At 56.5% G+C, this 115,343-nt stretch carries 99 protein-coding genes, 5 tRNA genes and 1 other RNA gene (2 of these 105 cut by a window edge); 44 read left to right on the top strand and 61 right to left on the bottom strand.

Going from position 1 to position 115,343, the window contains the following annotated elements:
- The 4 genes from JMN36_RS08715 to JMN36_RS08700 all read right to left on the bottom strand — a co-directional run.
- A protein-coding gene (locus tag JMN36_RS08715; RefSeq protein ID WP_221924239.1) for an FtsW/RodA/SpoVE family cell cycle protein crosses the window boundary here: on the bottom strand, positions 1-503 show its start. Its footprint begins 952 nt before the window's first position; only the first 503 of its 1,455 coding nucleotides appear in the window; its start codon is at positions 501-503; its stop codon lies off the left edge, out of view.
- Positions 504-2,162: a PP2C family protein-serine/threonine phosphatase gene (locus JMN36_RS08710; RefSeq protein ID WP_221924238.1), complete on the bottom strand. Its 1,659-nt coding sequence runs from the start codon at positions 2,160-2,162 to the stop codon at positions 504-506.
- Between the two features lie 14 nt (positions 2,163-2,176).
- Positions 2,177-2,677: an FHA domain-containing protein FhaB/FipA gene (locus JMN36_RS08705; RefSeq protein WP_204087841.1), complete on the bottom strand. Its 501-nt coding sequence runs from the start codon at positions 2,675-2,677 to the stop codon at positions 2,177-2,179.
- Between the two features lie 249 nt (positions 2,678-2,926).
- Positions 2,927-3,901 (bottom strand): DUF3662 and FHA domain-containing protein, encoded by a 975-nt coding sequence (locus tag JMN36_RS08700; protein ID WP_221924237.1) that lies wholly within the window; start codon positions 3,899-3,901, stop codon positions 2,927-2,929.
- A gap of 420 nt (positions 3,902-4,321) precedes the next feature.
- Here JMN36_RS08700 and JMN36_RS08695 point away from each other — a divergent pair.
- The 3 genes from JMN36_RS08695 (at position 4,322) to JMN36_RS08685 (ending at position 5,465) form a co-directional block, all read left to right on the top strand.
- Positions 4,322-4,405 (top strand) — tRNA-Leu (locus JMN36_RS08695).
- Between the two features lie 202 nt (positions 4,406-4,607).
- Positions 4,608-5,027 (top strand): MFS transporter, encoded by a 420-nt coding sequence (locus tag JMN36_RS08690; RefSeq protein WP_221924236.1) that lies wholly within the window; start codon positions 4,608-4,610, stop codon positions 5,025-5,027.
- A gap of 198 nt (positions 5,028-5,225) precedes the next feature.
- The gene (locus JMN36_RS08685; RefSeq protein WP_221924235.1) at positions 5,226-5,465 is read left to right on the top strand and encodes a hypothetical protein; all 240 of its coding nucleotides are present in this window, start codon (positions 5,226-5,228) and stop codon (positions 5,463-5,465) included.
- Positions 5,466-5,529: 64 nt separating this feature from the next.
- Here JMN36_RS08685 and JMN36_RS08680 read toward each other — a convergent pair whose 3' ends face one another.
- Complete coding sequence (locus JMN36_RS08680) at positions 5,530-5,712, bottom strand: hypothetical protein (RefSeq protein ID WP_221924234.1); 183 nt, start codon at positions 5,710-5,712, stop codon at positions 5,530-5,532.
- 162 nt (positions 5,713-5,874) lie between these two features.
- On the opposite strand from JMN36_RS08680, the gene JMN36_RS08675 reads away from it, so the two are divergent.
- Positions 5,875-7,365, top strand: coding sequence for an NAD-dependent succinate-semialdehyde dehydrogenase (locus tag JMN36_RS08675; RefSeq protein ID WP_236881776.1), 1,491 nt, complete (start codon positions 5,875-5,877; stop codon positions 7,363-7,365).
- 13 nt (positions 7,366-7,378) lie between these two features.
- Here the strand turns inward: JMN36_RS08675 and eutC are convergent, their stop codons facing one another.
- From eutC to JMN36_RS10780, 4 genes are all read right to left on the bottom strand, one after another.
- Entirely contained in the window at positions 7,379-8,149 is a 771-nt protein-coding gene (eutC, locus tag JMN36_RS08670) for an ethanolamine ammonia-lyase subunit EutC (RefSeq protein ID WP_221924233.1), read from the bottom strand.
- Complete coding sequence (locus tag JMN36_RS08665) at positions 8,146-9,543, bottom strand: ethanolamine ammonia-lyase subunit EutB (protein WP_204087844.1); 1,398 nt, start codon at positions 9,541-9,543, stop codon at positions 8,146-8,148. The genes eutC and JMN36_RS08665 overlap by 4 nt, the downstream gene beginning before the upstream one ends.
- A complete protein-coding gene (gene eat / locus JMN36_RS08660; RefSeq protein ID WP_204087845.1) occupies positions 9,543-11,027 on the bottom strand; it encodes an ethanolamine permease in 1,485 nt (494 codons plus the stop codon). Before eat ends, JMN36_RS08665 begins: the two co-directional genes overlap by 1 nt.
- A gap of 401 nt (positions 11,028-11,428) precedes the next feature.
- The gene (locus JMN36_RS10780) at positions 11,429-11,743 is read right to left on the bottom strand and encodes a threonine dehydratase (RefSeq protein WP_081429366.1); all 315 of its coding nucleotides are present in this window, start codon (positions 11,741-11,743) and stop codon (positions 11,429-11,431) included.
- A 194-nt stretch (positions 11,744-11,937) separates the two neighbouring features.
- Here JMN36_RS10780 and JMN36_RS08650 point away from each other — a divergent pair, with 194 nt between their 5' ends.
- Positions 11,938-13,053: a TIGR00730 family Rossman fold protein gene (locus tag JMN36_RS08650; protein ID WP_221924231.1), complete on the top strand. Its 1,116-nt coding sequence runs from the start codon at positions 11,938-11,940 to the stop codon at positions 13,051-13,053.
- 72 nt (positions 13,054-13,125) lie between these two features.
- Here JMN36_RS08650 and JMN36_RS08645 read toward each other — a convergent pair whose 3' ends face one another.
- From JMN36_RS08645 to JMN36_RS08600, 10 genes are all read right to left on the bottom strand, one after another.
- Complete coding sequence (locus JMN36_RS08645) at positions 13,126-14,538, bottom strand: NAD-dependent succinate-semialdehyde dehydrogenase (protein WP_204087849.1); 1,413 nt, start codon at positions 14,536-14,538, stop codon at positions 13,126-13,128.
- Positions 14,539-14,582: 44 nt separating this feature from the next.
- On the bottom strand, positions 14,583-14,960 hold the full coding sequence (locus tag JMN36_RS08640; RefSeq protein ID WP_204087850.1) for a DoxX family protein: 378 nt from the start codon (positions 14,958-14,960) through the stop codon (positions 14,583-14,585).
- A gap of 91 nt (positions 14,961-15,051) precedes the next feature.
- The gene (locus tag JMN36_RS08635; protein WP_221924230.1) at positions 15,052-15,708 is read right to left on the bottom strand and encodes a recombination mediator RecR; all 657 of its coding nucleotides are present in this window, start codon (positions 15,706-15,708) and stop codon (positions 15,052-15,054) included.
- Positions 15,709-15,823: 115 nt separating this feature from the next.
- Complete coding sequence (locus tag JMN36_RS08630; RefSeq protein ID WP_012730825.1) at positions 15,824-16,126, bottom strand: YbaB/EbfC family nucleoid-associated protein; 303 nt, start codon at positions 16,124-16,126, stop codon at positions 15,824-15,826.
- A 162-nt stretch (positions 16,127-16,288) separates the two neighbouring features.
- On the bottom strand, positions 16,289-19,288 hold the full coding sequence (locus tag JMN36_RS08625) for a DNA polymerase III subunit gamma and tau (protein ID WP_221924229.1): 3,000 nt from the start codon (positions 19,286-19,288) through the stop codon (positions 16,289-16,291).
- 129 nt (positions 19,289-19,417) lie between these two features.
- Positions 19,418-20,119 (bottom strand): hypothetical protein, encoded by a 702-nt coding sequence (locus JMN36_RS08620; protein ID WP_204087853.1) that lies wholly within the window; start codon positions 20,117-20,119, stop codon positions 19,418-19,420.
- 43 nt (positions 20,120-20,162) lie between these two features.
- Positions 20,163-21,446: an aspartate aminotransferase type Ic gene (locus JMN36_RS08615; RefSeq protein WP_221924228.1), complete on the bottom strand. Its 1,284-nt coding sequence runs from the start codon at positions 21,444-21,446 to the stop codon at positions 20,163-20,165.
- A 71-nt stretch (positions 21,447-21,517) separates the two neighbouring features.
- A complete protein-coding gene (locus JMN36_RS08610; RefSeq protein ID WP_221924227.1) occupies positions 21,518-22,039 on the bottom strand; it encodes a hypothetical protein in 522 nt (173 codons plus the stop codon).
- A gap of 462 nt (positions 22,040-22,501) precedes the next feature.
- Positions 22,502-22,651, bottom strand: coding sequence for a hypothetical protein (locus JMN36_RS08605; RefSeq protein ID WP_221924226.1), 150 nt, complete (start codon positions 22,649-22,651; stop codon positions 22,502-22,504).
- 236 nt (positions 22,652-22,887) lie between these two features.
- Positions 22,888-22,976: transfer RNA gene (locus JMN36_RS08600), tRNA-Ser, on the bottom strand.
- Between the two features lie 191 nt (positions 22,977-23,167).
- Between JMN36_RS08600 and ffs the strand changes: the two genes are divergently transcribed.
- The 3 genes from ffs to JMN36_RS08585 all read left to right on the top strand — a co-directional run bounded on the left by ffs (position 23,168) and on the right by JMN36_RS08585 (position 26,205).
- Positions 23,168-23,262: signal recognition particle sRNA small type (gene ffs, locus JMN36_RS08595), an RNA gene on the top strand.
- Positions 23,263-23,714: 452 nt separating this feature from the next.
- Positions 23,715-24,419, top strand: coding sequence for a hypothetical protein (locus JMN36_RS08590; RefSeq protein ID WP_221924225.1), 705 nt, complete (start codon positions 23,715-23,717; stop codon positions 24,417-24,419).
- Between the two features lie 178 nt (positions 24,420-24,597).
- The gene (locus JMN36_RS08585; protein ID WP_236881774.1) at positions 24,598-26,205 is read left to right on the top strand and encodes a hypothetical protein; all 1,608 of its coding nucleotides are present in this window, start codon (positions 24,598-24,600) and stop codon (positions 26,203-26,205) included.
- 11 nt (positions 26,206-26,216) lie between these two features.
- Here the strand turns inward: JMN36_RS08585 and dhaM are convergent, their stop codons facing one another.
- The 3 genes from dhaM to dhaK all read right to left on the bottom strand — a co-directional run bounded on the left by dhaM (position 26,217) and on the right by dhaK (position 29,002).
- Complete coding sequence (gene dhaM / locus JMN36_RS08580; protein ID WP_412728560.1) at positions 26,217-27,257, bottom strand: dihydroxyacetone kinase phosphoryl donor subunit DhaM; 1,041 nt, start codon at positions 27,255-27,257, stop codon at positions 26,217-26,219.
- An 11-nt stretch (positions 27,258-27,268) separates the two neighbouring features.
- Positions 27,269-27,901 carry a dihydroxyacetone kinase subunit DhaL gene (dhaL, locus tag JMN36_RS08575; protein ID WP_204087857.1) on the bottom strand — a complete coding sequence of 211 codons (633 nt, stop codon included), beginning with the start codon at positions 27,899-27,901 and terminating at the stop codon, positions 27,269-27,271.
- A 90-nt stretch (positions 27,902-27,991) separates the two neighbouring features.
- Positions 27,992-29,002, bottom strand: coding sequence for a dihydroxyacetone kinase subunit DhaK (dhaK, locus tag JMN36_RS08570; protein WP_204087858.1), 1,011 nt, complete (start codon positions 29,000-29,002; stop codon positions 27,992-27,994).
- A 255-nt stretch (positions 29,003-29,257) separates the two neighbouring features.
- Here dhaK and trhO point away from each other — a divergent pair, with 255 nt between their 5' ends.
- Positions 29,258-30,148: an oxygen-dependent tRNA uridine(34) hydroxylase TrhO gene (trhO, locus tag JMN36_RS08565; protein ID WP_221924223.1), complete on the top strand. Its 891-nt coding sequence runs from the start codon at positions 29,258-29,260 to the stop codon at positions 30,146-30,148.
- Between the two features lie 245 nt (positions 30,149-30,393).
- On the top strand, positions 30,394-31,062 hold the full coding sequence (locus JMN36_RS08560) for a S1 family peptidase (protein ID WP_221924222.1): 669 nt from the start codon (positions 30,394-30,396) through the stop codon (positions 31,060-31,062).
- A gap of 210 nt (positions 31,063-31,272) precedes the next feature.
- Here JMN36_RS08560 and JMN36_RS08555 read toward each other — a convergent pair whose 3' ends face one another.
- Entirely contained in the window at positions 31,273-31,524 is a 252-nt protein-coding gene (locus tag JMN36_RS08555) for a hypothetical protein (RefSeq protein WP_204087861.1), read from the bottom strand.
- Between the two features lie 1,449 nt (positions 31,525-32,973).
- On the opposite strand from JMN36_RS08555, the gene JMN36_RS08550 reads away from it, so the two are divergent.
- From JMN36_RS08550 to JMN36_RS10920, 3 genes are all read left to right on the top strand, one after another.
- Positions 32,974-33,156, top strand: a complete 183-nt coding sequence (locus tag JMN36_RS08550) for a hypothetical protein (protein WP_221924221.1) — start codon at positions 32,974-32,976, stop codon at positions 33,154-33,156.
- Between the two features lie 251 nt (positions 33,157-33,407).
- Positions 33,408-34,076 carry a S1 family peptidase gene (locus tag JMN36_RS08545; RefSeq protein WP_204087862.1) on the top strand — a complete coding sequence of 223 codons (669 nt, stop codon included), beginning with the start codon at positions 33,408-33,410 and terminating at the stop codon, positions 34,074-34,076.
- A gap of 86 nt (positions 34,077-34,162) precedes the next feature.
- Positions 34,163-34,291 (top strand): hypothetical protein, encoded by a 129-nt coding sequence (locus JMN36_RS10920; protein ID WP_269091312.1) that lies wholly within the window; start codon positions 34,163-34,165, stop codon positions 34,289-34,291.
- Here the strand turns inward: JMN36_RS10920 and JMN36_RS08540 are convergent.
- The gene (locus JMN36_RS08540) at positions 34,288-35,316 is read right to left on the bottom strand and encodes a hypothetical protein (RefSeq protein WP_221924220.1); all 1,029 of its coding nucleotides are present in this window, start codon (positions 35,314-35,316) and stop codon (positions 34,288-34,290) included. The genes JMN36_RS10920 and JMN36_RS08540 overlap by 4 nt on opposite strands.
- Positions 35,317-35,756: 440 nt before the next feature.
- On the opposite strand from JMN36_RS08540, the gene JMN36_RS08535 reads away from it, so the two are divergent.
- Both JMN36_RS08535 and JMN36_RS11100 read left to right on the top strand, forming a co-directional pair.
- Positions 35,757-37,046: a YeeE/YedE family protein gene (locus JMN36_RS08535; protein ID WP_221924219.1), complete on the top strand. Its 1,290-nt coding sequence runs from the start codon at positions 35,757-35,759 to the stop codon at positions 37,044-37,046.
- On the top strand, positions 37,001-37,429 hold the full coding sequence (locus tag JMN36_RS11100) for a sulfurtransferase TusA family protein (RefSeq protein ID WP_412728561.1): 429 nt from the start codon (positions 37,001-37,003) through the stop codon (positions 37,427-37,429). The genes JMN36_RS08535 and JMN36_RS11100 overlap by 46 nt, the downstream gene beginning before the upstream one ends.
- 19 nt (positions 37,430-37,448) lie before the next feature.
- Here the strand turns inward: JMN36_RS11100 and JMN36_RS08525 are convergent, their stop codons facing one another.
- Positions 37,449-38,423: a hypothetical protein gene (locus tag JMN36_RS08525; protein ID WP_204087865.1), complete on the bottom strand. Its 975-nt coding sequence runs from the start codon at positions 38,421-38,423 to the stop codon at positions 37,449-37,451.
- Positions 38,424-38,677: 254 nt separating this feature from the next.
- Between JMN36_RS08525 and JMN36_RS08520 the strand changes: the two genes are divergently transcribed.
- A complete protein-coding gene (locus JMN36_RS08520; RefSeq protein ID WP_204087866.1) occupies positions 38,678-38,827 on the top strand; it encodes a hypothetical protein in 150 nt (49 codons plus the stop codon).
- A gap of 66 nt (positions 38,828-38,893) precedes the next feature.
- Here JMN36_RS08520 and JMN36_RS08515 read toward each other — a convergent pair whose 3' ends face one another.
- On the bottom strand, positions 38,894-39,058 hold the full coding sequence (locus tag JMN36_RS08515) for a hypothetical protein (RefSeq protein WP_204087867.1): 165 nt from the start codon (positions 39,056-39,058) through the stop codon (positions 38,894-38,896).
- Between the two features lie 448 nt (positions 39,059-39,506).
- On the opposite strand from JMN36_RS08515, the gene JMN36_RS08510 reads away from it, so the two are divergent.
- Together JMN36_RS08510 and JMN36_RS08505 are read left to right on the top strand one after the other, a co-directional pair.
- Complete coding sequence (locus JMN36_RS08510; protein WP_204087868.1) at positions 39,507-40,175, top strand: LppP/LprE family lipoprotein; 669 nt, start codon at positions 39,507-39,509, stop codon at positions 40,173-40,175.
- 212 nt (positions 40,176-40,387) lie between these two features.
- Positions 40,388-42,139, top strand: a complete 1,752-nt coding sequence (locus JMN36_RS08505) for a hypothetical protein (protein WP_236881771.1) — start codon at positions 40,388-40,390, stop codon at positions 42,137-42,139.
- A gap of 30 nt (positions 42,140-42,169) precedes the next feature.
- On the opposite strand, the gene JMN36_RS08500 is transcribed toward JMN36_RS08505, so the two are convergent.
- Complete coding sequence (locus JMN36_RS08500; RefSeq protein WP_236883044.1) at positions 42,170-44,209, bottom strand: fructose-specific PTS transporter subunit EIIC; 2,040 nt, start codon at positions 44,207-44,209, stop codon at positions 42,170-42,172.
- Between the two features lie 356 nt (positions 44,210-44,565).
- On the opposite strand from JMN36_RS08500, the gene JMN36_RS10775 reads away from it, so the two are divergent.
- Together JMN36_RS10775 and JMN36_RS08495 are read left to right on the top strand one after the other, a co-directional pair.
- Positions 44,566-44,988, top strand: coding sequence for a BCCT family transporter (locus JMN36_RS10775; RefSeq protein ID WP_236883029.1), 423 nt, complete (start codon positions 44,566-44,568; stop codon positions 44,986-44,988).
- Complete coding sequence (locus JMN36_RS08495; RefSeq protein ID WP_236883030.1) at positions 44,907-46,466, top strand: BCCT family transporter; 1,560 nt, start codon at positions 44,907-44,909, stop codon at positions 46,464-46,466. The genes JMN36_RS10775 and JMN36_RS08495 overlap by 82 nt, the downstream gene beginning before the upstream one ends.
- Before the next feature lie 74 nt (positions 46,467-46,540).
- Here JMN36_RS08495 and JMN36_RS08490 read toward each other — a convergent pair whose 3' ends face one another.
- The 11 genes from JMN36_RS08490 to JMN36_RS08440 form a co-directional block, all read right to left on the bottom strand.
- The gene (locus JMN36_RS08490; protein ID WP_204087871.1) at positions 46,541-47,920 is read right to left on the bottom strand and encodes a GntP family permease; all 1,380 of its coding nucleotides are present in this window, start codon (positions 47,918-47,920) and stop codon (positions 46,541-46,543) included.
- Complete coding sequence (locus JMN36_RS08485; RefSeq protein WP_204087872.1) at positions 47,920-48,456, bottom strand: gluconokinase; 537 nt, start codon at positions 48,454-48,456, stop codon at positions 47,920-47,922. The genes JMN36_RS08490 and JMN36_RS08485 overlap by 1 nt, the downstream gene beginning before the upstream one ends.
- Positions 48,457-48,758: 302 nt before the next feature.
- Positions 48,759-49,910 carry a glutamate--tRNA ligase family protein gene (locus JMN36_RS08480; RefSeq protein WP_221924269.1) on the bottom strand — a complete coding sequence of 384 codons (1,152 nt, stop codon included), beginning with the start codon at positions 49,908-49,910 and terminating at the stop codon, positions 48,759-48,761.
- Positions 49,911-49,942: 32 nt separating this feature from the next.
- Positions 49,943-51,226, bottom strand: coding sequence for a tRNA guanosine(34) transglycosylase Tgt (gene tgt / locus JMN36_RS08475; protein ID WP_221924217.1), 1,284 nt, complete (start codon positions 51,224-51,226; stop codon positions 49,943-49,945).
- Between the two features lie 84 nt (positions 51,227-51,310).
- On the bottom strand, positions 51,311-52,597 hold the full coding sequence (locus JMN36_RS08470; RefSeq protein WP_204088607.1) for a class I SAM-dependent methyltransferase: 1,287 nt from the start codon (positions 52,595-52,597) through the stop codon (positions 51,311-51,313).
- A gap of 154 nt (positions 52,598-52,751) precedes the next feature.
- The gene (locus JMN36_RS08465) at positions 52,752-54,050 is read right to left on the bottom strand and encodes an SAM-dependent methyltransferase (protein ID WP_204087874.1); all 1,299 of its coding nucleotides are present in this window, start codon (positions 54,048-54,050) and stop codon (positions 52,752-52,754) included.
- Positions 54,051-54,223: 173 nt separating this feature from the next.
- Complete coding sequence (locus JMN36_RS08460; protein ID WP_221924216.1) at positions 54,224-55,903, bottom strand: FAD-binding oxidoreductase; 1,680 nt, start codon at positions 55,901-55,903, stop codon at positions 54,224-54,226.
- Positions 55,900-56,838, bottom strand: coding sequence for a type 1 glutamine amidotransferase (locus JMN36_RS08455; RefSeq protein ID WP_204087875.1), 939 nt, complete (start codon positions 56,836-56,838; stop codon positions 55,900-55,902). The genes JMN36_RS08460 and JMN36_RS08455 overlap by 4 nt, the downstream gene beginning before the upstream one ends.
- Positions 56,828-58,372 carry a MurT ligase domain-containing protein gene (locus tag JMN36_RS08450; RefSeq protein ID WP_236881769.1) on the bottom strand — a complete coding sequence of 515 codons (1,545 nt, stop codon included), beginning with the start codon at positions 58,370-58,372 and terminating at the stop codon, positions 56,828-56,830. The genes JMN36_RS08455 and JMN36_RS08450 overlap by 11 nt, the downstream gene beginning before the upstream one ends.
- A gap of 130 nt (positions 58,373-58,502) precedes the next feature.
- The gene (locus JMN36_RS08445) at positions 58,503-60,416 is read right to left on the bottom strand and encodes a hypothetical protein (protein WP_221924215.1); all 1,914 of its coding nucleotides are present in this window, start codon (positions 60,414-60,416) and stop codon (positions 58,503-58,505) included.
- Positions 60,417-60,426: 10 nt separating this feature from the next.
- The gene (locus JMN36_RS08440) at positions 60,427-61,209 is read right to left on the bottom strand and encodes an SDR family oxidoreductase (protein ID WP_221924214.1); all 783 of its coding nucleotides are present in this window, start codon (positions 61,207-61,209) and stop codon (positions 60,427-60,429) included.
- Between the two features lie 47 nt (positions 61,210-61,256).
- On the opposite strand from JMN36_RS08440, the gene JMN36_RS08435 reads away from it, so the two are divergent.
- A complete protein-coding gene (locus JMN36_RS08435) occupies positions 61,257-62,864 on the top strand; it encodes a succinic semialdehyde dehydrogenase (protein ID WP_204087878.1) in 1,608 nt (535 codons plus the stop codon).
- A 60-nt stretch (positions 62,865-62,924) separates the two neighbouring features.
- On the opposite strand, the gene leuA is transcribed toward JMN36_RS08435, so the two are convergent.
- Complete coding sequence (gene leuA / locus JMN36_RS08430; RefSeq protein WP_204087879.1) at positions 62,925-64,766, bottom strand: 2-isopropylmalate synthase; 1,842 nt, start codon at positions 64,764-64,766, stop codon at positions 62,925-62,927.
- Positions 64,767-64,973: 207 nt separating this feature from the next.
- Positions 64,974-65,822: a DMT family transporter gene (locus tag JMN36_RS08425; protein ID WP_204087880.1), complete on the bottom strand. Its 849-nt coding sequence runs from the start codon at positions 65,820-65,822 to the stop codon at positions 64,974-64,976.
- Between the two features lie 130 nt (positions 65,823-65,952).
- Between JMN36_RS08425 and JMN36_RS08420 the strand changes: the two genes are divergently transcribed.
- Together JMN36_RS08420 and JMN36_RS08415 are read left to right on the top strand one after the other, a co-directional pair.
- Entirely contained in the window at positions 65,953-67,317 is a 1,365-nt protein-coding gene (locus tag JMN36_RS08420) for an aspartate kinase (protein WP_204087881.1), read from the top strand.
- An 80-nt stretch (positions 67,318-67,397) separates the two neighbouring features.
- Positions 67,398-68,450 carry an aspartate-semialdehyde dehydrogenase gene (locus JMN36_RS08415; RefSeq protein ID WP_012730863.1) on the top strand — a complete coding sequence of 351 codons (1,053 nt, stop codon included), beginning with the start codon at positions 67,398-67,400 and terminating at the stop codon, positions 68,448-68,450.
- A gap of 81 nt (positions 68,451-68,531) precedes the next feature.
- Here the strand turns inward: JMN36_RS08415 and JMN36_RS08410 are convergent, their stop codons facing one another.
- The gene (locus tag JMN36_RS08410; protein ID WP_412728562.1) at positions 68,532-69,149 is read right to left on the bottom strand and encodes an RNA polymerase sigma factor; all 618 of its coding nucleotides are present in this window, start codon (positions 69,147-69,149) and stop codon (positions 68,532-68,534) included.
- Between the two features lie 194 nt (positions 69,150-69,343).
- Here JMN36_RS08410 and JMN36_RS08405 point away from each other — a divergent pair, with 194 nt between their 5' ends.
- Together JMN36_RS08405 and JMN36_RS08400 are read left to right on the top strand one after the other, a co-directional pair.
- Entirely contained in the window at positions 69,344-71,002 is a 1,659-nt protein-coding gene (locus JMN36_RS08405; protein ID WP_204087883.1) for a catalase, read from the top strand.
- A gap of 144 nt (positions 71,003-71,146) precedes the next feature.
- On the top strand, positions 71,147-71,578 hold the full coding sequence (locus tag JMN36_RS08400) for an organic hydroperoxide resistance protein (RefSeq protein WP_204087884.1): 432 nt from the start codon (positions 71,147-71,149) through the stop codon (positions 71,576-71,578).
- 470 nt (positions 71,579-72,048) lie between these two features.
- Here the strand turns inward: JMN36_RS08400 and JMN36_RS08395 are convergent, their stop codons facing one another.
- The 5 genes from JMN36_RS08395 to JMN36_RS08375 all read right to left on the bottom strand — a co-directional run bounded on the left by JMN36_RS08395 (position 72,049) and on the right by JMN36_RS08375 (position 75,194).
- Positions 72,049-72,234, bottom strand: coding sequence for a hypothetical protein (locus JMN36_RS08395; protein WP_204087885.1), 186 nt, complete (start codon positions 72,232-72,234; stop codon positions 72,049-72,051).
- 201 nt (positions 72,235-72,435) lie between these two features.
- Positions 72,436-73,032, bottom strand: coding sequence for a hypothetical protein (locus JMN36_RS08390; RefSeq protein WP_204087886.1), 597 nt, complete (start codon positions 73,030-73,032; stop codon positions 72,436-72,438).
- A 2-nt stretch (positions 73,033-73,034) separates the two neighbouring features.
- Positions 73,035-73,232 (bottom strand): hypothetical protein, encoded by a 198-nt coding sequence (locus tag JMN36_RS08385; RefSeq protein WP_204087887.1) that lies wholly within the window; start codon positions 73,230-73,232, stop codon positions 73,035-73,037.
- A gap of 146 nt (positions 73,233-73,378) precedes the next feature.
- Positions 73,379-73,636: a hypothetical protein gene (locus tag JMN36_RS08380; RefSeq protein ID WP_012730871.1), complete on the bottom strand. Its 258-nt coding sequence runs from the start codon at positions 73,634-73,636 to the stop codon at positions 73,379-73,381.
- A gap of 487 nt (positions 73,637-74,123) precedes the next feature.
- Positions 74,124-75,194, bottom strand: coding sequence for a histidinol-phosphate transaminase (locus JMN36_RS08375; protein ID WP_204087888.1), 1,071 nt, complete (start codon positions 75,192-75,194; stop codon positions 74,124-74,126).
- 260 nt (positions 75,195-75,454) lie between these two features.
- On the opposite strand from JMN36_RS08375, the gene JMN36_RS08370 reads away from it, so the two are divergent.
- Positions 75,455-75,542, top strand: a tRNA-Ser gene (locus JMN36_RS08370).
- A gap of 172 nt (positions 75,543-75,714) precedes the next feature.
- Positions 75,715-75,787, top strand: a tRNA-Arg gene (locus JMN36_RS08365).
- A 497-nt stretch (positions 75,788-76,284) separates the two neighbouring features.
- Here the strand turns inward: JMN36_RS08365 and JMN36_RS08360 are convergent.
- Positions 76,285-76,686, bottom strand: coding sequence for a hypothetical protein (locus JMN36_RS08360; RefSeq protein ID WP_204087889.1), 402 nt, complete (start codon positions 76,684-76,686; stop codon positions 76,285-76,287).
- Between the two features lie 339 nt (positions 76,687-77,025).
- Positions 77,026-79,080 (bottom strand): OPT family oligopeptide transporter, encoded by a 2,055-nt coding sequence (locus tag JMN36_RS08355; protein ID WP_204088610.1) that lies wholly within the window; start codon positions 79,078-79,080, stop codon positions 77,026-77,028.
- A gap of 161 nt (positions 79,081-79,241) precedes the next feature.
- Between JMN36_RS08355 and JMN36_RS08350 the strand changes: the two genes are divergently transcribed.
- The gene (locus JMN36_RS08350) at positions 79,242-80,684 is read left to right on the top strand and encodes a GuaB1 family IMP dehydrogenase-related protein (RefSeq protein ID WP_204087890.1); all 1,443 of its coding nucleotides are present in this window, start codon (positions 79,242-79,244) and stop codon (positions 80,682-80,684) included.
- 40 nt (positions 80,685-80,724) lie between these two features.
- Here the strand turns inward: JMN36_RS08350 and JMN36_RS08345 are convergent, their stop codons facing one another.
- Positions 80,725-81,762 (bottom strand): prephenate dehydrogenase, encoded by a 1,038-nt coding sequence (locus JMN36_RS08345; RefSeq protein WP_241865258.1) that lies wholly within the window; start codon positions 81,760-81,762, stop codon positions 80,725-80,727.
- A gap of 38 nt (positions 81,763-81,800) precedes the next feature.
- Here JMN36_RS08345 and JMN36_RS08340 point away from each other — a divergent pair, with 38 nt between their 5' ends.
- The 7 genes from JMN36_RS08340 to JMN36_RS08310 all read left to right on the top strand — a co-directional run bounded on the left by JMN36_RS08340 (position 81,801) and on the right by JMN36_RS08310 (position 88,318).
- On the top strand, positions 81,801-82,313 hold the full coding sequence (locus JMN36_RS08340; RefSeq protein WP_046201914.1) for a tRNA adenosine deaminase-associated protein: 513 nt from the start codon (positions 81,801-81,803) through the stop codon (positions 82,311-82,313).
- 20 nt (positions 82,314-82,333) lie between these two features.
- Positions 82,334-82,825, top strand: coding sequence for a tRNA adenosine(34) deaminase TadA (gene tadA, locus JMN36_RS08335; protein ID WP_204087891.1), 492 nt, complete (start codon positions 82,334-82,336; stop codon positions 82,823-82,825).
- Positions 82,826-83,019: 194 nt separating this feature from the next.
- Entirely contained in the window at positions 83,020-83,181 is a 162-nt protein-coding gene (locus tag JMN36_RS08330) for a hypothetical protein (protein WP_204087892.1), read from the top strand.
- A gap of 109 nt (positions 83,182-83,290) precedes the next feature.
- Positions 83,291-83,378, top strand: a tRNA-Ser gene (locus JMN36_RS08325).
- A 596-nt stretch (positions 83,379-83,974) separates the two neighbouring features.
- Positions 83,975-85,096, top strand: coding sequence for a hypothetical protein (locus tag JMN36_RS08320; protein WP_204087893.1), 1,122 nt, complete (start codon positions 83,975-83,977; stop codon positions 85,094-85,096).
- A gap of 114 nt (positions 85,097-85,210) precedes the next feature.
- Entirely contained in the window at positions 85,211-86,743 is a 1,533-nt protein-coding gene (locus JMN36_RS08315; protein ID WP_204087894.1) for a DHA2 family efflux MFS transporter permease subunit, read from the top strand.
- Between the two features lie 99 nt (positions 86,744-86,842).
- Complete coding sequence (locus JMN36_RS08310) at positions 86,843-88,318, top strand: hypothetical protein (RefSeq protein ID WP_204087895.1); 1,476 nt, start codon at positions 86,843-86,845, stop codon at positions 88,316-88,318.
- Positions 88,319-88,342: 24 nt separating this feature from the next.
- Here the strand turns inward: JMN36_RS08310 and JMN36_RS08305 are convergent, their stop codons facing one another.
- Positions 88,343-89,740 carry a glycosyltransferase gene (locus tag JMN36_RS08305; protein WP_221924213.1) on the bottom strand — a complete coding sequence of 466 codons (1,398 nt, stop codon included), beginning with the start codon at positions 89,738-89,740 and terminating at the stop codon, positions 88,343-88,345.
- Positions 89,741-89,837: 97 nt separating this feature from the next.
- On the opposite strand from JMN36_RS08305, the gene JMN36_RS08300 reads away from it, so the two are divergent.
- The gene (locus JMN36_RS08300; RefSeq protein WP_221924212.1) at positions 89,838-91,256 is read left to right on the top strand and encodes a condensation domain-containing protein; all 1,419 of its coding nucleotides are present in this window, start codon (positions 89,838-89,840) and stop codon (positions 91,254-91,256) included.
- Here the strand turns inward: JMN36_RS08300 and JMN36_RS08295 are convergent.
- The 7 genes from JMN36_RS08295 to JMN36_RS08265 form a co-directional block, all read right to left on the bottom strand.
- Entirely contained in the window at positions 91,253-92,791 is a 1,539-nt protein-coding gene (locus tag JMN36_RS08295) for a condensation domain-containing protein (RefSeq protein ID WP_221924211.1), read from the bottom strand. The genes JMN36_RS08300 and JMN36_RS08295 overlap by 4 nt on opposite strands.
- Before the next feature lie 520 nt (positions 92,792-93,311).
- Positions 93,312-93,638 (bottom strand): hypothetical protein, encoded by a 327-nt coding sequence (locus JMN36_RS08290; protein WP_204087899.1) that lies wholly within the window; start codon positions 93,636-93,638, stop codon positions 93,312-93,314.
- 1 nt (position 93,639) lies between these two features.
- Positions 93,640-94,233, bottom strand: a complete 594-nt coding sequence (locus JMN36_RS08285; protein WP_204087900.1) for a gamma carbonic anhydrase family protein — start codon at positions 94,231-94,233, stop codon at positions 93,640-93,642.
- Between the two features lie 68 nt (positions 94,234-94,301).
- Positions 94,302-95,102 carry an SDR family NAD(P)-dependent oxidoreductase gene (locus JMN36_RS08280; protein ID WP_236881768.1) on the bottom strand — a complete coding sequence of 267 codons (801 nt, stop codon included), beginning with the start codon at positions 95,100-95,102 and terminating at the stop codon, positions 94,302-94,304.
- A gap of 111 nt (positions 95,103-95,213) precedes the next feature.
- A complete protein-coding gene (locus JMN36_RS08275) occupies positions 95,214-96,563 on the bottom strand; it encodes an aspartate aminotransferase family protein (protein ID WP_204087901.1) in 1,350 nt (449 codons plus the stop codon).
- Positions 96,564-96,784: 221 nt separating this feature from the next.
- Complete coding sequence (locus JMN36_RS08270; RefSeq protein ID WP_204087902.1) at positions 96,785-97,132, bottom strand: metallopeptidase family protein; 348 nt, start codon at positions 97,130-97,132, stop codon at positions 96,785-96,787.
- 8 nt (positions 97,133-97,140) lie between these two features.
- Positions 97,141-98,172 carry a septum formation family protein gene (locus JMN36_RS08265; RefSeq protein ID WP_204087903.1) on the bottom strand — a complete coding sequence of 344 codons (1,032 nt, stop codon included), beginning with the start codon at positions 98,170-98,172 and terminating at the stop codon, positions 97,141-97,143.
- 187 nt (positions 98,173-98,359) lie between these two features.
- Between JMN36_RS08265 and serS the strand changes: the two genes are divergently transcribed.
- A complete protein-coding gene (gene serS, locus JMN36_RS08260) occupies positions 98,360-99,631 on the top strand; it encodes a serine--tRNA ligase (RefSeq protein WP_204087904.1) in 1,272 nt (423 codons plus the stop codon).
- Between the two features lie 205 nt (positions 99,632-99,836).
- On the opposite strand, the gene JMN36_RS08255 is transcribed toward serS, so the two are convergent.
- The 4 genes from JMN36_RS08255 to JMN36_RS08240 all read right to left on the bottom strand — a co-directional run bounded on the left by JMN36_RS08255 (position 99,837) and on the right by JMN36_RS08240 (position 106,066).
- The gene (locus tag JMN36_RS08255; protein ID WP_204087905.1) at positions 99,837-100,997 is read right to left on the bottom strand and encodes an alpha/beta fold hydrolase; all 1,161 of its coding nucleotides are present in this window, start codon (positions 100,995-100,997) and stop codon (positions 99,837-99,839) included.
- Positions 100,998-101,891: 894 nt separating this feature from the next.
- Positions 101,892-103,430, bottom strand: a complete 1,539-nt coding sequence (gene glpK / locus JMN36_RS08250; RefSeq protein ID WP_204087906.1) for a glycerol kinase GlpK — start codon at positions 103,428-103,430, stop codon at positions 101,892-101,894.
- Positions 103,431-103,587: 157 nt separating this feature from the next.
- A complete protein-coding gene (locus JMN36_RS08245; RefSeq protein ID WP_204087907.1) occupies positions 103,588-104,337 on the bottom strand; it encodes an MIP/aquaporin family protein in 750 nt (249 codons plus the stop codon).
- A 1-nt stretch (position 104,338) separates the two neighbouring features.
- Entirely contained in the window at positions 104,339-106,066 is a 1,728-nt protein-coding gene (locus tag JMN36_RS08240) for a glycerol-3-phosphate dehydrogenase/oxidase (protein ID WP_204087908.1), read from the bottom strand.
- Between the two features lie 541 nt (positions 106,067-106,607).
- Between JMN36_RS08240 and JMN36_RS08235 the strand changes: the two genes are divergently transcribed.
- The 7 genes from JMN36_RS08235 to galK all read left to right on the top strand — a co-directional run.
- Positions 106,608-108,782: an HAD-IIB family hydrolase gene (locus JMN36_RS08235; protein ID WP_221924210.1), complete on the top strand. Its 2,175-nt coding sequence runs from the start codon at positions 106,608-106,610 to the stop codon at positions 108,780-108,782.
- A gap of 8 nt (positions 108,783-108,790) precedes the next feature.
- On the top strand, positions 108,791-109,702 hold the full coding sequence (locus JMN36_RS08230; RefSeq protein ID WP_236881766.1) for an HAD family hydrolase: 912 nt from the start codon (positions 108,791-108,793) through the stop codon (positions 109,700-109,702).
- A 94-nt stretch (positions 109,703-109,796) separates the two neighbouring features.
- Positions 109,797-110,828 carry an aldose 1-epimerase family protein gene (locus JMN36_RS08225; protein ID WP_221924209.1) on the top strand — a complete coding sequence of 344 codons (1,032 nt, stop codon included), beginning with the start codon at positions 109,797-109,799 and terminating at the stop codon, positions 110,826-110,828.
- A 58-nt stretch (positions 110,829-110,886) separates the two neighbouring features.
- The gene (locus JMN36_RS08220; RefSeq protein WP_221924267.1) at positions 110,887-112,539 is read left to right on the top strand and encodes a sodium:solute symporter family protein; all 1,653 of its coding nucleotides are present in this window, start codon (positions 110,887-110,889) and stop codon (positions 112,537-112,539) included.
- A gap of 102 nt (positions 112,540-112,641) precedes the next feature.
- Entirely contained in the window at positions 112,642-112,944 is a 303-nt protein-coding gene (locus JMN36_RS08215; RefSeq protein ID WP_204087911.1) for a hypothetical protein, read from the top strand.
- A 70-nt stretch (positions 112,945-113,014) separates the two neighbouring features.
- Complete coding sequence (gene galT, locus JMN36_RS08210) at positions 113,015-114,244, top strand: galactose-1-phosphate uridylyltransferase (RefSeq protein WP_221924208.1); 1,230 nt, start codon at positions 113,015-113,017, stop codon at positions 114,242-114,244.
- A protein-coding gene (galK, locus tag JMN36_RS08205; protein WP_204087913.1) for a galactokinase crosses the window boundary here: on the top strand, positions 114,244-115,343 show its 5' portion. The gene runs 265 nt beyond the window's last position; 1,100 of the gene's 1,365 nt are visible here — the first part of the coding sequence; its start codon is at positions 114,244-114,246; its stop codon lies beyond the right edge, outside the window. The genes galT and galK overlap by 1 nt, the downstream gene beginning before the upstream one ends.

Raw genomic sequence — 115,343 nt, 5'->3', positions numbered from 1 at the left:
AAGATCAGCCCTGCGATACCGAGCAGGAACGAGTAGTCCTGGAGGGACCGGTGGTCGCGAAGCCCAACGATGACGGCGACCATCATGGCCACACCGATTACTGTCCACATGATCTGTGAGCGGACAAGGTTATTCCCCGTGGCCAGGTCCAGCCGGTAGATCATGACGAGGCCGATGGCGTTGAGCAGCGCCGCGACGGGAAGCATGATCTGGTCGGAGTAGGGCGCTTTCCACAGGATCACGAGGTGGGCGACGGTGAAGATGATGATGAACCCGCCGAGGAGGTAGGCAACATCCGTGGTCAGCGGGTGGTTAGCCGCGATTTCGACGGCAATAACCGCCAAAGCGAGGATCGCGGTAACAGCCAGCAGCAGCCCGAGCTCGATCCAGCGCCGCGGCCGTTTGGGCTGCGCAATGGGGCCCGTGTTGTCCGTTGCCTGCCCGGTTGTTGTCGCTGGGTACGCGACGGCGTTCCCTGCCGTCGATGGGTGTGAATAGGTCATTTATTTCACCTCCCGGCATGTGTCACCAGGTGTGGTGAGGTCGCCGGGTTGCCCGTTGGCGGTATCTCCCGAGGCGTTGTTGGCTGCGGATTCCCCAGTGCTGGGGGCGCCGGGTGCGGGTTCGCCGCTGGTGGCTGCGTCGGAGGGCGCATGTGGCTCGCCACTGCGGTCGTCGCGTGCTGCGTCGGGATTATCGGCGTTTCCGTGCGACGATTCGCGGGTCACGCATACAGGGAGCGCTTGCTTAGCTAGCCGCTCCATTTGCGTTTGGACGTCGTTGTAGTCCCCCGATGGCAGATTGTCCACGTTGGTCCGCGTCGATGGCGGAAGATCGGTCAGCTGGAAGCGGTGGCATTTCTTAGTGGAGTTCGCGTCCAGCAGCGTGAGGTTGCCCTTGGCATCCAAACATGCGCGTTGGTACGTGCTGTGGAGTGTTTTCCCAAGGATAGTTTCGTCGGCACCTTTATAGACGACGAGTTCGTTGTTGTCGGTGGCGATGTAATAGCGGTTATCTAGCGTTTTCTTCGCCCACCATCCGCCGGCACCGATGATGACGGCGAGGACAAGAACAATGACGCCCACCGTGAGACCGATGCGACGTCCTTTTTTCTTGTTGTGTTTTTCGTGATTATGGCCGTGTCCTCCGGCGACGGCTGAACCGTGGACAGAATCAGCGCGGTTCCCCGTGCCACTTGCAGGATCAGCGAGGTCACCCCGCGGTGCCTGCGCTCCTCCGTTGTCGGCGGATTTCCCGTTGTCGGGCGACGCCGGTTGCGATCCGGACCGCCCCCCAGGATTTCGTTGTGCCTGGGCTTCTTTGTTCTGTTGTATGAGCTTCATGCCGACGGCACGGCCGGCTGCGGTATCAGGCCGGGCGACGTCGGTCTGCTCCGGATCGAGCGCGCCGACGAGGAGGGGCGCGGCCGGGGCGTAGTCGTCGTCGCTGGTGTCGACGATTTCTCCGAGGACGACGGTGACGTTATCGGGCCCGCCGCTGCGGAGGGCGAGGTCGATAAGGCGCTCGGCAGCTTGTTCGAGCGTGCCGCGGGAGACGATATCCGCGATGGTGTCGTGGCTGACGGGGTCGGAGAGGCCGTCGGAGCACAGGAGATAGCGGTCGCCGGGGCGGACATCGCGAAGCATCAGGGTGGGCTCCACGGGCCGGCCTGTCAGCGCCTTCAGGATGAGGGAGCGCTGCGGGTGGTTGGAAACGTCTTCGGGTGCCAGCTGGCCTTCGTCGACAAGGGATTGGACGTAGGTGTCGTCTTTGGTGATTTGCTCTAGTTGCCCGCCGCGGTAGAGGTATCCGCGTGAGTCGCCAACGTGGCAGATGGCGAGGGTGTCGTCGTTGAAGAAGAAGGCGTCGAGGGTGCACCCCATGCCTTCGGTGGCGGGGTTGATGTCGATTTGGTTGGCGATCGCGGCGTTGCCTTCGGCCATCGCGTCGGCCAGCTGTCCGCACATGTCGTCGCCAGGTCCAACATCGTCGACGTGGGCGATGTGGGAAATCATGAGCTGGGAGGCTATTTCTCCCGCCGCATGTCCACCCATGCCATCGGCCAGTGCCAGCAGGTGGGGGCCGGCGTAGGCCGAGTCTTCGTTATTTCCGCGGATCAGTCCTACGTGCGATGCGGCCGCGTAGGTCAGGGCATATGTCATCTAATGATCCCTTCCTACTGCACGTGCAGTGTGGTTCGGCCGACGCGGATGGCATCTCCGCGGGTGAGGGTTTCTAGCTGGTCGATGCGTTGCTCGTTGAGGTATGTCCCGTTGCGCGATTCTAGGTCTTCCACGAACCAGTCGTTCCCGTTCTGGATGAACCGTGCGTGACGGGATGAAGCGTAGTCGTCGCTGAGGACAAGTGTGCATGATGATGCCCGTCCGACGAACACTTCGGATTGCGACGTCAGGTCGATCGTTTGTCCTCTCTGGGGCCCGTTGGTCACGACTAGTTCCGAGAGCGGGGCCTTATTTCGCTGGTTCCGTCTGCCGTCGGAGTTGGGGGCGACGGTGGGGTCAGGCCCGCCTTGGGGCGCCGCTACGGCGGGTGCCGCGAGCACGGTGGCTGAGGGTGTAGCCGAATCCCGTTTGAGGGCGCGCAGGGTAAGCGCGATAAAGAGCCAGAGCAGGATGAGGATGGCTAGTTTAACGAGAAACAACACCGTGCTTTGCATGGTGGGCATCCTCCTTGGTTGTGCAGCAGCATCGGTCGTGGCTCCATGTGTGCCAGCTGGATAGTGAGCTTACAGGCACACCTGGACACCCCACCGATTCAAGTCGTGCCCTACTTTACCTTCTTTGGTGTACCCGCGCGCCAACCCCGCAGCATAAAGCCCGTGTTCGTAGAGGTGCGGTAAAGCTTTTCGACGTCACTCTCACACCGCGGGCTTCTCAGTTCGCACTCCCGCTTTACGTCCGTGGGCCTACTTCTGAGGCGTGTTGATTCGCACCTCTATATAAGAGTGTCCGACGGTGATGACGTCTCCGTCGGCCAGCAGCCAGTTGTCGATCGGGGTGTCGTTGACGGTGGTGCCGTTGGTGGAGTGCAGGTCCACCAGGACGGCCTCCTTCCCGTCCCACACGAGTTCGGCGTGTCGCCGCGAAACGCCGGTATCGGGGAGGCGGAAATCCACCTGGTTACCACGCCCGATGATATTTGTTCCTTCGTGTACGTGGTATGTCCGGGAGGACCCGTCTTGAAGTAAGAGGGTGACGGCCGCTTGTTCGCCTACCGACGTCTGCCCCGGGACATAACCGCCGTTGTCCTGCGCATTCGGCGCTGCAGCGGCATCGGCGGGGGAGACGTGCCCTGTTCCAGGGGCGGGGTTAGCAGTGTCGGCGGCGTCGGCAACTTCGGACCACGCTTGTGCATGGCGGTAGCTGTCATAGTCGACGCTATGAGGGTAGCCGGATTGCCCTTCTGGCTGTCCGGCCTGCCCCGGTTGCTCCTGGTCGGCGGAGTTGTTGTGGTGTGATGCGTAGACCTCGGTGGGCGGGCTCACTGGCCGCGCATCCTGGTGCTCCGACACAGAGGAGTGGCACTTGAGCTGGCCGGTGTGCAGGCCTTTGTCGCTTTTGAGGTCCACAGTGACGGCTTCGTACGTGCGCCATCCTTCGTTGCGGATGAAGCGTCCAAGCAGGTCAGAGAGGTCGAAGTTCAGGTCCGGATCGGCGTCGTTAATTTTGTCTAAGTCTTTTGCTGCGAGGTAAACGACGTACCGGTCGGGGGCATATAGAGTGCCGTGGGGTCCATAAACCAAGGAATCCTCGGCCTCTTGCTTCAAGAGTTCCTCAATTTCGGCAGGGACGACGGACCCGCCGAAGACGCGCGCGAATCCATTATCCATGCCGCGTTGCAGGGAGCTATCGAGCTTTCGGAAACGCCCGAGCATATCCATATGAACTGGGACACCTTTCTTGGCATCGCGCGAAAATCCAGGGCTGCACTCATGTGCGGCTGATGGCAAACAGTGTGCGGTCAGCCGCGGTTCTTCCCTGATCTGCGATCGTTCTTGATGTGACCGTGTTGTTCTCTACGCTATGCCATTTGAGAGAAGTTCAGGTCATTATACGAATTTCTTTCGTAAATACATAGGAGAGCAGCGTACTACGTCCAGGTTTTTCGTCTAGTTCGATCACTATCGACAGGATTGTGTGCGATATGAATAAGGAATGTATGAGATATGAAGCCGACATATTAAGAGGTATAGAGGTGTTTTCGGTGAGTTTGCGGACTAGTCTGTGAACTTTTGTAAGCCTGTGACCTGCTCTTTTGTTTTCGACGTGGGGCGTCGTGCTAAGCTGACGTGCGTTGTTTCGGGCGAGTGGCGGAATGGCAGACGCGCTGGCTTCAGGTGCCAGTGTCCTTTACGGACGTGGGGGTTCAAGTCCCCCTTCGCCCACAACTTCATTGTGAGTGTTAGTCCCCGTTGGTTGTGATCCTGCAAAGGGTTGCAGCCGACGGGGACTTTCGCATTCTTCCAGTTTTCCCTCACCGTCGTTGATTCCTTAGATACAGTGTTCCCTAAAGAAACCTAACTTCATGCTGGAGGACGGAGTAGGGCTTGATCGACGTGGGTTGATGATAGGTGAGGGAGTCGGCATATGAGCGCGATGAACGGTACAGTGCGACGACTTTATGACGGCGTAGCACTGTCGTACGGAATGACGATGGTCGTACTCGGCTCGATGATTCCGTCGGGGCTGTATTCGATATATCAGCGGGATTGGGGGCTGGGTTCCAGCTCAACCGTCGTCTTCTTTTCTTTTTGTGTCATCGGTGTGGTTATTGCCTTATTGTTTGGCCACGTTTCTGACACTGTGGGAAGAAAACCAGTTATTTTGACGTGTATTGTGCTCTCGCTGGCCTCGAGTGCGACCTTTACACTGACAACTAATTTCCCTGGTTTGTGTATTGCCTGCACGCTATCCGGGTTATCGGTGGGGTTATGCACTGGTGCGTTTACGGCGGCTTTGCAGGAGGCGATATCTCCTGCCTTGGGTACCCTTTTGAGCACGATTTAAACATCTTTGAGTTTGGCACTCGGCCCGTTATTTGGCGCGTTCATTGCCTTACATTCGGGGTTACCCCTAAGAATTCCTTTCATCATTTATGGAATTCTGACGCTTGTAGCCGGTGCGTTGGTGTTATTAATCACCGAGACTCTCGATAACCGGGGAAGGCTAAGACTAAAAGTTCAGATCGGTGTTCCGAAGAATCTCGTGGCCGCTTTCATTCCGTTCGCCGTCGCCATTGGTGTTGCCTACGGTACAAACGGGCTTTTCCAGTCCGTCATCCCACTCAGCATGAAAGGCTTGGGAGTATCCAGCCAACTGGGCATGGCCTTTACGACGTTTCTCATGCTTGCTGTTTCCGCGGCAACTCAAATTGGGATGGCATTTCTTCCCCGCGAGCCAAGTTTGGCGGCTAGAAATGACAATGGCGATATTCCCCCGTTATAAGTTCCCACCCTATAAGAAAGCCGATGGCGAAAGATGAGAAAACGGGGGTTCGCTCCTTGTGCTTTTAGTTGTCGAGGGTGACTTCGATGTTTTCTTCTTCGGTATCAAACCACAATGCGGCGATTTCTTTTGCAACGGCTTCCGCATCTTCACGTCGATTTGCCTGACCGAAAATGTCGTACTTAGGGATGGTGACAAGCCACCATTCTCCATCCGGCTCAACTGTTGCATGGACGTGTATTGTCATTATTTTTTATCTCCAATGTGCCGGCGTAGTGACAATCGTTGTAATAATACCTCCTCTGATTCCGCTGGAGCAGTGTTTTCTCCGCTGTTCCGCTTTCCCGACGTAAAAGTGTAACGGGGATTACCCTGGCAGTTATCCCTACATGTGACAGTCAACCGACCTGTGACAATCAATCTGAAAGGCGTCGTTGTGTCTATTGATCCGAAAAATCTTATCGAGGAAACCCCAACCCAGTTGTTTATTAATGGGAAGTGGGTTAATTCGTCTAGCTCAGAGACGTTTGATGTGGAGAATCCTGCCACCGGTGAGGTCATCGCAACCGTGGCTAGCGCAACGGGCGATGATGCCATTAAAGCTCTTGACGCGGCATCCGATGCTCAATACGAGTGGTCGCATACGTCGTCCCGTGAGCGCAGCTCAATCCTGAAAAAGGCGTTTGACCTGGTTCAAGAGAACTCTGAGGAATTAGCCACGTTGATGACACTCGAAATGGGTAAGCCCCTCGCGGAATCCCGCGGTGAGGTGACTTATGGCGGGGAGTTCCTCCGCTGGTTCTCCGAGGAAGCGAACCGCATCGGCGGTCAATATTCCACGAGCCCGGAAGGCACTCTACGGTTCCTGGTCTCCCGCCGCCCCGTGGGTCCATGTTTCCTCATTACCCCGTGGAATTTCCCGCTCGCGATGGGCACCCGCAAAATCGGCCCGGCGCTGGCTGCCGGCTGCACCGTCGTGTTGAAGCCCGCGCGCCTGACGCCCCTCACCTCGCTGTACTTCATTGAGCTGCTGCGTCAGGCCGGCGTGCCTGATGGCGTCGTCAATGTGGTTCCGTCGAAATCGGCGTCGTCAGTGTCTGAGCCGATCATGGATGATTCGCGGTTGCGCAAGATGTCCTTCACCGGTTCGACGGGCGTCGGAAAGCACCTGCTCGAAGCTGCCTCGAAGAATGTGTTGCGAACCTCGATGGAGCTGGGTGGCAACGCTCCGTTTGTCGTTTTTGACGACGCGGATCTGGACAAGGCGGTTGAAGGCGCGATGGCTGCAAAGATGCGGAACATGGGGGAGGCCTGCACGGCTGCGAACCGATTTATTGTGCATGAGTCCGTGGCCGAGGAGTTCTCGAAGAAGCTGGCCGAGGCGATGGGTGACCTGACGTGCGGAAATGGGTTGGATGAGGGCACGACGTGTGGCCCTCTGATTGAGAAGAAAGCCCTGGATAACGTGGCCGCATTAGTTGATGATGCTAAAGAGAAGGGCGCGAAAGTGCTCTGCGGCGGCGAGCCCCTCGAAGGCAAGGGCTATTTCTATAAGCCGACGGTTCTGTACCCCGTTCCAACCGATGCGCGAGTATTCGGTGAGGAAATTTTCGGACCCGTCGCCCCGATTACGACATTCTCTACGGAAAGCCAGGCACTTGAGTTAGCCAATGACACCGAATATGGATTGTCATCCTATTTATTTACGACGAATGTCCAGCGTGCGCTGCGGTTCTCGGAGGACCTCGAAGCTGGAATGGCCGGGTTGAATGTGGGAGTGTTGTCCAACGCTGCGGCCCCATTCGGCGGCGTGAAGCAGTCCGGCCTGGGGCGCGAAGGCGGAAACGCCGGCATCGAGGAGTACCAGGAGGTTCGCTATATCGCGATGCCGACGGAGTAGAGGTGCGAACTCGTTAGCTGGGAATAGCGTGCCGCGTCGCTTTCAAAGTCGCACCCGATTTCCCGAGTTCCATCATTTTCGAGATGAGATCGGCCGCAGTGAATGCTGCGTGGTCATAACTCAGCCCGTCCGGCGGGTGAATGTTGGAAATGCAGTTCCGTCGCTCGTCGGTCGTCCCTGGTGAGGCGTTATACGTGATGTACATGCCGAGCGAGTATGGCACCGAAAGCCCCGGTCGCTCGCCGATAATGAGGACAACCACGCGCATGTTCATGGCGTGTGCAATGTGATCGCCCAACGCGACCCGCGCTTGGTCCGCTCTGACGGTGGGGGCAATGGAGAGCTCCGGGCAGATGCGGTGAAGTATGTTTCGCAAGGCCTCTTCCGTGGCTTTCCCGTGGTAGGACAAGGCATCGGGGGAGAGACCATCCGCCATGACTATCCCCACATCCCATCCGGCCTCACGAGTGGGCAGTTTTTTTAGGTCGTCATTGTTGGGGAGTCGCCCCAGGTCAGGGCGCCGTAAATATTCGGACCGGTCCCCGGCGCGTGACCGCACGAGCGGCGCGTCGGCAAGGAAGGAAAGCCCGCTCTTAGGCCCGGAATCAGCCCCGTCACCCGAATCATCCGTGCCACCTGAATGAACAGCATCGCGTGCGGCCGCGTGAGCTGCTGCGAACGATAGCTTCGATGAGGTCGGTTGCGCCGCTCCGTGTCTCCCTAACCCGATTCGCGCCGGGGTGAGATCACGGACTCTCGCCCACGCGTCGAGCTGTTTCGTCATGATGTCCACCCCAATTCCATGGCATGCTCGGGCGAAAGCGCAGGCGCAGGGCCCTCGTCGGCAAGTAATCCGCCCTGGTCTGTAACCCCGGTTGTGTGCAACCACTCTTCGAATTCGGGCGCCGGCCGTTTGCTCATGGTGGCGCGGACCTGCGCGATGTCATGGAAGGATAGGGACTGATAGCCCAGCATGATGTCGTCGGCACCCGGAACAGCGATGACGAAACCGGTGTTCGCTGCGGCCAGAAGGTGCAGGAGCGTGTCCATATCGTCGCTATCCGTTTCGGCATGGTTGGTGTAGCACACGTCGCACCCCATTTGAATGCCCAGGAGCCGCCCGCAGAAATTGTCCTCCAGCCCCGCCCGGATAATTTGCTTACCGTCGTATAGGTATTCGGGCCCGATGAACCCCACCACCGTATTAACCAGTAGCGGCCGATACGCGCGCGCCACCCCGTACGCGCGAGCCTCCAAAGTTTGCTGGTCAACCGGCCCATCGACACCGATATTCGCCCCCGCCGACAAACACGATCCCTGACCGGTCTCAAAATACAAAGCATTCGTGCCGACGGTTCCTCGGCGCAATTCGTTCGCGGCCTGCTCTGCCTCGGCTAGCATGTCGAGCGACACACCGAAGGACCGCAGCGCTCCCTCCGTCCCCGCAATCGACTGAAACGGCAGGTCCACGGGCGCGCCGGCCTCCATGAGGTCAATCGTCGTCGAGATATGTGTGAGCACGCTCGATTGCATGGGGATGGAGTACCGACGCCGCACCTCGTCGAGCAGAAACAGCAGGTCACGGACCGCTTCGGGGGAATCGCCGGCCGGGTTAATACCCACCACCGCGTCGCCGCACCCGAACAACAGCCCGTCGAGGACACTGGCTGCCACACCCGTGGGGTCGTCGGTGGGGTGGTTGGGCTGCAGCCGCGACGACAAACGACCAGGTAAACCCAGGGTTGTACGAAATTTCGTGACGACGCTTAACGCGGCGGAGACCGCGATCAGTTCGCCATTGCTCATCAGCTTGGAGACCGCGGCGGCCATCTCTGGTGTCAATCCCCACGCCAACGAGGAGATGTTGGCGCCACGATAGGCCTGCTCGAGGAGGTATTCGCGGAATGCGCCCACGGTCATGTGCGCGAGGGGGCGGAACGCGTCGGAGTCGTGCGTTCGGTGGATGAGGTCTGTGACGGCGTCTTCGATGAGCGGGCGACGGATGAACTCGTTGAGCTCCACGTCCGCCAGAACCATGGCGGCGGCGACGCGCTCGGCCGCGGAATTCGCGGCGCATCCGGCTAGTTGGTCGCCCGAGCGGATCGGTGACGCCTTCGCCATGACCTCGGTTAAGGAAGCGAATGAGTACGTGTGTCCAGCTAGGTGTTGGGAAAACATTAGCGGACCTCCTCGGCCTGGAGGGTGGTGGGCGTGCGTGGGGTGTGGACGGGTTCCTTCAGATCCTGCTCGGCACGTTTCCGTGCAGCGCGTTCCTGCGCAATATCTACCGGCGACGTATTCCGGCCCCACACGGCATACCCGACGGCTGCCAGCGCCATCACACCCAACGCACATCCGGCGAGCACCGGCGCATTCATGAACGTTGCCACGACCGCACCCAGCGACAACACCAACGCAACACCCGAGGTCACGACGCCACCGGGCGTCCGGTACGGCCGTGGCAGCTCCGGACGCCGCACCCGCAACACAATATGCGCCACCATCATCAATGCGTAGGACACCACCGCACCAAACACAGCAACAGACATCAGGGCGTCACCATCCGCCACCAGCGTCAACGCAAAACCCACGCACGCGGGGACAATCAACGCCCACGTCGGAGCGCCGCGGCGGTTCGTCGTCGATAAGAAAGCGGGAAGTAAACCGGCACGGGACAGCGAAAACGTCAGTCGCGAATAGCCATAAATAATCGAAAAGAACGACGCCACCAGGCCCAACAAGGCCGCGTAATTGATGGCCACCACAACGGCGTGGTTCGCGCCGACGCGCTCAAGGGCGGCCACCAGCGGATTGCCGGACTCCGCCACCACGCCAGTGCCCGCGGCACCCGGCCCCACGACCATCATCGTGATAGCCGCCACCAGCAGAATCATCATCGCGACGACGATTGCCTTCGGAACCGATCGCGCCGGGTCCTTCGCCTCTTCGGCAGCCATCGGAACGCCCTCGATGGCCAGGAAGAACCACATGGCGAAAGGAATAGCCGCCCAAATTCCCGCGAGGCCGCCGTCGAAAAGAGAAATACGGTCAGACGTACCGGATGCAGGGTGAGACGCGGATGCTCCCGACCAGCCATCGGTGAAGGCGCTGATGTGCACGTGCGGGGCCATCACCACGGTGTACAGCACCAGTGCAGCGACGGCAATGATGGTGACGACGCACATCGCTTTGAGAGCCTCGCCGGCGCCGGCCAGGTGGACAACCACAACCGCGACATAGCAGAAAAGATAAATGGGCCATCCTGCGGGAACGCCCGGGATGTGGAGGGATTCGACATAACTGCTGATGAAGGTTGCGATGGCGGCGGGAGCCAGCACATACTCCAACAAAATGGCGATCGCCGTCATGAAACCGGCGAAATCACCCACCGCTACCTGCGCAAACAGGTGGCCGCCACCCGCTGAGGGGAGGGCGGCCGATAGCTCCGCAAGAGCCAGGCACATGCCCATATATAGCACCGCAACGATAAGGAGAGCGCAGAAAAGGCCACCCCAGCCGCCCGAGCCGAGCCCGAACTGCCAACCGGCGAAGTCCCCCGAAATGACGAACGATACGCCGAGTCCAGCCAGGACAACCCAGTTGAAGGAACCCTGTTTCAAACGGGCTGATGGCTGTGTAGTGGTCTCCAGTGTTGCGGTCATAGTGAGACGGTAGGTGCGCTTTCTCTCTGTCCCGTTGCTGCCATGTTGCGGAAGCGTTGCTTTTCTGAGTTTGTGTTACGGCGGGGTAACACGGGGTGAGTGTTAGAGGACTTGAACCCCGGCGACGGGGGTCGGCGTTCTCAAGAAAGCGGCGATTTTTACAGTGATTCCACAGGTTTGTTTTGTTGTTCGTTCAGGTGGGCTTCGTAGGTTAAATCTCGTAAGCGAAACAGAGAACGTAAACACAGAAAAGTGGCTCACGCTTTTCATGATCTGAAAGTTTGGTGATTCATTTCGATCCTCGAGGGAGCAATGGGACAAAAGGAGCGCCGTACCTGCTGGGGAGCAAGGTACGGCGCTTCTTTCTTGTTGTTTTACCCTGCGGTACCTCGTGCAGCTTTTTAGCTACAGGTCAGATGGCCACACTCATCCCAGTGGTCTTCATGCTTGTGGTGGAGGTGACCATCGTGCAAGTAGTCGACGTGGTCACCGTGGGGGATGGCAACGTGCCCGCAACCCGGACCGTGCTCGTGAGGGTGGTTCTCGTGGATCGTGTGCCCCTCAGTGGTGCATTCGTCCCAGTGGTCCTCGTGCTTGTGGTGGAGGTGACCATCGTGTACGTAGTCGACGTGGTCACCGTGGGGGATGGCAACGTGCCCGCAACCCGGACCGTGCTCGTGGGTGTGATTCTCGTGAATGACGTGCTCAGCAGTCATAGTGCGCAACCTTCCTGTGCGTTTATCGACGCTGCGGATACACTCCGCGCGTTACTCTCAACTCCGATCTTAACGACATTCACCGCGTATGGAAAATCGCTGGAAAAGGAATCAGAGTATCTCTTATTGAAAACTGATTAGCGCCGAGTCAGAGCCCACTCCTTCGCCACACGCCTTTGTTAGACTCGCAACCTATGCCAATCATTCGCGTGAGCGCCGCAATCATCCGGAATCATGACGGCCAGTTTTTACTTGTCCGCAAGAAAGGCACAACCGCATTTATGTTCCCCGGCGGCAAGCCTGAGCCGGGCGAAACGCCAGATCAAACGCTCATTCGCGAACTCGATGAAGAACTGAACCTCCGCGTTGGAACAGAAGACCTGACTTTCGTCGGCACGTTCCGAACAAACGCTGCGAATGAGGCCAACACACAACTACTTGCCGACGTTTTTACGCTCGACGACTCGCTGCGCTGGGGTAATAGCGCCGACGGCAGTAATGATGGCGACGACACCGACGTCGGCAATAATGACAATAACGACGCGCATGACGTAACCCCGTATGCTGAGATCGACGCGGCGCACTGGTTTACCAGCGAGGATATTAAAATCGAACGCGAACCTATCGCACCTCTGACGCGTGAAGTGGTGCCGCAGTTACATGGACGCGGATTTCTCCTGTTCACCGGTTCGGCGTTGGGGAATAATCCGGTCTATCGGGAGGCCGTGGAGTCGCTGGTGCATTCCATCGGCGCGCACAATGACCGCATTGTTTACGGTGGCGGGCGCGCGGGCCTCATGGGGGTTGTGGGGGATACTGCCGCTGAGGATGGAACGTTGTGTATCGGCGTCATCCCGTATTTGCTGGCCGGTGTGGATGGCCCTAATGGGTTTAACCAGGGCGGACGTTCCTATGTTATTCCGCGGGCTGATGGGACGGTGCCCACTCCGTCGCGTGGGGAAATCGCCCACGACCGTTTGACGCGTTTAGAGCTCGTGCCAACGATGTCTGCGCGAAAAACGCGGATGGGGGAGTTAGCCGATATCGTCGTCGGACTCCCCGGAGGTGCCGGCACTGTCGACGAGCTTTTTGACGCGTGGACCCAGCAGCAACTGGGCTACACGCAGCACGCTGTGGCGCTACTCAATGTGAACGGTTATTGGGATCCACTGATCAGCGCCATTAAACATATGGTGGCGGAGGGTTTCTTAAGTTCTGCGTACTTGGAGTCCCTCATTATTGCGGATACCCCACGAGAGCTGTATGAGAAGGTCGACGCCTGGGTCCCTCCGGCCCCGAAGTGGGGCTAGAGGTCAGGCGCGCCCAAAATCGGAGCGTGCGCTAGAGGTCAGCGCACGCCGCTCTCCCCTCCGTGCCAGCAACTACATTGCCGGGGAGAGTCCTCCACCGTTCGGGCCTTCGCTGATGCGGAAGAGGTGCTCATTAGCGAATTCCTTAACACCCCACCGTTCCATCTCACGGCCGTATCCGGAGCGGCCAACACCGCCGAATGGCAGGCCCGCCTCGGTGACGGATGATTCGTTCACGAACGTCATGCCGTCCTTCAACTGGCTGGCCACTTCCCAAGCCTTGTCCAGGTCAGAGCCCCAGACGGAGCCGGACAGCCCGTAGTCGGAGTAATCATTCGCGATGTGAACAGCCTCGTCGGCATCCTTTGCCGGGTACACAATCGCAACCGGCCCGAAGATCTCGTTGCATCCGACGTCCGACGCGGGGTCAACGTCGGTAAGAAGGGTGGGCTCCATGTAGGCGCCATCACGATCCAGCGCGTGCCCACCCACCTTGATGGTGGCCTTGCCCTCCTTAGCGGCCTTGTCCAGGCGTTCGACGATGCCGTCGCGGGCGTCGATGGAGGACAGCGGGCCAATGTCGGCCTTCTCGTCATCCCATGGGCCGACGGTCATCTTGCTGATGCGCTCTTCCAAGCCGGAGACAACTTTGTCGTAGAAGGATTCCATGACGATGAGCCGCTTCGGAGCGTTGCACGCCTGGCCCGTGTTGTACATGCGGATTTTCACGAAGTTATCCAGGACGGCGTCAAGGTTGTTGTCGTCGAGAACGATGAATGGGTCGTTGCCACCCAATTCGAGTAGCGACTTCTTGTAGTGTTCGCCGGCGGTTTTCGCGACGGCTGCACCGGCTGCTTCTGAACCAGTGAGCGATACACCTTTAATGCGCTTATCAGCGACGAAGGCATCCATTTGTGAACCGGATGCGTACATGTTGATGAAGACGCCCTTGGGTAGACCGGCCTCTTCAAGCAGGTCTTGGCATGCCTGGGAAGAAAGTGGGCAGATGGAGGCGTGCTTGAGTACAAGAGAGTTTCCTAGCAGGAGGTTTGGTGCAGCCCACCGCGCGACCTGGTAGTAAGGGAAGTTCCACGGCATAATGCCCAAGATTGGGCCCATGGGATCGTGCCGTACAAAGGTGCGGATAGCACCCTGGCGGGGTAGCTCGGTGTCCTGTAGGAGTTCGTAGGCGTGCTCGGCATACCAGCGGTAAATGTTGACGACGATTTGTATTTCGCCTTGGGCCCACCGCGTGAGCTTGCCCATTTCGCGGCCGATGTAGCTGGCGAGCTCATCGGAACGCTCTTCGTAGAGGTCGGCTACTTTGTTGAGAACGTTGACTCGCTCTTCAATGGAGGTTTCTTTCCATTGTTTGTAAGCCTCGGTAGATTGGTCGAGGATCTTATCGCGATCAGCGTCGTCGATGCGGTCAAACTGGTCTTCTGTCTTGCCTGTGCTCGGGTTTTCTAATGCGAAGGTACTCATACCACAGTATTACACGGTTTGACTGGGTTTATCAGAAGGACTGGTCAGTGGGGTGTTTCTTTCCAGATCTTCCACGACGCATGGATCATGGGAAGTTGCAGCGGGAGGCGTGCTATCCATCCGATTTGTTGTGTCCACGGCCGGTCGAGGCGTTGGCGGACAGATTCGAAATTTCCTGGCCATACAGCGAGGAGAAGCGCGGCAGAGATGAGGCCACCATATTTGTTGGCTTTGTTGTTAGGCGCGGCAAGGAGGGCGGCGGTGCCGAGCTCTCCCGCGCCGGAAAGGTAGTTCCAGAACCGGGGTGTGCCGGGGGCGTAGGTGGGGACGATTTCTTCGAAGGGTTTGGGGGTGACGAAGTGTCCGAATCCGGCGACAGTGTACAGGGTTGTGAGGCCCCAGCGGGCTTTATCAGAAGACATATCCCAGTTCTAACATGGAGGCATCGTTTTCGCATGTCCCGGGGGGATTTTTGTTAGGTCGGGTGAGGTTAGAGCGGGAGCTCTCCACCTGCTAGAGCGGCAGCCGTCCGGCGAGTGCGCGTGAGAGCGTGAGCTCGTCGACGTATTCGAGGTCTCCACCGATGGGCATGCCGGACGCGAGCCGGGAGGTGGTGAGGTCGGGGAAGTCTTTGAGAAGCCGCGCGAGGTAGGAGCTGGTCGCTTCGCCTTCGGTGTTGGGGTCGGTGGCGATGATGACTTCTTTGATGGTGGGGGCGTCTTCGTAGCGGGGTTCGTCGGGTGTGGAGTCGGCAGTTTCGCGGTCGGGAAGGACTCCGGCGATGCGCTGGAGGAGCTGCGTGATGGAGAGGTCTTTGGGTCCGACGTTGGCGAGGGGGTCGAGCGCGCCGCCGAGGACGTGGTACCGCCCTTGGTATTCGCCGGTGGCCTCGATGACTTCGATGTCTTTGGGTTCTTCGATGACGCAGATGGTGGTGGCGTCGCGGTTGGGGTCGGCGCAGATGCGGCAGACGTCGTTGCGGGAGATGTTTCCGCAGATGCGGCAGAAAGTGATACCGTCGCGGACGGAGGTGAGCGTTGCCCGGAGTCGGTCGATGTCGTCGGGGTCGGTGTGGAGCAGGTGAAACGCTATGCGTTGGGCGCTTTTGGGGCCGATTCCGGGTAGGCGTGAGAACTCATCGATGAGGTCTTGGAGTGGTCCTTCGAACAACGACGTCCTGATTTCGTGGGTGGGGTGGGGTGCGTGTGGGGTGGCTAGGTTTGTTAAGGCCCGAGTGCTTTAGGCGCCCAATCGTTTAGGCGCCAAATGCTTTAGCCAAATGTTTTTAGCCGAGTGCCTGGGAGAACGGGCCCATCTTCTCCTGCGCGTACGACTGCAACGCGGTGTTGGCGTCCTGGAGTGCTCCGAGGACGAGGTCTTGGAGGGTGTCGACGTCATCGGGGTCGACGACGGACTTGTCTATGGTGACGTTGGTGACCTCGCCGGTGCCTTTCATGGTGACCTTGACTAGGCCGTTGCCTGCGCTGCCGCTGATTTCGGATTGCGCGATTTCACCCTGCACGCGCTGCAGTTCTTCCTGCATTTGCTGTGCTTGCGCCATGATTTCGTTGAAGTCGGGTTCTGCCATTGTTGTCTCCTTTGTCGTTAATGATCGTCGTGTCGGTGTGTCATTGTCGCGGTTCAGTGTAACGAATATGTGCGACAAGGGTGGTTGCGGCTGGCCATGACTCCCCGGAGGGTGGCCCCGGTTGTGAGGAGTTCCCGTTGGTGTCACCGCTAAAGGAAGGGCTTAGAGCGGTTGCGCGCCGAGTTCCTTAATGAGGAGCTCCATGGCGATGTCTTTAGCGGAGCGATGGTCGTAGTTGGGGTCGTCGCGCGTGGCGATGACCATTTCTTCTTCGGCTTCTTCTTGCGTGTATTCGGTGCTTGCCGACGATTGCTCTTCGGCAGGTGCTCCGCCCGTGTTGGAACTACCTGCGTCGGAGTTGCCTCTCGTGTTGGCGGGGTCACCGCTGGTATCGCCGGAGCCGTTGATGCCGTCGTTGGTGCCGTCGGGCGCGTTGTTGGGTGCGGAGTAGTAATCCTCCGGTGGTGGGCCGTAGCCATCGGGGTCGTCGGGTTCGGGTGGCAGTGGCGATCCGTCACTGAATTCTTGCGGGGAGTTCGATTGTCTTTCCGCTGGTGGCGTGTGCGTTGGGCGTGACTGGCCGTTCCGTGATTGCGGTGTGGCGTTGTGTCGTGGGTGGGCATGTCCGTCGTGCTGCCCTTGGCTGGTCTCGTCGGCGTTCGACTGCTGTTGTTCCTGCGCTTTTTTCCATGCTGCCGCTGCTGTTAATGCAGTGCGAGCAGAATCGGACAGGATAGACGTGGGCGAGGCCGGTGATGCGGGTGACGTGGTCCCCGCGAGATCGCCAGTCGCGGAGTCGTTCCCGCTGTCGGTGTCGGCGCTGGTTGAAGCGGCGTCGCTGGTGTCGGTGTCGGCGTCGGCGGTAGCAGCGGAGTTATCTGCTACCGCTGAGCGAGGGTGGTCTGGGTGAGCGTCCTTCCATCGTTGGAGGGCGGCGTCGTCGGTGCCGATGACCGCCTCAACGGTGACTGTTTGCCCGGTGGCGTCTGTGATTGCGTCCACGATGGACGTGTTGATGTGCTGGTCATTGAGCCTTTGCGCAAGCGCCCCGGTGTGGTGGCCAAGGACGACGTGGTTGCGGAAGACCCCAAGAATGACAGCTTCGCTGACCATGACTTGTGCAACTTTGCTCCGCTTGCCGACGGCCTGCTTGATCTGTGTCCATTGTGGCCGGAGGTCATTGGTAGTGAGGCCTGTTTCGTGGTCTGTGGCGTCGCTGTCTGCCTGACCCGTTTCCGCCCCAGCACCGGCGGGCTGGTCATGCTGGTTGCTTTCGGTATCGCTGGGCTGATCCTCGTGGCCGTTAGCTTGGGAGGCTGCACTGGCCTCGGAATTTTCACTAGCGTCGGCAGTTGCGCTGGCCTCGGAACCCACGGTGGGGGCGTTATCGGACCGTGCATTGTCGGCGTGCGTGGTTTGCGCGTCGGCGGAACGTTCGCTCTCGGGGAGGACGACGGCGGGGCCTTCCTTCTCCTCGATCCTGTGCATACGTTCTTCGGCTTCGCGGGCGCGGGTTTCTCTCTCTTGTTGTAGTGACTGCTCACGCAAGTATTTGGAGAGCGTTTCCCGATCCATCGTCCGCGGATCCACAGCCTCTTGTGATGGTGCAGCTTCATTTTGCGACGATGCTGCGGCCTCATCCTGCGTCGGTGTTGCAGCGTCTTCCTGCGGCGATGCAGGTGTTTCAGGTGCTCCCGACGAAGTGCTTTGGGTCTCCTGGGACTTCAGATTCTCAGCATCTTGACGCTTCGTGCCCTCGGTTTCCTGTGGCTCCGCGGTGTTCGTCTCAGAGGACGGCGAGGGTTGTGGTGTCGGAGTCTCAGTTTTCTTATTCTTGCGCGGCCAGATGATCCGCCCACCACCTTTGGCCCGGGGTGGAGTCGTATTCGCACCAGATCCTGGAGCACCACTACCAGCACCGTTATCAGCGGCTCGAGCAGCGCCCTCAGGGGCGGGGGAACTCGTGCCCCCGGACCGATGACCATTATCGCTGGTAGAACGGCTTGCCGCGGGTTGGCCGCTTTCTAACGCTTCGACGCGTTGTGACAGTGCTTCTATGCCCTCTGCCGCGCCGGGCATGACCATACGAGCGCACATGATCTCGAGAAGTAGCCTGGGAGATGTGGCGCCTTTTAGTTCGTTGAGCCCATCACTGACGACGGCTGCGCATCGCGTGAGCGTGGCGGGTCCGAGGGATTGTGCTTCGTCGGCGAGGGTGTCGCGCTGGTCGAGGGGCGCGTCGACAAGTCCTTGGTCGAATGCATCGGGTATGGATTGGAGGACGAGCAGGTCGCGGAAGCGGTCGACGAGGTCCGTGGCGAAGCGCCGCGGGTCGTGCCCGGCGTCGAGAACGTTGTTAATCGTGGTGAAGAGCCCGGCCGGGTCGTTGTTGGCCACGGATTCGACTGCGGCGTCGATGAGCGCGCTGTCGGTGATCCCGAGAACCCCGGCGGCGTGGGCGTACGTGATGCCGTTCTCGTCGGCCCCGGCGAGGAGTTGGTCGAGGACGGAGAGCGAGTCGCGGGGGGACCCTCCACCAGCACGGATAACTAGCGGGTAGACCGAGTCTTCGACCTGCACTTTTTCTTCGTGGCAGATCCGTTCCAGGAGTCCGCGCATGTCGTTGGGCGCGAGGAGCCGGAACGGGTATTGGTGCGTCCTGGATTTGATGGTGGTCAGGACTTTTTCGGGTTCGGTGGTCGCGAAGATGAACACGAGGTGTTCGGGTGGTTCTTCGACGATTTTGAGCAGCGCGTTAAAGCCTTCTTTGGTGATCATGTGGGCTTCGTCGATGATGAACACGCGGTACCGGGATTCGGCGGGGGCGTAGATGGCTCGGTCGCGGAGGTCGCGCATGTCTTCGACGCCGCGGTGGCTGGCTGCGTCGAGTTCGGTGACGTCGAGGGAGCCGGGGCCGCCGGGGGCGAGTGCTCGGCAGGATTCGCATTCTCCGCAGGGTGTCGATGTGGGCCCGTGTACGCAGTTGAGTGAGCGTGCGAGGATGCGGGCGGAGGAGGTTTTACCGCAGCCGCGGGGTCCGGAGAACAGGTACGCATGGTTGATGCGTCCGGCGTCGAGTGCTCGGCTAAGCGGCACGGTGACGTGTTCTTGGCCGACGACATCGGCGAATGTTGCGGGACGGTACTTCCTGTAAAGAGCCACGTGTGTATGCTACCGCCCGGGTAGGACACACCGTGGGCTTAGCATTTTTATGCCCCTGAACTGGAGTTATATCAGGCCCGACGTTAACCACGCCCGACGTCATACGCGCTCGACGTTTTACGCCCGCGGTTATATGACGCTCGCACGTCGGAGGTCGCGAAGGTCCGCCCCCCCTTCGGCAAGTCGGGTCTGGAGTGAGTCGATCCCGTGGGTCATGCCGTGGAGGAATTCCTGTTCGGTGAGCATGATGATCTGGGCGATCAACGTCATACGACCCGGATGCGTGGGGTTAACCGGTTGCCCGTCGGCCGTGGTGAGCTCGGGATGCTCTGTGACGGTCGGCACCCCTTTGGGCCAAATGTAGGGGACGACCAGCAGCCCGTGTTTCGTGGTGAACGCGGGGTTGACCATAGCCCCCAGCCCTGGCAGGAACGTTCCTGGTTGGGCCAGGCGCCCAGATCCTTCTTCGCTGAGCATAGTGGCCGCAGCAGCGACCAGTTGCCCCATTTCGCCCGGTCTGGCCAGGCCCACTGCGAGCAGCTCAGCGCGCACGTCCATTCCGTCTGGGCTGGTCAGCCCGGTGGAGTATCGCGCCGCATCGGCCGTACAGGCGAGGGTTTGCCGCAGGTCATCGGTCACTTTGGCGTGCCTACCGCGCGGCTGCTCGTCATTGTCGTCAGCGGGATTAACGGGTTCGGCCGTTCCGTCGTCGTTAATAAGGAGGGAGGTCACGGTAAACGGTGGGCAATCTGGGCTGGCTTTGATGCTGGTCCAGTGCGTTTCGCCGGGCAGGATGGATTCCAACCAGGTCTGTGTTTCCAGTAGGTTCATGGGCGTGGTGGGCGCTCACCTCTGTTGTCGGGGTCGGGGTCGGCTACTTCTCGGCGGCTTCCGCTGCTGCGAGGAGAACACAGGTGGCCACCCCGTCCATGGCTTCTTCGACCTGCTCGATGGGAGGCAGCGAAGGCGCGAGCCGGATATTGCGGTTATCGGGGTCCTTGTGCAGCGGGAAGCTGGATCCAGCTTCGGTGAGCTTAATACCTGCTTCTTTGGCCAGCTCAACGACGCGCGACGCGGTGCCGTCGGGCACGTCGAGGCTAATGAAGTACCCACCCTTCGGCTCTGTCCACGTGGCAACGTTGTAGTCGTCGAGCCGCTTGTGGAGGACCTTATCGACGGCCGCGAATTTCGGCGCCAGCGACGCGGAGTGCTTCCGCATGATGGCTTTAACGCCCTCGGCATCGTGGAAGTATTTCGCGTGGGCCAGCTGGTTGATCTTGTTCGGCCCGATGCCACGGATCCCGGCGTGGCTGGCGTACCAGTCCAGGTTGCTTGCCGACGAGGCGAAGAAGCTCACGCCCGACCCGGCGAAGGTGATTTTGGACGTGGACGTCATGAACCAGAAACGGTTGGGGTGCCCAGCTTTCTCGGCGAGCTCCAGAACATTGATGGGCTCGGGGAAGTCGTCGGTGAGGGTGTGGACGGCGTAGGCGTTGTCCCACACGATACGGAAATCGGGTGCGGCTGCATCGAGTGCGGCGAGCTTTTCACACGTTTCCCGCGAGTAGCTAATGCCCGTCGGGTTGCCGAAAACGGGCACTGTCCACATGCCCTTGACCTGGGGGTCGTTGAGAAGTTCGGCGATGGCGTCGAGGTCTGGCCCCTCATCCGTCATCGGGACGTTGATCATCTCGAACCCGAGGTGCTCGGTGATGGAAAAGTGGCGGTCATATCCCGGGACCGGGCAGATCCACTTAACGGTGTCTTCGTCTTTCCACGGCCGCGGCGAATCCTGAGTGCCGAAGATGTACGCCCACACGATTAGGTCGTGCATGATGTTCAGGCTGGATGCGTCCCCCGTGATGATGTTGTCGACGGGGATTCCCAGCAGGTCAGCGTAGATTTTCCGGATATCGACGATGCCGCGTAGGCCACCGTAGTTGCGGCAATCGGTGCCATCGTCGGCGGTGTAGTTGCCCGCGCCGGGAAGGCCGAGCAGTTCGTCGCCAAAGTCCAGTTGTTCAGAGGAAGGCTTGCCGCGGGTCAGGTCCAGCGCGAGGTTCTTGGCCTTGAGTTCGTTGTATGCCTGCTCGATGTCGGCTTTGGAGCCGGTGAGCGCTTCGACGTTAATTTTCGACGGTGTGACCTGCGGTGACATGTGAACCTTCCTTGAGACCATGCGATTCACTTTCATCGTACAGGGTGGTGCGGACATGGGAAGAGGATTTTTTATCGAGGCGCCTGAACCACAGATTCGTAGTAGAAGTTGCCGTCATCTCCGCGGTAGCACGCGGTTGTTTGGATTGGCTGATGGTCGCGGTTTTGTTCGCATCCCATACCGGAGCCGAATGGGCCTAGAGTCCTCCACTCCAACTTGGGGCCATTCACACCAGCGTTCGGGACGTCCTCCTCCGCGTCTTCATCGTCGTAGCTGTCGTCGTAATTGCCCGTGTTCTGTGTTTGTACTGGTGCTTGTTGTGTGGTGTACGTCTGCCGAGGCGTGTATTCCTCGGTCGTCGTTTCGTCGTCGTACGTGGGCGTGGTCGTGCGAGTGGTTGTGGTGGCCGTCTTCGTCGTGGTCTGGTCGGTCGTCTTGGTTTTGGTGATCGTGCTGGGCTCGGAATCTGCGTCGTCATTTCCGCAGGCAGCCAGGGTGCCGACGATTGCCACGGTGGTTGCTACAGCCATCACTTTCCGACGAATGACGTGGGAGTTTTTGCGGGCGCTAGGTGAGGAGGTAGTGGGGAGCATTGTCGGATCCTTCGTGAGTAGTGGAGTGAGGGAAGTAAATGGTGGCGTCGCATGTGCGGCGCTTTCATTCGTTATGTGCTCTGGCCCGCGTTAATGTTCCCGATTGCGTGTTATGTGTCCCTCGTTGTGGGGGCTGTGTAGCCCTCTGACATGGGCGTTAGGTTTCGTCGGGCCTGTTTCTTGCGCCCGTGTTCTTTCCGGGGTTGTGGACGGAAAACCTGGCGATATCGGCTGATGGCGGGGCTTACGACGAGAATGTGTCCGCGTGGCGGAATACTGTGGGGGTATATAGGGGTCGGTGGTGAAAACTGTGGGGGGATATGGGGGAAAAATGGCCGATAATTGACCATATTCCCCCGCATTTTTGGGCTCTAGGTTTAGTTTCCTGCAGTTTTTCCGTCTACCGGCTTCTTCTTCTGTGCGTTGGTGCTTCGCGTCCCAGGAATTGAGTTCTTCCTGGGGCTATACGACAAAACTGTTGGTGGTGGATGTGATCCGCTCGGGGTAGAGCACACCGTCGAATGGGGGATCGGCTGGATGAGCTTCCGGTAGTTGCTGGTGGTTTCGCGTGCGCACCACCACCAGGTGATGACGCGGTCGATTCTTCGGCATGGGACCACGGCATCATTGCCTCATGCCATAGGTCGGGTGCAGCACCGTGTATTTCTGGTCAAAGGGGCGGATATAGGGTTGCCGGGCATATATTTTTCGTCTTTGCCTAGATCAAAGGCTAGAAACGACCGGGCTGGGGCACACTTCATGTCGTACTACCTCTGGTGGCAGTGGATGGAAACCCTGTGTATGCGAAAAACCTAGTCACCCAGTGTCTACTGGATGGCTAGGTTCTGTGGCGGAGGATGTGGGATTTGAACCCACGAGGGTATTGCTACCCGCACGCGTTCCAGGCGTGTGACATAGGCCGCTAGTCGAATCCTCCAAGCGTGGAACGCACCTGAAGTCCGCGTTCCGGTGGGCAAGCCTACCGGATGTCATGGGCATCGACAAAAACAGGTCTTGTAGGGCGTCGATAATGGGGATGTTGCGGCCATGTAGTGCGCTGTTTTCCCAGCGGAGGGGAGAGATTGCTCTGGTGGGTGGGAATATGTGCCTCTGTGGGTTAGTATGGGGGCCGGATTCCGCGCGGCGTCCATCTTGTGAACTCCCCCAGGGCGGGAACGCAGCAAGGGTCAGCGAGCTCTGACGGGTGCGCGGGGTCCCCTTTTTAATTTCTGCCGTTATGCCTGGACGGTGGTGGCTCGCCACGGTGTGTCGTGGCTGGTTGTAGTGGGGGAACGGCTACACCGTGGGAATTGCATATTCGTGGGAACCGATGACTAGCTCCGTCGTCTAAACCGAGGCGAGAACATTGCGACAATAATTTCTAAAAGCCGTAGACGAGCCGTTATGCGTCTGGTAACGTCAACGCCGAAAAATAGGGGTTTTCACGAGTTTCCGCATTTGGTGGAGCTTGTTTATTTAAAAGTTTTCAACCATTCCGTTCAGTTGCCGTGCTGACTGTTGGGGTAGAGAGGCTTCAGATTGTTCTGATATTCGGAGTGGGCGAATTTTATAAAAATCATGTTGGGGGATTGTCGTGGGGGATCACTATCGCAACAGAAGTGATATAAAACGGAATATCGGACGTCCGCGTATTGTCGGAATCTCTCTAAGCGTAGTGTCGATTGCTGCTGCAGCATTGTTGGCGGGGTGTTCCCAGTCTGATGGTTCTGGTTTCGGGGATATGGAACCTGCGGCAGCTAACAGTGAAGATATAGATAGGTTTGGATCGTCGGAACCTGCCACTTCTCACACCAACCCGGCAGAAGAATTGTTCTCAGAACGGAAGGCGATCGGTTCTACAAGGCCCGTTCCCGAAGAAATTAGGTCGGGTAAGGGGGAACACAAGGATCGTCCTTTGTGGGAGCGCCCGGAGGTATTGGCTAAGTACCCGGTTAAAGCAAAAAAGAACCCTGATGGCTCCTATGACTACTCAGATCCGCGGTTTGAGAATGCCGACCTTTGCGAGGATGCTCCGCCAGGATACTGGGAAGGTTTGGGGTATCGATCGGTAGGGCCGGATTATATAAAATTTCGAAAGTTAAAGAATTGTGGACTTGTGATTATGGATAGAGGGCAAGAAAGATTAATTGCCGCCGGTACAGACTCACTGCCTAAAAATAATCTCGCTGGCCGCATATTTAGAGAGTACTCACCGTATAAATATGACCAGATCAATGAAATGTTTGGTGTTAAAGCCTGTGTTTCTTATTTAGAAACTCCACTTGGAAGAGTGGGGGTTACCGATTTAGCTGAGTTTGATCCTAGGGATTTTAAAGAATTATGTGACGATGCAAGAAGTGAATTAGAAAGGTTATTGTAGAATGGAATTATCTGTAGATCCTTGTTCTCTGGATAGAGTAATTTCAATCCTTAACGACGGTGTTTTCCTTAGAGGAAAGAGTTTCCTCTCATTATACCGAGGTTTAGAAAGTTCATTCACAGAAGAACCGGGATTGCGGAACTTAGGTGAGCAACATGGGAGAGTTGTTTCAGGAGAAGTGGGGAGCGCACTGCAGACGCTGCGTGAACTCCGTCGTCTCATCCGCTGGTTAGCTGAGGGCACGAAGGAAATGCGGGGCGCGATTGTTGGCCAAGACGATGCCTCGGCAGCAATTCTGTGTGGACTGAAGTCGATACAAGCTTCAGATTTCACGTTTCCGGCTCGTCCGGATGGATCATTTAGCCCCTTTGACTTTTCTGAGCCAGTACCAGGGGACGGTGATGATCCCGCTACTGTGCTCGCGATGCTCGACGCAGGTGACGATAGTGACATCTATGCTCTCGCCGAGTACTGGCACAACCTGTCCAGTTCTTTGAACGAGACCGTCACCGCCCTGGTACGAGCCCGTGCCCAGCTGGAAGAGAACACAGGAGAGTCTATTGATGCCGCGGCCGGGTGTTTCAGCCAGGTAATGGCCACCACCCAAATTTTCGCCGATAACGCCACTGCCATGCACGCTTCTGTCTCCCAACTTCCTCACATCCGGCAGGCCGCTCGTGCCCAGATCGCGGCCATCGAAGCCGAGCACACCGCAGCGGTCGCCGCAGCCACTAACCCCGCCGGAGTACGCGCAGCCGGGGAGGCAGCCAGGGCGGCCACCCGTGAGTTTATGACTGGCCCCTATCAAGCCATGCTCACCGCTGCGGTGCCACCACTGCGCAACCTCACCGAACGCCCGAACGTCGGTCAGGGCGGAGGACACTTCACCGCACAATCGCCATCGCCCATTAACAGCCCTAGCACTGTGCCCACTACGGTCACCCCAGCTATGGCGGCAACTGGGGTAGCCGGAGGCGTACCCACCACGAACAACGCATCACTTAATCCAACCCACCCAGCAATGATCAACGCGGATAACGTCGCCACAACTGCGAACCATCCCGCACCAGCAGTACCCGTCACGCCAGCCGCGCGAACGTCACCCAACCAGGCATCCAACCCAGGTAGCGGACCTCGCAGTACAGCACCAACCGCAATTAACCGAGACAACGCTCGCGTTACTCCCGGTGGTGTCAGCGGCACCTCAAACCCCCGATCACCAGGGAATGCTCCGTCACCTGGCTACACTCCACGCACAACCCAAACACCGGGGCGCAACCTGCGTTCTAACACACCGAACAATGGGCTCGGCGGCACCAACCGCACCCCGATTAACAGCGGACACGCCCCACACGGCAACGGCAACTATCCACGCAACGGGGCTAACGGGCCCGGGCAGCTCACCAAGCCGGGCGAAATCCCGCGAAACAGGAGCGTCATCATCCACCCCGGGCCAGATACGCCAATGCCTCGGACAGGTGACAACCCCCACTACCCAGGATCAACGCCAGGGGAAAACAAAAACACGGCACCACATTATGGGCGCGGTGCCGCAACACCGTCACCCACCGGAGGTGACGGTTCACGCCCAGCGATGGGCAGGATGGGCATCGCGCCCATGGGCGGCTACGGCAATTCCTCTAAATCCCAAAAACAAGAACCAGAAGGAAAATACAAGCCCATCACCAGCGAATTCGAGGCAGAATATAACCTGCGGCAACTGCGAGGAGACATCGGTCTCACCACACCGCACGTCATCGGCGCGCAGCTGCGGGAGCCCAAATAATCCCCGAAGAGCTACTCGTCCAGGCCGGCCGCGATAGCGTCGGCAATCGAATCAATTAATGCTTTCTCAGATCGATCGCCCGAAACAGTAACCTCTTCGCCGCACTCAGCGCCCAAACTCATCAGGGACATCGCAGAGTCAGCATCCGCGTCGTTGACCAAGATGCCTTCTTCTGAGTCCGCGGCCATCTCCGCCAACTTTGCGGCAGGGCGCGCGTGCAGGCCGGCCTTATCCGCGACTTTCACACGCCGCGAATACCCGGCGCCGTTGGCGTCGCCACCCGACGTCTCCGCCGAATCACCATCGTCACCGGCGCGGTCCGATGCGAACGCAGAAATCGCACGTCGAGCCTCGCGCTCCACACCATCCAGATCCTGGCCCTGCTGGGCGGCAACAGCTCCGGCAACGGTGGCCTCAACAAGCGGGGCGTCAATAAACCGAACAGGCTCGCCGTCGAGCATGTCCACAACCATCTCCACCGTTATTGTCGCGGAGCCCAAGTCAGTGAAAATTGCGCAAGCCAAACCGGCGTCAACAACCTTGTTAACGGCGGCCTCAATCGCGTCATATGAGGTGCCGATACCGCCACCATCAGGACTGTCCTTATCCTCCGGGTCGGCATCCAAGCCACCCGCCGGGACGATCAGCACATCCCTGGCCATTTGCGACGCCAGCAGCGCTAAACCATCGGCTAAGCGTTTCGAATGGGACACCACGACAAGGCCGACCTGCGGCGACTGTGCTCCCGCACTAGCACCTTCACCCGCAGAATCCGAGGAGGAATCCGACGGGGTAGCGTCCGTCGTCGTCTCCTGGGAACCTTCATTTGTGCCAGATGCAGCATGGTTATTGCTTGTCATCATCGTTCCTTCCGTATGTTCTCCCTCGATTAGTTTTCCCTCCGTCGTTGTTCTGTTCGCAGAGCTATCTGCAGCGTCACCTGCACAATCCTCGCCTGCGGTAGTGGTTGATGCCGCTGTAGCCGCCGCGTCACCAGCAGCCACATGCGGTCTACGAGCTTCCTCCTCGAGGCGCTGCAGCACCTCGCTCATTGCACAACCCACTATGCATCAACGGCTTTAGAGGCCTCAGCGAGGAAATATGCAGAGCTCGTAGCGCCGGGGTCTTTGTGCCCTACAGAGCGTTCTCCCAGGTAAGAGGCCCGTCCTTTGGTAGCAGTCATGTCGATGGTGGCCTCGGCGCCTTCATGTGCAGCCTGGGCAGCCGCGCGCAATACCTCGGCAGGACTCTTCCCATCGTCTGCAGCAGACCGCGCCGCCCGCGCCGCCGGGGCCCAAGTATCAACCATGGTCTTCTCTCCTTCGGCTGCCTTACCCCGCTTTTCGACGCCACCCACCGCGGATTCCACCACGGAGGCAACACCGTCGGCGTCAAGTGTGTCACCCGATACGGCCTTCGCCGCGTACATAAATGCCGTGCCCAGCAGTGGCCCAGATGCCCCGCCAACGGTCGACATCAGCGTCTTCGCTGTCAGCTTAAAAACGCCGGCAATATCTTGGGGCTGGTCCTCATCCAGTTTCTTCACTACAGCCTGGAAACCACGATCCACGTTTTCGCCGTGGTCAGCGTCGCCAATAGCTCGGTCTAAATCGATCAATTCTTCGCGGTGCTCGCTAGCGGTTGTGGCACACCCGCGAATCCAACGATCAGCCCACGCCTTATCTAAATCTGACATAGTGATTACTCCTTTTCGCCTCAGTTGAAGTAGTTGTTTATTTTTCTTGGAAATAGTGGTCTATTCCCCACCGTCTGAACCCCATATTTGTCATTTCGATTTTTTGACAAATGCCGGTGTCTCGGCGGGATCGTCGTACAAGGAAAGCAGTTCATCATCGACGCGGAGCAATGTGACGGAAACCCCTTGCATTTCCAAGCTGGTGACGAAGTTCCCGACATCGGACCGCTCGAGAGTGATACCGAGGTCCGATAGCCGCTGCGCCACTCGTCGGAAAACGATGTACAACTCGGACTGGGGAGTGCCGCCCATGCCGTTAACCAGCGCAATAACGCGATCGGACTTCGTCAGCTCCAAATCCGCCACAATGGGGTCGAGCAGCTGATCCGTGATCTCATCCGCACTGCTCATGGTGACTCGACGTCGGCCAGGCTCACCATGAATGCCCACACCCAGTTCAATCTCACTGTCGTCGAGATCAAAAGACGGCTTCCCGACGTGAGGCACGGTGCAAGACGTCAACGCCACACCCATTGAGCGCACATTGTGAATGGCGCTGTTCGCGACGCGTTCGACCTCGTCGAGGGACAATCCGCGCTCCGCCGCGGCACCGGTGATCTTCTCTACTAAGAAAGTGCCGGCCACTCCGCGGCGTCCAGCTGTAAACGTTGAATCCTCAACGGCGACGTCGTCATTCACGATGACCTGTCGCACCTCGATGTCTTCCATATCGGCAAGGTCAGCAGCGGTGTCGAAATTGAGTACATCACCGGTGTAGTTCTTGACGACGAATACAACGCCGGCACCCTTATCGGCGCTTTTTGCTGCTTCAAGAATCGGATCGGGTGTCGGTGATGTGAACACGGGGCCGGGGACGGCGGCGTCGAGCATACCGGTGCCGACGAATCCCGCATGGAGAGGTTCGTGCCCGGAGCCTCCACCGGAAATGACGCCCACTGTGCCTTGTTCTTTGGAGTTCTGAGGACTTCGGGTGACAAATAGTGGCTCGGGATTGACTGTGACGAGTTCGGGGTGTGCCAGGCCCAGTCCTTCGATGCTTTCTGTGACGACGTCATGTGGGTCATTGATTAGTTTTTTCACAGATCTGACTCCTCGGCGCTTCTGCGTGATGGTTATTTCACCACGAGTGGCTTTTAGTTCCTGTTTTAGTGCGTAAGTGTTCCGCAGTCTTCCTCGGCCCAGGTTACTCGCGAAGTAGAGGCATCGACGGGTGACGAGGAGTCGGGGGTCTAGCCGCGGCTTGTGATCCCACGCGATGATGAGGGCGAGGCGTTCTTGCTAGGGCTGTGGCGGGGAATTCGTGGGTTGAACAGGTGTCTTATTAGAATCAGCAGCATGTCCATGCCGAAGATTGTGCTGTTTTATGTGTTCACGCCATTAGCTGATCCCGAAGCAATTCGTCTGTGGCAGAAGGCCTTGGCGGAGAGATGGAGGCTCAAAGGGCGGGTAATTATCTCTAAAGACGGCATTAACGCCACGCTCGGCGGGGAACTTAACGACGTTAAACGTTATTGCCGTGAAACGCGGAGCTATGCGCCTTTTAAGGACGCTGATATTAAATGGTCTGAGGGTGAGGGGGACGATTTCCCGCGGCTGAGCGTGAAAGTTCGCCCAGAACTGGTCACGTTTGGCGCTGGGGATGAGTTGAAAGTAAATGAAGAGGGTGTCGTCGGCGGTGGTACGCACCTGAAACCGGAGGACCTCCATCATTTGATGGACGAACGCGGCGACGATGTCGTCTTCTTTGATGGCCGTAATGCCATGGAGGCGGAAATTGGTAAGTTCCGTAACGCTGTGGTTCCCAATACGACGACGACCCGCGATTTCTTAGATGAGATTGAATCCGGGAAGTACGACGATCTGAAGAAACGCCCGGTGGTGACCTATTGCACGGGTGGTATCCGGTGTGAAGTTCTATCAGTGCTGATGAAGAATCGTGGCTTCGAAGAGGTCTATCAGTTGGATGGGGGAATTGTGCGCTATGGGGAAGCGTACGGAAATGATGGATATTGGGATGGATCGCTTTATGTTTTTGATAAGCGAATGCATATGGAATTCGGTAGTGGTACGGAATCCTTAGGGCATTGTGTTGAGTGTGGTAAACCGACGGCTCAATTTGTGAACTGTGCGAATAACGATTGCCGGAAGTTATTCCTCCGTTGCGACGAGTGTACGGCTGCGCATAAGCATGAGTATTGCGGCGAGTGTGAACCGGCCTTGGTGTGAATCAATAACCAGGTACGTTGAATATAAACTGTTTTTAGGACAAATTGATGACTGTCCGAGTAGTTCCCTATTTTTGTATTCTTCGGCTCTGAGTAGTGGATCTTCATGGTGAACGTGACGGGCGCCATATGTAGGGGATGTAATGCAAAGGGGATCAAAGTAGATATAGTGCAGTGGGAAGCTGTTTTCCCATATCTCATTGTTTTTGTAAGTCAGTGTTAGGTAGCAAATTGAAAATTAAAAAAATGCTGAGTGCGTTCGCGTGTGCTGTGGCTATCGCCGCAGGCACGACGGTTGCGGCTCCCTCGGCAGGTGCTGTGGCTAATGGCTATAACGCGGTATATGAACCCTGGTCGGCGGAAGTGCTTATTGGTGGCATTTGTAGCGGTTCTGTGTTGTCGGATCGCTGGGTGTTGACTGCCGCGCATTGTCTTGGTAACAGCCATGGCCCCGGTGGGCATGTCAAGATTGGTGAGCGTGCTCAGCAAACGTTCAAGGTTGATCGTGTTGTTCGTGAGCCGGGCGGCGCTGATGTTGCTCTTGTGCGTACTGATGTGTCGATGGGGGTTCGCCCCATCATGTTGCCGTCACCCGGGCCAGTTCCTAATCAGCCGGGCCAGTTCACGGGTTGGGGTCCGGGCCGCTTCCCCGAGACACAAGGTCTTGCTTATGTTTCAGGACCGACGAAAGGTCCGCGTCCGGGTAATGCTGACATGTTTGAAACGAAGGCCATTATTGGGGATCAAGAACCTGGCGATTCCGGCGGACCGTTCCACATTGGCCCGGTGATCTATGGTGTTTTGTGCTCCACCAGTGGCAAGGGTTCTGATGGGAAGACTATTGCGAACTATACGAAGGTCGACCAGTTCCTTCCGTGGATTTACGGCACAGTCTTTACCCAGAGCTGGCCGTGATTATTCAGTAATATAACTTCGTAGCTCATTCTTCAGGTAAAGAGAATGATTAGATCATGAGGTTTTGTCCCCTCTGAGCTTTCAGAACTGATCCGAAAGCTCAGAGGGGATCTGATTATTCATAAGATCTGAACCGAGTGAGGGTCCTCTACGATCAACAGTATTGTTCGTATTGTGTGACAGTATGGTACTGGCAAAGGAGAGTTTTAATTAGTCATACTCGTCGGTGTTGATGGGAATAATGAATGATGTCCCAGTGTCATCATCACTGCAAGAGAGGGCAACTCCTGTTTCTGTAGCACTAACGTACGTGGGAGTAGCGCATCCCCAACCGTCATTAATTGAATGCCATATTTGTGCGCTACCACCGCGCGTTCCAGGGCTCCCATCTCCTTCTGGTGCGGTGTCGTAGCGCTCGAGTACGTCACGGGCAGCGGTGCAGCCAATATTTCCCTTACGCACAACTATTTGGTATGTCCTTCCACCAGATCTTTGAATGGTGCAGTCTCCTTCTGAACTGCTATCTGGGTTATTAGAATCGGTGTTTTCTTCTGCTTCTGCTGTCGGTGCTTCGCTGTGAGTAACGGTGACGCTAGCTGGTGTCGTTTCCGTTATGTCGTTGGGGGTTGTAGTGGCGGTGGTGGTGTCGTTGGTTGTCTTTATGGCGGATCGAGAAGGTGTTGCTGATGTAGCGGCGATCGATTCACCATCATTTGAATCCTTGTGATGGTGGGACTAGGCATAGCTTGTGCCAGCTATTATTCCGGCAAGGAGAACGAGCGTCCCAGTGATTCCAGCGATTTTCTTGGTTCGAACGCCGGTAGCTGATTTATTCCCAGCGGAGTGGGGCGATCTGCTCTCAGTTCCACGTGGTTGTGGTGCTGGAGTTTCCCATGTCGGCCGGCCTGGCTGGTTGTTATATTGGGGTGCGAAGCCGGACTGACTGCGTTGTTCTATGTTGGGGTGCTCATCGGTGGTTCTTGGGTGATCAGGATTGCCCCATTGTGGCGGTAAGTCGTTATCGTTTGATGGAAATCCACTGCCCCATTCTTGATGGTCTTTGTCCTTCCGTCGTGCCTGAGGTCGGGAATCGTTGTTGGAAGGATTTTTGTCTGAGTTGCTGGTCATAGGGCGTTCCAGAGTGAGTTCGGCGATCTTTGTATTGTTGACGGTATTACGATTATCTTCTTTTAGTAAAGCAGATGTGAAGCTTACTGTTTATAGCTTATGACACAAGATTGTGGTGTGTACCCGTGTTTTCGGGGGTTTGTACGGTAGGACGAACATAAATAGAGCCGTGTGAGGGGCGCTGTACATCTACTATAGACAGCTCGGTCTATAGTGGGTTATCCTGAGTGTGATATCGCGACGTTGACGCTAGTGTCGCCCGAGTTATTGACTGCCCTTTGTTGTCATCGACGTTCACGCGGTGGGGTCTGGGATGGAGACCAGGGCGAGGATAATCTGGGGTGGAGTTAACCGATTGTGGGCGTGCCTTGTGGATCAAGGTAGAACAAAAGTAGTTCGAAACAACCGTTGACCTGCTCACAGACGATTGTCTCTTGATATATGGGCACGTTTCTTATGTGGTATATCTCATCTACCGGCAGTTAAAGGTACACATATAACAAAACGTCTACACTATAGGTTAACTTTAATCACTCTAAATTCTGAAGAGTTTAGATGAATGATGAGCATAAAAGAGATTGCTCGAATTAGAATAATTCTGCTTTATATTGATTTATTGAGATCCAATCCGGTGTTACATCTGCCCGGTGTGGAGTGTTGACATAAAAACACTGTAACTCTATATGTTTGATTGCTGTATTTTATTATCGGTGGTGTCAAGGTTACTGTTTTACTGTTTAATGGGGTGTAATGGCTAGTCTATGTAGCGATTGTCATCGCTAGATGGGGCATAAGCTCACTGGAACGAGCATCGGTGTAGAGCCTCGTGTTGAGTGTGGTAAACCGACGGCTCAATATGTGAATTGTGAGCGTATTGACTGTCGTCAACGGTTTGAGTGGTGTAACGAATGTACGTCTGCAGACAAGCGTCAGTATTGTGATGTGTGTGAACTGGTCTTGGTATAAATCAATGATCAGGTATGCTAACTCTGAGCTGACTTTTTAGATTATTACGATAGCTAATCGATAGTTAACTTATTTGAAATAGTTCTTCTCTTTCTAACGGATCAGTATACTGAAAGTGACGGGCGCCATATGTAGGGGATGTAATGCAAAGGGGATCAAAGTAGATATAATGCAGTAGGAAGCTGTTTTCCTCTATCTCATTGTTTTCTTGTGTTTAGGCTCGTGTGAGGATATCAATTGAAAATTAAAAAATGTTGAGTGCGTTCGCGTGTGCTGCGGCTATCGTCGCAGGCACGACGGTTGCGGCTCCCTCGGCAGGTGCTGTGGCTAATGGCTATAACGCGGTATATGAACCCTGGTCAGCTGAGGTTCTCCTTGGTGGCATTTGTAGCGGTTCTGTGTTGTCGGATCGCTGGGTCTTGACCGCTGCGCATTGTCTTGGGAATAGTCAAGGCGCTGGTGGGCATGTCAAGATTGGTGAGCGTGCTCAGCAAACGTTCAAGGTTGATCGTGTTGTTCGTGAGCCGGGCGGTGCAGATGTTGCCCTTGTGCGTACTGATGTGTCGATGGGGGTTCGCCCTATTATGTTGCCGTCGCCTGGCCCTATTCCTAATCAGCCGGGCCAGTTCACCGGTTGGGGCCCGGGTCGCTTCCCCGAGCAGCAAGGTTTGGCTTATATTTCCAGACTGACTCAGGGGCCGCGTCCTGGCAATGGCAGCATGTTTGAAACGAAGGCCATTATTGGGGATCAAGAACCTGGTGATTCCGGCGGACCGTTCCACATTGGCCCAGTGATCTACGGTGTTTTGTGCTCAACCACTGGTAAAGATGCCGATGGAAAAACGGTTGCGTATTACATTCGGGTCGACCAGTTTCTTCCGTGGATTTACGGCACAGTCTTTACCCAGAGCTGGCCGTGATAGATCATTCGGTCTAGTAGGTCATTGGAGCGGATAGATATTAGTACTGATAGGTCATTAGTGCAGTCTTTTATCGGGACGCACTGATGACCTTTTTGCTGCGACTACCGACGGTTGCCGACGCTAACGACGGGCTGGTGGCTAGCGATGGTTCGTTCCCCGATCTTTGTCGTCAATTGTCGACGATTATCGACGGCTCTTGGGGAGTGTTTTAGTCGCGGTAGTCCTTTTCGTCTATGGCGTTTAAGGGAATGAAGAATGAGGCTCCCAACTCTTCATTGCCGCAGCTAGTACTGAGGCCTTCTTCTTGTGACATCACGTACGTCGGTGAAGCGCAGCCCCAGCCGTCCTCGGTGGAATCCCAGATTTGGGCGTTGCCACCGCGCGTTCCGGGGCTCCCATCGCCGTACGGGGCGGCGTCGTAGCGCTTGAGTACTTCCTGAGCATCGGCGCAGTCAATATCCCCTTTGTCGATTACTATCTGGAGTGTTTGTCCGGAAGCTCCTTGGGTCGTGCATTCCCCACCTGAACTGCTATTCGAGTTGTTATTCGAGCTGTCGGAATCGTCGTTTTCTTCGGTTGTGTCCGTCGTTGTTTCGTCGTTGTTAACGGTGGGGTTGATCGCGGTCTTTTTGGGGGTAGGTTCCGTGGTTTCCTGTCCAGGGGTGGGGTTAGCGGGAGGGTTCGCCGCTTGAGACTGCGTTACCGACGTTGCGGGTGCTGCTTCATCGTTTTTCTGTCCATTGTGGTGGTTGGACCACACGTAGCTCGCTCCACCAATCGCTCCACCAATCGCTCCGCAGAGCAGCACGAGTATGCCAACAATACTGGCGACGCCTTTCGCGCCGATGCGGTTAGGTCTTGTGTCTGCGGAAACGACGGTGCTTCCATTTCCGCCATAAGCATTCCCGGTTGGAGCATTTCCGCCTTGAGGAAAATTGCCCTGAGGAAACCCTTGGTTTGGTGCTGGTGGTTGTGATGTCGGCGGTTGTCCCCATTGGGGTTGGTTGGGCGGTTGATTAGCAAATCCGGGAGCGCCTTGCCCCTGTGGTTGCCCTTCCTGGGAGTTCGGGTTGTTCACTGGCGGGAATTGCCGTGTTTCGTTGTTCTGCGCACTCCCGTTGCCCCACGTGTTGTTGTTCTGACCGCCCGAATTGTTCCACGTACCTTCGGGATTATTGGGTGGAAACTGAGTGGTCTCGGGGTCATTGTGTGGTTGTTTTTCTGATTCGTCGCTCATGGTGATTCCTTGTTCAGTGGGGTAGGGAGGCTGGTGGGTTAGGGACTAGTTAGTTGTGTATTCAATTGCGCGTGCTGGTCACATCGCGTTTGCACTTCTCTAGTAAAGCGGATGTGAAGCTCACTCTTTATTTCCCCCGGCACAAATCTGTGTTATATACCCGTTTTTGTGGGGAAGGATAAGTCAAAAACCCCACGTCCCGGTGTCTCGCGCGTCCTCTCACACATCCCACGCACGCTGTAAATTGCGCTGTTCATTATCGCTGTAAAAGCTCTACACAAAGACTATAGACAGAGCGGTCTATTTTAGGTTACTCTAAGCACGGACATGATGGTGCCCACGCCGGTGGTCGCCATGCAGGACGGTCTCGATACAGGACAAATGTCCTTATTCATTAGGTGGCATTCAGCAAATGTTGCCCATCAAGCGGAAAGGTTGCCATGCTTATTACCGGTCTCGTGCTTGGAACGGTCCTTGGTTACGTCATGCAAAGGGGTCGCTTTTGTGTCACCGGTATGTTGCGTGACATCTTCACGTTGAAAACATGGCGTGGCTTTGTGGCACTCCTCGTTGTGATCGCTGTTCACGCAGTGGGCTTAGCTGCACTAACATCGCTGGGAGTCATCACCCCGGAGGTCGACGACTTCGCCCCCCTCGCCGTCATCATTGGAGGTTTCCTCTTCGGCGTTGGCATCGTGTTGGCGGGTGGGTGCGCGTCGGGAACCTGGTACCGCTCGGGCGAAGGACTCGTTGGGTCTTGGATTGCGCTGCTCACGTACGGTTTGTCTGCCGCTGCGATGAAGGCGGGTGCACTGAAAGGAATGAACAGCGCCCTTCGCGAATACACAGTTCCGCTCACCACTATTCAGCAGTCACTAGGGGTATCGACGTGGGCTTTGGCTCTCCCATTGGCTGTGCTGACGGCATTCCTCGTCGCGAAGTTTGTTCGTGCAGAGGCGGCTCAACCGAAAATCGCTCAGCTCGCGGCCAAGAAGACGGGTCTCGCGCACTTGTTGGCTGAAAAACCCTGGCACGTGTACACGACCGGGGCGATCGTCGGTGTGCTCGGCGTCATTGCCTGGCCTCTGTCCGCTGCGACGGGCCGCAACGATGGTTTGGGAATCACAACACCCAGTTCGGATCTGGTCCGTTTCGTGACGACGGGTGACGCGACCCGCATCAACTGGGGAGCTCTCCTGGTGCTGGGGATCCTGATCGGGTCGTACCTGGCGGCGAAGGCGTCGGGGGAGTTTCGCGTGCGAGTTCCGTCGGGAACTCAGTCGGTGCGGTCGGTCGCCGGCGGCGTGTTGATGGGCGTCGGCGCTGCGTGGGCGGGCGGCTGTACGGTCGGAAACGGCATGGTGCAGACGTCGCTGTTCAGCTACCAAGGTTGGGTTGCTTTGCTCTTCATCGCGCTGGGGGTGGGGTTCGCCGCGAAGCTGTGGCTGAAGCCTGCCGAGCCGATCAACTCTCAAGATCCGGATGGCTACACTCTGTCACCATCTAGTGCCGACGCTACCCTCGCGGCTAGTGCCGGCGACTTGGCTGCTGCCTCGGCCGGCGACGACGAATTAGTGCCTGAAGCTGGCGTCGATGATCTGACGCCTGAGCCTAGTGGAGTCGAGCGCAGCGGAGTGTTGGCAGAGCCTGGTGATCATAAAGTCCTGAACGCGAGCCTGTGTTGGTGGGTGCCTCCGCGGGTGGTGGTTCTGGAGCTGATTCTGAATTGAATGTCGGTGGATTCGCGACCGCTGTTGGCTTGCCTGCAGTGTCTGTGCTCGAGCGCCCGGCTGACGGTGGCGTCGATGCACGGGGTGTCAGTGATGCCTCTGATAGGCGCGATGGCGTGGGCCGGAGGCTCCGTGGTGGTTTGCGTCGCGTCGGTGAGCGACGATTTGCCCTGGATACGCTGGGTGCGGTGTGCCCGTTCCCATTGATTGAAGCGAAGGCCGCGATGCAGCAGCTCTCCAGTGGGGACGAGCTGGTCATCGACTTTGATTGCACCCAGGCGACGGACGCTATCCCGCGATGGGCGGCGACCGATGGTCACGAGGTCACGAACTTCGAGGCCACCGACGACGCCGGATGGACCATTAGCGTGCGCAAAGGATAAGTCGATAGTGCCTTAACTGTTAGTAGTAATACTGCGACGGCGTATACACAGTGTTTTCGTCGCTGTCTGTGCAGTAGGCAATACCGGGGATTGCAGTTGGAGTTTCCTCCTCGTCGTATCCCACCACACTGGTTTTACACGTCCAACCGTTTTTATCTGGGCCGGATGAATCTTCACCCTTGCCTGAAGCGTTTCCAAAATCCCTGGCCCCAACGTAACTCTGCATTGCTTCAAGAGCATGTGAACAATCCACATCACCTTGGTGAACGAGTACGGGTGCTTTTATGGTTTTGTCATTGTATAGGGAGAGTTGTGCCTCGACGTCTCCGCATTTAGATCCGACAACGCCTGTGCCGTCACCTCTACGTTTGGTAATGGTGTAACCCTGATCAGTGAAATCGACGCGGTTATTATCGACGATGCATGTCGCTTTTTTATCCTCAAATACTCCGCATGCGGTGTCATGGAAGCGGGTTTTTTCTCCTGAGTGGAGGATCCCACCATTGTTGAAAAAGTCACCATCGTCTTTGAATTCCTGGTCAGAATAAACGAACTTTTGGTCAGGATTCGCTGCCGATTCTGTACCGCGATCGGGATCATATTCTTCGGATTGGAAGCAGCTCAGCATGTTCATCATGTTCGCTGAAAAACCGATATAGCAATTGAATTTGGTGTCAGCGAGGCGGAAAGACACCCCATCGCCACCAGCAAGAACATCTTTTCCGCCGGGCATACCCTCGAATAAATGTAAGTACGTTGTGGGTTCACTGGAATTGTCATCGGTGGTGTAGTGGTTGTAGGCCACGCCGCCACCCACTATCGCTCCACCGCCAAGGATTGCCGCGCCGATGAGGCCTTTTGTTGATGTCAAGACGCCGGCAGCTCCACTTTTACTGGCGCTACCCGCAGCGACTTTGCTTCCGCCCGCTGTAATCGCGTGTGAGCCACTCACTGGATCTGGTGGCCCTGCGGTGAAAACTTGAGAACCGCTCACGGGGTGGGGTGGTCCTGCGGTAACAGCGTGCGAGCCACTCATCGGATCAGGCGCTGTGGGGTGAGGCCCTGTGATAGTGCCGTGCCCGCCGGGTGGTGTACCTGCTGCCGATGCCCCTCCGTCATAGTTGGGGCTGACGGGATGATGCGGTGCTGGTTGGTGCGGGCCGATTGATCCGCTAGCTCCTCCATCGGAGGAGTGGTGGGGCCCCCAGCCAGATTGACCTTCGGACGTAAGACGCTCAATCGACGGACGTGGGAATTGAGAGCGGCGCTTGTCTTCTTCGCCCCTCCGTGGCGTCGGTTGTGGACCTTGCTGTGGCGGTTCTTGTGGTGGCTGCTGTTGAGGCTGTGCGGGCTGCGAAAACTGTTGCGGTGGTTGGTTTCCGGGCCAGGGTTGATTAGGTGGCCAGGGCTGGTTCCCCTGTTGTTGATTAACAAACTGTGGTTGATTTCCAGACCACGGTTGATTTACCGCTCCGGGGTATTCGACCGGTCCAGGTCCAGGTTGGTTTCCGGGCCACGGCTGATTTCCGAATTGTGCTTGGTTCCCCGGCCAGGGCTGGTTGACAGACTGGGGGTGATTCCCGGGCCATGGGCGGTTTCCGGGCGTTGGAGGGTAGTTGAATTGGCCATTAGGTGGTGGCCCGTTAAAACCCTGTGGCCCATTAAAACCTTGAGGGGGAAAGGCCGTCGTGGGTTGTGTGTCCCCCTGCGTCTCAGCACCCCACTGCCCATTGTTCTGAGTGGCCTGCTCATTGGGTGCGTTGTTCTGGCCGTCGGGTGCGTTGTTGTTTTGAGGGTTGTTATCGTTCTGGTTCTCTCTGTCTCCCCACGTTTCGTCGTGGTGCTCTTGTCCCCATTGTTGTTCGTTCATATTTTTCAGCCTCCTTTATTTATTAAAACGTTGAGGAGGGCTGTTGGCATTACATTCTGTATAGGTGTCCTAAAAGAAAATATTTTGTTATTTGCTTGTCATCTATTCGTGATGCCGACAATGGGGGCTTCACGTATGCTAGGGAGTGCGTGTTCAATTTTAATACGCATTTAATCCCACCATGCGGTGATGAGAGGTCGAACAAGCATGAAAGCGTCATCGTCTCACGCAGCCAACGGCATTGCGTTACTAGCCAGCGTGGTCGTGCTAGCTGGATGCAACCAGAGCGGTGATAACGACAACTCGCAGGCCACTGGCCAGCCGACATCCGTGGTAACGAAGTCCTCTACCGCTACTCCGAGTTCTGAAAGTGAACTAGCGTCAGCGGACAGTAGTAGTGCCATCGTGGAATCTGACGAACAAGATGCAGATAGCGACGGAAAAACTGCCGTTCAGCAGGGAAAACCTCAGGAGAGTTGCACCGACAATATTGCGGCACGGGAGTATCAAGACCACGCGGCCGAGGTTCCTCCACCTTCGTCGGGAGAATGGGATATTGATCTCTCCTCTTTCCTTGAAAATCAGCCGTGTGCGGCGTTGTCCTGGGCAGTGTTAGTTCCCACGTATATTGTTGACGGCAATCCGCCTACGCAGACCATGCTGTTCCACAACGGACGATTCATTAAAACTGTGTCTCAGGAGCCGACATACCCGCCGTATATTCGGCGCATTGATGATTCAACGATCAATGTGACTTGGGACTGGCCTAAACCAGGGGAGCCTCAGGCAGCACCAACGGGACGGTCAGTCGCCACGTTCCGGTGGGATGATCAATCCGAATCCGTCGTTATGGAAGGTGAATTACCGCCAGACTAAAACGTGTGTGAAACCTCCCGGCGTTATACGTAATTACGCCGGGGGTAAACCGGGGGATCGCGTTATCGATCTAAACATCTAATGGCCGCTGGGAAACAGCCACAGAAACTAAGATTTTAAACAGCAGAGCTGTATTCGGCGGTCAATAATCCCCACAAGTTGGGCTACATTACCGCCGCGTTGTCACACATCTGAAACAAAGGCGGGTTGCCATGCACCACCGAGATAACGTCCGACAGTATTCCCCACACGCTCATAAATCGCGACATGTACGTAAGTTATCGCATTCGCGTTTCATTTCCGCCGCTATTGTTACGCTCTCTATTCCGCTGGCTAGCGTCGCCGTCGCCAATGGTGCGCCGAGCGATTCTCCGCAGCCTGATATTCCGGCGTCTTCACAGCCGAATGCGATGTGCGTCCCTTATCTCGGTGATATCAGTAAAGGGAATGGACAATTTCCTCTCGGGCTAGTCGCGCCTGATTTTGGTGATGATGGTTATGATGCCTTACCCGTCGCAAATGATAAAGGCCTGCCGGAACGTATTGATTTACGAGACAATCACCAAGGTTTCAACGAAAAAATTGATGTTGCACTCCATGAGGGATCATTGGTGGTTCGTCATCGTGGAGAAGAGCAATGGCGGCATCTTCCGACCCCCGATTGTTTGGATGGAAACATTGTCAGCATGTCCATCAACGGTGATTCTCTCATCGCGCTGGATAAAGATGGCTGGATGTACACGCTGAGTAATTTGCTTTCGAGCCCGACACGATGGGGTTGGATCAGAGCCTGGGGAGGGCCTGTGTGGTTGGGTAAAGGATTGCAATCGCCCACCACTGAGGAAGGCAAATGGTCGTTTACTCTGATCGACAACAATGTGGATAAAACATATTCCACGCCCGACGGTAAAGAACAGCCGATCTCGTACGCAAAAGTCACACAAGTAGTCGCACTCGGCCAGGACGGGTCGCATCTTTACAGCCTTGATCCGTGGCTTGCGCGGGATTACTCCTATGAAATCGGTACGCCATTTAATTCGCGTTTCCAGGCCGAATCGGTGTCAGCGTCAGGATCGGTCATCTTTATCACCAATAAATACGGTGATATGTACACGAAATTGTCCGACTATGACGTTCGCGGTGCTGACCCAGCTCAATTCCGCTACCAATGGAACGATCCCAATAATCCGGACGAGCGGCCGTCGGCAACTAATGCCCTCCAACAGCGATTGGATAACAACACAGCCCCGATAGCGATTGAAGGGCAGGATTGGACTCACCAGCCAAAAATTCCTGGCACGATCACGAGCAGGATTTCTATTCACACGACAGCACCTGGCTCGACGAACCGTGAACTCAGGGTAGAGGGCACGAATTTGGATGGTGAATCGGGTTATTGGCATAAGGCTCTTGACGATAAAAACTGGGCCTTCACCGCAACTGGTTTACCGCTAGAGGGGAGGAAACTTGAAAACTCCTCCGCTGATCGAAGCAAAGATACATTGGCTGACGAATCTCCCTTTAGTTACGAGGGGAAAGTAACCGACAATGCGTCATTAAGCATCGATCACTTCGCCTACGCAAGTGAGAAGCATGACATCACCGTGACGGTTAATGGTAAGAAGTATCCGCTGCTCCTAGAGACCATAGATGGCCGTTTAGGAACTCCTTTATCGCAGCGTGTGTTGCCAGGTGAAGGAGAATTCGGAAGCAGGCCTGCTGGGTTGGTCGAAGGGATCCCACGAAATTACGTGGCAGCACTACGTGTTCCGCAGGAAACAAAACAAGCCGCCGAACACGACCCCGAGTTGAAGAGTTTTCTGGACACATATCTCAAGGGCGAAGACCCGCACCAAATATTTGCGCGGGTTACGCCGAGTGAATTCCAGATTATTAATTCACCAGTGAAGGATGTGGCGGTACCGGCTCCCGGGGCCGTGGCAACACTCACATCGGTGAGCTAGAGTCGGATCCTTCCTATTACTTATCGGTGTTTATAAGTTTCCCACGGCCTCCCGGACAGCGTCGACAATCTCAGTGCGCGTTGCCGCTTCCCGGAGGCGAGTGCAGAAATTGTCTCTCATCAGGGCACGGGCCAGCTGGGCGAGAATCTTCATGTGTTTCTTATTCGCTCCTTCAGGAACCGCAATGAGGAACACAAAACGCACGGTCGTGTTATCCGGGCTGTTCCAGTCGACGCCGTCCCCCGGAATCCGGGCGAACAACACCGTCGGCGTTGTGACGCCAGCTACCCGCGCATGAGGAATCGCAACTTCATTTCCCACGGCCGTCGTTGATTGCTCTTCGCGAGCCAGCGCTGCCTGGATTACTGCTTCACCATCGGTAATTCGGCCGGCCGACACAGCGTGGTCTACCAAACCACGAATAACGTCTTCGCGGTTTCCAGAAGGAGCATTATCGTCCAGGACAACGAGTGTTTCGTCGATAATGTGAGGAGCATCTGGCTCCTCAGCGCGCTTGGTGCCGGAAACAGTCCCGGCAGGTTCAGAGGTGCTAACAGCGCCAGTGTCCCGCGGGTTAGAAGCATCATTAGAAGGATCAGGAGCAGCACCAGCATCACTCGCGTTAGACGTGGACGTCGGCGAATTCTTACTCCGGGACATACTTATTCGCGTCAGCCCCATCATGACAGCGACCGTCGTTGCGATACCAGCAAGCACGGCGAGGAAGAACCACGCAACGCCGTCGATAGCACCCAGCACGGCAACAATCGGCCCGCCGTGCATGACGTTATCTTTCACACCCCATAAACCGGCGAGCGCACCGGCCACGGCTCCACCAATAACATTGGCCGGAATAACCTGAAACGGGCGAGCCGCTGCAAAAGGAATAGCGCCCTCGGTAATACCAAAACATCCCATGATTAGGGCAGCTATGCCAGCATCTTTTTCAGGTTTAGTAAACCATTGACGGCGAATAAAAGTAATAACGCCCATCGCCAGCGGCGGGACCGCAATAGCCGCCGCGTTCATCCCCATAGGTGCAGCATTGCCGGCAGCAATTAAGCCACCGCCGAAAAGAAACGCCGTTTTATTAAACGGGCCACCCATGTCAAAAGCGATCATTGCGCCCAAGACAGCACCCAGCACCACAGACGACGTCCCATTCATGCTGGCCAGCCAGTGCGTCAGAGCGTCAAAAAGCGATGCAATCGGTGCGCCGACGACATAAATAACAAGCAGACCGACAATGAGCGTGGTCACAATCGGAATGACAATAATCGGCCAAATAGGGGCCACATATTTATTAACGGGAATCTTTCGAATAGCCAATGCTACGTAACCGGACAAAATACCCGTGACAATGCCACCAATAAATCCAGTGCCTGCCTCAGAACCATACAGCGAACCGGTTACAGCGACCATGCCGGTAATAAAACCGGGCGCCAACGCGGACCGGTCCGCAATGCCCTCCGCGATATAGGCCGATAACACCGGCACCATCAGGCTGAACGCTAGTGTGCCCAGCTGATTAATGTCGTACCAAAAGCTATCCTTTGGTATTTGCATTCCTTCCGATGTCGGGTGGCCACCTAAGGACAACGCCACCGCGATGAGCAACCCGCCCGTCACCACGAAGGGGATCATGCGTGATACTCCAGCCATCAAGGCTCGATAGATCACTGTCGCCGGGTTTAATGATGATCCGTCGTTCGTCGATCCGTTCATCGACGCTCCATCTGTGTTGGGGGAGAGGCTGCTCCCGAAAGCTTCACGGTCACCGTCGTGATCCGGTTTTCCGTTCCGATGCGACTGCCCCCACCGCGGAGCGACCAGCGCGCGCCGAAGAAGATCATCAGGATTGCTGATTGCGGCATCAACGCCGGTTATCACCAGCCGTTTATTAACAAATCGCTCTTTGTCGATTGGAATGTCCGCCGCAATAACCACGGCATCCGCCCCGGCAATATCCGCATGAGAAAAAGCATTATCGACGCCGATCGAGCCGTGAGTTTCCACCTTGATCGTCGCACCGCTCTCCTTGGCGGCAGCCTCGAGTTTCTCCGCGGCCATATACGTGTGCGCGATACCCGTCGGGCATGCAGTAATCGCCAGGATCGTTGACCCCGCGACCGTGGGGTTCTCCCCGTCAATGGCCTTTGTCTCGTTAACAGTGCTCGCCCCGTCAACAGCGGCCGTTCCCCCTAATGACGGATCACTATTTCCATCTGTACTCATGAGAACGACTCTAGTTTGAGAAACTCCGGCCGGCTCGACCAATATGCGTACTCGATTCGAGCGCTATACATATTGGCGAGAAAGTCGCTATACATATCGCATAGAAAACTGACTTAAGACGCCAATAGCTATACCGTTAATAGGTGGCAAGGGAGGGCTACTCCTCCGTCGAACTACGAAGGGCTCACACGGTGCCAGCCTCATCTCATAGCTTCCCGCCGGATCAGACCGGTTCCTCACCCCACCAGCACTCCGCAGGATCACCGCATCCGCGCCGTGGCACCCCACAACAGGTCGGTCAGGCGCTAAAACGAGCCGTCAACCCAGAACCGCGGCTGCACCCAGGACTCATCCCCGGCCTCAGCGTCGAAGACACGGACAGGAAATTCCCCACCAATAAAACCGTGTTCGTTGTTGCGCTCACCGTGGCCGTGGCCGTGGCCGTGGCGGTGGTGGTATGGGCAGCTGTCGCGCCGGAGAGCATCAGCGTCGTCGGCGCTGACATGCAAGAATGGATCACCACTCACTTCACATGGCTGTTGGGTGGCCTCATGATTGCGGTCCTCCTTTTCATGCTGATCCAGGATATGGCCCCACCGGGAATATCAAATTAGGTGCCGACGATTCCCGCCCGGATTATTCCACCGGGTCATGGATCGCCATGTTATTTGCTGCGGGCCTCGGCATCGGCTTGGTGTTTTATGGGCCATTGGAACCCCTGACGCACCTGCTCGATCCGACCCCGGCCACCGACGCGAAGGCTGGCACGATGGCTGCGGTGTTGCCGTCGATGTCCACGACGATCCTGCACCAGGCCAGTTTGGCGTGGGCGATTTATGCTTTCGTCGGTGGCGCTATTGCGTACTCGTCGTACCGACGCGGTCGCCTCCCACTCATTTCCTCCATTTTTGAGCCTGTTTTCCCCGACGGAACGCACAAAATTCTGGGCGGAATTATTGATATTTTTGCCGTTCTTGTCACTCTTTTTGGAACGGCGATTTCTCTCGGCATCGGTGCCCTACAAATCCGCACAGGAACGTCTCTATTAACTGGGAAAGAGATTCACGGAAATGCTTTCCTAGTCGGAGCGATGGTTCTTCTTACTGTGGTGTTTATTTTCTCTGCAGTAAGCGGAATTAAACGCGGAATTCGGATGCTATCGAACGCAAACATGATCATTGTGGTGGCATTGGCTGCTTTCGCATTAATCACCGGCCCCACCTTGTTCATTCTAGATCTGTTCCCGACGTCTATTTACGCGCTGTTCCAAAACTTCATGGCGATGATGTCCATCTCACCGAGCCAAGGCGATGCTGAGAAGGAATTCTTGACGTCGTGGACCACGATGTATTGGGCATGGTGGGTGTCATGGTCGCCATTCGTCGGAATGTTTATTGCGAAGATCTCGAAAGGGCGCACACTGCGCCAATTCACCACTGTGGTGATCTTTGTTCCCGCTCTCATTTCCACCGTGTGGTACACGATTTACGGTGGCACCGCCATGTGGATGAATATGAAAGACCCTGGTCTTGAGGTTAAAGGCTCCGGCGAAAACGTGATGTTTGATCTGCTGGATAATCTTCCTTTGACGCCCATAACATCGACCGTTGTTCTTATTGCAGTGGTGATCTTCTTTACGACGGCTGCTGATTCCGCCACCAACGTGGTGGGGTCGATGTCTCAGTCGGGGCGAGCCTTGCCGTCCACTCCGATCACGATCATGTGGGGCGTTACCCTTGGGCTCATCGCGATTTTCTTGTTGCTGGCCGGTGGCCAAGATGCGTTGTCGGGGCTGCAATCAATCATGGTGACCAGTGCGTTCCCGTTCGTGTTCATTGTCATCGGGATCATGATTGCGTGGGCGAAGGACCTACGTCAGGATCCGTACATGATTCGACGCACTTATGCCCGCGAAGCCATTTCCCGTGGCGTGCATCGCGGCATTGACATGTATGGGGATGATTTCGTGTTCGGTACCTCGCGTGTTCCGTCGGAGCAGGGCGCGGGTGCCGAGTTCCGTAGTGATGATCCGTCCTTGACGGACTGGTACGTCGATCATCGGGGTGCGCGCACCGATGAGGAGAAGGAATAACACCGATGAGACGGGAAAACGCCGGGGAGAAAATAACCCCGGCGAAAACGCAAAATCGCCGAGGCCACATAACGTCAAATAACGAGGCTGAGCAGCATAATCGAAACCAGCCCCGTCACGGACAGAATCGTCTCCATAAGGGACCAGGTTTTGAATGTCTGCCCCACAGTCATCCCGAAGTACTCTTTGACCAGCCAGAACCCGGCGTCGTTGACGTGTGAGAGGAACACCGAGCCGACGCCAATCGCTAGCACGAGCAGGGCCGTGTGCGTGTCGGTCAGGTTGGCGGCCGCGGGGGCCATGATCCCGGCGGTAGTAATCGTCGACACTGTCGCGGAACCGGTAGCTAACCGAATCGCCACGGCAACGAGCCACCCGGCCAGGATGGGGGACAGCCCCACACCGTGGATCCAATCCCCAATAACCGTCGCCACACCCGTCTCCACCAGCGTTTCTTTGAAACCGCCACCGGCCCCCACGATCAAAAGAATCCCCGCGATAGGACCAAAGGAACCGCCGGCGACGTCGGATGTTTCCTTCAACGAATGTCCGGTGCGCAGCCCCAGCATGATCATCGCGTAAAACGTCGTAATGAGCAGAGCAACCAGCGGCTCGCCGACAAAGTCGAGGGCATTGCCAAAAGCGCTTCCTTTGTCGATGCCGATGGTTTCCTCGACAGTCCTTGCCAGCATCAACACAACGGGAAGCAGAATAACGGAGATACCGACGCCAAACGAGGGGCGGGACTCGCGCGGAATGTTTTTATCCGTGTCGAACGTGTCCGGCGCCGGCACAGGAACCCACTTCGCCATGAACCGCGCGGAAATGGGGCCAGAGATAATGACCGTCGGGATGGCGACGATCAGCCCGAGGCCTAAAGTCAGTCCGAGGTTAGCGGACAGCGAATCGATGGCGATAAGGGGGCCAGGGTGTGGTGGGATCAAACCGTGCAAAGCCGATAACCCGGCAAGGGCGGGGATGCCCAATAGCACCACCGCGGCGTGAACACGCCGCGCCACAAGCATCACCACGGGGATGAGCAGAACCAGGCCGACCTCGAAGAACAGCGGAATACCAATCAGGAACGCCAGCGTCGCCATGACCCAGGGGAGGCGGTGCTCAGAGGTGTGTTCGAGGAATGTGTCAACAATTTCGTCCGCCGCGCCGGTCTCAACCAGCAGCGCGCCAATAATCGCACCGAGCGCGATCAGGACCCCGACGCCGCCGACCGTCGACCCCATTCCCGATGAAAAAGCGGTAAACGTATCGGTCAGCGTGATGCCCGCCAGGAGCGCCAGCGCCCCAGAGCCGACCAGCAGCGACAAGAACGGGTGCAGTTTCAGCCACGTGATCAGCACAATAATGAGCGCGATGCTCACGCACGCTGCCATGATGAGCTGCCCATGGGAGGCATGCACAGTGACGGTGGAGTCAGCTGCAAGCGGAGTGAGCATCACTCGTGACCTCCGGCGTCGGCACTTCGCTGGGCAATGGCCAGCACCTGTTTATCCAGTTCCTCAATAGTTTGAGAAATGTCGAGGGTGATCCCGTTTTCGTCACCCTCCAGCGTTTCCAGCGTGTCGAACTGCGAGGGCAACAGCGAGCGGGGCATAAAGTGGCCCGACCGCAATTCCATCCTGTTCGCAATGAGTTCCATCGGGCCATCGAGGTGCACGAAGAGCACATTGCCGTGGGCCTCGCTCAGCAGGTCACGGTAAGCGCGTTTCAGGGCAGAGCAGGTCACGACGGTTGACTCGCCGGCGTCGCCGTGCTCAGACATCCAATCCCGGAGGGCACGCAGCCACGGCCAGCGGTCGTCGTCGGTAAGCGGGATTCCAGATTCCATCTTCTGGATATTTGATTGCGGGTGAAAATCATCGGCCTCCGCGTAGGGGAAGCCGGTCGAATCATGGAGATGCTGGGCAACGGACGTTTTCCCACTGCCACTAACCCCCATGACGACAATATGGAGAGGCGCTGAAAGGTCCATAGTCGTTCCTTGTCGATATGTGGTTCGGCTCACTTAATGCCGCGTAGGAGCCAAGGATCACACCTAACCGTACTCATGAACCGGACATAACCCACGCATGGCTGGAGGTTCCTTCCGCATTTTCACCTCCGACATTGGCTCATTCGACAGGATGAGCGGTAAATCATGCACGTGAACGACGGTCATACAGTCACGACGGTTACCCCCGCTGTTGCCGCGTTCTTTACCGGCTATACCGCCTATACCGGCTTTACCGACGGCGAGGTAGGTGTGAACCTTATTGCTGCCTTATTGCTGCTGTCTTATTGCGGAGGCGTCCAGACGACGGGCTCATGCGACATCGCTTCGAGGTCGATGACCTGCAGAAGTTCGGGTGCCGACGCATACTCCGAGTGGCCGAGGGACTGCGCCACCCACGCCCATGCTGTGTCGTGGCCAAGCTCACGTACCGTGACCGCACCGTCGCGTTTGGCTAAGCGTTTGAGCTGGCGATTGGTGTTTTCATGGCCTTTCATTTCTTGCTTAGTGACGACGAGAGGCACGTGGTTGTACCTCCAGCGCGTGGGATGAACAGCCGGCGTGGCGGAGGTAGTGGCGGAGGCGTGAGTAGCCCACGGGTGCAAAGCCGTGGCCAGGAAGTTTTGGGCGGGCGCGGAGGAGAGAAGATCATCGCCACGCGTGATCTGGTCGACGCCCATGGTGAGGTCATCGACGACGACGGCGAGATTGTACGCCCAATTGCCGTCCCCCCGATGAAGGACAATGTCATCGACCGGGCCTGAATAGGTGTTTGGAACGCTAGAAGGCGTGGACTCGGAAGGTGGCGCGGACTCGGATTGCTGCCCGGACGTGGCGAAATCTTCGTGAATAGTCCAGAGCCCTGGGGTGGTGTGGCTACCGTTCGCGGTGGGGTCATTATCCGCGACGGCCTCGTACGCTGCGTGGGCGTTGAAACGAATTGCAGGTTTTCGCCCTTGTTCAGCAAGTTTGGCGCGCTGCTCGTGGCGTTGTTCGTCGGTGAGGTTTCTGCAGGTCCCGGGGTACATTCCGGGTGCCACATGTGGCGCGCGCGATGCTTCCCGTATGTCTTTCCGCGAGCAGTAGCATTCGTAAACCCAACCGTGTTCGGCTAGCCAGTGGAGGGCATCGTCGTAAAGAGGAAAGCGATCAGATTGTTTGATGGGCTCGCCGTCCCAATCCATGCCGAAGGAGGCGAGATCCTCCATCTGGTCGAGTGCGGCACTGTCGTGGGAGCGTTGCTGGTCGATGTCCTCGATGCGGTACAACATGCGCCGACCCGTTGAGCGTGCGAAAAGCCAGGCCAGGGTGTATGTACGCAGGTTCCCGAGGTGAAAATCCCCGGACGGGCTGGGGGCGAAACGCCCCGCTCCAGGTGTTGAGTGCGCCTCGGGTGTTGAGCCGACCCCCGGCGCTTGCGTGTTTTCCCGTGCTATACCCACTGTGTATCCGCTATGTCCGCTCTCCACTATTTCCACTCTGGTGCGCGCCCACCATTGGCATAATACCGACCGAGAAATTCATCGCGATATTCATAAAAACGGCCTTCGATAAGAGCCTGCCGCGCATTATGCACCAGCGAAACAATGAATTGAATGTTGTGAATACTGCACAGAGTGCCCGCTAAAAACTCTTTAGCTTTGAGCAAATGGTGAATATACGCGCGAGAATACTGGCTAACGTACCCTTCTATTTCATCATCGATAGGGCGAAAATCGCGGGTAAACCGTGCCGTCTTCAAACTCAATCGGCCGTCTAACGTGTAAACGCCTCCGCGCCGACCCAGCCGCGTTGGGGACACACAATCAAAAGTATCTGCCCCTGCCTCTATTGCGGTGAATAAATCATCAGGCTCGCTAATCCCTAATAAATGGCGCGGTTTATTCTCTGGCAAAACGTCGGTGGCCCATCCGACGATAGTTCCCAGCGCACTTTTTTCCAGAGCACCACCGATCCCGAAACCGCCGAAACCACGTCGGCCCTCGGCCTCGAACTGGTCCGACATATCGACCAATGATTGCGCAGCGTGGCGTCGTAAATCTTCATATTGAGCGCCCTGAACCACACCCCACAAGGACTGAAGTGGCTTACCGACGCGGGCCTCCGTCAGCCGGTTATGTTCCTCGAGACACCGCTGAGCCCACCGTCGGGTTCGCTCCACCGACTCCTCTTGATATTCCCGCGAATCCATGAGCGTCGTCAGCTCATCAAACGCGAACATAATATCGGCGCCTAACCCATGTTGGATTTGCATCGATTTTTCGGGTGTAAAGCGATGCTTGGACCCATTAATAACGCTGCGGAAATTAACGCCATCCTCATCGACATGAGCGTAACGCTCTTTATGACGGGCTTTCACATCCTCGGGTTTAATATCCTTGGTGTCCATAGCTAACACCTTTTTAAACCCGACACCCAAGCTCATCACCTGAAATCCGCCAGAATCGGTGTATGTCGGGCCATGCCAATTCTCAAACTTGGCGACGCCACCGGCCTCATCGACCAGATCAGGCCCCGGCTGAAGATAAAGGTGGTAAGCGTTCGAGAGGATCGCTTGAGCACCGGTTGCTCTGATTTGCTCTGGAGTGAGCATTTTTACCGTTGCTTTTGTTGCCACAGGAATAAAAGCTGGCGTGGGAATATCGCCGTGAGGAGTATGGATTACTCCGGCACGTGCTTTCCCCGCGGAATTAATGACGTCGAATGACGTATCGGTGGCACGTGAGCCCGCTACGGTAGGGGATTCAGTCATGACAGCAAGAGTAGCAACGGCATGCCCATGGTTACGAAGCTCAGTGGCATGGGCACGTTTCAGCTCTGGTCAGCGCCGGATCTGCTAGCTCTCCCACCATTGGCGCTCGGGAACTGCCATCGTGCCGTCTTGAAGCGGCTTCACGCCCAAGGCTTGGTGCAGCTGCACAATATTGTGGTCGAATCCCCACGCGGAGCCAGCCATATAAACCCCATAGAGCTTCGCCGTAGCTTCACTTACTTCGTCGCAGGCAGCATCCCAATTCTCTTCCAAGTTGTTGCACCATGCTTTGAGGGTTCGAGCGTAGTGAGGACGTAAGTTTTCCTCGTGCATCACTTCAAAGCCTGCACCCTGCATATTCGCAATGATATTGCCTGAACAGTGCAGTTCTCCGTCGGGGAAAATATATCGATCAAGGAACGGGCCAGCATTGGTCTTGGCCTCATTAATCGGGCGAGTAATGCAGTGGTTGAGTATCAATCCGCCCGGGCGAAGCTTGTTGAAAAGAAATGAAAAGAAATCGTGGTAATTAGCGGTACCGATGTGTTCCAGAATGCCGATAGCTGAAATGGCATCGAAATCTGATTCCGGAATATCGCGATAGTCTTGGAACCGCACCTCAGCGAGATCGCTAAGCCCCTGATGAGCAATCTCTTCATTAGCCCACTCGGCTTGTTCTCGTGACAAGGTTGCCCCGATTGCCTTGACTCCGTGGCGGGCGGCATAGCGGACCATTCCGCCCCAGCCGCAGCCAACATCAAGAAGTGTATCCCCTGGTTGTAGGCGTAATTTATCGAAAACAAGGCGGTATTTATTTTCTTGCGCTTCCTCTAGACTGGCGGAGGAATCGGGATAATAAGCGCAGGTATAGGTCATCGACGGCCCTAAAAACAGTTCATAAAACCTATTCGAGACGTCATAATGGTGGCTAATTGATTCTGCGTCCCGTTGCTGAGAATGCCGGGACAAACCATCAATAGCACGCTGCCAAAAGGGCACCATTTCCTGCGGAGGCTGAGGCAAATTCCGGAAGGCATCCATCGCCGCCAACGAACCAATAATCCGACGGACCGTGGACGGCGATAGCTTTTTTAGACGAACAGTCCGCAATACCCCGAACAAGTCATAGGGGTTCGCAGGATGGGTACCGCTCACCCGCAAATTATCGGTTAGATAAGCACGAGCGAGACCTAATTCACCGGGAGCCGTCGCGATATAGGCTAAGCCGTCTTTGGTGATGTGGATTCCCATCTCGCCGGAAGCGCCCGCCGAAGTCGCCGAACCATTCATCGCCCCAGCCGAGGACCCGTCGAAAGCGGTCACGCGAATGGGGAAGTCAGCGATGGCGTCGATAATCTCGCCCACCGTCATGGGATCTGATGCGGGCCGAATCAACTTAGTTAAAGGGGTGCTGAGCAGCGCCGACATGATCGTCGGGTCGGCACCGACCATGCTGGTTGTGTGGCGGGCAAGTCCGGGAATTTTCACCATGACGATTAACTGTACTAATAGCTACGTCCGCTAGCTACGCTTTCCACCAGGGGCGCAGCGGAAGATGCCACGTCCCGTCGTCGGGAAGTTTCTGGCCCAACACCTGGTGGAGCTGAATGATGTTGTGGTCGAAACCCCACTCGGAACCGGCCATATACAGACCGAACAAACGCGCCGTGGAGGGCTCCACCAACGTGCTAGCCTCGTCCCAATTCTTCTGCAGATTTAGGCACCAATCACGCAGCGTGTGGGCATAATGCGGCCGCAGATCTTCCTCATGAACAACATCAAAACCGACGTCCTGCATGCGGGTAATGATGGTGCCCGCGCCGGTCAGCTCGCCGTCGGGGAAAATGTAACGTCCAATGAACTGGCCTGTCCGCGTCGGGCGGTTATGTGGCCGCGTAATGCAGTGGTTAAGGATCATTCCCTCAGGCCGCAATTTGCCATAGAGGAAGCTAAAGAATGATCGATAATTCTTCGGACCAATGTGCTCCAAAATGCCGATAGCAGAAATAGCATCGAAATCGCTCTCGGGAACATCGCGATAATCCTGGTAACGGACCTCCGCGAATTCCTCCAGGCCCTGACGCTTAATTTCTTCATTAGCCCACTCAGCCTGCGCATGAGACAGCGTCACGCCCAACGCATGAACACCACGTTTGGCGGCATAGCGGACCATTCCGCCCCAACCACAACCGACATCAAGAAGACGATCGCCCTCTTTCAGCCGCAACTTATCAAACACCAACCGGTATTTGTTTTCTTGAGCCTCTTCCAATGTTGCATTCTCAGTGGGGTAGCACGCACAGGTGTACGTCATGGATGGCCCTAAGAAATGCTCGTAAAAGCTATTGGAAACGTCATAATGATGGCTAATCGCTTGTGCATCGCGAGCCTTAGAGTGCCGACGAGTCGACTTCGCCACTCCCTCCATCGCGCCCCGAAGAGCCTTGTGCCACCCAGGGATAACTTCCTGGTGGGGGATGGGGAGGCGTCGGAAAGCGTGATGATTGCGTAACTCGCGGATCAGTTTGGCAATCACACGAGGATTCTTAGAGATGGAAACGGTCGAATACGCCTTTTGTAAATCGTCGAAAAGGACATACGGGTGGGCAGGATGAGATCCCTTGCCTTCAACAGTCAATGCGCCCGTCACATAAGCCCGGGCAAGTCCTAAATCGCCCGGTGCCGTCGCGATATAGGCCAGAGCATCCTCGTTTTCTAAACGGACAGTAATTTCGCCCGAACCAATGGAGCTTCCGTCATAAGCCTCCACCTTGAAGGGCAGCGGCCCTTTCGTAATAGATGCGATGATATCTGCGACAGTCATACTCAATGCGCCCGACTCTTTTCTCTTCGTCCTCAGGTATTCGGCTGGCGCAATGGCGCTACACGGCAGGTGTTCGCCTAATGACCTCGCATGTCGGTAGCGTCATCGCGTCGCAAATAGTTACAACCATAGTAGTACTGAGCGCTTGCCTCGCCACGTCGGGCGGAATTCGCTTATTTCCCGCCTACTGCTTTGTCGAAAAGACCAGGGAAACGATGGTTCGGGTCATAAATGTTCTTCACCAGCTTTGGAATACTGCCGCCATAAAGCGCGGAAAATTCCTCTTCCGAATAAAAAGCCTCCGAATAGAGTGACTTATGTCCGCCCAAGTCACGAATCTTTCTTTCAATAACACGATTAAACGCGCCGGGCTGAGGATCATCCGTCAAATCCACCGGCACCGAGGACCAAAAACCAATATTGACCCATACATCACCCACCGACAACGGGTACAGCGGCCACGGATGGGAGCCAGCGCCATCAGCCAGGGCAACATCAGAGGACAACACATTGCCGCGCGTCGTCAACGATGACGACTCCTCCGCCAGCTTGATTGGGCACAACCACACAGGCTGGATCTCGCTGGCCTGGAAGAACCACTCGAGGAAGTCCGGCACCTTATCCGTCGTCACTTCGACATCCTGAACGACGCGCTCACGGGCGGGACGGTCATGGTGAGCCTCAATCCGGTCCGCCAAATCCCACCGCTTGTCGGCCCCCACAATCTTCCAATAGAACGACGACCGCAACAGCCCATCAGGCCACATCCGACGGATCGTGGGATTCTGCGCACCGAACGCACGCGAGCACCAGAACCAGTCCGTATCCCACCGCCACAAGTAATCGTGCATGGTCAGCGTGTCGCGAGTCGTGCCCTCGGGGTGCTGCAAGGAACGGTAATAAATGTGCTCACGCGTGTAATCGGACACTCGAGGCGGAACGTCCGACGATTGCCTACCCAAGACCAAATAGCCCTCGGTAGGAGAAAACACCACACCATCTAAATAATCGACAGGCTCGCCGTCGTACTCGTGGCTGGACACAATGCTGTCAATAGCAGCGGCAATAGAAGTGAGGTCGTGAAAGCGAACGTGCCTAAGCTCCACGAACGGCTTAATTTTTTCAATCTTTATTTTGATTCGAACCGCATACCCTAATGAACCATACGAATTGGGATAGGCGCGGAAAAGATCAACATTTTCGACGGGACTACAGGTCACAATATCGCCCGTGCCAGTCAAAATATCCATCTCGATGACGGATTCGTGGGGCAGACCATTGCGGAAACAGCTGGACTCCACACCCATGCCGGTAATAGCGCCGCCCAATGTAATGGTCTTCAACTCCGGCACAACATAGGGCGCGAAACCAAACGGAAGCAAGGTATCCACAAGGTTTTCATATGTGCACATGCCTTGAACGTCGGCCGTCTGCGCTGCGGTATCCACGGCAATGACCCGGCCGAGACCCTCGACATTCAAACCGGGCGTCTTTGTTGCCGTTCGAGAGCGGAAAAGGTTCGACGTTTTCTTCGCCAACCTCACCTGCGCTTCTGACGGAATAGCGTCGAAAGATTTCTGAAGCTCATCGATACCTTTTTGGTGTTCAAACCAGCCAATGGGATCGATGACGCGCCGGGACCCATTACCCCAATGCGCTGCAGTTAACTCCTCTGGAGGAAGACCACCCCGTGGCCCCGGAACCACATCGGGATCAACCCCGATATGGCTGCTCACTCGAGAGACCCCAGAGACCGCGGCACTGGATAATCCTTGCGCCGCAGATCGGGCGGTCGTGCCAAGGGCGGAGTCGCCAAAAAGGGCAGAGGGGCGGAGATGGTCACGCAAAGTCATGACGTAAAGTCTATGCGCTCCCGGCGAAGCTGCGACACCTCATTGTTTAATTCCCTAGCCAATTCGAGATGCTTCGACCCCATATCCAGGCTATCCAGGTCACCACGAATCGACGGATCGATGTCATCGCCCAGCGGTGGGAGATCATCCACCTCCACACCCAGCGCCCGAGCGATAAGTACGTCGGCAAGCTGCGGATTCCGCGCTAGCGCCGGTCCATGCATGTACGTCGCAATAATCGATCCTTGGACGGCACCTTCGGCCGAGGTCTGATAATCAGCGTCATCGCCGTCAAGGTGGACCGTCTCCGCGCCATACGTGTCACAGTTGCCGGTCCCGTGAAGCACGCGTCCCAACGGGCGGGCATCCGGGCCCAAAATCGTTGCACCCATGTGGTTCGCAAAACCAGTGAGTTGGTCAGTCAGCCCGCGCGTGAAGTTATCGGTTCGTGCCGACGTCGTGCTCTGCTGCTCAGCCTGAAGCGGCTCCGAGCGAAGTTCACCGATCATGCGGACCTTCAGACTCGACGTCGTCGCATCCAACAGTCCAAGGCCATCCACCATGGAACCGGACGCCCGGAAGGATTGCCCAAACACCTGCAGACCAGCGCAAATAGCAAGAATAGGGGTGCCCTTGTTCGCGGCGCGAATAATTCCCCCGTCGGCACGAAGATGCTCGGAAGCAAGAATCTGGGCAGTATCCTCACCACCGCCGACGGTGTACAAATCCAAACTGTCCGGGACGGGGTCGCCAAGATGAATCGGAACAATCTCTGCAGCCACCCCGCGGAGACGCAGGCGTTGGCGCACAATCAGCGCGTTGCCGTCGTCGCCATAGGTGCCCAACACATCGGGCAAAATCAGGCCGATCTGGAACTGCGATGATGACTGCCGCGAACCTGACGGCGAAGACACAGCGTGGGTTTTAGCGGGCATCGGTGTCCTCCTTGTCTGCGGTGTTCTGCTTCGAGTCCTTGGCGACGGCGCGGTCAAGGGCGCGCTTGAGGTCGCGGAAGGCCGTGTAGTTGGCCAGCACTTCCACCCGACCAGGCGGGCACGTTCTGATGGCTTCCAGTGCATCCTTCACCAGTTGGTGGCGGACGCCAGCGTATCCCAGCCGAACGGCCAGGTCAGCACCGCGCTCGCCGGCGGCAACCACCGCTAACTCGTCGAGGTTCTCAAACCGAACGTCCCATAGCCAGGACAGGTCTACACCGTCGGCGACCTGCCCATTTGTCGCAATGACCAGGCCATCCGCGGACCGATCAACCATGCTCAGCGCCTCTTGCCAACCGGCAGGATTCTTAGCGAGCAACAGATGAACGTCGCGCCCGGCATACGAGACCGTGGAATAGCGGCCGGCCACGGACTGCACGTTTTCGGTCGCTGCCAGGCCTTTCTTCACATCCGCGCCCAAGGCCAATGCGGCCACCACCGCTTGGGCTGCGTTGCCACGGTTCGCGTCTCCCGGCAGCGACAATGTCAGGGGTAGAACGGTTCCCGGCGGCACACCCGTTGCCTTTGCCGCGGACTCAGAATCGATACGTAGCCCGTCGGGCGTCATTGAATAATCCGGGGAGGGACGTCGGAACTCGGAGCCATCGGGCAGAGACTTCGCTGCGTACCACTCAACATGGTTGGTCGGTTGCGACGACGAGTCAGCCGCCATCGTATCCGACACCTCGCGTCGAATAATCGCGCCACCAGTACGTGGACACGATGTTGATTCACCCTGCCAACCTAAACCAGCCGACACCCACACCACGTTCGGACTATCCCACGCGGCCGACGTCACCATGACATCGTCGCAGTTAGCTACCACGGTCATGTCGGGATGCTTATTCACCGCCCCCCGCAGCGCCCGCTCAATACTGTTGATCTCTCCCACACGATCAAGCTGGTCACGGCTCAAATTGAGCAGCACCAGCACCTGCGGGTCGAGCTTGTCGGCAATGGCCGGCACATGCATTTCATCGACTTCCAACGTGGCGACGTCATAATCGCCACCTGCACGCAACGCGGACACGACCCCCGCGTCCATGTTGTCCCCGCCTTCATTGGTCGCGGTGGTGAAAGCGGTGCGCGCGGCAGCGGCCAGCATCCGAGTCGTTGTGGACTTACCGTTCGTTCCTGTCACCAACGCGACGGGGCGGCCCGCGTTGATCCGGCCCATGATCATCGGATCAATCGCTGCGGCAATCATCCCGCCGATCATCCCACCAGAGCCACGGCCCGTTTTCTTCGAGGCCCACGTAGCTGCGTCGGCAAGAGCAAGAGCAGCCCGACCCTGAGTGTTTAATTGGGCCTTCGGAGTATCGCTGGTCACGCTCGTGATCCGAGCTTCCAGGGAGTCACTGACACTATCCGCGCTGGAGCGAAGTATCTGGTCAGCGCGCTGACGGAACGCGTGCAGCGAGCTCACGGCGCGTTCCCGTACGCCAGAACGAGTGGAATCCGAGTTTTCGGTCATTGTCCTAGAATACGTGGCTCCCGGACACATGCCACTTCAGTACGGGAGCGCTGTGAATCCTTTTCGGGGCCGCTTGCCCTGCCGAGAGTGCGAGTTATGGCTGGTCGGGCGCCATTTATTGCTGTCCGGTTTAGTGCTGCTTGACGTCGGTAGCCTCCTCGGCCAAACGCATAAACTCGGTGTCGCGAACCAGGGGAATACCCTTCCGATGTGCATGCAAGGCGCGCCCCTCATGAGGAGCCCCATCGTGCTCTAATCCGTGGCCCGTGCCATTGAACACAACCAACGACGTCTCGCGGGTTAGCTTTTCGGAATAAGTCAGCCCAGCCCGCACAGCTGCTTCGATCAGATCATCAGGATTCATATCGACCTCGGGCGCGACCGTGACAACCATGCCGCGCTTGAGCTTCTGACCCGGCGACCACGCACCCGGATTAGGCGCAATGACCGGGGCTAATGCCGCATCAATTCGTATTGCCGACCGCTGCAGCCCCACTCGATCCGCCCGCAGATCATGCGGATCACGCTTATCGACGTTGTCCCAGGCGTCATCATCGGCCCACACCAGCGGGGTAGGGGCATCGCCTGGACGCGCGTTATCGTTCTTGCCGACGCCGTTCTCGTCGCTGTGATCTTCGTCCTCGCTCTGGTCCCCACCATGATCCTCGTCGCCATGGTTATCCCCACGACGCTCGCGCGCCTCGTGCAACGCAAACGCCGCAGCGTTGATGGGCTCAATCCCGGCGCGATCAAGCTGTTCCATGGCCAGCTCACCCACCAGAACAGCGTCGGCCTGAAGAAGCTGCAGAGGGTCGATGCTCCGTCGTCGATCAGATGCCTGCGCCCCAACGCCGGGAAGCGTCGTGTACGCATCGGGCGAGGAATCCATGTCTAACACCGTGGTCGCCGGGAGCGTGTCGTCGACAAGGTTGTAAGCGGCAGCAATTCCCCGCAGGCGAGTTTCGGCGATGGGCAGCCCCTGCCGCCGGGCCGTCGCTTGTGTGTCGATGATCGATACCGGGCGAGGGACGTGCCCATTATGGCGACGCCTGCGCTGCCGACGGTTTTTTGCCGACGCGGAACGGACCGTTCGACGTGCCTCCTGCGCGATGAAACCCCAGGTGGTGGCGGTGTCGTGGACGATCAGGACGCGGCCGTCGATAACGCGATCAATTTGCCGCAGCGTGGAACTGAAGCGCGGGGCCGTGCGGAACGCCTCGGGGGCGAGGCCGAAGAGGTGGAGCGGGCCGGGGTCGGCGTCGGTGTTGAAGACTCGTTGCCAGTTGGACACGGGCAGGCCGTCGGCGTCGAAAAATGCTGCGTCGAGGGCCAGCATGCGGCCTGTTGAGGGATGGATGTTAGTTGTGCGTAGTACGACGGCCACCATCGGCGCGTCGTCGATGGACGGGATAGGCTCCCGCGGCGAGCGCACATGGGTGTTTCCGGCGTTGTATTTATCCTTGTCCGGGTTTGTGATGACGCCTTCGGCCGCCAATCCTTGGCGAGTGCGATGCGGGCCTGGGGTTGCGGGCGCTCGGGTCTCAGACTTTCGGTGTGAAGGTGCCCGGGTTACGGATGATGGCTGCGTGCCCGACGAAGGCTTCCGACGTTCCGGCTGCGTCGACGAATCCGACTGTTCTGGCTGCCGCGCCGGGCGTTGGTCCTTCGTTTCGTGCTGTTGACTGCGCTGTCCGGCGTTGGGCGCCGCGGCCGGCCGGTTACTCCGCCGCCGGGCCCGTCGGCGATTCTTCTTCCTCCCATGCTGCGAGCTGGAGTTATCCCCACCCGAGGACGCGTTCGAGGCGTCGCTCCCCGAGTTCTCCTTCGCGCGCTGCTGCTTATTTCCGTGCTGTGCGGAATAGGTGGCGCGGCGTCGACGTCGCTCACGGCGCGCACGCGAATTATTACGGGAACGGCGATGCCCGTCGTTCGACCGCGACCCTCCGGTGTTGCTTCCCCCGCGGTCGGGGTCGACGTCGTGTGAATGTGACGTACGAGCGTCGGAGCCCCGGCTGGTGGAGGAGTGATCGGAGGTCGATGTCATGCCCGATATGCTACCCGGCGACAAACTTGTTGACGTTTCGGGTAACGAATGACGGAACAAGGCGGATCAGGTAGCGCAATGTGAGGTCCAGGCCTGACACGGAGTAAAAATGCCGCTGCCGCTCAAAGACATTCGCTGGGTGAACAGCTTTCCACACAACCTCGGCCACCTGCTCCGGCGTAATCCGCACCCCGAGCCGCTTCGTCGACGCTGCATCGACGTCGGCAAGAGCCGTTTTCGCCCACAGCGGTTGAAGAGCGACGACGCGGATCTTGCTTTTCCTCCACTCAAGATCCAGCGCCTGAGTGAACCCCGTGACGAAGAACTTGGACGCGGAATACGGCGTGATGTGCGGTTGGCCGTAGAGCGCCGCGGCGGAACTCATGTTGACCAGGTGCGCGCCGGGTGTGCGTGACAGGTACGGATGTGCGGCCCGTGCTCCGTAAATAACGCCGGTGCAGTTGATGTCGCACTGTTTCTTGATGATTTCGGGGGACTGGCCGACGATGTCGTGGTCGCCGATGATGCCGGCGTTGTTATCGAGCACATCCAGCCGCCCACCGGTGTGCGCAGTGAAGTCTGCCAGCGCCTCTTCCCATTGCTCGTAGTTGGTGACATCGAGTTCACCAGTGATGATGTCGGGATAATCGCGGGATAGTGCCTCGAGGGCAGCGGCGTCGATATCGTACACACCGACAATCCAGCCTTCCTTGTGGAATCGGAGTGCGACCTCACGGCCAATGCCCGACGCTCCGCCCGAGATAAAAATACTTTTACGTTGTGAAGTACTCATGTGATCAATCTAACCTTTTTGGTCGTCCCTCGCGTACACTTCGAAATATGTTTGCACCCAAATGTTCTACGTTTCTTCCGGACCGGCTGTTAGAGGGCCCTTTGCCCGACGATCTCGCCGCGGAACTTCGTGCCCTCACCGTCAACACCGCCACCGGGAGTGTTGACACCGAAAAACGGCACAACGTAGAGAATCCGTGGGACGGCACAATCGTCGGCTGGGTGGGTATCGGCACCACAGACGACGTCGCTCACGCTTTCCGACGCGCCCGCGAGGTGCAGAAAACATGGCGTGAAACCCCCTTTGATCAGCGCAAACGAATACTCACGCGCTTCCACGACCTCGTGTTGAAGAAACGTGACCTCCTACTCGACATTATCCAGTTGGAAACGGGGAAGGACCGCGCCTCCGCCTTCGACGAGGTGATGGACGTCGCGAATAACGCCCGCTATTACGCAAACGCGGCCGAAAAACTAATGCGTCCCGCCCGACGGACAGCCGGCATTCCCGTGCTCGGAAAAGCGCGCGAATATCGTTCGCCGAAGGGTGTGGTAGGGCAAATTACCCCATGGAATTACCCCCTCACCCTCGGAATATCCGATGCCCTCGCGGCCATCGCCGCCGGAAACACGGTGGTGGCCAAGCCTGATTCCGATACACCGTTTTGTTCGCTCATCTGCGTACAGCTGCTCAAGGATGCCGGACTGCCCGACGACGTCATCCAGATCGTCACCGGCCAAGGTCGTGTCGTCGGATCCGCCATTGCCGACGCGTGCGACTACCTGATGTTCACCGGATCGACGAAAACCGGCCAGCGCCTGGGCGAACAAGTAGGGCGACGGCTCGTCGGCTTCTCCGCAGAACTGGGCGGGAAAAACCCCATGATCATTACGGGAGATGCCGACGCGCGCCGGGCGGCGTCATGCGCCGTGAACGCGTGTTTTTCCAACTCGGGGCAGCTCTGTGTGTCCATCGAGAGGATCTACGTTGTCCAGGACATGTACGACGACTTCGTCAGTGCTTTCATTGCCGAAGTCAACCGCATGAAACTCGGCGCCGGCTTCGATTGGTCCGTCACCATGGGGTCCTTGGTCAGTAAAGAGCAGCTCGCGACGGTGGAGTCTTTTGTCGACGACGCGCGCGAGAAGGGTGCACGCATCCTCGCAGGTGGGCGTGCTCGCCCGGATCTCGGCCCGTGTTTTTACGAGCCGACCGTGGTCGAGGGAGTGTCGGATGACATGAGACTCAAGCGCGACGAAGTCTTCGGCCCGGTGGTTTATGTCGAGAAGGTCAACACCGTGGACGACGCGCTCGCCCGGGCAAATGACACGAACTACGGGTTGAACGCATCCGTCGTCGGCCCGTCCGACACGGCTTGGAACATTGCGCGTCGTGTTGAGGCAGGAACGGTCAACATTAACGACGGCTATGCGGCGGCATGGTCGACGGTCGACGCCCCTCTCGGCGGCGTGAAAGACTCCGGAATGTCCCGCAGGCACGGGGCGGAGGGGCTGCTGAAGTACACGGAGTCTCACACCATCGTGGAGATGCAGGGGATGCCGGTCAGCGGCCCGCGTTTCCTCAGCCGGAAACTCTATGCCGCCATCATGGGAAGGCTCCTCGGCGTCGGGCAAAAACTCCGGCTCCTGAAGTAGCCTTTCCTGGGGCCCGGCACAGCCGCGCTGCCCATCAAGTCAGCCGCGCTGCCCCCAGCTTTACGCCGCAGCCCGTGCCCTGTTGGCCGCGCAGGTCACTGCCTTCAGCGATGCGTAGGTGATAGAGCTTGCGATGCCAACACCCCACACCTTGGTCCCGTCGACATCGGCCAGGATGTAGGCGGCTGCTTCCGCGTCGTCGCCGGATGTCCTAGAGTGCTGCGAGTAATCCTGCACTTCAACGTTAATTCCGACGTTTTCCAGCGCATTCGTGTACGCAGCCACGGGCCCGTTTCCGTGTCCGGTGATTGTTTGGTCCTCGCCGTCGATGATGAGGTGTGCGGACACTTCCGCGCCTTCGTCCTCGTTCTGGCCCCCGTCGACAGTGATACTGATGGCGTCGATGGGGTCATCCCGGTCCAGGTACTCGCCGGCAAAGATATCCCACATGTTCTTCGAGTTGACCTCGCCGCCCTCAGCGTCGGTGACGGCTTGGACCACGCCGGAGAATTCAACCTGCATTGCGCGCGGCATGTTGATCCCGTGGTCGGTCTTCATGATGTAGGACACCCCGCCCTTGCCGGACTGCGAGTTCACGCGAATGACGGCTTCGTAGGTGCGGCCGACGTCCTTCGGGTCGATGGGCAGATAGGGCACTTCCCACGGGACCCGGTGCACGATGCGCTGCCGGTCGCGTTCGGTGTCCGCAGTGTCCTCGGTGGCATTCGACTTTTCAGCCTTATCCACCATGGCGTCGAGGCCCTTATTAATGGCATCTTGGTGCGACCCGGAGAATGCGGTAAACACCAGGTCACCGCCGTACGGGTGGCGCTCGGGCACTCGCAGTTGGTTGCAGTATTCGACGGTGCGTCGGATCTTATCGATGTCGGAGAAATCGATCTGCGGATCCACGCCCTGTGTCAGCATGTTCAACCCCAGCGTGACCAGGCACACGTTGCCGGTGCGCTCACCGTTGCCGAACAGGCAACCCTCGATGCGGTCCGCTCCTGCCATGAATCCCAATTCAGCAGTAGCGACGCCGGTTCCGCGGTCATTGTGCGGGTGCAACGAGATGATGATGGAATCACGACGATTCAGGTTGCGGTCCATCCATTCGATCGAGTCCGCGTACACGTTGGGCGTCGTCATCTCCACCGTCGAGGGCAGATTAATGATGATGGGGTTCTCCGGGGTGGGATCCATGATCTCGACGACGGCGTCGCAGACTTCCTTGGCATAGGCCACCTCAGTGCCGGTGTAGGACTCGGGGGAATACTCCCAGCGCCAGTTGGTCCCCGGATAATCAGCGGCGATGGATTTAATTAATTCCGCGGCATCCGTCGCTAATTTTTTAATTCCTTCTTTGTCCTTACGAAAGACAACATCTCTTTGCAGAATAGAGGTGGAGTTATAGAAGTGGACGATGACGTTTTTTGCGCCTTCGCACGCTTCAAACGTGCGTCGGATCAGGTGTTCGCGTGCCTGGACCAAGACCTGGATGGTGACGTCGTCGGGGATCATGTCTTGTTCGATGATTTCACGAACAAAGTTAAAATCCGTTTGCGATGCTGAGGGGAACCCCACTTCAATTTCTTTGTACCCCATAGTGACCAGCAACTCGAACATCCGGCGTTTCCGCTCGGGGCTCATGGGGTCAATCAGGGCTTGGTTACCGTCCCGCAGATCGACGGCACACCAGACGGGTGCGTGATCAATGGTTTTATCCGGCCATGTCCGGTCGGGCAGTGTGATGTGCTCTACCTCGGTGAAGTAGGGCTGGTAGCGTCCGGCGGGCATCCGCGACGGGCGCTGTTTGTTCCACGACGGTTGATCGGCAGGAATGTCGCCGTCGGGCGTGGAAATATGTGCAGGGGCGGAAATGAATTCGTCAACGGGGGACATGCGGTTCCTCTTCGGTTTCCGGAATATGTGTCAAGTCCCGACCGGCACAGCGAACCCCGCGACGGGGAGCCGATCGGTTATACCCGGGCCCCGCCGCGGCACATAAGGAGGAGAGCCGCGCAGCTAGATGTTCCGCTCAAAGAACGCATATGAAAACCGTAGCATGGTCACTGCGCGTGTGAAGGATTATGGGAAATAGATCTCCGACTAATCGACGCCTTTACGCGAGAGCACCGTGGTGGACACGATCATGACAACCAGAGCGATGGCCATGGCTACCCACCCCATGCCGTGGACCTGGAAGTATTCGCCCAACACGATGTAACCCAAACTAAACGCGACGATTGGTTCCGTGATGGTCATCGCCGGCAGCGAATTCTTCAGCGCACCCGCATTGAAGGACGACTGCTGGACCGCCGTTCCAATGGTCGCTCCGATAATGAGTGCATAGGTTTGCCACGCCAGAAGCCCCCCGACGATCCCGTCTTGGACAAAAACGTCAATCGCAGCTTTGGAAAACACAGCGACGTAGCCGAACACGGCACCCGTGACCACACCGAGGAGCAACGCCTGCTCACGCCGAATCTGGCGGTACGCAAATCTGTCGATAGCGGTGAGCACCACTATCCCTGTGACGACGGCAAGGATCCACGTCATTAACGACGGGTGCGTATTCCCGGGGATCGGCCGGCCGAGAATCACCAGAACGGCCACCGCAGCCGTCAGCAAACCTGCCCATGTCATTTCCGATAACGACACCCGACGCCCGTCGTACCGCGCGGACAACGGGAGCGTAAACATGAGCGATAACACCAGAATCGGCTGCACGACCAACAGCGTTCCGAAGGCCAACGCGATGACTTGCAGGCCGTATCCACCCAGCGCGCAGAACGTTCCCGCCCACCACAGAGGTTTGGTGATCACGGTTAAAATGGGCGCGCCGCCGTCGTCGTCATTGGGTACTTCTTCTGCGATTCGGTGACGAACGACAGTGCCCCACGCGATTGTCAGCGCGGAGGCGAGGGCGAAAAGGATAGCAAGGGCGTTGTTATGCATCGCCCATAAATTTAGCTGCTCGGTAGTTGAGGTATCCTCAAGGCCACACGTGTCGTGTCGGTTGTTGATGGTTTCATGTTCATGATGGTTCCGTCACGAGGCCAGAACGGATGAGGAAAGGCAGAACCCGGTGGCTCTAATCGTCCAGAAGTACGGTGGCTCGTCCCTTGAGAATGCCGAGCGCATTCGTCGAGTGGCGGAACGCATCGTCGAAACAAAGAAAAAAGGACACGACGTTGTTGTTGTGTGCTCCGCAATGGGCGACACGACCGACGAGTTCCTTGATCTTGCAGCACAGGTTAATCCAGTGCCGCCCGCCCGCGAGATGGACATGCTGCTCACCGCGGGGGAGCGCATTTCCAACGCGCTGGTAGCCATGGCTATTGAGTCCCTGGGCGCGCATGCCCAGTCTTTTACGGGCTCGCAAGCGGGGGTATTGACGACGGAGCGCCACGGGAATGCCCGGATTGTGGATGTCACGCCGGGCCGTGTGCAGGAAGCGCTGGATGAGGGCAAGATCTGTTTGGTCGCCGGCTTCCAGGGGGTCAACCGTGAGACCAAAGATGTCACGACGCTGGGCCGCGGCGGTTCGGATACCACCGCCGTTGCTCTCGCTGCGGCCTTGAACGCGGATGAGTGTGAGATTTATTCCGACGTCGATGGGGTGTACACCGCGGATCCGCGAATTGTGCACAATGCGCGAAAGCTCGACACTATCAGTTTTGAAGAAATGCTGGAGCTTGCTGCCGTCGGCTCCAAGATCCTTGTTTTGCGCAGTGTGGAATATGCGCGCGCGTTCAATGTTCCCATGCGTGTTCGGTCATCGTATAGCACAGATCCAGGCACTTTAGTTACCGGCTCAATGGAGGATATTCCCGTGGAAGAAGCAGTACTTACCGGTGTGGCCACCGACAAATCAGAAGCGAAAATCACCGTTCTAGGTATTCCGGATACACCCGGGGAAGCGGCCCGTATTTTCCGCGCCGTCTCTGATGCAGAGATCAACATCGATATGGTGCTGCAGAATGTGTCGTCCCTTGCCGATAACAAGACTGACATCACATTTACTTGTCCGCGTGCCGACGCCTCACGCGCGGTGGAAATGCTGAAGAAGCTGTGTGAAGTGCCGCGGGATGAGAACCCGACGGTGCCTGTCTCCGATACTCCAGCCGACGCGGCGAAGGCCTCGATGCAGCCGGGGTCCGGGGCCTCCGAGTCCGCAGCGACGGCCCAGCCACGCGTTTTGTTTGACGATCACGTCGGCAAGGTGTCGTTGGTGGGTGCAGGAATGAAGTCGCATCCCGGTGTCACGGCTGATTTTTGTGAAGCGCTCCGTGACGCTGGTGTGAACATCGAGCTCATTTCCACGTCGGAAATCCGTATTTCTGTGCTGATTCGTGATTCGGATCTGGAGAAAGCGACCCGCGCCTTGCACGAGCGGTTTGCTCTGGGCGGTGACGAAGAAGCCGTTGTTTATGCTGGAACAGGGCGCTAAGCTGGAGTTTCACTGCTAGGTTTCACCTGGCCTAGCTTGTTTTGTTTGGCTGGTCCGTACTGTCTGGGAGGAATCACCTGATGACCACCATTGCCGTCGTTGGAGCTACTGGCCAAGTGGGGCGTGTGATGCGCTCCATTCTGGAGGAACGCAATTTCCCATGCGATAAGGTTCGTTTCTTCGCATCGTCCAGAAGCGCGGGGACAACATTGCCTTTCCGCGGCGACGACGTCGTGGTTGAGGATGTTGCAGCAACCTCCGATGAGGATCTCAAGGGCATCGACATCGCCATTTTCTCCGCCGGTGGTGCGGTGTCGAAAGAGCAGGCACCACGGTTTGCGGCCGCAGGCGCAACCGTCGTCGATAATTCGAGTGCTTGGCGCAAGGACCCTGAGGTTCCACTGATCGTGTCTGAGGTTAACCCCGGCGACAAGGACAAAGCCGTCAAGGGGATTATCGCTAACCCGAACTGCACCACGATGGCAGCAATGCCCGTCCTCAAAATCCTCCACGACGAGGCGGACCTGAAAGTCCTGCACGTAGCCTCCTACCAGGCGGTGTCGGGTTCCGGTTTGGCCGGCGTGAAGGCCTTGAAAGAGCAGACAGATGCCGTGGAGAAGCGTGACGACGTCGACCTAGCGCATGATGGTTCCGGTGTCCAGCGTGTCATTGATGAAGAGAAGCTTGGCTACGGCCCCTATGTAGCGCCGATCGCTTTTAATGCGTTGCCTTTTGCCGGGAATTACGTTGATGACGGTTCCGATGAGACCGATGAAGAACAGAAGCTGCGTAATGAATCCCGGAAGATTCTGAATATCCCTGATTTGAAAGTTGCCGGCACGTGTGTGCGTATCCCAGTGTTCACTGGCCACACCATGGTGGTGCACGCCGAGTTCGCCCGGTCGATCACGCCGGAGCGAGCTCGCGAACTGCTGGATAAAGCCCCCGGTGTTGAGGTTGTGGATGTGCCGACGCCTCTGGAATCGGCCGGTATCGACGATTGCCTCGTGGGCCGCATCCGCCAAGATCAAACTATCGACGATGATCGTGGATTGGTTCTTGTTGTGGCTGGCGACAACCTGCGTAAGGGCGCGGCGTTGAACACTATTCAGATCGCTGAATTGCTGGTGTAGAGAGCTGGGGGAGCAAGGTTCGGGGGAGCTGGGGGCTCCCCTTTTCACAAATACTGCTAGCGGACCGGGTAGCGCTAGGGCTTACCCGTGTGCCCGTTCCTGCACAGCGCTGAGGTGACGGTGTTTTTTCGCTGCGTGGTTTGATGTTGCGTCGATGAGGTCAGCACGTGCCCGGGCGACCCGTGACCGTATCGTTCCCACGCGAACTCCAACGATTGTCGCTGCTTCGTCGTAGGTATATCCCAAGACCTGAGTCAGGATGAGCGCTTCTCGACGGTCCGGATCCAAATTCTCCATCAGGAGCTGCACGTCGACCCAGTCCGACCAGGAACTGCTGGCGGCAGTATTCGTCGCCGTGTGCTGATCAGCCACAGTTTCCCATTCTGTACCGGTGGAGCGAGGCCGAGCCATATCATGCCGAACGCTATCGACCCACACCCGTCGCGCAACAGAGAGCAGCCACGTGCGCGCACTCGATCGGCCCGCAAACGTCGGCAATGCAGAGATGATGCGCAGGTAGGTCTCTTGAGTGAGGTCGTCGGCGCGGTCAGTGTCGGCAAGGTGAGCAAGGAGACGCCAGACGTCTTTTTGGGTGCGTCGGATGAACTCGGTGAGTGCGGCTCTATCCCCCTGGCCAGCACGGAGAGCTAATGCTGTGACGCGTGTGTCGTCCTCGTCTTGTCTTGTCACGGTATTCACCTTACCAATTTGATGGAGAAATTCACCTCTACCAGGGGTCGGCAGGAAGGCTATGGGCCCAGCCCTCTATTAATCTTAAAAACCTCTAGACGGAAAGAACTTTAATAGGGTAGAGTTAAAACATACGCACCACTGGTGGGCTCTATACCCCTGAATGACGACGAAATGAGCTCACCACACGAGAAGGAGGATCCATGTCGAACGATAGTTCGCACGATCAGCGTTTTACCTCAGACGATGTTGCACGACGCGGAATGTGCCCCGTCACAGGCCATGGTGCCCCGCAAGCCGATGGTCGGAGCATCTCAACCCGGGTCAACGGCGCTCCGAACGCATCTGAGGAACATAGCGTGACCGTCGGCCGTGAAGGCCCCATCGCCTTGCACGATGTGTCGCTGGTGGAAAAGTTGGCGCACTTCAACCGTGAGCGGATCCCAGAGCGTGTCGTCCACGCGAAAGGGTCAGGCGCATTCGGTGAGCTCACTATCACGGAAGACGTATCTCAGTACACGAAGGCGGACCTGTTCCAGCCGGGGCGCGTCACCCCGATGCTCGCTCGCTTTTCGACCGTCGCTGGAGAGAAAGGTAGCCCGGACGCCTGGCGCGATGTTCGTGGCTTCGCCTTGAAGTTCTACACCAATGAGGGCAATTACGACCTCGTTGGCAATAACACCCCGGTCTTCTTCTTCCGCGATGGCATCAAATTTCCGGACTTCATTCGCTCCCAGAAGCGGTTAGCGGGACGCGGCACGATTGATGCCGACATGCGGTGGGATTTTTGGACCCGCAGCCCAGAGAGCGCACACCAGGTGACCTATTTGATGGGCGACCGGGGAATTCCAAAGACCTTCCGCAATATGGATGGTTTCGGCTCCCACACGTATCAGTGGATCAACGCCAAAGGGGAGCGGTTCTGGATCAAGTACCACTTCAAGACGCGCCAGGGGTGGGATTTCCTGACCGACGAGGAAGCTGCGAAGCTGGTCGGCGAAGATGCTGATAGCCATCGTGAGGATCTGTATGCCGCGATTGAGCGCGGTGACTACCCGACGTGGGACGTCAAGGTGCAGATCATGCCCTTGGAGGAAGCCGCTGGCTACAAAGTCAACCCGTTCGATTTGACGAAGACGTGGAGCCAGAAAGATTATCCGCTGATTCCGGTGGGGCACTTCACGCTGAACCGCAACCCGGAGAACTTCTTTGCGCAGATTGAGTCTGCGGCATTTGAACCGTCGAACCTGGTCCCAGGGATCGGGCTGTCACCGGACAAGATGCTGCTCTCCCGGGCCTTCGCTTACGCCGATGCGAAGCGTTACCGCCTCGGTGTTAATGCTGACCAAATCCCGGTTAACAAGCCAGTGTGCCCGGTGAATAGCTACGCCAAGGACGGCGCCGCCGTGTACGATTTCCCGCCGGCTTCTGAGCCGACGTATTCCCCGAACCGCTTTGAGCGTGGCGGCGGGTACATGGACGTCGACGGTACCGACGCTGAGGGCACCGGTACTGTACAACGCGACATTGCGCCCGGCGAGTCCAAATACGGTTTTGGCCGCGGTCAAGAGTCTGGCTTAGGTGCCGCTGAAGAACTGGGCCTCTGGGACGACAACTATGGCGGCGATTTAACTCGCGGTGCCTATGTTCGTCACCCGGAGGACGACGATTTCTCTCAGGCCGGCGACTTAGTTCGCAACGTCATGGACGATGCCGCTCGCGACCGATTGGCCACCAACATTGTTGATGCAATGGCCGGTGTGTCAGACCAGGTTGCTCAGCAGGCCTTCAATTACTGGACCCACGTTGACGAGTGGTTGGGCGCAGAAGTCGAAAAGCGTTTTACCGCGTCGAAGCAATGATGTCGGAATAGGGACATCGATGTAGACATAACTCACAGTATCCCTGCCGCAATAACCCCGGTCCGTTTTCACATGGGTGAAGGGATCGGGGTTTCCGCGTACCGTGGGAGGTGTTTCGTACTCACGATGAAGTTAGGAGTTTTTATGTCTGATGCTTTGTACACCGCACGCGTGACCTCTACAGGTGGCGGCCGTGATGGTCATGTAGCTAGCGACGATGGTCATATTGATCTGGATGTTCGCCCGCCGAAGGCGATGGGCGGATCTGGTGAAGGAACGAACCCCGAGCAGTTGGTTGCTGCCGGATGGGCCGCGTGCTTCAATAGCGCACTTCAGTTGATCGCTAAGCAGGGCGGCGCTGATCTGGACAAAGCCCCAGAGGTCACCGTCGAGTGCTCGTTGGTGAAAGATGAGAACGACGGCGGTTTCAGGATTAAGGCTGCTTTAGATGTCACCATCTTCGGTGTTTCTGAGGATCAAGCGAAAGATTTCGCGGAGAAGGCCGACGCGATGTGCCCGTATTCCAAGGCGTTCCGTGGCGATAGTGAGACAAGTGTTACTGCGCACGCGAAGTAACACTGAAAGCAGCAGCTGAGTAACAGAAAGCCACCACAAGTGTGGCAATGCCACAGCGCCTCAATGGAGATCGGGATTCTGTCCTGATCATTCCGACCATTGAGGCGCTTAGTACTTTGTTAGCGCTTTTAGTGCTATATGCGGGTTTTACGACAGAAAATGTGTCCGTATGCCGGAAAACTGCTGGGGTATATCAGGGTCGGTTGTGAAAACTGCGGGGGAATATGCCAGAAAAATGGCCGAAAATCGACCATATACCCCCGCACTTTTATTTTGGGACGCATATTCCCACGCACTTTTGGGCTCTAGGATTCTGTCCGCACCGCCTTCTGTCGTATTACCCCTATGTGCACGCAAAACCCCTCACGGTGGAGCCACATTCGCGGAGAAATGATTGACCACCGTGAGGGGTGAGTGGTGAGCGCTGGAAAGGATAAAAGCAACGCTCACACGATTACTTATTAAGCGTATTACTTGATAAGCGCGCCAACGAGCTTGATGATGTTGGAGGCGAGTCCGGAGAGGTCTCCGACCCAGCCTGCAATGGTGTTGGCGTCGATCTGTCCGGCAAGATCTCCGGCCTTGGAACCGGAGTTAACAGTGTCGTCCATGGTGGACGCTGCTGCGTCGGCTGCCTGGGAGTAATCGAAATTCATGGGATCCCTTTCGTACGGGTAGCTGGAAGAACGTCGTGTTTTTAGACGAACTTACCGATCGTGTCCAGGATGAACTCGACGATGTTCACAGCGTAGCGGGCTGCATCTTCGTCAAAGTAACCGGGAAAAGGCTGCTGACCAGTAGGCATGAGTGACCTTTCGTCGTAAAACCCCCATCCCCATGGAGGGGATCAGAGGAAACTAGTTGTAGGAAAGAGTGGAGTTAGCGTCGTTGAAGTCGCTGTGTGCCGCAAGAGGAGCCACACGCTCACACATCAACGCGCACTTGCTATCGGTCTTCTGAGGACGTCCGTCCTGGCGCACATCGTTGGCGTTGTAGACGTTGACCGTCCCGATAACCTTCTCGCCGGGCTGGATGCTGTTAGGCGACTTGATACCGAGGTCGATGTTGATCTTGCCGTCCTGGGTAGCACGGTAGGTCTGCCAGGTGTAGACCACGATGTTGCTGGTCTCGGTGGACTTCACCAGTCCTGCACGGACGGTGTAGTACTGTCCGGCGGTGAAGCCGGTGCCGTCGGCCTTGACCTTGACGGTAGCGCCGCTCTTTGCCTTGACAGTGTGGCTTCCGTCGGCCTCGTTGGTGAAGGAAACGTTGTTCAAGGAGCCTTCGGCGTGGTCAGGGTTGACCGGGGACTCGATAACGTTTGAAGGATCCCACCAGCGTGAGGGCCAGTCGGCGCTTGATGCCATTGCTGGCGTGGCGGACCCGGCAACGACGGCGGTAGCTGCCAAGGTTCCAGCTGCGATACGGGAAATCTTTGACGTGAAGAAGTTCATTCTTAGAGCCTTCCGAGTGCGAAGCCGATCATCGAGTTAGCAGCTTCGATGAGGTATGGTCCAATTTCCGTGATCCAGTGAAATGCTGGGTATGGATCGTTCGGCGGATCGAGTGGCTGATATGCGTTCGGGTTGGTATCTGCACCCATGTCTTTCCTCCAGGTGTGATGAGTTTTGTCGACGACGGATGGAGCAACCACAACGTAGGGGGAAACTTATCGACGTCGAAAACGTGTCGTGCTGTATTAGGCGTTGGCAGGGGCCGTCACTGTTTTGACTGGCTATCTGCCTGCTCGTACAAGCGCGCAAAAGACCCCATGGGGGTCTTTCACGGCACGTAAATCTTTTAGCCAGCGAGGCCCTTGACCAGGCCCATGATTGCGGAAGCCAGGGTGGTGGCTGAGCCGATGAGGCTGGTCAGGGTGTTGATGTTGAAGCCGTCGAAGAAGCTGCTGGCGTGCTCGCTAGCAGACGAAGCGGCGTCGGAAGCAGACGAAGCATGCTCGCTAGCCGTCGATGCAGCGGAGGAAGCAGCGTCAGAAGCGGAAGATGCGGAATCGGAAGCGGCCTGCGCTGCCTCTGCGGCGTAGGAAAAAGCGGACATAACAATCCTTCCAGGGATGTAGACAAAGTGTTGTCGCTAGCTGATGAGGACTGTGGAACCGTCTTCCCGCTGGCGGGAGAGGATCGGTCAGTCTCATCAGGCTTACCGTTCCATAACTTACGAGGGTGACAAGTTAAAAGAAAGGAGAACTGGGATTATTTCACCTTCTGTTAACCGAATCTCGCGGATTTGAGCCGTCCAAGTTAGCGACTGCATGGCTGCAGATGTTAAGTATTTTTGGGCAAAAATCCATTTAAGCTGGGATCGAACCGAGTTTTATGTTGAAGACAGTGAGTGGGTAGCTAGCTAAATCTGTTGATTCTTTCACACTGTTACATTTGCCCCTATATTGGGGGTGTTTAATAGGTGCGCATCCGGCGACTGACCGAAAGTGCTGACATAAAATGTCCCTGTGCGGGACGTTCTTGCAGGGGCTTTGCAGGGTTTTCGCACGGAAAACTCCGCACGCTAGAACGCATGGAGGGCTCTACGCAATAGACCGAAGGGTATTGATGAGCTGATCGGTCTCCTCGGCATTCGTGACGGTGATCCGCACTCCGTCACCACTGAAGCACCGGACAAGGATATGTTCCTTCGCCAACGCCTCCGTGAATTCGTCGGATTGGTCCCCAAGGGTTAACCAGACGAAGTTCGCTTGGGACTCTGGAACGTCAGCCTCGGTCAGATTCCACCGCGAGGAGTGGACGAATTCCTTAATTAGGAAGTCGCGCAGGCGATGGCGCTGCGGAATCGTCCTCGAGACTCGCTCAGCTTTACTCTCAGGGCTGTTGAGGCACGCGATTGCAGCGTCGTGGGCGAGCGTGCTCACCGAGAATGGGACCTGGGTGCGGTTGAGTGCGCTAGTGATCTCTGGAGACCCAATCATGTAACCAACACGTACGCCGGCCAGTCCATAACACTTAGAGAACGTCCGAGCGAAGCAAACGTTGGGGTGCCGCCGTACAAGGCCCAGTGAATCCGGCGTGAGGTCGTCGTCGGTGTAATCCAGGTATGCCTCGTCGATACACACAGTGATGCGATCGGGTACGCGGGCGAAGAAGGCTTCTAGTTCGTCCTCTGTAACAAGTGTCCCCGTCGGGTTATTGGGGTTACATAAGATAATGAGCGACGTTTTGTCGGTGATGGCATCGGCCATGGCGTCGAGGTCGTGGCGATGGTGGCCATCGAGTGGGACCGCGACAGGGGTGGCTCCGGCGATTCTGCTGAGGATGGGGTATGCCTCGAACGATCTCCACGCGAATAGTGTTTCGTCTCCGTCCTTACAGGTGGCCAGAATTAGCTGCTGGAGAAGCGAGGAGGATCCACATCCGATAGCCACTTCATTAATGGTGACCCCGTGGAGATCGGCGATCGCGTGATGTAAAGGCGAAGTCGCCATGTGAGGGTAGCGGTTGAGGGTGTGGGCTGCGGATGTAATCGCTTCAATCGCGGCGGGGAGCGGTGGCTCAGAGGTTTCGTTACTGGCTAGGACCAGGGCATCGTCGGCTTTTTTACCGGGCGTATATGTGGGAAGTTGGTCTAAGTCGGGGCGGATCATTCTTGTAATGGTAAGCGGGGAATTATGCGGCGCAAAAGTGGCACAAAAGTATGGTGGCGGTCGCTGGAGAAATGTCGGGGGTTGTGATGGTTCTTGTTAGTGCCGTCGAGTAGGTGCTCGCGTGTTGACGTCGTAGGTAGTGGTGTTTGTCTTCTCTACTTGGTCCCGTGTAGTATCGCCTACGGAATTCGCGACAGCCGTGTCGTTTCTTCATCAGTGGAAACTGTTCAAGATCGACATCGTTTGCCGTGATTTTCGCTGGAGGTGTGCCAGAGCGGCCGAATGGGGCTCCCTGCTAAGGAGTTGACTCGCAAGGGTCCGAAGGTTCAAATCCTTTCACCTCCGCCATTGATATCAGCGCCTACTTCACTTTTGTGGAGTAGGCGCTTTCCCGATTGTGTACCACTGGGTATAAAGCAACGGTTTAACTGCGATTTCTTCGGGCCTGTGCGCTCTATTTTTCCTGATAAATAAATGAATTTGGGGGTCTGGCTGCTGCTGTGTAATATATCTCCCTGTTGCGCCCGTAGCTCAACGGATAGAGCATCTGACTACGGATCAGAAGGTTGGGGGTTCGAATCCCTTCGGGCGCACAGCGGACCCTCGCCGGTGTACACCGGCGAGGGTTTTTAGCTGTAGCAGACAGCTTTTAACGGCCCTATTTAGACTCAGGACGGGCGCTGTGAACTCGGGGCCTGCGATTCGTTCGGGGCCGCAATTGCCGCACAAGTAAACGGCGATGTAAAAAGGCAAGCTTCGTTTGATGTGAAGTCCGACCAAAGGGGGCTACATAAAGAATCGTGCTCTCTCAGTGACAATGTCAGTATTTACTGTATAAAAGATACAAGCCTGAATTATGTCTCGTAGATATAAGACATAATTCAGGCTTAAGTCATTTCAATAAGTGAAAACCAATGCCCACGCATCTCGTACTAAAAACAAATGACCGTCCCCGGCGTGAACTGCTCTTCTTGGTAGGTGGTTTTCACTCTACTAAGTAAGGACCAGCTTTGAGCGGGGAGCGATATCACCAGTTATATGACGTAGTGAGTGGTCTATTTGTTCATCGCTTATAGAGGGAAGAGATCTGTTAGCTGGCTCCACCGGTGTCCCCACCGATACTCGGTGCGATATTGCCGCTCAGAGGTAGGTTGATATCACCTGTATCCCCAGAGAGTGGCAGGTTGTTGTTAGACAGGGGCATGTCACCGGAGAGGTCGCCGGACAGCGGCGTATTGATGTCACCAACGTTTCCTGACAATGGCATGTTGATGTCGCCGGTATCTCCAGATAGTGGCATATTAATGTCACCCGTCGTTACTTGGAAATGAGGTGCAAAATCACCAACCTGCTCGGGGAAATTGACATTAAACGTGGGAGGTTCTGGGGCAGAAGCAGGTGCAGGTGCGGGTAGACCCACGTTGTTGACCTCCACGAGGAGATCCTTGATCGGTCCTTGCGTGATTTCGTTGATTTGGAGAAGGAAGTCCATCGTGTGTCCTTTCGGGAGAGCTCTAGGTACAAGCTCAGAGTGGAGGTTGTTCATCGGTCTGGGGCGTACCCCTTTTCATGAACGATCTCCGTGGTTCAGGGGATAATTTGCAGGCTAAGTCATCTCCGAGTGTGCTGCAACTAGATCTGGAAAATAAGCAGATGGTAAATCGATCATTTCGCGGCGTTGCGGATTGATTTTTCTGAAAAAACTAGTACCGCACCTATGGAAATGCGGTAACCTGCACTTTTCTACCTTCGCTACCGTAGGTTAGGGCTGATCTACCCTAACCGCGCTAATTATTAGCTTTACCCCTTTATGGAGGGTGCTGCTGTCTTACTATTTTCGGGTGGATGACCGGCGCATCAGAGTTCGTGAATAGTGGTAGGCGTACCCGATACACACGACGAAGAGGATAACGCCGCAGATCGTTGCCCCTGTCTCCCACCCATCGGGAACAATTGCCAAAACGTCACTGTTGCCTGCTGCAGCAATGATACCGGCATTAAGTACGCCAAAAAGAGATTCGCCAACAATCAAACCTGTGGCAAGTAGTACCCCGAGCCGACGAGCGAGTTCCGGATTCCTTTGTTTTTTAGCCCAACGGTTATAAAAGTACCCAATTAATGCACCGATCGGGATGATGACTGTCAAAGAACTGGGCAGATACATTCCCATTCCTACTGCTAAACCAGGCAAAGAGTATTTGCCGTGAGAAGTTGTGCTCACAATCTCATTGACGATGACAACGATGACGCCGATGACTGCGCCCAGTCCAATCAATGACCAGTCCAATGAATTACCGAAAATACCTTGTGCCACCGAGGACAATAATGCAGCTTGAGGTGCAGCCAATGCGTCGTCTCCTGCTCCCGGAGCGCCGGCAAATCCGAACCCGGACATCATCAGTTGAAGTACAGGAGGAATAATCGCAGATCCGAAAAGAACACCGACGACTAGCGCTACCTGCTGTTTCCACGGCGTGGCACCAACTAACTGTCCTGTCTTCAGATCTTGGAGATTGTCATTGGAGATCGTAGCCACACCGAAAACGACGGCAGAAGTAAAGAGTGTGTAGGCAATCAACACATCTGAATGAGAACTAGACTCGGAGCCCATAGCCACTTTAATAAGAAGAGCTGCGGAAATTACGACAATTATCCCTACACCTGAAATTGGAGAATTCGATGCTCCAATTAATCCCGCCATATAGCCGCAAATACTTGCTACCACAAGACCAACAAGCAGGATGTAAATAATACTTATACCAATCAGCCCAGCGGTGTGATGTGCAATGGATGTGTCTTTTACGAACAACCACAGCAATAGACCGATGGGGATCATAGAGAAGACCGTCACACCCGCAACGACGGGGAACGGGATGTCTTGTTCAGTAATATCGACTTTTTTCCCGGAATGACGAGCTTTCGACGATAGTAAGGAATCTTTCATCCCCTTTGTGATGGGCCCAATGATTTTAATAAGAGTCCACACGGCAGCGACGGCCATTGTACCGGCACCGATAAACCGAACATCACTAGAAAACGAATCGGACACGATACTTTCTAGCCCTGAAGCACCAGTTCCAGAAGGAATATGACCGGCTGTACGCAACGGCAGTAGAACACCGTAAGAGATAATGAGCCCGACCACCATGGCAAAACCGACGGAAAGCCCCACTAAATGACCAACTCCTATGAGCGCTAGTGATAACGATCCACCAATCATTGTTCCGCCTGAGCCGACACGGAACGCCGCTGAAATTTCTGATGCTACGGCCTTTAGGGCGGCGAGCAATGCATAGCCACCCGACGCTAAGCCACCCAGGATGATCATTCGCAGCCCCATGCGGTTTTCATCTACCGTTGATGAGGACGTCGGCCCAGAAACGTCGGTGGATGAGGGCGCTGAAGGGGATTTAGCGTTGCTATCGGAATTACGTGCGTGAGTATCTCCTACTTTCAGGACTTCCGCTGCTGCGACACCCTCGGGATAAGGGAGATCAGAGTGGGTGACAAGGGCACGGCGTAGAGGAATTGAATACATGACGCCCAAAATGCCGCCAATTGCGCACAAGGCGGCCGTTTCCCAATACGGAAAACCTGACCACCAACCGATCATAACTAGCCCCGGGAGTACGAAAATGATGGCCGATAATGTTCCGGCTGCAGAAGCAATGGTTTGAACAATATTGTTTTCTGCGATGGTGTGATCTTTAAAATTCCGCAAAATCGCCATTGAAATGACAGCCGCGGGAATCGATGTAGCAAAAGTGAGCCCGACTTTGAGTCCGAGGTATACATTTGCTGCGGTGAAAACCAGTGTAATTAAGCCACCGAGAATGACAGTCCGAAGAGTGAATTCTCGAGTTGATGTTGCTCGCTGTAGTGCCACGTTGCGCGAACCATTGTGGTGATTGTGACGTAATTCAGGGGTCACATTGGTGGAGGAATCATTCTTTTCCACGATGACGTTCTTTCTTCCAAGGTCTTCCTGGGGAAGCGTACCCGCGGTATTTTACTGACAAGCCGAGTGCGACACGTACGATAGGCTGCATGCGTTTCTTAAACGGTATGGTCCCGCAGTACGACCTCACCTATGACGACGTCTTCATGGTTCCCTCCCGGTCTTCTGTGGGGTCCCGTCAAAAAGTGGACTTACACACTAATGATGGGACAGGAACAACAATTCCTCTTGTCGTGGCGAACATGACCGCGGTAGCCGGTAGGCGTATGGCAGAGACAATTGCGCGACGCGGTGGATTGGCTATCATCCCTCAGGATGTCCCTGCCGATATTGTTGCTAACACCATCGCCAGTGTGAAGTCTTCTGATTTATTCTTTGATACACCGATCACCGTGAAACCGCACCACACCGCGGGCTACACGCGTCACCTTCTGCCCAAACGCGCTCACGGCGCGGCCATCGTCGTCGATAATGGCAAACCCATCGGCCTGGTGACCGAAAAGGACCTGCGTGGCGTCGATAATTTCACCCAGGTTGGCCGGCTGATGAGTACATCTTTAGTTACTCTTAGCGACGACACCACCCCACAGGAGGCCTTCGCGTGCCTGTCCGAGGCTTCGCGAAAGCTTGCTCCCGTGGTCAGCGCGGATGGCGAATTGAAGGGCATCATGACGCGCAAGGCGGCATTGCGCGCCACCCTGTATCAGCCTGCGGTCGATAAAAATAACGCGCTCCGCGTCGGTGCGGCGATCGGTATCAATGGGGACGCGACGGGTCGGGCAACTGCGCTGGTTGAGGCGGGTGCCGATGTCATCGTTGTGGACACTGCCCACGGGCACCAGCAACACATGATCGACGTTTTACGCAAGGTGAAAGCCCTGGATTTGGGCGTTCCCATTGTCGCCGGAAACATCGTGACCGCAGAGGGCGTTGAGGATCTCGCCGCTGCGGGTGCCGACATTATTAAAGTTGGGGTGGGCCCTGGCGCGATGTGTACGACGCGCATGCAGACCGGTGTCGGCCGTCCGCAATTCTCTGCCGTGAAAGAATGCGCGGATAAAGCCCGCGAGGTGGGGGTTCACGTGTGGGCCGATGGGGGAGTCCGGCACCCGCGCGATGTCGCTCTGGCATTGGCCGCCGGCGCATCCAACGTCATGATTGGATCATGGTTTGCTGGCACCCTGGAATCGCCGGGTGACTTGATCAAAGAAAATGATGGCCGTGCCTATAAAGAGTCGTTCGGCATGGCGTCTCACCGGGCGGTGGAGCACCGCAACCTGCATACGGAGGAGTTCGAGCGCGCACGCCGGTCAATGTTTGAAGAGGGCATTTCGCAGGCCCGCATGTACATTGACCCGGAGCGCCCTGGCGTAGAAGACCAGGTTGACCACATTGTTTCCGGTGTGCGCTCAGCGTTCACGTACGCAGGGGCGGACACGATCGAAACCTTCCGTGAGCGGGCGATCGTCGGGATTCAATCGGCAGCTGGGTACGCGGAAGGACGGCCTCTGTCGTCGTCATGGAAGGCGTAGTGGGCGCAGGCTCCCGCCGTAGCGGTGAATAGGCCCCGGCCTAGAAGACTTCGATACGCGCGCCGAGGTTTTCGGCTTGTTTAAGTTGATCCACCCAGCCTGCATCACCGGGGTGCAGCCGGAGAACCGGTCGTTTCCCCGTGCGAGCTTCGTACCGAATGCGTGACCGGTGGCCAGCGTCGGCCAGTTCCGCGACGGTGGGTGGCGTCGCCCTCAAACTCGCCCGGGCCTCGTCCAACATGGTTTGGACTTCCTCAATGGCGCGGAGAACCTCCTCCACGTTGTTCTCGCACATGGCCTCGGTCAGTCCAGGATCCGAACCGGCGACGCGCGTTCCATCGCGGAAAGAGCCTGCAGCCAGTGACAATGCCAGCGCGCCCCCTTTGTCGCCAGCCACCGCTAGAGCGTCAGCCAACACGTGCGGCAAATGAGAAATTCGAGCAACAGCCGCATCATGAGACTGAGCCCGCGCCGGGATGACCTCGGCTCCGACGTCGTAGGCGAGGTTCACCACGCTCATCCATTCGCGCAGCCACCGGCCGCCATCACTGTCGTCTGTGGGGGCATTATCGAAAGTGACAACCCACGGAGCGCCAGTAAACAAACCCGTCTGAGACGCGTCCCACCCGTTGTGGCTTGTTCCGGACATGGGGTGGCCACCCACGAAGCGGTCCTGCATTCCACGCGCGCGGACCTCCCGTATGACGGCCTGTTTCACGCTAACGACGTCGGTAATGCCACAGGTAGGGGCGTGGTGGGCGATGTGGTCGAGCATGGTTCCCACAGTGCTCATTGGCGTGGCGATCACCACAAGAGCGTCCTCCTCCCCGGCTCGTTCGAGGACGGCCGAGCAATCGTTCGACGCGTCGAACCCGTCGTCGATAATTTTTGTCACTGTGGACTGTGTGCGATCCCATCCGAAAACTCGCCGCCCCCGGGCTTGCACGTCGCGCATGATTGAGCCACCAATGAGCCCTAGTCCGAGGATGCACACGGGGCGGTCCTCGTGGAGAATGTGGTGCTTGCCGGGGGTTGTGGCTGGGTCGGGATAGACGCCGGAGGGTGTGGAGGTGCTCATTCTGACAAGTGTGGCACAGTCCGACTACGGTTATCTATATGAATGCGGGTGTGAACGACGACGGCCAGACTCCAACTTTTGCCGTTGCACTGACAAGTCAAGATGGGCAGTGGATGGGCCGGATCCTCCCTGAACGCGCCACGTGGGACCTTGATGTAGCCACGCGGGCTGTGCGCGATTTGCGCTCCGAAGGGCCAAGTTTTGGCATGGTGTGCGTGGACGATGACTGGTTTGTCCTCATCCGTCCGACGCCACGGGGGACACAGCTTTTACTTTCCGACGCCACCGCTGCGGTTGTGGACGATTACGCCGCGGAAGTATTGGATGAGCTGGACGTCGACGTTCCCGATATGGATCCTGATGAGCGGGCCGATGCGGAACCGTGGCCGGAGGGGGATCTGGAGATTCTCGAGGACCTCGGTGTTCCCAGCGATGTGTTGGCCGTGATCTGCGATGACGATGAGTTATGGGCATCGGAGCAGCTCCTCCGGATCGCGGAGGAAATCAATGCGGATGAGGAGCTTGCCGACGTTGCGCAGCTCGATTATTAGGTCATTATTAGGTCGCTGACGTGATTGGTGCTGGGCTGCCGCGGCCTGTTCCCGAGCGGCAGGCGGAACGTTGGATGCGAATGGCGTTAGACGTGGCGAAACAAACTCCGGTGGGCGATGTCCCGGTGGGTGCTGTGGTAGTTGACGCGTCGGGCCATGTTGTGGGGGAGGGGTGCAATGAGCGTGAATCCATGGGGGACCCCACTGCCCACGCGGAGGTCATCGCTCTGAGAAAGGCTGCTCGAAAGGTTGGCGACAGTTGGCGCCTGGAAAACCACACTCTTGTGGTGACCCTAGAACCGTGCGTGATGTGTGCGGGTGCCGCTGTGACCTCCCGCATCGGGGGTATTATTTTCGGTGCATATGAGCCGAAAACGGGGGCGTGCGGTTCGGTGATCGATGTCGTGCGTGATCCGGCGTGGCCCTTTCCGCCTGTCGACGTCAGGGGCGGTGTGCTGGAGCGACAATGCCAGGATCTTGTGGAGGAGTTTTTTGCTCGGCGTCGGAAGTGAGCGGGTGGATGGTGGCCAGTGTCGTAGTCACGTGGCTGCGTAGGGGGCGTAGCTCTTTAGCGAGCCGGCCGTACGCACCCTTTAGGAAACCTCTCAAAAAATTTGCCTAAAACGCATGAAAAGGATGCATTGGAACACGAATATCGCTACGGTCGATAACACAGGTTTTATCTACTACGAAATGAGGTTTAACAATGGATCTTGACAACCTAAAGGACAAGGCCAAGGACGCTATTTCCGACAACCGCGACAAGGTTGAGGAAAAAGCTAACGACGTCGCCGACAGCAAGTTGGGTGACAAGGCCGACAAGGCGAAAGAAGGGGTCAAGAAGGGCCTCGATTCTCTCGACAAGTAATTATTAGTGCGGGGATTGCCTTTACTGCTTAACGACGTTACTTTCCTGTTTGAGCAGGGAAAACGAGCGTGATTTTGGCTGCTTGGAGTCCTAGGCTAACCTAGTTCGCGGTGGCGTGTCCGAGCGGCCGAAGGTGCGGCACTCGAAATGCCGTGTGCGGTAACCCCGTACCGAGGGTTCAAATCCCTCCGCCACCGCACATGCGTAAACCCCCAGCGGTATCAACCGTTGGGGGTTTACGCATGTGCGCTTGTGTGGTGGGGAGTGGGATAAGTAGCAAAAGGGTGTCCGCGTGCGGGAAAACTGTGGGGGTATATCGGGGTCGGTTGTGAAAACTGTGGGGGGGATGGGCGAAAAATGGCCGAAAATTGACCATATTCCCCCGCACTTTTCGGGCTCCAGGTGTAGCTTCCCCACAGTTTTCCGTCTACCGGCTCCTTTTTCCGCGCGGCGGTGCTTCGGCGCCCCAGGAATTGAGTTCTTCCTTGGGTTATACGACAAAAAGTGCGCTTCTCTGCTGTGTGCGCTGTGTTTCTTAAGTTCAGAAGGCGTCGCAACACGTATCTGCAGGGGAGGGGAAGTGCTGCATGCCACTTCGTTTTGCCAAACTTTTCCGCAAGTTCGCTGGACCGTCGTCGGCAATCTGAATTATTCCCAAAGAGAACAAGCCGAAAACAAATCGTCGTGCGATGGCTTTATATGTGTGGACCGCGGGCCAATGAAGTATTTAGACGATCAAGGATCCAAGCTAAACTTGCATCCACTAAGTTGTGAATCAGCTTGAGAGGACACCATGCCATACGGAGATGGAAGCCGGACGATCTCGGCAAATGTTGACAGCATTGCTTCTTCACAGAGGAGTACGGCGCGGGCAGCATGGGCGGGCGTGATGCTCCTGGGGGCGAGGCTCGCACAAGCCGAGAAGCACCACAATGAGTCGATAGAAGAGCTACACCATATTCAGGATCAAATTGACCGTGGGCAGAGGCTTGCCGATCAGCGAAGTGCACAGCTCATAGCGACAATAGAAAAGGGCGGGGATAACCAAGGGCACAGAGATTATTCGATCTGGGTGGGGAGCACACCAGAGGGGAACCTTTTTGAGTACACATATCGCCCTGAAGCCGAGAAGCGCATTCGTTTTATAGCTGCGCTCAACGAGTATTGGCAGCGAAAAGTAAGTATTGCTTTCACCACTGCTGTTAATCGGCTCACTCGGGGGGAAGAAGATCTCCTGCTTGAGGGTAAACCGATCTATCGCGATAATGAAGAACGTGCTCTCCCGTCGCCTCCTCATCAAGGTGATAAGAGTACCGCAAAAACAGTGCTAACAGCGGTTTTATACTTTACTTTATTCCTCATCAGCTTTTTCACCCTCGTTACCGCCGGCGTTTTTTTAGTTTCACTGGCTTTTGATGTCGGGGGAGGAGTTTCTTCAGGTGAGGAATCTGGAGTAGAGACAGCGAGTAAAGTTACTTTAATACTCTGTGTAATTCTTGCAGTGGCGGTATGTCTCTTCGTGTATTGGCGTTTAAAAAAGCGGCAAGAGAGAAAATTACAGGAGTATTACAACCTCCGAGACCAAGAGTTGGCCAGACGTAAGCACATATACGAATTGAACGTGGCGAAGTTGGAGGAATTGATGGATCAAGTGAGTCGCGAACTTGGATTTGATATCTCCAAGATGGACGAGGTCAAGGCGGGCTGGAATTCAAATTCCGCAGTTCCTCGCGCAAATTCGGTAGCTGAATTTATGGAGAATGTCTATGTCACCCTCCCTCTGGCTCGTCAATGGCCGCCGCTCCCTGACAAGCCGATTGTTGCTGATTTTTCACAAACTAAGCTCGCGAGGGCCAACGAAAATATTAAAAGTTCCGTTGATAGATTCGATTGGCGTCCCCTGCAAGATCTTTAATTAACATCTAGCCGTAAACCATTCACGGTCATTATCGTGATGGCCGTGAACCCGTTCACGGTGTTTCCGATCTTTTTATCAATGCGTCGTGTTCATCTCACAATATGAGGTTTTATGGTTCAGCAGAGTCAGCGTTCGAGCAGCGTAGTGCTCATCGTCATCGGTTTGTCCCTAGCAATGTTTATGTTTTCGGTGAACCAGACGATGTTGAGTGTTGCGCTCCCAACGATCGTTGGAAGTCTGCACGGTGGCGACCATATTCTCTGGATTTCCACCTCATACATGCTGGCATCGACGATTTTTCTCCCCATGTACGGAAAACTGGGTGACCGATACGGGCTAAAGAAACTATTTCTTTTTTCCTTGGTCGTTTTTATCATTTCGTGCATTTATGGGACGTTCGTTAATTCGATGCCCGCGCTAGTTATCACCCGCTTTATTCAGGGCATGGGTGGCGGGGGCCTAGTTGTTCTCTCCCAAGCTCTCTTAGCCGCTGCTGTTCCTCGCCGTGAGCGCGGGAAATACATGGGTTTCATCGGTAGCGTCTTCGTGATTTCTACCGTCGCCGGTCCCGTCTTGGGCGGATTAATCACCGAATATTGGAATTGGCGCTGGACCTTCGGCGTCAACGTTCCCTTTGGCATCGTCTCCCTCTTATTGTGTCTCAAGTTCTTACGAGAACCAGAGCCAGAAAAGCAATCATCTCGTATCGACGTGGCCGGAATGGTTCTTATTGGCGCTGTGTCTACCTTCCTCGTCCTGTGCACAGCCTGGGCCGGTCATGGTGGCTGGGCGCAACCCAAAGTTCTGCTCTGCATGGTTGGTGCAGCGGTGTGCATCGCCGCATGTATGTGGGTAGAAAAGCATGCGGGTGATCCTGTTCTTCCCCCGTATATCCTCACCAACCGAAACTTTTTCCTCGCCACACTTATCGGCATGCTGCTCGCTCTGGGAACATTCGGTGTGACAACCTATATGCCGGCCTATATACAAATTGTTGAAGGAATCGACGCCGTTACCGCTGGTTTCGTTCTTCTTCCGATGACAGCATTGATGTTCGCCTTCTCCCTTATTTCTGGTTTTATGGTCAGCAAGACCGAGAAGTATAGGGCTTTATTGGTCACGAGTGGCGCGTTCTGCGTAGCAGGATTTCTCGCGTTGAGTGCGCTCCACACCGGCTCCGGTGTCTATGTCCTCATCGCTGTTTTATGCGTCCTGGGAGTCGGTTTTGGTCTTGGTACCCAACTTTCTGTTTTAGTAGTTCAAAACTCTTTTTCGACGAAGGTGATGGGTACGGCAACAGCATCGAATAGTTTATTCAGGGATTTAGCGGGCACATTGGGAATGTCCGTGGTCGGTGCCTTCTTCGCCTCCCGTGCTAGCATCCGTTTTGCCGACACCGGTACTGGTGTGTCATTTGCATCATTGACTCCGGAGTCAATGAAACAGCTGCATGAGCCTGTTCATAGCCTGATCGCTCAGGCCTATCACGATGCATTAATTCCTGTTCTCGGGGCCTTTGTTCCCTTAATGATTGCGGTCGTTGTTGCCGCAATCTTCGTCCGGGATGACCGTTTGCGGGATACCGGGCACAGTGACCCGGGTGAGATTAACGACCCGAGTGAAATTGTAGATACTGGCCTGTAGCCACCAGCTACGGCCGTTTCCGTCGCAACCCCGTAGCGCTCGATCGGGAAATATAGAACAATTTGGGTATACCTAAACCCAAAGGAGAGCTGACAAAGTATGAAAGCAATCGAAAGTAGCGAGTGGGTTATCGACGGTGCGCTAACCGTATGGGAACCGTCCGCTCAGATGGCTGAGGCCCCCAAGGACACACCGACGGATCCCACGCCGCCATCGTTTTTGCAGAAGGACCACATCCGAGGAGTCCTCACGCAACGACAGGCAGGCAACACCCATCGTGCCTACACCTGTGCGGTGGCCACCCTCCCCGGACCGCTGAATCCGGACGCAATGACCCAGGCAGTGAACAATTTTGTGCGCTCACATGAGGGATTGCGGAGTACCTTCGTCGTCAATACGGATACCGCAGGCGCCCAGGGTACGGATGGTGGTGCCTCGGATGCTGCCGCAGCCAAACCCAGTGGTGGGCAGCCTGAATTCGGTGGCGCGTCAGTCGAGCGGAAGACGGTCCCCGCATCTGTGATTGATCTTGTCCCTCGCCTCCTTGCAGAAGCACCCGATGACGCTGGTGAAACAACCGCGAACGATATCCTGAATGATTATCTACCAACGCACGCGGTATTCGATCACTTTCCCGGTTTTGTTATCGGTGCTGTCGATAAGGGTAAGTACTGCGAGGTTTTTTATGCAGTAGACCATGCTTTCGGTGATGGATTGTCTTTGTGCGTGGGTATTCTCGAATTGATGGCGAGGTACACCGGTACTCCGGCGCCCGGTTTAGTGGAAGATACGCACCCAAGCTTTGTGGAATATACCCGCGAAGAATATCAACGAGCTGCCACGGTCACCCCTGATTCGCCAGGGGTCAAGCTCATGCAGGAGTTCGTCCAGGTCACGGGTGGTGTCCCGCGATTCCCCTTGCCCACCGGAATCGAAAACAATGAGCCCCAGCCTGTTAAGGAAACGCAAGCAGATTTCACTCTTGCCGACGCTAATGACGTGAAAGTTTTACGTTCATTAGCTCATGAAAAGGGAGTTAGCTTTAGTACCGTCGTGTTCGCTTTATTGGCGCTGGCGGAACATAAGGCAGCGAAAACAAGTCGGTATTCAACCATCGTGGTGAATAGCACGCGAGGAAAGAAATATGCGACCTCTCAGGGCTGGTTCTGCAACTTCAACCCGCTGACATTCGATATTACGAGTGAAACTCTGGACGACATTTTGCCCACCGTCGCCGAGGCCCAGCAGAAAATGCGTGAGGTCCTTTATGAACCTGTCCATGCGTCAATCATGCCGCTGTTAGCGACCGGGGCGGTGGACGCAAGCATTTTCGATAGCCCGCAATTGGTTACCTACATGGACCTCAGCTGGTTCACGGAGCCACAGGGCTCGAACATCCGCCTGCTCACGGGGACCGGGAAGACGAAGAACGCCAGCTTGTGGGTTTTCCGTAATCCGGATGGGCTGCTCGTCGGAAGTCAGGCTCCGGACAACCCAGTTGCTGCGGAGTCTTTGCAGACGTTCTTCCACGCATTCCGCGACGCGGTCCAAGACGCTGTGTCACGCCGACAGTAACCACCTCACGGAAGCTGCTACGAATTAGCTAGCTTCATTTTCAATGAGGCGTATCGCCGTCGATAATGCCTGGTCAGGCGATGTCATCTCGGCGGCGAATGCCTGTGCAGCGTCCCGAACCGGCGACGACAGAGCGCGGTCGAGATCGTCCCCGAAGTGCTCATCGGTCAAATGTGACAGTGATGATCCGACTCCGACGCCCAGGTTTTCGATGCATGACGCCCAGAAAGGTTGCTCGAAGCCGAAGGCATAAATCATGGTCGGGTTTCCGGACCGAAGACTTGCTGCGGTCGTGCCGGCTCCACCGTGATGAACTGCCGCGCAGCATCGGGGCAGGACAGTAGTCTGATTGACCGCTCCGGTGAAGTACACATCGTTAGTTTCACCATGATTTTTATTGCCGACGGTTGGAGTCGCTTGTGGTTCGTCGTCGGACACATTCGTGAAACCGTCGAATCCGCTGAAGAGTACGCGTAAGTTTCGGCGTCGCGCAGCGGAAATAATGGTGCCCACAAGACGAGCCGGGTTTGATACCGGCATAGATCCGAAGCTCACAAAAAGTGGTGCGCTACCACTGGAAAGCCAGTGGTCAAGATCGGTGGGGAGGGTATCGGGTTCATCAAGTCGACGCCGTGCCGAGGCAGGGAGATCAAGGTAGCCGACAAAAATTTTGTTGGTGCCGGCCCACTCTGCGGCGATGTCCGGGACGACTTTCGGGTCACAGAGCTGTAGCTGAGGCACCGAATTGTCGCGTAAATAGCGCGTGAATGGGTGGAATCGGGGAGTGAGTCCGAGTCGGCGTCGGAATGCATTCTCCCAATGCCCGTACATGAGGAAGTCGAACCATTCCTGAATATGCCACGACTTTTTCTTTATCCATTTTGGTGCGCGGCGGGTTAATTTATGCGGCCAGCCCGAATAACTGTTATGAAAAATTGGAGCATATCGCAGAACAACGAGGGGAATATTCCATTTTTCAGCCAGCGATGTCCCTTGCCTTTGGCACATTGGGTTCACAATTAACAGGGTTGGTTGTGTGAGCCCGGGATGGTCCATATCCGCCGAGCACTGAGTGTTGTCGTGAGAAAAGTAATAGTTGGTGAGGTCTTGATGCAGATCATCAACGGAATGCTTAAGAAAGTGGGCAGCTAATTTGGCAATAGCGATGGGATTTTTACTCGCCAATGTTGATCGCGCGCGATCTGTCACATCACCGATATTGATCCCCGCCGGTAAAACGGACTGGAGCCCGGCAGTGCGTGCAAAAGTGGTCAGACTAGGTGTGCAGAGGAACGTGACTGTGTGACCACGCTTCTGGAGTTCGAGGCCGAGACTAACGGCTGGTTGAATATCGCCACGGCTACCAGATAAAACGAACAAAATATTCTGCGAGGTGGATTTCTGACTGGGATGGGCGGTCATGAGTTTTCCTTGGGGGACGTCGCGGTGAATTGTGGTTTGCGTGTTAGTTGGTAATTATCGCAGGGTTTTTAGGAAACGTCCTGGTACCGTCGGTGACGTGGATGTGTGCTACCTCGATGATATTGCCCTTTCAGGTCCGTGTACTCAGTATGTTCTGGAGTGGGATGGAAGTCCCGGTTCGGAAGTCTTTCCACTGACGCTTAACCAACGTAACCATCTGGAGAGCGTAAGGGCGAGTGGCCGTCCATCGTGGGTTGCAGGATCTTTTATCCTCCCCCTTAGTGTTCTCGTCGGTACAGAGAAGAACGTAGACACTATTGCGGAGGCAATCCGCACTCTTATCGGTGATTATGACGCATTGCGGCTAGTGCCCTCCGATCCGTCGGAAAGCGAAGGTAGCCAGAGAATGTGGTCGAATGATCAACTATCTATCTCGACCGAAGCATTCCGCACTGATTCTCGTGAAGATTCTTCAACTATTCGTCACGAAGTGGAGGCGAGGATCGACAAGGCCTGCGTTCCAGGGCACAAACCGGGGCTCTTTTTTGCCCTGTGCGGCTATCGCCTCGTTGTAGCAAGTGACCATTTTCATGCGGACATGGCGAGCATCCACATCATTCTCCGCCGTCTGTGGGATCTTGTGGCCTCACCGGCAGAGAAGCTCGGAAACACTAATAACAACCCCGAGGCCGCTCACGGAAATGTCGGAACCGTTGACGGGAACGAAGAAAACTCCACAGCCCCCGATCCCGCCGCAGCCCCGTCGTTTATTGATGTGGTGCGAAAAGAACGGGAAGCATCCGCTCGCTGGCATGACAGTGCTAACAGTGATGAATTGGAGCGCGCACTTGCGGTATGGAAGCGCTTCTTCGATGATACCGGTGGAGTTGTGCCGGGCTTCCCCGCCGAATTAGGGACGACTGAGTCGGTGACTCCTCATCACCGCACCGAACTTCTGGTACCAGCCGCAGACATGACCGGGCCGATTGCGACGAGGACGTTTGCCGAGGTCATGGCAACTCTTGCCAGCTCCGTGCACACCGTGGTGGGTGCGGAATCCCTGCCATGCGTGGTCCCGATCCACACACGCGGGCGGTCGTCGAGCCCCTACCACGGAACCGTGGGGTGGATGGTCAGCAACGGTCCCGTCATTGCCGAGCCGGGGGACAGCGACGGTGTTCGCCAATGGTTGCGCGACGGTATCAACGCCGTCACCGTCCCACTGGACATCGTCATGGAAACGTTCCGCCCTGTGATGCCGACTCCGCAGCCCTTCATGGTGTCGTACAGCGATTTTCGCACCGGACCAGGCCGGTCGGCAGAGATTCCCGGAGCCGTGTATTTTTCATCGCTCGCCCCTACAGCAACAGTGCAGCTGTGGTTCACCAGAAACGACAAAGGTCTATCCCTACGGGCGAAATATCCCGGAACGCTCGAGGCAGAGGCAATACTCGACGAGTGCGTAGACGATCTCACTCGCCGGTTAACCGGTACCGCCTCAACGCAGACAGGCTAAGCGCGGACGGGCACAGCAACCGCGTAATCCCCCGTCGTCACGACGCTATGAATGATGGCAGCGAATCGTGACAGGAATGCAGCGATCGATTCTTCCGCCTGGGCGTTATTGGGGTAGCGCATCGACACGTTGAGCCCCTCACCAGTGCGGTTGAGCCAAATGTAAATGTCGTCGTCGCTCATCACCGAGCTACGGAGGACGCGATCGTGGTCGCCCCAGGTACCAGCACCCGGCACGAATCGCGTATCGACGTACGAGATCACGAACCGAGGAGGTTCGTTGATGTGCAATGCGTCGCTCACAGCGGCATAGGGGTAGACGGAGAGGTCACGGTGCCGCTTCGTCGCCTGGACCGTATCCGAAAACGCCTCGGTGAAGCTCGACGCGCCATTGAGCGGATCGTCGACAGGCATGAGCCCAACAAACCACCCGGCAGAGAGCATGTACTTGGGCTCGTGACGAGTGTGCATCGGCATGATATACCGCGCCGACGACACCGGCGAGAGCTCGGTGAGCGCCAACTTCAGAGCAGTCAGAAGCGCCGACTTGGTCGAGCCACCGTTGGCTTTGGCGCGCTTACCCAACTCCGAGATGTCCTTCTCGTTGAGCAGCCACTGGGAGATGCTGTGCTGTGCTCGGTGCTGGTCCGCCGGCGTAGCCGACTCCGCCTCCGCGCCCGACCGGATAGGCAGCGGGAACACCGGCGGTGCGAGGTGCCCATCAGCACTAGTAGTGAGGAACTCTTTCCATTCCTCCACCGCACGCTCACGAGCGGACGCCGACTCAGTAACCGCACGCTCTCCCGCACAAAAGTCCACATAAGAACCTGCTGGCGGCAGTGTTGGTTCCCGCTTATCGACGGCTGCCGCGTAGAGTTCCCTGAGCTCGGCGATGGTGAATAGCTGCGTGTACGCGTCCATCACGGCGTGGTCAGCGGCGAAAATGACGGTGAATTCCTGGGGCGTGTGTCCGTGGTCGGCATCGGCCTGCGCTGTTTCAGATTCGCGCGCCTCGCCTTGAGATGCCTCGGTTTCAGATGCCTCAGGCTCAATCGTCGCGACGGTGACGTGTGGCCATCCGATCCCATTGACATGCTGAGCGAAATGCCGGTGGATCTCGTGGCGCAGGAGCTGGTCGTCGTGGTAGACGCCGAAGTCGTTTCGGGATACGTCAACTGCGGTAGAACCCAGCGTGTAGCGTGTAAAGCTCGTGGTCGCTTCGTCGTGGTCATTAGCGACGGCTGTCGTCCGGTATGCCTCATGACGGCTAAACCATGTGGTGAGGGCCTCGCGGAAGGCGTCGGTAATCAGTGGCTGATGGATAACGAATGCTCCACCGATCCAGTCCTCGGAGACGGAGGGAAGTCCCTGCTCGGCATTGTTCTTTTTAGCGCGGAGAACTTCGCGGAGGTGGTCCTCGTGGTTGATGGAAAGGCTGCGTTCGTCCTCGCTCCACTGGCTAGCGTCGTCGGTAAATTCCCAGGTGGATAGCTGTCCGGTGGGGAGGGGATAGTCGGCTAGTTCTGTGTATTCCATCGTGTCGTCCTTCGTTTTGCTTGTTGCCGTGCTTCTGTGCCAGTACGTTGCTGCTATGTCAGTACATTGATGTGCTTATCCAGCTGAAGTGCTGTCACTACTATCTTGTGAGCAGTCGTGCTACTGCACTGAGTACGCGATTGCACGATGTGGGCGAGCGCACTGTGTAGGTGCTTCTAGCCCGAGTAACAATGCTGCTCTCTTGGGTCAATCGAGGACGCGGAAAGCGGAGGCTGCCACGCCACGCTGGTTCTCTATCTCCACGGTGAACAACGAAACACCGTAGATGAGCTAAAGGTTTGTACTCTCAAGTTTCGGTAGCGTAGGTTGCCGTGGCGGCCTCGTCAAGTGCCTATTTTCAATTTCGAACGATTTTTAATGGCCTAGCCGTATGATTTGCAACACAATCGTGCATGAAGAGAAGGCTGCAAGAAGAAGGAAAACTGCCTGCTCACCGACTTATCGGTGAGCTCAAAGAGACAGTCGATGGATGCCATCCACAAGATGGCAGTGACGTTCGTTACATATCCGAGACGACGTATGACGCAGCAGCGGTGAGTCCCGCCACTGTCAGAACAGAGGGCCACGCCCCAATTTTCTTGGCTAGCGGGTGCGACGCCCCGAACGCGGCCAAGTAGGCGGCGCCGAGCGCTCCAGCCTTCGCCGGGCCTCTCTTAGCAAGCCAGGTCCGCCCAGCATAGAGGCCAGCTGCACCAAGAACGACGCCTCCCAGCGGCCGGATCCCAGTTTCGCGCGCGGTGATCCATCCGCCGATCAAGCCCGTCGCAACGATAGGTGCCGTATCAACGTACTTGGCTTTCTTTAAAGTCCAGTTAGTTTTTGCCATATCAGTCAAAATACACGTCTTCTGGCTTCAGCGACTCGGCGCGGCGCGGTTGTGATTCCGCATTCTCCACATAATGAGCAGCATGGGGAATAAATGAGTGAGACTGCTCATCGGCCAGCTGCCGTTTGACCTTCGCCGGAACGCCCGCAGCAAGCGACTGTGCAGGGATTTCTTGTCCTTCCAGCACCACTGCGGCAGCGGCGATCAAGCTCCCCTCGTGGATCACGCTGTGGGAGAGCAACGCAGATTTCATCCCCACGAGCACCCCATTTTCCACAGTGGAGCCATGCACCAGCGCCATATGTCCGACGGTGACATCGTCGCCCAGTGTGCAGGGCGCATCACTATCGACGTGGAGAACGCTGTTGTCCTGAATATTCGTGCGTTCCCCAATTCGAATCGAGTTCACATCGCCACGCAGAACGCAGCCGTAATACACGCTGGAGTGCGCACCGATTTCAACATCACCAATCAATGTGGCATTGGGTGCAATCCACGCGGTCCGGTGGACTCGCGGCCGCTTCCCATTGAAGGGGAGAAGTAGCGGACCGTCCGTGGACGACGCCGTTTGTGGAGCGAAAGCCGAGTTTTCCATATCTCCATACTAGAAAGCCGCGAGAACCGGGGGGTAGCCGGCACAAGCCACGTCTACTTCTCGCAGCGTTACTCCTCGCGACGATAGACTTCCTGTGCCGAGACCTGGTCGCGAGCCATGATCGTGATGTGGTCAATATTCATCCGCGACGGCCGCGTCGCAATCCAAGCGACAGCGTCGGCAATGTCCTCAGCAACCATCGGCTCGAGGCCACGGTAGACCGCGTCGGCCTTCTCCTTATCGCCACCAAAACGAACCGTCGAGAATTCGGTGTTCACAAGGCCGGGGCAAATCTCACACACACGAACCGGCTTGCCCAGCAACTCCAGGCGAAGCACGCGCGTCATAGCAGCCACTGCATGCTTGGCGGCGTTGTATCCGGCTCCACCGCGGTACGGCTCGTGCCCGGCAATCGAACTGATATTAATGACCTGACCATCGCCACTGGCCTCAACCTTGGGCAGCAGAGCACGAGTCACCCGGAGCGTGCCCAACACGTTGGTGTCATACATCCATTGCCAGTCCTCGACGTTGGCGTCGGCAATCGACTCGGAACCGTGCGCCCCACCAGCGTTATTGACCAACACGTCACACCGCGGAACCTGCTCACAGAACTTATCGACGCTCTCCTGATCGGTGACGTCCAGCGGCAGGGCGACGGCGTCAATACCCTCGGCGACGGCTTTTAGCTTCTCGACGCGCCGGGCACCGATGTAGACGGTGTATCCCGCGTCGGCCAGCGCCTTTGCGGACGCCGCGCCGATGCCGGAACTTGCGCCCGTAATGACGGCTACAGGTTTGGTGCCCTCGCCATGAGCGCCAGAATCGTTATTGGTAGCGGAAGAAGCGTCTTTAGAAGGTGATGTCATAAATAATTCTCCAAAGTTGCGACTATTTTTAAGGGTTTTACAGGTTAAAGATTGTACGGGTCGTGGGGGACACACGTGCCCCGCTCGACGGAATGCGCCCCCACCGCGCCACTACTGAATAGCGACTTTTTGATCCAATGTCGTCAGCGCCTTATCCAGGATCTCAAGGCCCCGGCGAGCAACGTCGTCGGGAATATTGAGGGCGGGGCAAATGTGGATACGGTTCATGTTTTGGAACACGACCAAGCCGTTCTCACGGCACTCCGCAACGAGCTCCTTGACTTCGGGTGCGGTGGTTCCATACGCACCGAGTGGCTCGCGGGTTTCCTGGTCCTTCACCAGCTCGACCGCCCAGAAGCAACCAAGGCCTCGGATATCGCCGATGCTGTGGTGCTTCGCCGCCAAATCACGCAACGCAGGGCCGAAAACGTCCTCGCCCAGGCGTCGGGCGTTCTCAACCATTCCTTCTTCGTCCATGGCATTGATCGTGGCCACGGCAGCGGAGGTTGCCAGAACATGACCAGAGTAGGTCAATCCGCCGGGGTAGGGGGTGTGGTCAAAATCGGCGGCGATCTCGTCAGAGATTGCGACGCCGCCCAACGGGACATAACCCGAGTTCACACCCTTGGCGAAGGTCACCAGGTCCGGTTTCGCACCGAACTCTTCGAAAGCGAACCAGTTGCCGGTCCGGCCGAAACCAGCCATGACCTCGTCGCAAATCATGACAATGCCGTATTTATCGCAAATTTCGCGGACGCCCTGCCAGTATCCCGCCGGCGGCGGCATAATTCCCGCAGTTCCGGGAATCGTCTCCATGATGAACGCGGCGAACAACTCCGGCCCCTCAAACGCGATGAGGTTATCCAAGTACTCGAGGGCGCGCTGGCATTCTTCCTCTTCCGTAGTCGCGTGGAATTGGCTGCGATACAAGAAGGGCCCGAAGAAGTGAACCGCGCCCGACGTTCCGTAGTCATTTCTCCACCGACGGTTATCGCCCGAAATGTTCATGGCGATCTGGGTTGCGCCGTGGTAGCCCCTGAAACGCGACAACACCTTGTAGCGGCCCGTGTGCAGACGTGCCAAACGGATAGCGTGCTCGACGGCATCCGCGCCACCGTTCGTGAACAACACCTTGTTGAGGTGATCGGGCAAGTGCGACGTGATCAGACGCGCGGCCTCCGAACGCTTATCATTCGCGTACGCCGGAGCGATGGTGCACAGTTGGTCCGCCTGCTCCTTGATGGCCTGTACGACCTTCGGGTGCTGGTGGCCAATACTCGTGTAGACCAGCTGCGAAGAAAAGTCGATATATTCCTTTTTATCTGCATCCACGATGTAGGAACCGTGGGCCGATTCCATGACAATCGGATCCAACTCCGCCTGTGCAGACCACGAATGGAAAACGTGGGCTCGATCGTCGTTATAGGCGCGTCGACCAACGTCGGACTGGGGTACTGGCACCGTAAACCTCCATGGTGTCGGGTCAAAAAGATGTGCCGTGTCGTCGCTGGGTAGGGCCCAGGTGGGACCCGGGTAGGACTCCGCAACGCACCGGCTCCGCTGAGTCTAACGGAAAAAGTGGCTTTTAATCCCTTGCGTTAACAAATGTTTACAATTGGGCGGCTATCGCGTGGGTAGTCATCGCGCCGGGCCATGTGGTCCTCGCGCCGGGAGATCCGCCCCTACGCCCATCCGAGTTCATGCAGACGGTCGTCGTCGATACCGAAATGATGCCCAATTTCATGGACGACGGTGACAGCAACCTGGCGGACCAATTCCTCTTCCGAATTGCAGTAGGCACAGATCGCTTCTTTATAAATCGTGATTTTGTCGGGGAGAGCAAAGCTATACGACGACGTCCGCCGGGTGAGAGCGACCCCCTCATACAGGCCCAGGGTGTTGGGATTGTCGCGGTTCCACGGTTCGACAACCAACGCAACATTATTCATATTGCGTAGGAGTGATTCGGGAATGAGGTCAATGCCCTTGTCGATGAGCTCGTCGAACCTTTCATCAGATACGGAGATCATGACGGAACCTAATTTCCTCGTTTAGGTGCACGGCTCGGCTGTGGCGGGGGCGGATTGCCATTGATAGTGAATTCACCCTTTGCAGAGCCCTTCAAAGTGGATAGGGAGTTATTGTCTCCCGTTTTAATCAGAGAGCAATTGACGTTCCGGGAGCCACCCTTCCAGGAATCCTCCGTGAGCGTCGTCCAGAACGGTTCAAGCGTGGAGTTGTAGAGCTTGTCATCGCCCCCGATGAATGCTGTGACCGAATCAGTACACCGCTTATTGAGATACTCATTTTGATCTTCAGTGGACGGGTATTCTTTGAACTTTTCACCCAGATCGACGATATCCGTGACCTCATATTGGTGATCAGCATTACAATCCACAACCTGAGCGGTGGCATCCACGGACGTATCACCGTCAGTTTGTTTGTTCTGGTTATCGTCCTTCTTTTCTGTAACAGCGACGCACTCGCCAGGCTTAAACACGGGAGATTGGTCCTGATCAGCGGCTTTGCCCGTAATCGTACTGGCGTGGCCATCGTTCCCCGTCACCTGGAGGCCACACAACAGCGTCCGGTCACCATCTGCCCACGACTTCTGCGGCGGCAAAATGGGAGCAATAGTGAACCGCCCCGTGGGATCAAACTTCCCGCCCAGGTAACTGAGCGTGGGCTGTTTACACAATTCATCACTCAACTCTGCTTGGCGCTTCCGGCTGGGCATACCGGCGTTCGACCCGAATTCACTGGCCGGATAAGCCGCCAAATTCTCCCGGTGAGATACCTCGAAGCGGTGAGACTTGGCGCAGTCGACAGTTTGGAAATCCGACACAGTGCCGTCGGATGAGGTCTTCCAATCCAAACACTGCCCAGCGTCAGCATTAGTAAAGGACTTCTGTTTCGATTCCTTATCTTCCCCTGGTGCCGTTTGGGGGGTATTCGACGCGGAATCGGAATGCTTTTCCTGGGCGTAGGTAAAAGTGCCCGCGGCTGATCCGCCACAGAGGAGTGCGACGAGGCCGACAATGACTGAGGAACGTCGGACTGTCGGTTTCATGCGTCACCTTCGTTTCCGGGGTCGTTGGCTAGGGGTCGTTGACTAATAGCGATCGACGTATATTCGCGGCATGTGCTGCCACATGAGGCCCACTACTTATTATTATTCCAGTACTATTCCTGTACCTTACTTGTTTGCTTTTTGACCGGTTGAAGCTGGACAGCCCTAAAACCATTAAGCTAATGCTGTGATTGATCTGAAACAGCTTCGTGATGACCCCGACCGTGTACGTGAATCCCAGCGCACCCGTGGCGAAGACCCCGGCCTCGTCGACCAACTCCTCCAGGCTGACCAGGCCCGACGTGAGGCTATTTCCGCTGCCGACGCCGCACGCACAGAACACAAGGCCTACACAAAATCCATGGGCAAGAAGATGCGCGACGCATCCCCCGAGGAAAAAGAGAGCCTGCGCGCCCGGGGAACGGAACTGTCCAACGTCGTGAAGGAAAAAGAAGAAGCTCAGCGCGTTGCTGAAGCTTCGGTTCACGACCTACAGATGCAGATCTCCAATATCGTGGAAGGCGCACCGGCCGGCGGGGAGGAAGATTTCGTCGTTCTCGAAAAAGTGGGGACCCCGCCGCAATTCGACTTCGAGCCGAAAGACCACCTCGAGCTCGGAGAATCCCTGGGGATTATCGATATGGAGCGCGGTGCGAAAGTATCGGGTTCGCGCTTTTACTTCCTCAAAGGTGCAGGTGCTCTGCTGCAGCTCGGTATGCTTCAGCTTGCTGCACAGAAGGCCGTGCAGCACGGGTTTGAACTGATGATCACCCCAGTCATTGTTAATCCGGAGTCGATGTCGGGCACCGGTTTCCTGGGGCAGCACGCCGACGAGATTTACTACTTGCAGGAGGATAACCAGTACTTGGTGGGCACCTCCGAAGTTGCGTTAGCGGGCTACCACAGCAAGGAGATTATCGATCTTTCCGTTGGTCCGAAGCGCTACGCAGGCTGGTCCTCGTGCTTCCGTCGTGAGGCTGGATCATACGGCAAGGACACGCGGGGAATTCTTCGCGTGCACCAGTTCGACAAGGTCGAAATGTTCAGCTACTGCAAACCGGAGGACGCGGCCGCCGAACACCAGAAGCTATTAAGAATGGAGCGAGAGATGCTCGCCGCCGTCGAGGTTCCGTATCGCATTATCGACGTTGCTGGTGGTGATTTAGGCTCCTCGGCAGCGCGGAAGTTCGATACTGAGGCATGGGTGCCGACGCAGAATACGTATCGCGAATTAACGTCGACCAGTAACTGCACCACATTCCAGGCTCGTCGGCTGGGGATCCGCTACCGCGATGAGAACAATAAGACGCAGATTGCGGCGACGCTTAATGGCACCTTAGCGACGACGCGCTGGTTGGTGGCCATTTTGGAGAACAACCAGCAGGCGGACGGGTCGGTGAAGGTCCCGGCGGCGTTGCAGCCATACGTCGGTCAAGAAGTGCTGAAGCCGGTGAAGTAACGCGGGATTAGCGCTCTTCACCGGCTGTCTGTCGGAATGATGTAGTGAAAAAGAGGTTAGTGTAGTTAAAGTCCAACAAAGCTCTCCGCGTGGGGCGAATGCAACGTCTCATATAACGGAAAGCTTTGTGAAAGAGACAGGTTGCGTTCGTTCAAGAGAACGTAACCTGTACGTATTTACGGGGAGGTACGCGACCCGCGAGTGCTTAGTTGTGCGAGTCGATGAAGCCGATTGCGCGGTCGATGACTTCGTCGCGGGAGGGCTCGTTCATCGTTTCATGCATGGATCCCTTCCACAGGACCATGTGCTTGTCGGTGGATCCGACTGCGTTGTACCAGTTGATATCGAGCGGGTAGGGAACCAACCCGTCGGTATCGCCGTGCATAATGAGCGTCGGCTTCGTGTAGTTCTTAGCGTGCGCTCCGGTGTAGAGCAGGGCAGATGCTATCTGGTACAGCGTCGATACGTTCAGCGTCTTGCTGTTGAGCGGATCGTTAGAGAGCTGGTCACGAACATCCGGATCCGAGACGACACCGAGCTTAAAGGAATTAGGTACATCGACATTCTTGAGCGGCTCAGGGGATTCGATCGGCTTGCCCGCGTCCGGTGGCAACTTCACGCCGAACTGGTCCAGAACGCCCTGGACGTTATATCCCAGCATGGCGTCGAGTGGTTCAAACGGCCGCTTACCGTCGTTCGGCAGGTACGGCCCGACGAAGAACGGGTAGGACTGGCCATCGGCGTGCTTGTACTCCGGCATCAGCGTGTTCTCGCCGTAGTTGTTGACCGGTACACCACCGCCGTTGGTCACCGTCGCGTCGATGGTGTCGGGGTAGACCACTGAATACATCTGAGTTGCCATGGCGCCCATGGAGTGGCCCATCATGTATACCTTGCCGGACTGCTCGTGATGGATCATATCGACGAGCTGCTTCATGTCATCGATAACGTAGTTGAAGTTATCGATCAGCCCCTTATGAACGTTGTTGTACGGCTCTGCAGAACGGCCGTGACCGCGGTGGTCCAGGCGGTAAACGTTATACCCGGCCAAATTTAAGCGATACGCGATGTAGTCGTAACGTTGTTGGTTCTCCGCCAGACCGTGGATGAGAGCGATGTTTCCCTTGGCGTTGGGAATGATGTTTTTCTTCCAGTAGATCTGGGTGCCTTTGCCATCGGTCGACGTGAACGTGCCGTCAGTGACCTGAGCGTCGGGGGCGACCATGCCGGTGATGCGGCCGGGGTAGGTGTTGTAGGTGCGTACGACTCCGTCGGGGTTGGCTTCGGCGGCGGCAATGGTGCCCGAACCGAAGATCACTGCAAGCGAGAGAACAGCGGCGCCGCTGGCCTTCTTGAGGGACGACATTTTTAACCTCGTGTGGGGAGAAATGAACAATGGTCGGCGCGGTTAATTCTCACGGTTCTAGTAGACAGCTAGAGCGATAATTAACCACTTCATCTATCCGATATCTCAATTTTTCACGGTGGGGAACTTCTTAGAGCGGGAGAAAAGCGGAGGCTTGAAGTTTGCTATATCGAGTTTTCTCCTCGACGGAGGCCTCACTGTTTTTATTCCTCTGGCGGATGCTCCCAACCTGAGTATTGATTCAATCGGTAGATATCGCTAAAGAAAATACTAATGCACTTCAGAAGTTTGACGAAGAAAAAATTTTCAGTTCTACCCCCGTGTGGGGCTGAAGTGTAATGAACTGAGATATCCGCTGTCCCTGCCGATGAGTTGAGTGGGAGGTGAGATGCTTCGGCTCGCCCTTGTGCAGCCTGGAAGTGCAGCACTATTTCGCGTTTTTCCAGGTAGAAGAAACATCTGATGGTGAGATTAAAGCGTGGCCGAGAGGGTGATCATGCGGTGAATAATCGGGGGTGACTGGGTGCTTATTTTCCCGTGAAAGTAAAAATCGGGTCACGCATACGTGAGCGATAGGCTGTGGTGAGAGAGTAAGAAATGACACACCTGAACGACGATTAACTCGATGGGTTGTGCTCTATCTCAAAATGGAGTTTCACGCTAAAGAATGTGGACGCGACAAAAGCAATGTCTGGTGAATGTTGTCACGTAGGGATATATGTAACAGTGAATAAACGATGTCGGGCGTACTTCTATGCCCCGATGCGATCGAAAAACAGCTTGAACAAAATTGTGAATTAAATAACCGGGGGAGCCGGAGAAGAATTACGAATAATCCCCGGGCTCCACGATTAACGGGCTCAAGATAGAGAGCCCGCTTCAATGGCCTACTACTTAGCTGGGCTCGTTGGTGCTCTCCTCCCAGTTGTAGGTGCGTTCGACGGCGCGGTTCCAATCGCTGTAGAGCTGCTTCCGCTCGTCTTCGCCCATCTTCGGCTTCCACACCTTGTCCACAGTGCTCTGTTCCTTGAGCTCATTGAGTGAATCCCAGAACCCAGCGGACAGACCAGCCGCGTACGCTGCACCCAGTGCGGTGGTCTCAATGTTCTTAGGACGAACGACCTCGGTGTTGATGATGTCGGACTGGAATTGCATGAGGAATTCGTTCATAACCATTCCTCCGTCGACTTTCAGGGAATTAATATCTACGCCTGAGTCCGAAACCATGGCATCAAGCACCTCGCGGGTTTGGTACGCGGTTGCTTCAAGAACGGCACGGGCGAGGTGATTGCGGTTGGCAAAACGCGTTAGTCCGACGATGACACCACGGGCATCGGGACGCCACCGCGGAGCAAAAAGACCCGAGAAAGCAGGAACGAAGTACACGCCTCCGTTGTCCTCCACGGACTTGGCCATGTTCTCAACAGCGGCTGCATTAGGAATCAGCTGAAGGTTGTCACGAAGCCACTGCACCAGGGAGCCGCCCATGGCGACCGATCCCTCGAGTGCGTAGACCGGCTTTTGATTCTCAATCTGGTAGCACACGGTGGAGATCAAGCCGTTGTCACTCCACTTAGGCTTTGAACCAGTGTTGAGCAACAGGAACAAGCCTGTCCCGTAGGTGTTCTTTGCGTCGCCATTTCCGAAACAGCACTGACCGAACATAGCGGCTTGCTGGTCACCGAGGACACCTCGAATGGGGACGCCAGCGAGTGAACCGCGGGCGCGTACCGTGCGGAAATCGCCGATCGATGGGCGGATTTCGGGAAGCATGGACATCGGAATATCCATCGCCTTGCACAGGTCTTCATCCCACTGCAGCGTCTTGAGGTCCATGAGCGACGTACGGGACGCGTTGGTCACATCGGTGACGTGTAAAGCAGGGTTGCCGTTGTCGCCGTCGACGCCGCCGGTGAGGTTCCACAAGAGCCAGGTGTCGATCGTTCCGAAGAAGAGATCACCTTTTTCCGCTTTCTCGCGGGCACCATCCACGTTCTCCAAAATCCACATAATTTTGGGGCCGGCGGGGTACGAATTCAGGCGAACACCTGTGGTCTTGCGCCAACGGTCCGGTCCTTCGTCGCCAGCAAGCCGCTGTGCAATGTCATTAGTGCGGGTGTCCTGCCACACGATCGCGTTGTAGACGGGCTCTCCGGTGTTCTTGTCCCACACCACCGTCGTTTCACGCTGGTTGGTAATGCCGACAGAAACGACGTCGTTGACGGAAATGTCCAGTTCCGCCATGGCTTCACCGACTGCGCGCCGGGTATTGTTCCAGATTTCGTTGGCATCGTGCTCAACCCAGCCCTTCTTCGGGAAGATCTGCTTGTGCTCGAACTGGGCGACGGTGGCAATCGACCCATCGTGGCGGAAAAGAATGCACCGGGTGGAGGTGGTTCCCTGGTCGATGGCTGCTACATATTTCTCTGGCATGGGATCTCCAAAATGTGTGTTGGATAGTTACTGAGTTGTCTTGCGTGTGTTAGTGGTAACTGATGGGGCTGTTGAGGGGAGTGCTGTTCCTTCGCGTATATACAAGCGCGCCCCGGGCGACACTGAGGGGTCGGGCGGAGCGCACTGTATTCATGATTTATCCGAGGGCTACGGCGGTGAGGCCGGCGGCGACAGCACCGAGCATCGGTCCGACGATCGGAACCCAAGCGTATGCCCACTGTGCTGCGCCTTTGTCCTTAATGGGCAGTACAAAGGCGTACATCAGGCGCGGGCCAAGGTCACGCACGGGGTTAATCGCGTACCCGGTGGGTGTACCGAGGGACAAACCGATAGCGACGATGATGAACGCAACGCCGAAGTACTTGAGCGGTCCCAAGTCTCCACCGGAAGGACCGAGGAGAATGAAGACCAACAATGAGTATGTGGCGATGAACTCTGTTAGTGCATTCCAAAAGTTGTTGGGATGAGCGGGGACGGTGAAGAAAATGCCTTGCGTGGTGGCATTTCCCTTGACGTTATTGCCGTTCTCATCCAGGTTGTTGGCATCAAACAATTGCTTGAATGCTGCCCACGCTAGGAACGCACCAGCCATCGCGCCGAGCATCTGTCCGCCGAAGTACCAGGGGACGAGTGACCACTCGAGTTTGTCGTCGATAGCAAGGGACAAGGTGACGGCCGGGTTCAGGTGGCCACCGGTTTTATCAGCGATACTCGCGCCGATAAACACTGCGAGACCCCAGCCAAAAGCAATGGTCAGCCAGTTGGTGTTGCGAGCCGTGGACGTTCGGAGATTGACCGCGGCACACACACCGTTACCAAACAGCATCAGCATCATCGTGCCGAAGAATTCCCACCCCATGGCTTGGGGGCCTGTTAGCGTTTCCATCTCACCTGTCCTGAGAAGTATCGACGTCCGGGCGAGTATCTTCGACGCTCGCCTCGATCTTGTTAGCGGACTCGTCGGTTAGCTCTTTTTCAGCCTTCTTCTGAGCCTCGACACGATCCGTGAAGACCTTGATCTCTTCCTTGCGGGCCTTTTCATCCCAGCCCATCGTGTCCGCAACCAGCTTGGAGACGGCTTCCGCACATTCGACGCCACGGTGGTCATATTCCATCGCGAGGCGCATACGGCGGTGAAGGATGTCCTCCAGGTGAGCAGCACCCTCGTGGGTAGCTGCATACAGCGCTTCAGCCATCAAGTAGGCCGGTGCGCCCGGGATTGGCTCAAGCAGGGACTTGTCCTTGTCGGCAGGTGCCAGAACTTCGTAGATGAGCGAACCATAGCGGTTGAGCAGGTGCTCCACGGTCTTTTCGGAGATTCCCAGCCGCTTGGCCAGCTGCGGGATCTGGTTGGCCAGTGCGTGGTAGCCGTCGGCACCGAGGAGCGGAACATCCGTGGTGACCGAATCCGGAACATCGAACGGAATGTCTTCCTTGGCGGCGTCGACCGTATCGGCACCGATCACGCGGTAGGTCGTGTACTTACCGCCAGCCACAGACACGAGACCAGGGGCAACGCGGGCGACGGCGTGGTTACGCGACAGGTTCGTCGTCGAGTCCGAGGAACCAGCAACCAGCGGGCGGAGTCCCGCGTACACGCCGACGATGTCGTCGTACGTGATCTGGCGCTTCACCTTGGCGTTAATGTGCTCCAAGATGTAGTCGATATCGGCCCGCGTCGGTGCGGGATTAGCCAGGTTCATGGTCCAGTCGGTGTCGGTGGTACCGATGATCCAGTACTCACCCCACGGGATCACGAAGAGAACGGACTTTTCCGTGACGAACGTGAGAGCAACGTCGCCAGGCAAGACCGACTTCGGGACAACGATGTGAACACCCTTGGAGGTGTGAACGTGGAATTTGCCCTCGACACCGGCGAGCTTTTCGATCTCGTCATTCCAAATGCCGGTGGCGTTGACAAATACCGATCCGTGAATGGTGGTTGTGCGGCCAGAATCAGTGTCGACGATCTTCGCGCCGGTGATTCGGTCCCCGTCCTTCTCGAAATCGACGACCTGGGTGGAGGGGCGGATTGTTGCGCCGAACTCTGCCGCAGTGCGCAGGACGGTCATGGTGTGGCGGGCGTCGTCAACGAGGGTGTCGAAGTAACGAACACCGCCAACGAGTGCGTCTTCCTTCAACCCGGGGGAGAGCTTGAGCATGCCCTTGCGGGTGTAGTGCTTCTGCATCGGCACGGACTTTGCGCCGCCCATGAGGTCGTACAACATGAAGCCCGACGCCATGAACGGGCGCTGCCAGATGCGGTGCTCCAGCGGGAAGATGAATTTCAGCGGCTTGACCAGGTGTGGGGCCAGGCCGGACATGCTGAGCTCGCGCTCGCGAAGCCCCTCGGCAACAAGCCGGAAGTCCAGCATGGCGAGGTAACGGAGTCCGCCGTGGAACATCTTGGACGAGCGTGAGGAGGTGCCTCCAGCGAAGTCGCGGGTTTCCAGAACGGCGACTTTCAAACCACGAGTTGCGGCGTCTAGTGCTGTACCGGCCCCGACGGATCCTCCGCCGATGATGACCATGTCGTAGTGCTCTTTACCGAAATCTTCCCACGCTTGTTCGCGCTGTTCTTTGTTCAGTGAAGTGCTAGTGGCTGAGATTGCCATAGTTGCTAGGTTCCTCCTTCAAGCTGAGCACGTGTGAAAGAGCTGGAATGTAGCACTGTGTAGAGGTGATTCGTCCTCCTTGTTGGTGCCAGGGGTCTGGATCAGGAGGGGTTTTCACCGTCGTTGTGTTACGTAGCTCTCGTACTCACTCCATGAGATGTGAAGGTCACATTATTTACGGTGTCGACGCTATCATCTGGTGCGGACCTGCGTGAGCTTCTACCTACGGTCGCGTAGGTAGTAGTTTCCCTGTGTGAACTACGGGTGGTCTCGTTGGGTGCTGGAGCTATGGCTGATAAAGGTTTATTTATGTCCGTTTGGCGCATTATTTTCGTTAGTTATGCCCGTTAATGACCGGAATTGGGCGGTAAATTAATCTCAAAATTAACCCATTACGGGGGTAGGAATCGGGGCCATTCGATGGGTTTCGGCGCTAAGTAAGCTTCTCTGCAGTGCCCACAGATGACGCATTCGTCGTGTGGTGTACATAAAAAAGCTGGTGAATTCCTGTGTCCATAAGCTCACCGTTAAGATGAGCCCTATGGCAGATCCGTTTTACTTCGGCATTATTGGCCTCGCTCGGACCCTATTCACTCTGGAAGGCCTCCGTTTTCGAGTGACAGGAACCGAGAATGTACCGGCCAAAGGAGGTGCCGTTGTGGTGATGAACCACACCGGTTACCTTGACTTTGCCTACGCGGGAATTCCCTTCCGAAGCTGCCGCCGATATGTGCGCTACATGGCCAAATCCGAAGTATTCGATCACCCCATTGCGGGGCCGATCATGCGTGGGATGAAACACATTCCCGTGGACCGGATCGACGGGAGCGAGTCATACCGCCAGGCTGTGGATTATCTCCGATCGGGCCGTTTGGTCGGGGTGTTCCCAGAATCGACCATTTCCCGCAGCTTCGAGATCAAAGACTTTCGCAAAGGCGCTGTCAGGATGGCCCAGGAAGCCGGGGTACCTTTGATCCCCGTCACCATCGTTGGGTCCCAGCGTGTCTGGACGAAGGGGCACCCAAAACGGTTGGGGCGCACGCGGACCCCGATCTATATCAACGTTCTTTCACCTATCCATCCTGATGGCGACGCGGCGATACAGACCGATCGTCTCCGCGATGTCATGGTCAATGACCTGGACAGGCTTTGGGAGATGTACCTGCAGGACAACGGGCCAATTAAGGGGGACGAATATTGGATCCCGGCCCGGTACGGCGGAGCTGCACCACCGTTCGAAGTTGCTCAGCGTGAGGATAATGCCGTCGCGGAGGAGCGGCACCGCATTCGTAAGCTGCGGGACGATTTGAATAATTTGACGCATGTCGTGACGACGACAACCCGCGACATCGTCAATAAGAGTGTGAGCATGAGCTCCGACGCGTGGGCGAAGAGCTCCGACGCGGTGAAGTCTGCCTCGGTAAGCGCGCGTGATTCCGTGACTGAGTCCGCAGCGGCTTTGAATGAGAAAATGCCGTGGCAAGCCGATGAGGAAACGAAGCTGCGTAAACGCGCGGATAAGCTCGAAAAGAATAAACGCAAAGAGGAGATAAAGGAAGCGAAGACCGCCGAGAAAGAGGCAGAAAAGGCGGAGAAAGCTGAGAAGGCGAAGGCGGAGAAAGCTGAGAAGGCCTCGAAAAAGAAGGAAAAAGATAAGCGCGACGACGGCGCTGAAAAGATCGTCGAGTCTCTGCAGACGAGTTTCGATTCCCTCTATGAGGAGACCTCTAAGAATAATCACGAGGGAGCCTCGAAGATTGTCGAAGCGCGAGATTCTTTCTACCGTTCCTCACGAGAATTGCTTCAATCAGTGCAGGCTGCCACTGCTTCAATGACGGATGCGACGCGTGATGTTGAATGGATGTCATTAGATAAGACATTAACGTCGCTTATCGGGCAAACGAAACAGATTCGTGACAAAATTCCAGCACGTATTAAATCGAAATTACCGTCAGATGTGGCTGCTGTCTGTTCCGATATAGACGGAACGATTCTTCACGAGAATACAATTAGCGACGCTACGCGCGACGTATTCAGCCAGCTCAATGCGCATGGTGTCGAGGTTCTCCTGGCTACCGGTAGGGCGATCGAAGAAGTTGACCCTGTTGTCGAACAGCTCCCGATCTCGCCCGTTGCCATCTGCGCTAATGGTGCCGTGGTTTATGACACGAAGAATCAACGCGTACTCCACGTAGAAGGCTTTTTCGAAGGCGGAGCGGATATTCTCACGCATCAAATTGAGGAAGATATTCCCGATGCTGAGATAATCGTGCGCACAGTCGATAACACTGCTGTCAAAGTTGTTGTTAAAGCGGATATGCCGAGTGAAGATATCGCTGATGCACTCGATGATAGTGTTCGGGAAAGAAGCACGCTCACGTATTCCAACCCGTATGGATCCATAGAACTGGGTCCCATCGGTGTGAATAAATCGACCGGCGCCGAATGGTATTTCCACAATAAGGGAATAGATCCGTCCCATGTTATTGCCTTCGGCGATATGCCCAATGACACCGAATTACTCTCCTATGTCGGGGCGGGTATCACCATGGGGAACGCCGATCGGGATCTTATTCGCGACGCTTCGTGGGTGACTTCCTCAGTGGAAGACGACGGAGTCACCGAGGTTCTCAAATATGTTGTGAAACGTTTCGAGGACCAGGATGAGGATACTGCAGACGAAGCAGATTCATCGAGCCTCACTGCAGAGAAATAAACCCCATCGTGGATATCGACGCCAGTGGACCGGAGCAGATGGGCGACTCCCTTGCGGGGCTTCTCGACGCCGTTGACCTCGCCGGACGTGCGCCTGCGCCCCTGCTCGTCGCCTCTGACATCGACGGAACGTTTGTCACGAGCGCCGAACGCGTCACCCCGCGGTTGACGTCGGCAATTCATCGAATGGTTCGAGCTGGGACGTCGCTTGTCTTGGCCACAGGACGGCCTGCACGGTGGACGCTCCCTGTCATTAGGCAGCTGCCCGTCCGTCCCCTCTGTGTGTGCACGAATGGATCCGTGATTTTCGATTCCGCGCGGGAAGAGGTTCTCACTGCCCATGAGATTCCCCTGGAGCACGTCGCTGATATGGTGCGACGGGTGATGGACGGCGTCGCGTCGGATCCACGGGAGATTCACGTCGGGTTCGGGGTGGAGCGAGTCGGAACTGATCTGTATTCCGAAAAGGATCAGTTCCTCATTGAGCCTAACTTTGACCACGTATGGGAGAGTCAGGGATTTTCCCTGGTGAGCGTCGAGGAGCTCGTGGCTGAACCGGCCGTTAAACTACTGCTTCGCTCACCTGAGGTCACCAGCGAAGAGCTCTACCAGCTTGTCGCGCCGATGATTCCCATCGATAAGGGGCATGTCACGTATTCATTTTCGGGCGGGCTGCTGGAAATCGCAGCGCCTGGTGTGAATAAAGCTGGTGGGTTGGCCGAGGTTGCCGATCTTCTCGGTGTCGACGCGGGCGAAACTGTTGCTTTTGGTGACATGCCGAATGACACAGAGATGCTGCAGTGGGCGCGAATGGGGGTAGCGATGGGTAACGCACATCCGATGCTCCTCGGGGTGGCAAAAGCGGTAACTACCAGTAACGATGAGGATGGCGTGGCGCGCGTTATTGACGCATGGTTCTAGAAGACGCTTCACAACCGAATCGGGTATTTCCGCCCGGTTCACGGTTTGCTAACGTCAGACATCGGGCATCCAACATGAGCCCTAAGGAGCTGCCATGAGCGACGAAGAGTCGCAGGTCAATAACCATCCTGTGGTGCATCTCTCACACGGACCCTACGCTGCGGAAATCGCTACGTATGGGGGAGGGGTACGTTCTTTCACATACCGTGGGCTGCCCCTAATGGAGGGGTATCGCGACGGTGAGTATCCACCCTTGTCTGCGAACGTCGTGCTAGCTCCCTGGCCCAACCGAATTCGGGACGGACGTTTTCACTTTCACGGTCAGCCGTACCAACTGTCGATCACGGAGCCGGACCGGAACAACGCCATTCATGGTTTCGTGAGCGACGTTGTATGGGACGTTGTTTCACAATCTGATGATCCCGCCGGGGTCACGTTGGGAACCACCATCGAGCCTCAGCAAGGGTGGCCGTGGACGCTTCAGGTGGCGTCGACTTATGAACTCTCCGATCAAGGCCTGACGTGTACCTGCGAGATCACACATCCCGCTGACACTCCCGGGACTGGTGCTGCGCCGGTGACATATGGGTTCCATAGCTATCTCAGTGCTCTCGGAGCCCCCATTGATGAGTGCACGCTCGACATGTTCATCCGCAGTCAGCTCCCCCTGGATCTCGACAGGAAACTGCCCTCGGGTGACGTTATCGACGTCACCGGAGGGGCCTCGGTCCGTCGGATTGAGCTTCGCGATCAACTCCTCGACGACTGTTTCGGCCGCGAGGCGGTCTCAAGCCGGGAGCCGACGTCGAACGTATCCCCAGAGAAGGCGAGCGTTGATCTTTCAGCACGGGATGTCGCTCCTGACATCCGCGCGGCGAGGCTAGTCAATGGCGACGGCCACGGGGTGGACATGTGGGTCTCTCCGCAGATCAAGTGGTTCCAGGTGTTCACCGCCGATCCATCGTGGGGCTATCCCTATCCCCGACGAGGCCGCGCGTTAGCCGTCGAACCCATGACAGTGCCTCCCGATGGATTCAACAGCGGGACGGACGTGGCGGAGATCGCGCCGGGCGAGTCACTCGTCGTGAAGTGGCGTATCGGGTACGCGGAGCCATTAACCAGATAACAGGCGTGAAAAATACATATCGATAATTCAGAAAGAATAGGACACGCGCATGGAGACTATGGTCGTGGCGGAATCTGTGCTCCGCCTTGATGCCAGTTGGGTGGATTACTCGCTGGTAGCGCTCTACTTTGTTTTTGTTTTGGGAATCGGGTGGGCAGCCCGGGCGAGGGTATCGAGCTCAATTGATTTCTTCCTCTCTGGCCGAGGGCTGCCGTCCTGGGTGACAGGTTTGGCTTTTATTTCCGCCAACTTGGGTGCGGTTGAAATCATTGGCCACTCTGCCAACGGCGTCCAGTACGGAATGCAAACAATGCAGTATTTCTGGATTGGCGCTGTTCCTGCCATGGTTTTCTTAGGCATCGTTATGATGCCTTTTTATTATGGCTCCAAGGTTCGCTCGGTCCCCGAATTCATGCTTAAACGGTTCGGTCCGACGGCACACCTGGTCAACGCCATATCGTTTGCCTTGGCACAGCTCCTCATCGCTGGTGTTAACCTGCTGCTTTTGGCGAAGGTCGTCAATTCGCTCTTGGGATGGCCACTGTGGGTTACCTTGTTGGTCGCGGCGGTTATCGTCCTGTCGTATATCACCTTGGGCGGTCTCTCCGCCGCAATTTATAACGAGGTTCTCCAATTCTTCGTCATCGTTGCAGCGCTTCTTCCTCTGACATTGATTGGTCTCCATCGTGTTGGCGGCTGGGGAGGATTGAAAGGTTCCCTGAACGCTGAATCGCATTTCCATACGTGGCCTGGGCAGGATATTTCGGGGTTTGATAACCCAATCGTGTCTGCAATTGGTATTGCGTTTGGTCTTGGTTTCGTTCTGTCCTTTGGTTATTGGACAACAAACTTCGTTGAAGTTCAGCGCGCCATGGCGTCGGAATCGTTGAGCTCTGCGCGGAAAACACCGATTATCGGCGCATTTCCGAAGATGCTGATCCCCTTCGTCGTTGTTATTCCTGGTATGGTCGCCTCTGTTCTTGTCACGCCGATTAAAGATGAGACAGCAGAACCCAATGACGCCATCCTTTATTTGATGCGTGATTTATTGCCCAATGGTCTCTTAGGTGTTGCGATTGCTGGTCTTTTGGCTGCGTTTATGGCTGGTATGGCGGCAAATATTTCCGCATTTAATACCGTCATGAGCTACGACATCTGGCAGACATACGTGGTTAAAGACCGTGATGACGAGTACTACCTGAAGTTTGGCCGGATTGCGACGATTCTTGCTGCGGTGATCGCCGTCGGGACTGCACTGGTAGCAATGAACTTCGGCAATGTCATGGATTACCTCCAAACGCTGTTTGGTTTCTTTAACGCTCCGCTGTTTGCCACCTTTATTTTGGGCATGTTCTGGAAACGAATGACACCCACTGCTGGTTGGGTAGGGCTAGTGACCGGTACGCTTGCCGCCGTCGTCTTCTGGGGTTTGTCATTGGGGTCCGCTCCCGTGGTTAGCCTGCCTGGACAGGGAGTCGCATTCGTTGCCGCGTCGATTGCATTCGCGACGGATGTCGTCGTCTCAATCCTTGTGACGATGGTGACGAAGCCGAAACCGGATGAAGAACTAGTGGGCTTTGTCCGTTCTGTCACTCCGAAAGCCCAATTGGTGGACACCACAGAAGCAGAACAACCGTGGTATCACCGGACCGTCCCATTGGGGATAGTGTGCTTGGTTTTGGTCATCGCGCTCAACATCGCATTCGCATAATCGAGGAAAGCGATATGCGAATAATGAAAACGATGTCGTACCGAACGATAAGCCAAATAACTAGTTATAGCTGGACGAATAATAAGAAAGGCGCTGAATACGATGACTGAGCACACATCAACTCCCGCGAGCGCACCGGAGAAACACAAGGCTGGAGCCTTTGATATCCGGACTGTGATCGCGATTTTGTTGGGGATATACGGCCTTGTTCTTGTGATCTGTAGTTTTGCACTCGATCCAGGCACGAACCCGGATACCGGAGCATCAAAATCTGCAACAGACAATTTATGGGTCGGAATTGGGTTACTCGTCGTTGCCGGTGTTTTCGTGGCGTGGGCAAAACTCAAACCCATCATTGTCGACGAATCAAAGATCGTTCACGACGATGAACCTGGTCTCGGGTAACGGTAAAACGCCGGTTAAACAGTGACCTGTACGAGCTGATTCGGACCATGTGATGGACACAGAACAGCAAATGAATTCCGTAAGTGGTGAAAGATTGAATAAGAATTCGGATCATCCGTATTCAGTAACGTCGATGACGCTGGCTGACGGAAGGGAACTGATCTATTTCGACGACGACCCTAAGGTTCTCAATGGGGCTGTGACACGCACCCTGACAGATTCACGCGAATTACCGCACGCGAAAACCGATTCGGAGATTCGGCGTGATCCGCTCTCAGGGAAGTGGGTCGCCTACGCGAGCCACCGCATGAATAGAACATTCATGCCGCCCGCTAATGAAGATCCATTGGCGCCCACCATTCCGGATCACCTGCCCACAGAGATTCCGTCGCCGGATTATGACGTCGTTGTCTTTGAAAATCGGTTCCCCTCGTTCAGCATGCACATGTCCCGGACGTCTAGTACTGAGGGGAATGGCGGGGGAACAGATAAGCGGGGAACAGGCCAGCACAGTGCCGACGATGACGCGCTCTTGGATAACGGCATGGTTCCCCACCGGCCTGCCATAGCACGATGCGAAGTCATTTGCTTTACGCCGGATATTTCGGGTTCTTTTAAGGACTTACCTGTTAGCAGAATCCGAACGGTTATCGAAGCATGGGCACACCGAACGAAAGCGTTATCCGCAATTCCAGAAGTTCGGCACGTCTATCCGTTTGAAAACCGCGGTGAAGAAATTGGGGTGACGCTACAGCACCCCCACGGGCAGATTTATTCCTACCCGGAAATTCCACCACGTATTCGAAACATCGTTCAGTCGTCCAAGAAATATCGGGAAGAAAACGGTAGTGATCTGTTTGCTGATCTTCTCTCCGCCGAGATCGAAGAGGGAACCCGGATTATCGATTGCACCGATCATTTCGTCGTTTTCGTTCCTGCTGCCGCGAAATGGCCATTAGAGGTCATGGTGATGCCACGGCGTTCGGTGCCGGATTTCGACGCATTATCCCAGGAAGAGCGTGCAGACCTCGCTCCGCTGTTGAAGAAGCTCTACACCGCCGTCGATAAGTTTTTCGATGGAGTTGAGCGAACACCATATATCGCGTCCTGGAATCAAGCGCCCACCGTGCCGGAAGATCGTGATTATGTTCGGCTCCACCTTCAATTGTTCTCGCTCATGCGCTCACCACATAGGCTGAAATATTTGGCAGGCTCCGAATCCGGAATGGGATTCTGGATTAACGACACCACCCCCGAACGCATTGCTCAACGATTTAGAGAAATTTGGGACGACAAATAATGACAAATTCACACGAGGAGCCAAAAGACCAACCGCAGGCAAACCCCTCACACGCACCACACGATCCCGAGGCAATCAGGTGGGCCGAGGCCCGCAGCGATCAACAGCTTATTGCCGATGCCACCGCGTTGTTTACCGAGACGTTTGGTGACAAGCCCGATGGCGTGTGGGCTGCTCCTGGTCGTGTGAACCTCATCGGTGACCACGTCGATTACGCGGGCGGAGTGTCCATTCCGTTCGCATTGCCGCATGTCACCGCCGTGGCGGCGCGCCGTCGTACCGACGACACCATCTCGATTGTTTCTCTTCCGCCGGGCGCCGCAACGGAATCCGGAGATACCGCGATAGGGACAGATGATGTCACCCACCCCGAGGCGCTCCGCACCTCCGTGGAACTCGCGGATATCGGCCCGGGTCATCCCGCCGATTGGTCCGGTTACGTTGCGGGAACTATATGGGCCGGCCATCAGAATGGTGCGATACCTCCATCCGATCAGCAGAACAATGGGCTGGACCTCGCCATCATTTCTGACGTTCCCCTGGGCTCCGGGCTCTCCAGCTCGGCCGCTTTGGAGTGCTCCGCCGCACTAGCTGCCCGCGAGCTTGCTGCTCCAAAGCAGCCCCTCGACCAGGCGGCCTATCAACTCCTCATCGACGCCGCGATCCGTGCAGAAAATGACGTCGTCGGCGCGTCGACAGGGGGGCTAGACCAGCGCAGTTCCCTCCTGGCGACAGCAGGCCACGCCTTAGCCATTGATTTCCGCACCAACGTCGTCAATCAGGTTGCCTGCGACGTCGAATCCGATGGGCTCGCATTCTTGGTAGCGGACACCAACGCGCCCCACTCGCTGTCCGATGGACAATATGCCTCGCGACGAGGCGTTATCGACGCCGTCACCGCACATGCCGGTGCGCCCACTCTCCTCGACATCGATGACCCCATCGCCGCCGCAACCTCCTGGGCGGACACCGATGAATCCACGGTCAGTCCCGATATTGCACGCATGCGCGTCAGACATGTCATCGAGGAAACCGCCCGAACCCGGCGCGCCCAAGATGCCCTGAACAGCAAGAACTGGCAAGAATTCGGGTGGCTCAT

The organism is Corynebacterium pseudokroppenstedtii, assembly GCF_019754945.1.
GTDB lineage: Bacteria > Actinomycetota > Actinomycetes > Mycobacteriales > Mycobacteriaceae > Corynebacterium > Corynebacterium pseudokroppenstedtii.
This window is presented reverse-complemented; position numbering and strand designations above follow the sequence as displayed.

Coding starts and splice junctions, on each gene's coding strand:
- JMN36_RS08710 (WP_221924238.1), bottom strand. CDS start 2,162: ATGACATATGCCCTGACCTACGCGGCCGCATCGCACGTAGGACTGATC.
- JMN36_RS08705 (WP_204087841.1), bottom strand. CDS start 2,677: ATGCAAAGCACGGTGTTGTTTCTCGTTAAACTAGCCATCCTCATCCTG.
- JMN36_RS08700 (WP_221924237.1), bottom strand. CDS start 3,901: ATGGATATGCTCGGGCGTTTCCGAAAGCTCGATAGCTCCCTGCAACGC.
- JMN36_RS08690 (WP_221924236.1), top strand. CDS start 4,608: ATGAGCGCGATGAACGGTACAGTGCGACGACTTTATGACGGCGTAGCA.
- JMN36_RS08680 (WP_221924234.1), bottom strand. CDS start 5,712: ATGACAATACACGTCCATGCAACAGTTGAGCCGGATGGAGAATGGTGG.
- eutC (WP_221924233.1), bottom strand. CDS start 8,149: ATGACGAAACAGCTCGACGCGTGGGCGAGAGTCCGTGATCTCACCCCG.
- JMN36_RS08665 (WP_204087844.1), bottom strand. CDS start 9,543: ATGTTTTCCCAACACCTAGCTGGACACACGTACTCATTCGCTTCCTTA.
- eat (WP_204087845.1), bottom strand. CDS start 11,027: ATGACCGCAACACTGGAGACCACTACACAGCCATCAGCCCGTTTGAAA.
- JMN36_RS10780 (WP_081429366.1), bottom strand. CDS start 11,743: ATGACTGCTGAGCACGTCATTCACGAGAATCACACCCACGAGCACGGT.
- JMN36_RS08650 (WP_221924231.1), top strand. CDS start 11,938: ATGCCAATCATTCGCGTGAGCGCCGCAATCATCCGGAATCATGACGGC.
- JMN36_RS08645 (WP_204087849.1), bottom strand. CDS start 14,538: ATGAGTACCTTCGCATTAGAAAACCCGAGCACAGGCAAGACAGAAGAC.
- JMN36_RS08640 (WP_204087850.1), bottom strand. CDS start 14,960: ATGTCTTCTGATAAAGCCCGCTGGGGCCTCACAACCCTGTACACTGTC.
- JMN36_RS08630 (WP_012730825.1), bottom strand. CDS start 16,126: ATGGCAGAACCCGACTTCAACGAAATCATGGCGCAAGCACAGCAAATG.
- JMN36_RS08620 (WP_204087853.1), bottom strand. CDS start 20,119: ATGAACCTACTGGAAACACAGACCTGGTTGGAATCCATCCTGCCCGGC.
- JMN36_RS08615 (WP_221924228.1), bottom strand. CDS start 21,446: ATGTCACCGCAGGTCACACCGTCGAAAATTAACGTCGAAGCGCTCACC.
- JMN36_RS08610 (WP_221924227.1), bottom strand. CDS start 22,039: ATGCTCCCCACTACCTCCTCACCTAGCGCCCGCAAAAACTCCCACGTC.
- JMN36_RS08605 (WP_221924226.1), bottom strand. CDS start 22,651: ATGCCGAAGAATCGACCGCGTCATCACCTGGTGGTGGTGCGCACGCGA.
- dhaM (WP_412728560.1), bottom strand. CDS start 27,257: ATGAGCGAGGTGCTGCAGCGCCTCGAGGAGGAAGCTCGTAGACCGCAT.
- dhaL (WP_204087857.1), bottom strand. CDS start 27,901: ATGTCAGATTTAGATAAGGCGTGGGCTGATCGTTGGATTCGCGGGTGT.
- trhO (WP_221924223.1), top strand. CDS start 29,258: ATGTCCATGCCGAAGATTGTGCTGTTTTATGTGTTCACGCCATTAGCT.
- JMN36_RS08560 (WP_221924222.1), top strand. CDS start 30,394: ATGCTGAGTGCGTTCGCGTGTGCTGTGGCTATCGCCGCAGGCACGACG.
- JMN36_RS08550 (WP_221924221.1), top strand. CDS start 32,974: ATGGGGCATAAGCTCACTGGAACGAGCATCGGTGTAGAGCCTCGTGTT.
- JMN36_RS08545 (WP_204087862.1), top strand. CDS start 33,408: ATGTTGAGTGCGTTCGCGTGTGCTGCGGCTATCGTCGCAGGCACGACG.
- JMN36_RS10920 (WP_269091312.1), top strand. CDS start 34,163: ATGACCTTTTTGCTGCGACTACCGACGGTTGCCGACGCTAACGACGGG.
- JMN36_RS08540 (WP_221924220.1), bottom strand. CDS start 35,316: ATGAGCGACGAATCAGAAAAACAACCACACAATGACCCCGAGACCACT.
- JMN36_RS08535 (WP_221924219.1), top strand. CDS start 35,757: ATGCTTATTACCGGTCTCGTGCTTGGAACGGTCCTTGGTTACGTCATG.
- JMN36_RS08515 (WP_204087867.1), bottom strand. CDS start 39,058: ATGGCCAATTCAACTACCCTCCAACGCCCGGAAACCGCCCATGGCCCG.
- JMN36_RS08510 (WP_204087868.1), top strand. CDS start 39,507: ATGAAAGCGTCATCGTCTCACGCAGCCAACGGCATTGCGTTACTAGCC.
- JMN36_RS08505 (WP_236881771.1), top strand. CDS start 40,388: ATGCACCACCGAGATAACGTCCGACAGTATTCCCCACACGCTCATAAA.
- JMN36_RS08500 (WP_236883044.1), bottom strand. CDS start 44,209: ATGGCCGCGGAGAAACTCGAGGCTGCCGCCAAGGAGAGCGGTGCGACG.
- JMN36_RS08495 (WP_236883030.1), top strand. CDS start 44,907: ATGGCTGTTGGGTGGCCTCATGATTGCGGTCCTCCTTTTCATGCTGAT.
- JMN36_RS08490 (WP_204087871.1), bottom strand. CDS start 47,920: ATGCTCACTCCGCTTGCAGCTGACTCCACCGTCACTGTGCATGCCTCC.
- JMN36_RS08485 (WP_204087872.1), bottom strand. CDS start 48,456: ATGGACCTTTCAGCGCCTCTCCATATTGTCGTCATGGGGGTTAGTGGC.
- tgt (WP_221924217.1), bottom strand. CDS start 51,226: ATGACTGAATCCCCTACCGTAGCGGGCTCACGTGCCACCGATACGTCA.
- JMN36_RS08470 (WP_204088607.1), bottom strand. CDS start 52,597: ATGACGGTGGGCGAGATTATCGACGCCATCGCTGACTTCCCCATTCGC.
- JMN36_RS08465 (WP_204087874.1), bottom strand. CDS start 54,050: ATGACTGTCGCAGATATCATCGCATCTATTACGAAAGGGCCGCTGCCC.
- JMN36_RS08460 (WP_221924216.1), bottom strand. CDS start 55,903: ATGACTTTGCGTGACCATCTCCGCCCCTCTGCCCTTTTTGGCGACTCC.
- JMN36_RS08455 (WP_204087875.1), bottom strand. CDS start 56,838: ATGCCCGCTAAAACCCACGCTGTGTCTTCGCCGTCAGGTTCGCGGCAG.
- JMN36_RS08450 (WP_236881769.1), bottom strand. CDS start 58,372: ATGACCGAAAACTCGGATTCCACTCGTTCTGGCGTACGGGAACGCGCC.
- JMN36_RS08445 (WP_221924215.1), bottom strand. CDS start 60,416: ATGACATCGACCTCCGATCACTCCTCCACCAGCCGGGGCTCCGACGCT.
- JMN36_RS08440 (WP_221924214.1), bottom strand. CDS start 61,209: ATGAGTACTTCACAACGTAAAAGTATTTTTATCTCGGGCGGAGCGTCG.
- JMN36_RS08435 (WP_204087878.1), top strand. CDS start 61,257: ATGTTTGCACCCAAATGTTCTACGTTTCTTCCGGACCGGCTGTTAGAG.
- leuA (WP_204087879.1), bottom strand. CDS start 64,766: ATGTCCCCCGTTGACGAATTCATTTCCGCCCCTGCACATATTTCCACG.
- JMN36_RS08425 (WP_204087880.1), bottom strand. CDS start 65,822: ATGCATAACAACGCCCTTGCTATCCTTTTCGCCCTCGCCTCCGCGCTG.
- JMN36_RS08415 (WP_012730863.1), top strand. CDS start 67,398: ATGACCACCATTGCCGTCGTTGGAGCTACTGGCCAAGTGGGGCGTGTG.
- JMN36_RS08405 (WP_204087883.1), top strand. CDS start 69,344: ATGTCGAACGATAGTTCGCACGATCAGCGTTTTACCTCAGACGATGTT.
- JMN36_RS08400 (WP_204087884.1), top strand. CDS start 71,147: ATGTCTGATGCTTTGTACACCGCACGCGTGACCTCTACAGGTGGCGGC.
- JMN36_RS08395 (WP_204087885.1), bottom strand. CDS start 72,234: ATGAATTTCGATTACTCCCAGGCAGCCGACGCAGCAGCGTCCACCATG.
- JMN36_RS08390 (WP_204087886.1), bottom strand. CDS start 73,032: ATGAACTTCTTCACGTCAAAGATTTCCCGTATCGCAGCTGGAACCTTG.
- JMN36_RS08380 (WP_012730871.1), bottom strand. CDS start 73,636: ATGTCCGCTTTTTCCTACGCCGCAGAGGCAGCGCAGGCCGCTTCCGAT.
- JMN36_RS08375 (WP_204087888.1), bottom strand. CDS start 75,194: ATGATCCGCCCCGACTTAGACCAACTTCCCACATATACGCCCGGTAAA.
- JMN36_RS08360 (WP_204087889.1), bottom strand. CDS start 76,686: ATGGACTTCCTTCTCCAAATCAACGAAATCACGCAAGGACCGATCAAG.
- JMN36_RS08350 (WP_204087890.1), top strand. CDS start 79,242: ATGCGTTTCTTAAACGGTATGGTCCCGCAGTACGACCTCACCTATGAC.
- JMN36_RS08345 (WP_241865258.1), bottom strand. CDS start 81,762: ATGAGCACCTCCACACCCTCCGGCGTCTATCCCGACCCAGCCACAACC.
- JMN36_RS08340 (WP_046201914.1), top strand. CDS start 81,801: ATGAATGCGGGTGTGAACGACGACGGCCAGACTCCAACTTTTGCCGTT.
- JMN36_RS08330 (WP_204087892.1), top strand. CDS start 83,020: ATGGATCTTGACAACCTAAAGGACAAGGCCAAGGACGCTATTTCCGAC.
- JMN36_RS08320 (WP_204087893.1), top strand. CDS start 83,975: ATGCCATACGGAGATGGAAGCCGGACGATCTCGGCAAATGTTGACAGC.
- JMN36_RS08315 (WP_204087894.1), top strand. CDS start 85,211: ATGGTTCAGCAGAGTCAGCGTTCGAGCAGCGTAGTGCTCATCGTCATC.
- JMN36_RS08310 (WP_204087895.1), top strand. CDS start 86,843: ATGAAAGCAATCGAAAGTAGCGAGTGGGTTATCGACGGTGCGCTAACC.
- JMN36_RS08305 (WP_221924213.1), bottom strand. CDS start 89,740: ATGACCGCCCATCCCAGTCAGAAATCCACCTCGCAGAATATTTTGTTC.
- JMN36_RS08295 (WP_221924211.1), bottom strand. CDS start 92,791: ATGGAATACACAGAACTAGCCGACTATCCCCTCCCCACCGGACAGCTA.
- JMN36_RS08290 (WP_204087899.1), bottom strand. CDS start 93,638: ATGGCAAAAACTAACTGGACTTTAAAGAAAGCCAAGTACGTTGATACG.
- JMN36_RS08285 (WP_204087900.1), bottom strand. CDS start 94,233: ATGGAAAACTCGGCTTTCGCTCCACAAACGGCGTCGTCCACGGACGGT.
- JMN36_RS08280 (WP_236881768.1), bottom strand. CDS start 95,102: ATGACATCACCTTCTAAAGACGCTTCTTCCGCTACCAATAACGATTCT.
- JMN36_RS08270 (WP_204087902.1), bottom strand. CDS start 97,132: ATGATCTCCGTATCTGATGAAAGGTTCGACGAGCTCATCGACAAGGGC.
- JMN36_RS08265 (WP_204087903.1), bottom strand. CDS start 98,172: ATGAAACCGACAGTCCGACGTTCCTCAGTCATTGTCGGCCTCGTCGCA.
- JMN36_RS08255 (WP_204087905.1), bottom strand. CDS start 100,997: ATGTCGTCCCTCAAGAAGGCCAGCGGCGCCGCTGTTCTCTCGCTTGCA.
- glpK (WP_204087906.1), bottom strand. CDS start 103,430: ATGCCAGAGAAATATGTAGCAGCCATCGACCAGGGAACCACCTCCACC.
- JMN36_RS08245 (WP_204087907.1), bottom strand. CDS start 104,337: ATGGAAACGCTAACAGGCCCCCAAGCCATGGGGTGGGAATTCTTCGGC.
- JMN36_RS08240 (WP_204087908.1), bottom strand. CDS start 106,066: ATGGCAATCTCAGCCACTAGCACTTCACTGAACAAAGAACAGCGCGAA.
- JMN36_RS08235 (WP_221924210.1), top strand. CDS start 106,608: ATGGCAGATCCGTTTTACTTCGGCATTATTGGCCTCGCTCGGACCCTA.
- JMN36_RS08225 (WP_221924209.1), top strand. CDS start 109,797: ATGAGCGACGAAGAGTCGCAGGTCAATAACCATCCTGTGGTGCATCTC.
- JMN36_RS08220 (WP_221924267.1), top strand. CDS start 110,887: ATGGTCGTGGCGGAATCTGTGCTCCGCCTTGATGCCAGTTGGGTGGAT.
- JMN36_RS08215 (WP_204087911.1), top strand. CDS start 112,642: ATGACTGAGCACACATCAACTCCCGCGAGCGCACCGGAGAAACACAAG.
- galT (WP_221924208.1), top strand. CDS start 113,015: ATGAATTCCGTAAGTGGTGAAAGATTGAATAAGAATTCGGATCATCCG.